This is a genomic window from Shewanella oncorhynchi (assembly GCF_030848765.1).
Lineage (GTDB): Bacteria > Pseudomonadota > Gammaproteobacteria > Enterobacterales > Shewanellaceae > Shewanella > Shewanella oncorhynchi.
Genome location: NZ_CP132914.1, coordinates 4325355 through 4440697, shown reverse-complemented (window position 1 = coordinate 4440697; position 115343 = coordinate 4325355). Strand labels below are relative to the sequence as shown.

At 45.4% G+C, this 115343-nt stretch carries 105 protein-coding genes and 1 pseudogene (1 of these 106 only partly in view); 59 read left to right on the top strand and 47 right to left on the bottom strand.

Annotated features, from left to right (window positions below):
• Positions 1 to 93 precede the first annotated feature (93 nt).
• Both purD and purH read right to left on the bottom strand, forming a co-directional pair.
• On the bottom strand, positions 94 to 1386 hold the full coding sequence (purD, locus tag RA178_RS19715; RefSeq protein WP_306683466.1) for a phosphoribosylamine--glycine ligase: 1293 nt from the start codon (positions 1384 to 1386) through the stop codon (positions 94 to 96).
• 70 nt (positions 1387 to 1456) lie between these two features.
• Positions 1457 to 3055 (bottom strand): bifunctional phosphoribosylaminoimidazolecarboxamide formyltransferase/IMP cyclohydrolase, encoded by a 1599-nt coding sequence (gene purH, locus RA178_RS19710; protein WP_173496224.1) that lies wholly within the window; start codon positions 3053 to 3055, stop codon positions 1457 to 1459.
• Between the two features lie 352 nt (positions 3056 to 3407).
• On the opposite strand from purH, the gene zntR reads away from it, so the two are divergent.
• Both zntR and RA178_RS19700 read left to right on the top strand, forming a co-directional pair.
• Entirely contained in the window at positions 3408 to 3908 is a 501-nt protein-coding gene (zntR, locus tag RA178_RS19705) for a Zn(2+)-responsive transcriptional regulator (protein WP_131524203.1), read from the top strand.
• Positions 3909 to 3910: 2 nt separating this feature from the next.
• Positions 3911 to 5416: an SO_0444 family Cu/Zn efflux transporter gene (locus RA178_RS19700; RefSeq protein ID WP_263143357.1), complete on the top strand. Its 1506-nt coding sequence runs from the start codon at positions 3911 to 3913 to the stop codon at positions 5414 to 5416.
• Between the two features lie 163 nt (positions 5417 to 5579).
• On the opposite strand, the gene RA178_RS19695 is transcribed toward RA178_RS19700, so the two are convergent.
• Positions 5580 to 6281 (bottom strand): pseudouridine synthase, encoded by a 702-nt coding sequence (locus RA178_RS19695; RefSeq protein WP_306683462.1) that lies wholly within the window; start codon positions 6279 to 6281, stop codon positions 5580 to 5582.
• Between the two features lie 271 nt (positions 6282 to 6552).
• A complete protein-coding gene (locus RA178_RS19690; RefSeq protein ID WP_306683460.1) occupies positions 6553 to 7719 on the bottom strand; it encodes an MFS transporter in 1167 nt (388 codons plus the stop codon).
• A gap of 611 nt (positions 7720 to 8330) precedes the next feature.
• Here RA178_RS19690 and RA178_RS19685 point away from each other — a divergent pair.
• A complete protein-coding gene (locus RA178_RS19685; protein ID WP_306683459.1) occupies positions 8331 to 9731 on the top strand; it encodes a DASS family sodium-coupled anion symporter in 1401 nt (466 codons plus the stop codon).
• Between the two features lie 161 nt (positions 9732 to 9892).
• On the opposite strand, the gene RA178_RS19680 is transcribed toward RA178_RS19685, so the two are convergent.
• Together RA178_RS19680 and trxC are read right to left on the bottom strand one after the other, a co-directional pair.
• Positions 9893 to 10327: a hypothetical protein gene (locus RA178_RS19680; protein ID WP_263171886.1), complete on the bottom strand. Its 435-nt coding sequence runs from the start codon at positions 10325 to 10327 to the stop codon at positions 9893 to 9895.
• Positions 10328 to 10385: 58 nt separating this feature from the next.
• Positions 10386 to 10808 carry a thioredoxin TrxC gene (gene trxC, locus RA178_RS19675; RefSeq protein ID WP_173247825.1) on the bottom strand — a complete coding sequence of 141 codons (423 nt, stop codon included), beginning with the start codon at positions 10806 to 10808 and terminating at the stop codon, positions 10386 to 10388.
• A 234-nt stretch (positions 10809 to 11042) separates the two neighbouring features.
• Between trxC and RA178_RS19670 the strand changes: the two genes are divergently transcribed.
• The gene (locus RA178_RS19670; protein WP_011845636.1) at positions 11043 to 11378 is read left to right on the top strand and encodes an FKBP-type peptidyl-prolyl cis-trans isomerase; all 336 of its coding nucleotides are present in this window, start codon (positions 11043 to 11045) and stop codon (positions 11376 to 11378) included.
• Positions 11379 to 11520: 142 nt separating this feature from the next.
• The gene (locus RA178_RS19665) at positions 11521 to 12498 is read left to right on the top strand and encodes a diguanylate cyclase domain-containing protein (RefSeq protein ID WP_306683456.1); all 978 of its coding nucleotides are present in this window, start codon (positions 11521 to 11523) and stop codon (positions 12496 to 12498) included.
• 125 nt (positions 12499 to 12623) lie between these two features.
• Here RA178_RS19665 and RA178_RS19660 read toward each other — a convergent pair whose 3' ends face one another.
• From RA178_RS19660 to RA178_RS19650, 3 genes are all read right to left on the bottom strand, one after another.
• Positions 12624 to 12968, bottom strand: a complete 345-nt coding sequence (locus RA178_RS19660) for a cytochrome c3 family protein (protein WP_105250378.1) — start codon at positions 12966 to 12968, stop codon at positions 12624 to 12626.
• 69 nt (positions 12969 to 13037) lie between these two features.
• Complete coding sequence (locus RA178_RS19655) at positions 13038 to 14717, bottom strand: FAD-dependent oxidoreductase (protein ID WP_105250377.1); 1680 nt, start codon at positions 14715 to 14717, stop codon at positions 13038 to 13040.
• Between the two features lie 650 nt (positions 14718 to 15367).
• Positions 15368 to 16606: an OprD family outer membrane porin gene (locus tag RA178_RS19650; RefSeq protein ID WP_306683455.1), complete on the bottom strand. Its 1239-nt coding sequence runs from the start codon at positions 16604 to 16606 to the stop codon at positions 15368 to 15370.
• Between the two features lie 279 nt (positions 16607 to 16885).
• On the opposite strand from RA178_RS19650, the gene RA178_RS19645 reads away from it, so the two are divergent.
• Positions 16886 to 17605, top strand: coding sequence for a FadR/GntR family transcriptional regulator (locus tag RA178_RS19645; protein WP_131524214.1), 720 nt, complete (start codon positions 16886 to 16888; stop codon positions 17603 to 17605).
• Here RA178_RS19645 and RA178_RS19640 read toward each other — a convergent pair.
• From RA178_RS19640 to RA178_RS19620, 5 genes are all read right to left on the bottom strand, one after another.
• Complete coding sequence (locus RA178_RS19640) at positions 17602 to 18006, bottom strand: DUF1850 domain-containing protein (protein ID WP_306683453.1); 405 nt, start codon at positions 18004 to 18006, stop codon at positions 17602 to 17604. The genes RA178_RS19645 and RA178_RS19640 overlap by 4 nt on opposite strands.
• Before the next feature lie 45 nt (positions 18007 to 18051).
• The gene (locus RA178_RS19635; RefSeq protein ID WP_131524216.1) at positions 18052 to 20085 is read right to left on the bottom strand and encodes a TRAP transporter permease; all 2034 of its coding nucleotides are present in this window, start codon (positions 20083 to 20085) and stop codon (positions 18052 to 18054) included.
• A gap of 108 nt (positions 20086 to 20193) precedes the next feature.
• Entirely contained in the window at positions 20194 to 21150 is a 957-nt protein-coding gene (locus RA178_RS19630) for a TAXI family TRAP transporter solute-binding subunit (protein ID WP_105250372.1), read from the bottom strand.
• A 279-nt stretch (positions 21151 to 21429) separates the two neighbouring features.
• Positions 21430 to 21552 (bottom strand): hypothetical protein, encoded by a 123-nt coding sequence (locus RA178_RS19625; protein ID WP_105250371.1) that lies wholly within the window; start codon positions 21550 to 21552, stop codon positions 21430 to 21432.
• Positions 21553 to 21917: 365 nt separating this feature from the next.
• Positions 21918 to 23414, bottom strand: a complete 1497-nt coding sequence (locus RA178_RS19620; protein ID WP_306683451.1) for a helicase HerA-like domain-containing protein — start codon at positions 23412 to 23414, stop codon at positions 21918 to 21920.
• A gap of 367 nt (positions 23415 to 23781) precedes the next feature.
• Between RA178_RS19620 and RA178_RS19615 the strand changes: the two genes are divergently transcribed.
• The 4 genes from RA178_RS19615 (at position 23782) to RA178_RS19600 (ending at position 25842) form a co-directional block, all read left to right on the top strand.
• Positions 23782 to 23913 carry a hypothetical protein gene (locus tag RA178_RS19615; protein ID WP_306683450.1) on the top strand — a complete coding sequence of 44 codons (132 nt, stop codon included), beginning with the start codon at positions 23782 to 23784 and terminating at the stop codon, positions 23911 to 23913.
• A gap of 11 nt (positions 23914 to 23924) precedes the next feature.
• On the top strand, positions 23925 to 24350 hold the full coding sequence (locus RA178_RS19610) for a hypothetical protein (RefSeq protein ID WP_306683448.1): 426 nt from the start codon (positions 23925 to 23927) through the stop codon (positions 24348 to 24350).
• Positions 24351 to 24465: 115 nt separating this feature from the next.
• Positions 24466 to 25344, top strand: a complete 879-nt coding sequence (gene ypfJ, locus RA178_RS19605) for a KPN_02809 family neutral zinc metallopeptidase (protein WP_306683447.1) — start codon at positions 24466 to 24468, stop codon at positions 25342 to 25344.
• 51 nt (positions 25345 to 25395) lie between these two features.
• Positions 25396 to 25842: an NUDIX hydrolase gene (locus tag RA178_RS19600; RefSeq protein WP_306683445.1), complete on the top strand. Its 447-nt coding sequence runs from the start codon at positions 25396 to 25398 to the stop codon at positions 25840 to 25842.
• Positions 25843 to 25867: 25 nt separating this feature from the next.
• Here the strand turns inward: RA178_RS19600 and RA178_RS19595 are convergent, their stop codons facing one another.
• A complete protein-coding gene (locus RA178_RS19595; RefSeq protein ID WP_306683444.1) occupies positions 25868 to 27067 on the bottom strand; it encodes a class I SAM-dependent methyltransferase in 1200 nt (399 codons plus the stop codon).
• A gap of 432 nt (positions 27068 to 27499) precedes the next feature.
• The gene (locus RA178_RS19590; RefSeq protein WP_306683442.1) at positions 27500 to 28963 is read right to left on the bottom strand and encodes a P-loop ATPase, Sll1717 family; all 1464 of its coding nucleotides are present in this window, start codon (positions 28961 to 28963) and stop codon (positions 27500 to 27502) included.
• Positions 28964 to 29473: 510 nt separating this feature from the next.
• Between RA178_RS19590 and uvrD the strand changes: the two genes are divergently transcribed.
• Positions 29474 to 31642: a DNA helicase II gene (gene uvrD, locus RA178_RS19585; RefSeq protein ID WP_306683441.1), complete on the top strand. Its 2169-nt coding sequence runs from the start codon at positions 29474 to 29476 to the stop codon at positions 31640 to 31642.
• A gap of 138 nt (positions 31643 to 31780) precedes the next feature.
• The gene (ubiA, locus tag RA178_RS19580; protein ID WP_306683439.1) at positions 31781 to 32641 is read left to right on the top strand and encodes a 4-hydroxybenzoate octaprenyltransferase; all 861 of its coding nucleotides are present in this window, start codon (positions 31781 to 31783) and stop codon (positions 32639 to 32641) included.
• Positions 32642 to 32647: 6 nt separating this feature from the next.
• On the opposite strand, the gene torT is transcribed toward ubiA, so the two are convergent.
• Positions 32648 to 33721: a TMAO reductase system periplasmic protein TorT gene (gene torT, locus RA178_RS19575; RefSeq protein ID WP_306683438.1), complete on the bottom strand. Its 1074-nt coding sequence runs from the start codon at positions 33719 to 33721 to the stop codon at positions 32648 to 32650.
• Positions 33722 to 34053: 332 nt separating this feature from the next.
• Between torT and RA178_RS19570 the strand changes: the two genes are divergently transcribed.
• The 4 genes from RA178_RS19570 to RA178_RS19555 all read left to right on the top strand — a co-directional run bounded on the left by RA178_RS19570 (position 34054) and on the right by RA178_RS19555 (position 38074).
• Positions 34054 to 34449: a VOC family protein gene (locus tag RA178_RS19570; protein ID WP_219234784.1), complete on the top strand. Its 396-nt coding sequence runs from the start codon at positions 34054 to 34056 to the stop codon at positions 34447 to 34449.
• Positions 34450 to 34483: 34 nt separating this feature from the next.
• A complete protein-coding gene (locus tag RA178_RS19565; RefSeq protein ID WP_306683436.1) occupies positions 34484 to 35533 on the top strand; it encodes an NAD(P)H-dependent flavin oxidoreductase in 1050 nt (349 codons plus the stop codon).
• A gap of 131 nt (positions 35534 to 35664) precedes the next feature.
• Positions 35665 to 36843 (top strand): hypothetical protein, encoded by a 1179-nt coding sequence (locus RA178_RS19560; RefSeq protein ID WP_306683435.1) that lies wholly within the window; start codon positions 35665 to 35667, stop codon positions 36841 to 36843.
• A 151-nt stretch (positions 36844 to 36994) separates the two neighbouring features.
• Positions 36995 to 38074: an AI-2E family transporter gene (locus RA178_RS19555; RefSeq protein ID WP_168827747.1), complete on the top strand. Its 1080-nt coding sequence runs from the start codon at positions 36995 to 36997 to the stop codon at positions 38072 to 38074.
• A gap of 11 nt (positions 38075 to 38085) precedes the next feature.
• Here RA178_RS19555 and RA178_RS19550 read toward each other — a convergent pair whose 3' ends face one another.
• The 5 genes from RA178_RS19550 to RA178_RS19530 form a co-directional block, all read right to left on the bottom strand.
• A complete protein-coding gene (locus RA178_RS19550; protein ID WP_131524228.1) occupies positions 38086 to 38373 on the bottom strand; it encodes a helix-hairpin-helix domain-containing protein in 288 nt (95 codons plus the stop codon).
• Positions 38374 to 38497: 124 nt separating this feature from the next.
• Positions 38498 to 39076 carry a nucleoside triphosphate pyrophosphohydrolase family protein gene (locus tag RA178_RS19545; RefSeq protein ID WP_105250355.1) on the bottom strand — a complete coding sequence of 193 codons (579 nt, stop codon included), beginning with the start codon at positions 39074 to 39076 and terminating at the stop codon, positions 38498 to 38500.
• 174 nt (positions 39077 to 39250) lie between these two features.
• Positions 39251 to 39835 carry a TlpA family protein disulfide reductase gene (locus RA178_RS19540; RefSeq protein ID WP_212599594.1) on the bottom strand — a complete coding sequence of 195 codons (585 nt, stop codon included), beginning with the start codon at positions 39833 to 39835 and terminating at the stop codon, positions 39251 to 39253.
• 16 nt (positions 39836 to 39851) lie between these two features.
• Entirely contained in the window at positions 39852 to 40271 is a 420-nt protein-coding gene (locus RA178_RS19535; protein WP_105250353.1) for a cytochrome c-type biogenesis protein, read from the bottom strand.
• Positions 40271 to 42370: a heme lyase CcmF/NrfE family subunit gene (locus RA178_RS19530; RefSeq protein WP_263143150.1), complete on the bottom strand. Its 2100-nt coding sequence runs from the start codon at positions 42368 to 42370 to the stop codon at positions 40271 to 40273. Before RA178_RS19530 ends, RA178_RS19535 begins: the two co-directional genes overlap by 1 nt.
• Positions 42371 to 42919: 549 nt before the next feature.
• Between RA178_RS19530 and sirA the strand changes: the two genes are divergently transcribed.
• From sirA to RA178_RS19480, 10 genes are all read left to right on the top strand, one after another.
• A complete protein-coding gene (sirA, locus tag RA178_RS19525) occupies positions 42920 to 44983 on the top strand; it encodes a dissimilatory sulfite reductase SirA (RefSeq protein WP_306683434.1) in 2064 nt (687 codons plus the stop codon).
• A 62-nt stretch (positions 44984 to 45045) separates the two neighbouring features.
• Positions 45046 to 45486: a rhodanese-like domain-containing protein gene (locus RA178_RS19520; protein ID WP_028761786.1), complete on the top strand. Its 441-nt coding sequence runs from the start codon at positions 45046 to 45048 to the stop codon at positions 45484 to 45486.
• An 85-nt stretch (positions 45487 to 45571) separates the two neighbouring features.
• Positions 45572 to 46354, top strand: a complete 783-nt coding sequence (locus RA178_RS19515) for an FKBP-type peptidyl-prolyl cis-trans isomerase (protein WP_105250349.1) — start codon at positions 45572 to 45574, stop codon at positions 46352 to 46354.
• A gap of 34 nt (positions 46355 to 46388) precedes the next feature.
• Positions 46389 to 47069: a tetratricopeptide repeat protein gene (locus RA178_RS19510; protein ID WP_251071121.1), complete on the top strand. Its 681-nt coding sequence runs from the start codon at positions 46389 to 46391 to the stop codon at positions 47067 to 47069.
• 88 nt (positions 47070 to 47157) lie between these two features.
• The gene (locus RA178_RS19505; RefSeq protein ID WP_219253156.1) at positions 47158 to 47649 is read left to right on the top strand and encodes a nitrous oxide reductase accessory protein NosL; all 492 of its coding nucleotides are present in this window, start codon (positions 47158 to 47160) and stop codon (positions 47647 to 47649) included.
• Between the two features lie 10 nt (positions 47650 to 47659).
• Positions 47660 to 48949 (top strand): nitrous oxide reductase family maturation protein NosD, encoded by a 1290-nt coding sequence (gene nosD, locus RA178_RS19500; protein ID WP_306683431.1) that lies wholly within the window; start codon positions 47660 to 47662, stop codon positions 48947 to 48949.
• Entirely contained in the window at positions 48946 to 49986 is a 1041-nt protein-coding gene (locus tag RA178_RS19495; protein ID WP_306683429.1) for an ABC transporter ATP-binding protein, read from the top strand. Before nosD ends, RA178_RS19495 begins: the two co-directional genes overlap by 4 nt.
• Complete coding sequence (locus RA178_RS19490; RefSeq protein ID WP_306683428.1) at positions 49983 to 50855, top strand: ABC transporter permease; 873 nt, start codon at positions 49983 to 49985, stop codon at positions 50853 to 50855. The genes RA178_RS19495 and RA178_RS19490 overlap by 4 nt, the downstream gene beginning before the upstream one ends.
• 221 nt (positions 50856 to 51076) lie before the next feature.
• Positions 51077 to 52360 (top strand): winged helix-turn-helix domain-containing protein, encoded by a 1284-nt coding sequence (locus RA178_RS19485; RefSeq protein WP_173496241.1) that lies wholly within the window; start codon positions 51077 to 51079, stop codon positions 52358 to 52360.
• Between the two features lie 235 nt (positions 52361 to 52595).
• Positions 52596 to 54710: a M13 family metallopeptidase gene (locus RA178_RS19480; RefSeq protein WP_306683425.1), complete on the top strand. Its 2115-nt coding sequence runs from the start codon at positions 52596 to 52598 to the stop codon at positions 54708 to 54710.
• Between the two features lie 51 nt (positions 54711 to 54761).
• Here RA178_RS19480 and RA178_RS19475 read toward each other — a convergent pair whose 3' ends face one another.
• Positions 54762 to 57155, bottom strand: coding sequence for a fatty acid cis/trans isomerase (locus RA178_RS19475; protein WP_306683424.1), 2394 nt, complete (start codon positions 57153 to 57155; stop codon positions 54762 to 54764).
• A 255-nt stretch (positions 57156 to 57410) separates the two neighbouring features.
• Here RA178_RS19475 and RA178_RS19470 point away from each other — a divergent pair, with 255 nt between their 5' ends.
• From RA178_RS19470 to RA178_RS19455, 4 genes are all read left to right on the top strand, one after another.
• On the top strand, positions 57411 to 58040 hold the full coding sequence (locus tag RA178_RS19470; RefSeq protein ID WP_306683422.1) for a flavin reductase family protein: 630 nt from the start codon (positions 57411 to 57413) through the stop codon (positions 58038 to 58040).
• Positions 58041 to 58651: 611 nt separating this feature from the next.
• Positions 58652 to 59485 carry a ParA family protein gene (locus RA178_RS19465; protein WP_306683420.1) on the top strand — a complete coding sequence of 278 codons (834 nt, stop codon included), beginning with the start codon at positions 58652 to 58654 and terminating at the stop codon, positions 59483 to 59485.
• Entirely contained in the window at positions 59478 to 60005 is a 528-nt protein-coding gene (locus RA178_RS19460) for a hypothetical protein (RefSeq protein ID WP_306683419.1), read from the top strand. Before RA178_RS19465 ends, RA178_RS19460 begins: the two co-directional genes overlap by 8 nt.
• A gap of 2 nt (positions 60006 to 60007) precedes the next feature.
• The gene (locus tag RA178_RS19455; RefSeq protein WP_306683417.1) at positions 60008 to 60733 is read left to right on the top strand and encodes a hypothetical protein; all 726 of its coding nucleotides are present in this window, start codon (positions 60008 to 60010) and stop codon (positions 60731 to 60733) included.
• 488 nt (positions 60734 to 61221) lie between these two features.
• On the opposite strand, the gene fre is transcribed toward RA178_RS19455, so the two are convergent.
• Both fre and ubiD read right to left on the bottom strand, forming a co-directional pair.
• The gene (fre, locus tag RA178_RS19450) at positions 61222 to 61932 is read right to left on the bottom strand and encodes an NAD(P)H-flavin reductase (RefSeq protein WP_106648267.1); all 711 of its coding nucleotides are present in this window, start codon (positions 61930 to 61932) and stop codon (positions 61222 to 61224) included.
• Positions 61933 to 62046: 114 nt separating this feature from the next.
• A complete protein-coding gene (gene ubiD, locus RA178_RS19445; RefSeq protein WP_113939206.1) occupies positions 62047 to 63528 on the bottom strand; it encodes a 4-hydroxy-3-polyprenylbenzoate decarboxylase in 1482 nt (493 codons plus the stop codon).
• Between the two features lie 159 nt (positions 63529 to 63687).
• Between ubiD and RA178_RS19440 the strand changes: the two genes are divergently transcribed.
• Together RA178_RS19440 and RA178_RS19435 are read left to right on the top strand one after the other, a co-directional pair.
• The gene (locus RA178_RS19440; protein ID WP_306683414.1) at positions 63688 to 64509 is read left to right on the top strand and encodes a hypothetical protein; all 822 of its coding nucleotides are present in this window, start codon (positions 63688 to 63690) and stop codon (positions 64507 to 64509) included.
• Positions 64510 to 64901: 392 nt separating this feature from the next.
• Complete coding sequence (locus RA178_RS19435) at positions 64902 to 66125, top strand: MFS transporter (protein ID WP_105250336.1); 1224 nt, start codon at positions 64902 to 64904, stop codon at positions 66123 to 66125.
• Positions 66126 to 66179: 54 nt separating this feature from the next.
• Here the strand turns inward: RA178_RS19435 and RA178_RS19430 are convergent, their stop codons facing one another.
• The 4 genes from RA178_RS19430 to arfB form a co-directional block, all read right to left on the bottom strand.
• Positions 66180 to 66857 (bottom strand): SDR family NAD(P)-dependent oxidoreductase, encoded by a 678-nt coding sequence (locus tag RA178_RS19430; RefSeq protein ID WP_173496245.1) that lies wholly within the window; start codon positions 66855 to 66857, stop codon positions 66180 to 66182.
• 81 nt (positions 66858 to 66938) lie between these two features.
• Positions 66939 to 67388, bottom strand: a complete 450-nt coding sequence (accB, locus tag RA178_RS19425) for an acetyl-CoA carboxylase biotin carboxyl carrier protein (RefSeq protein ID WP_173496246.1) — start codon at positions 67386 to 67388, stop codon at positions 66939 to 66941.
• Positions 67389 to 67424: 36 nt separating this feature from the next.
• Positions 67425 to 67865, bottom strand: a complete 441-nt coding sequence (gene aroQ / locus RA178_RS19420; RefSeq protein ID WP_028759381.1) for a type II 3-dehydroquinate dehydratase — start codon at positions 67863 to 67865, stop codon at positions 67425 to 67427.
• Positions 67866 to 68152: 287 nt separating this feature from the next.
• Positions 68153 to 68584, bottom strand: coding sequence for an alternative ribosome rescue aminoacyl-tRNA hydrolase ArfB (arfB, locus tag RA178_RS19415; RefSeq protein ID WP_011787977.1), 432 nt, complete (start codon positions 68582 to 68584; stop codon positions 68153 to 68155).
• Positions 68585 to 68720: 136 nt separating this feature from the next.
• Here arfB and RA178_RS19410 point away from each other — a divergent pair, with 136 nt between their 5' ends.
• The 7 genes from RA178_RS19410 to RA178_RS19380 all read left to right on the top strand — a co-directional run bounded on the left by RA178_RS19410 (position 68721) and on the right by RA178_RS19380 (position 76777).
• Positions 68721 to 69086: a SpoIIAA family protein gene (locus RA178_RS19410; RefSeq protein ID WP_105250333.1), complete on the top strand. Its 366-nt coding sequence runs from the start codon at positions 68721 to 68723 to the stop codon at positions 69084 to 69086.
• Positions 69087 to 69122: 36 nt separating this feature from the next.
• Positions 69123 to 69332, top strand: a complete 210-nt coding sequence (locus RA178_RS19405) for a DUF3012 domain-containing protein (RefSeq protein ID WP_113939200.1) — start codon at positions 69123 to 69125, stop codon at positions 69330 to 69332.
• A gap of 169 nt (positions 69333 to 69501) precedes the next feature.
• Positions 69502 to 69945 (top strand): hypothetical protein, encoded by a 444-nt coding sequence (locus RA178_RS19400; RefSeq protein ID WP_306685431.1) that lies wholly within the window; start codon positions 69502 to 69504, stop codon positions 69943 to 69945.
• 328 nt (positions 69946 to 70273) lie between these two features.
• Complete coding sequence (locus tag RA178_RS19395) at positions 70274 to 71752, top strand: TolC family protein (RefSeq protein ID WP_306683410.1); 1479 nt, start codon at positions 70274 to 70276, stop codon at positions 71750 to 71752.
• Between the two features lie 10 nt (positions 71753 to 71762).
• Positions 71763 to 73028, top strand: coding sequence for an efflux RND transporter periplasmic adaptor subunit (locus tag RA178_RS19390; protein WP_306683408.1), 1266 nt, complete (start codon positions 71763 to 71765; stop codon positions 73026 to 73028).
• Positions 73029 to 73057: 29 nt separating this feature from the next.
• The gene (locus tag RA178_RS19385) at positions 73058 to 76282 is read left to right on the top strand and encodes an efflux RND transporter permease subunit (protein ID WP_306683406.1); all 3225 of its coding nucleotides are present in this window, start codon (positions 73058 to 73060) and stop codon (positions 76280 to 76282) included.
• Between the two features lie 171 nt (positions 76283 to 76453).
• Positions 76454 to 76777: an antibiotic biosynthesis monooxygenase family protein gene (locus RA178_RS19380; protein ID WP_025008611.1), complete on the top strand. Its 324-nt coding sequence runs from the start codon at positions 76454 to 76456 to the stop codon at positions 76775 to 76777.
• A 76-nt stretch (positions 76778 to 76853) separates the two neighbouring features.
• Here RA178_RS19380 and mscL read toward each other — a convergent pair whose 3' ends face one another.
• The gene (gene mscL / locus RA178_RS19375) at positions 76854 to 77264 is read right to left on the bottom strand and encodes a large-conductance mechanosensitive channel protein MscL (protein ID WP_105250328.1); all 411 of its coding nucleotides are present in this window, start codon (positions 77262 to 77264) and stop codon (positions 76854 to 76856) included.
• A 203-nt stretch (positions 77265 to 77467) separates the two neighbouring features.
• On the bottom strand, positions 77468 to 78412 hold the full coding sequence (locus RA178_RS19370) for a LysR family transcriptional regulator (protein WP_168827308.1): 945 nt from the start codon (positions 78410 to 78412) through the stop codon (positions 77468 to 77470).
• Between the two features lie 94 nt (positions 78413 to 78506).
• Here RA178_RS19370 and RA178_RS19365 point away from each other — a divergent pair, with 94 nt between their 5' ends.
• The 4 genes from RA178_RS19365 to RA178_RS19350 all read left to right on the top strand — a co-directional run bounded on the left by RA178_RS19365 (position 78507) and on the right by RA178_RS19350 (position 82240).
• Positions 78507 to 79565 (top strand): HlyD family secretion protein, encoded by a 1059-nt coding sequence (locus tag RA178_RS19365; RefSeq protein WP_306683401.1) that lies wholly within the window; start codon positions 78507 to 78509, stop codon positions 79563 to 79565.
• Position 79566: 1 nt separating this feature from the next.
• Positions 79567 to 81195 (top strand): DHA2 family efflux MFS transporter permease subunit, encoded by a 1629-nt coding sequence (locus RA178_RS19360; RefSeq protein ID WP_306683399.1) that lies wholly within the window; start codon positions 79567 to 79569, stop codon positions 81193 to 81195.
• 163 nt (positions 81196 to 81358) lie between these two features.
• Entirely contained in the window at positions 81359 to 81814 is a 456-nt protein-coding gene (locus tag RA178_RS19355; protein WP_306685430.1) for a GNAT family N-acetyltransferase, read from the top strand.
• A 99-nt stretch (positions 81815 to 81913) separates the two neighbouring features.
• Positions 81914 to 82240: a putative quinol monooxygenase gene (locus RA178_RS19350; RefSeq protein WP_226058284.1), complete on the top strand. Its 327-nt coding sequence runs from the start codon at positions 81914 to 81916 to the stop codon at positions 82238 to 82240.
• Between the two features lie 401 nt (positions 82241 to 82641).
• On the opposite strand, the gene RA178_RS19345 is transcribed toward RA178_RS19350, so the two are convergent.
• Positions 82642 to 84279, bottom strand: a complete 1638-nt coding sequence (locus RA178_RS19345) for a lactate permease LctP family transporter (protein ID WP_306683397.1) — start codon at positions 84277 to 84279, stop codon at positions 82642 to 82644.
• Between the two features lie 568 nt (positions 84280 to 84847).
• Here RA178_RS19345 and RA178_RS19340 point away from each other — a divergent pair.
• The 3 genes from RA178_RS19340 (at position 84848) to RA178_RS19330 (ending at position 87878) form a co-directional block, all read left to right on the top strand.
• Positions 84848 to 85084 (top strand): thioredoxin family protein, encoded by a 237-nt coding sequence (locus RA178_RS19340; RefSeq protein ID WP_028761824.1) that lies wholly within the window; start codon positions 84848 to 84850, stop codon positions 85082 to 85084.
• 367 nt (positions 85085 to 85451) lie between these two features.
• Positions 85452 to 86321 carry a DUF2927 domain-containing protein gene (locus RA178_RS19335; RefSeq protein WP_286993615.1) on the top strand — a complete coding sequence of 290 codons (870 nt, stop codon included), beginning with the start codon at positions 85452 to 85454 and terminating at the stop codon, positions 86319 to 86321.
• Positions 86322 to 86438: 117 nt separating this feature from the next.
• Entirely contained in the window at positions 86439 to 87878 is a 1440-nt protein-coding gene (locus tag RA178_RS19330) for an MBL fold metallo-hydrolase RNA specificity domain-containing protein (protein WP_212599622.1), read from the top strand.
• 178 nt (positions 87879 to 88056) lie between these two features.
• Here the strand turns inward: RA178_RS19330 and RA178_RS19325 are convergent, their stop codons facing one another.
• Positions 88057 to 89379: an IS4-like element ISSba6 family transposase gene (locus RA178_RS19325; RefSeq protein ID WP_259216148.1), complete on the bottom strand. Its 1323-nt coding sequence runs from the start codon at positions 89377 to 89379 to the stop codon at positions 88057 to 88059.
• Positions 89380 to 89509: 130 nt separating this feature from the next.
• Complete coding sequence (locus tag RA178_RS19320; RefSeq protein ID WP_131523937.1) at positions 89510 to 90865, bottom strand: flavohemoglobin expression-modulating QEGLA motif protein; 1356 nt, start codon at positions 90863 to 90865, stop codon at positions 89510 to 89512.
• A 547-nt stretch (positions 90866 to 91412) separates the two neighbouring features.
• Here RA178_RS19320 and RA178_RS19315 point away from each other — a divergent pair.
• The gene (locus RA178_RS19315; RefSeq protein WP_306683395.1) at positions 91413 to 92369 is read left to right on the top strand and encodes an IS110 family RNA-guided transposase; all 957 of its coding nucleotides are present in this window, start codon (positions 91413 to 91415) and stop codon (positions 92367 to 92369) included.
• Between the two features lie 241 nt (positions 92370 to 92610).
• Here RA178_RS19315 and RA178_RS19310 read toward each other — a convergent pair whose 3' ends face one another.
• Positions 92611 to 92787: a PA3496 family putative envelope integrity protein gene (locus tag RA178_RS19310; RefSeq protein WP_006079984.1), complete on the bottom strand. Its 177-nt coding sequence runs from the start codon at positions 92785 to 92787 to the stop codon at positions 92611 to 92613.
• A gap of 324 nt (positions 92788 to 93111) precedes the next feature.
• Between RA178_RS19310 and RA178_RS19305 the strand changes: the two genes are divergently transcribed.
• The 4 genes from RA178_RS19305 to rimK all read left to right on the top strand — a co-directional run bounded on the left by RA178_RS19305 (position 93112) and on the right by rimK (position 98505).
• Complete coding sequence (locus RA178_RS19305; protein ID WP_173247621.1) at positions 93112 to 95265, top strand: CHASE domain-containing sensor histidine kinase; 2154 nt, start codon at positions 93112 to 93114, stop codon at positions 95263 to 95265.
• Complete coding sequence (locus RA178_RS19300) at positions 95262 to 95696, top strand: response regulator (RefSeq protein WP_105250317.1); 435 nt, start codon at positions 95262 to 95264, stop codon at positions 95694 to 95696. The genes RA178_RS19305 and RA178_RS19300 overlap by 4 nt, the downstream gene beginning before the upstream one ends.
• A gap of 9 nt (positions 95697 to 95705) precedes the next feature.
• Positions 95706 to 97421: a putative bifunctional diguanylate cyclase/phosphodiesterase gene (locus RA178_RS19295; RefSeq protein WP_105250316.1), complete on the top strand. Its 1716-nt coding sequence runs from the start codon at positions 95706 to 95708 to the stop codon at positions 97419 to 97421.
• A 178-nt stretch (positions 97422 to 97599) separates the two neighbouring features.
• A complete protein-coding gene (rimK, locus tag RA178_RS19290; protein WP_113939182.1) occupies positions 97600 to 98505 on the top strand; it encodes a 30S ribosomal protein S6--L-glutamate ligase in 906 nt (301 codons plus the stop codon).
• 58 nt (positions 98506 to 98563) lie between these two features.
• On the opposite strand, the gene RA178_RS19285 is transcribed toward rimK, so the two are convergent.
• The 4 genes from RA178_RS19285 to RA178_RS19270 all read right to left on the bottom strand — a co-directional run bounded on the left by RA178_RS19285 (position 98564) and on the right by RA178_RS19270 (position 101240).
• Complete coding sequence (locus RA178_RS19285; protein ID WP_105250314.1) at positions 98564 to 99256, bottom strand: TorF family putative porin; 693 nt, start codon at positions 99254 to 99256, stop codon at positions 98564 to 98566.
• 291 nt (positions 99257 to 99547) lie between these two features.
• Complete coding sequence (locus RA178_RS19280) at positions 99548 to 99820, bottom strand: HU family DNA-binding protein (RefSeq protein WP_006079990.1); 273 nt, start codon at positions 99818 to 99820, stop codon at positions 99548 to 99550.
• Between the two features lie 159 nt (positions 99821 to 99979).
• Positions 99980 to 100777 carry a response regulator gene (locus tag RA178_RS19275; protein WP_263145466.1) on the bottom strand — a complete coding sequence of 266 codons (798 nt, stop codon included), beginning with the start codon at positions 100775 to 100777 and terminating at the stop codon, positions 99980 to 99982.
• Positions 100778 to 100859: 82 nt separating this feature from the next.
• Positions 100860 to 101240: a hypothetical protein gene (locus RA178_RS19270; RefSeq protein ID WP_105250311.1), complete on the bottom strand. Its 381-nt coding sequence runs from the start codon at positions 101238 to 101240 to the stop codon at positions 100860 to 100862.
• A gap of 128 nt (positions 101241 to 101368) precedes the next feature.
• On the opposite strand from RA178_RS19270, the gene RA178_RS19265 reads away from it, so the two are divergent.
• Positions 101369 to 101878 carry a DUF4240 domain-containing protein gene (locus RA178_RS19265; protein ID WP_173247618.1) on the top strand — a complete coding sequence of 170 codons (510 nt, stop codon included), beginning with the start codon at positions 101369 to 101371 and terminating at the stop codon, positions 101876 to 101878.
• Between the two features lie 13 nt (positions 101879 to 101891).
• Here the strand turns inward: RA178_RS19265 and RA178_RS19260 are convergent, their stop codons facing one another.
• Together RA178_RS19260 and RA178_RS19255 are read right to left on the bottom strand one after the other, a co-directional pair.
• On the bottom strand, positions 101892 to 102206 hold the full coding sequence (locus RA178_RS19260) for a hypothetical protein (RefSeq protein ID WP_173247615.1): 315 nt from the start codon (positions 102204 to 102206) through the stop codon (positions 101892 to 101894).
• A 135-nt stretch (positions 102207 to 102341) separates the two neighbouring features.
• Positions 102342 to 102650 carry a hypothetical protein gene (locus RA178_RS19255; RefSeq protein ID WP_105250308.1) on the bottom strand — a complete coding sequence of 103 codons (309 nt, stop codon included), beginning with the start codon at positions 102648 to 102650 and terminating at the stop codon, positions 102342 to 102344.
• Positions 102651 to 102928: 278 nt separating this feature from the next.
• On the opposite strand from RA178_RS19255, the gene RA178_RS19250 reads away from it, so the two are divergent.
• Entirely contained in the window at positions 102929 to 103453 is a 525-nt protein-coding gene (locus RA178_RS19250) for a DUF3016 domain-containing protein (protein WP_219234761.1), read from the top strand.
• 43 nt (positions 103454 to 103496) lie between these two features.
• Here RA178_RS19250 and RA178_RS19245 read toward each other — a convergent pair whose 3' ends face one another.
• Positions 103497 to 105254 (bottom strand): GGDEF domain-containing protein, encoded by a 1758-nt coding sequence (locus RA178_RS19245; RefSeq protein WP_168827332.1) that lies wholly within the window; start codon positions 105252 to 105254, stop codon positions 103497 to 103499.
• A 165-nt stretch (positions 105255 to 105419) separates the two neighbouring features.
• On the bottom strand, positions 105420 to 105728 hold the full coding sequence (locus tag RA178_RS19240; protein ID WP_105250305.1) for a prephenate dehydrogenase: 309 nt from the start codon (positions 105726 to 105728) through the stop codon (positions 105420 to 105422).
• 48 nt (positions 105729 to 105776) lie between these two features.
• On the opposite strand from RA178_RS19240, the gene RA178_RS19235 reads away from it, so the two are divergent.
• Positions 105777 to 106679 carry a TraB/GumN family protein gene (locus RA178_RS19235; protein WP_306683378.1) on the top strand — a complete coding sequence of 301 codons (903 nt, stop codon included), beginning with the start codon at positions 105777 to 105779 and terminating at the stop codon, positions 106677 to 106679.
• 33 nt (positions 106680 to 106712) lie between these two features.
• Here RA178_RS19235 and RA178_RS19230 read toward each other — a convergent pair whose 3' ends face one another.
• A complete protein-coding gene (locus tag RA178_RS19230) occupies positions 106713 to 107486 on the bottom strand; it encodes a methyltransferase domain-containing protein (protein WP_306683376.1) in 774 nt (257 codons plus the stop codon).
• Between the two features lie 678 nt (positions 107487 to 108164).
• Between RA178_RS19230 and RA178_RS19225 the strand changes: the two genes are divergently transcribed.
• Positions 108165 to 108995 (top strand): MaoC/PaaZ C-terminal domain-containing protein, encoded by an 831-nt coding sequence (locus tag RA178_RS19225; RefSeq protein ID WP_306685429.1) that lies wholly within the window; start codon positions 108165 to 108167, stop codon positions 108993 to 108995.
• An 80-nt stretch (positions 108996 to 109075) separates the two neighbouring features.
• On the opposite strand, the pseudogene RA178_RS19220 reads toward RA178_RS19225, so the two are convergent.
• Positions 109076 to 109174 (bottom strand): annotated as a pseudogene (locus RA178_RS19220) (aldo/keto reductase); the annotation flags it as partial.
• Between the two features lie 167 nt (positions 109175 to 109341).
• Here RA178_RS19220 and RA178_RS19215 point away from each other — a divergent pair.
• Entirely contained in the window at positions 109342 to 111054 is a 1713-nt protein-coding gene (locus RA178_RS19215) for a formate--tetrahydrofolate ligase (protein ID WP_306683375.1), read from the top strand.
• A gap of 84 nt (positions 111055 to 111138) precedes the next feature.
• On the opposite strand, the gene RA178_RS19210 is transcribed toward RA178_RS19215, so the two are convergent.
• Positions 111139 to 112797: a mechanosensitive ion channel family protein gene (locus RA178_RS19210; RefSeq protein WP_173496257.1), complete on the bottom strand. Its 1659-nt coding sequence runs from the start codon at positions 112795 to 112797 to the stop codon at positions 111139 to 111141.
• A gap of 234 nt (positions 112798 to 113031) precedes the next feature.
• On the opposite strand from RA178_RS19210, the gene RA178_RS19205 reads away from it, so the two are divergent.
• On the top strand, positions 113032 to 113361 hold the full coding sequence (locus RA178_RS19205) for a hypothetical protein (protein WP_113939169.1): 330 nt from the start codon (positions 113032 to 113034) through the stop codon (positions 113359 to 113361).
• A 145-nt stretch (positions 113362 to 113506) separates the two neighbouring features.
• On the opposite strand, the gene RA178_RS19200 is transcribed toward RA178_RS19205, so the two are convergent.
• Positions 113507 to 113632 (bottom strand): hypothetical protein, encoded by a 126-nt coding sequence (locus RA178_RS19200; protein ID WP_105250299.1) that lies wholly within the window; start codon positions 113630 to 113632, stop codon positions 113507 to 113509.
• Positions 113633 to 113920: 288 nt separating this feature from the next.
• Between RA178_RS19200 and RA178_RS19195 the strand changes: the two genes are divergently transcribed.
• Together RA178_RS19195 and RA178_RS19190 are read left to right on the top strand one after the other, a co-directional pair.
• Entirely contained in the window at positions 113921 to 114211 is a 291-nt protein-coding gene (locus RA178_RS19195) for an ABC-type zinc uptake system zinc chaperone (protein ID WP_168827349.1), read from the top strand.
• An 81-nt stretch (positions 114212 to 114292) separates the two neighbouring features.
• Positions 114293 to 115343 carry the 5' portion of a hypothetical protein gene (locus RA178_RS19190; RefSeq protein WP_105250297.1) on the top strand. 134 nt of this gene lie beyond the right edge of the window, so 1051 of the gene's 1185 nt are visible here — the first part of the coding sequence; it begins with the start codon at positions 114293 to 114295; its stop codon lies beyond the right edge, outside the window.

Sequence of the window (115343 nt, the reverse complement as noted above, 5' to 3'; positions counted from 1 at the left end):
TGAAAATCATGACGTTATATTTGGCGCTTGTCAAAAAACAGGCACAAAAAAACCGGCTTCTTGCCGGTTTTTTAATAGAGATATTAATTAATCTTACTGTTCACGTGCGATTGCGCGATAACCAATATCGGTACGGAAATACACATCATCCCAGTGGATTTCATCAACCAATTTATAGGCGGCTTTTTGCGCTTCGGTGACTGTGTTACCGAGTGCCGTCGCACACAATACGCGACCGCCGTTGGTAACGACGTGGCCGTTTTTCATCTCAGTGCCCGCATGGAAAACTTTACCGTCGTTATCGCCAAGGCTGAGACCGTCAATCACATCAAACTTGCGATACTCATCTGGGTAACCGCCAGCAGCCAATACCACACCCACGGCTGCGCGCTCGTCGTATTCTGCGGTCACTTTATCTAACTCGCCACGGGTGGCGGCTAAACAGAGTTCCACTAAGTCAGACTTTAACCGCATCATGATTGGCTGAGTTTCTGGATCGCCGAAGCGGCAGTTGTACTCGAGCACTTTGGCGCTGCCATCGGGCGATATCATCAAACCCGCATATAAAAAGCCAGTGTAGACATTGCCTTCTGCCGCCATACCATCAACCGTTGGGCGAATGACGTTCGCCACAGTCCAATCGTGTACCGCTTGAGTTACCACAGGTGCTGGCGAGTAAGCGCCCATGCCGCCAGTATTTGGGCCGTAATCGCCGTTATCACGGGCTTTATGGTCTTGGCTGGTGGCCATTGGCAGAATGTTTTTACCATCGACCATCACGATAAAGCTAGCTTCTTCGCCCTTGAGAAACTCTTCAATCACTACGCGCGAACCCGCTTCGCCAAATTTGTTACCGGCGAGCATGTCATCAATTGCGGCATCGGCTTCAGCTTGGTCTTGCGCGATAATCACGCCTTTACCTGCGGCTAAACCGTCAGCTTTGATGACCACTGGATAACCTGTTGTGGCCGTTAATTCACGCACGAAAGCTTTGGCATCGCTGATTTCAGTGCAGTTTTTATAACCCGCCGTAGGAATATTGTGGCGGGCTAAAAAGTCTTTAGTGAAGGCTTTTGAACCTTCGAGTTGGGCTGCGGCTTTAGTTGGGCCAAAAATCGCTAAACCTGCGGCGTTGAAGGCATCGACGACACCGATAACGAGTGGTGCTTCTGGGCCGACTATGGTCAGTTCAATCTTATTAGTTTTCGCAAAATCGAGCAGAGCAGGGATGTCGGTGGCGCTGATCGCCAGATTTTCAACATTAGGTTCTAGGGCTGTGCCCGCATTACCGGGTGCTACGTAAACGGTATCAACTTGAGCCGATTGAGCGGCTTTCCAAGCTAGGGCATGTTCGCGGCCGCCGCCACCAATGATTAACACTTTCATGGTTAAAACTCCCACACATCGCAAAGGAAAAGGCCCTAATCGCTAGGGCCAAGTTTGATTTAAGTTGTTATCAATGACGGAAGTGGCGCATGCCTGTCATCACCATGGCCATGCCGTGCTCGTCTGCTGCTGCGATGATTTCAGCATCGCGCATTGAGCCGCCCGGTTGGATGATGCAGCTAATGCCCGCAGCCGCTGCGGCATCAATACCGTCACGGAAGGGGAAGAAAGCATCGGATGCCATTACAGAGTTCACTACTTCTAAGCCTTCATCGGCGGCCTTGATGCCAGCGATTTTAGCGCTGTAAACGCGGCTCATTTGGCCAGCGCCGACACCGATAGTCATGCCGTCTTTGGCATAAACGATAGCGTTAGATTTAACGAATTTCGCCACTTTCCAGCAGAACATTAAGTCTTTCAGTTCGCTTGCAGTTGGTTGACGTTTAGAGACCACTTTGATGTCTTCTAAACCGACCATGCCTTGGTCGCGATCTTGCACTAGTAAGCCGCCGTTAACACGTTTGTAGTCTAAGGTTTGGGTCTTAGTGTTCCACTGACCACATTCCAATAAACGCACGTTGGTCTTTTTCGCAACCACATCGCGCGCCGCTTGGCTGACGCTTGGGGCGATAATCACTTCAACGAATTGACGCTCAACGATAGCGCTTGCGGTGGCAGCATCTAATTCGCCGTTGAAGGCGATAATGCCACCGAAGGCTGAGGTTGGGTCAGTTTGATAAGCGCGGTTATAGGCATCGAGTAAGTCTTTACCTAAGGCCACACCACAAGGGTTAGCGTGTTTAACGATAACACAGGCGGGTTCCAAGAATTCTTTTACGCACTCAAGGGCGGCGTCGGTATCGGCAATATTGTTGTAAGACAAGGCTTTGCCTTGCAACTGAATCGCGGTAGCCACAGAAGCTTCATCAATTTTAGTGTCAACATAGAAAGCCGCTGCTTGATGGCTGTTTTCGCCATAGCGTAAGTCTTGTTTCTTCACTAATTGGGTGTTGAACGTGCGTGGGAACTTAGAATCAGCAAAGCATTCGTCCGTGCTGTGTGCAGGAACCATAGTACCGAAGTAGTTGGCGATCATGCCATCGTAACCCGCAGTGTGCTCAAAGGCCGCAATCGCTAAATCGAAACGCGTCGCATGGGTCGTGCAGCCATTGTTAGCCGTCATTTCTGCAAGTACGCGTGAGTAATCAGCGGCATTAACGACTATGGTGACGTCTTTGTGGTTTTTTGCCGCCGCGCGCACCATAGTTGGGCCGCCAATATCGATATTTTCGATAGCGTCTTCTAAGGTACAACCGGCTTTAGCCACAGTTTCAGCGAAGGGATAAAGGTTAACCGCAACCAGATCGATGGCATTGATATTGTTATCGGCCATCACGCTTTCATCAAGACCGCGGCGCGCTAAAATGCCGCCGTGCACTTTAGGGTGCAGCGTCTTAACGCGACCGTCCATGATCTCAGGGTGTCCTGTGTAATCAGATACTTCGATAACAGGCACGCCGTTATCCGCTAACAAGCGAGCGGTGCCGCCAGTTGATAACAGTTCCACACCTTGGGCGTGAAGTGCTTTGGCGAACTCGAGAATTCCGGTTTTATCTGAAACGCTTAACAGCGCGCGACGAATGGGTCTGGCATTATTTGCAGCAGTCATTTGGGTACAGGGTCCAGTTATTTTAGTTTCAAGGATCTTTCGGAAAACAGAACAGCCTTAACGCTGTACTGCTTTCCAAAAGTCCCTTGGTCCTATTTTTACTTTATTAGTTAACTTTTTATCCCTTCGTCACAGCGCGCGTATTCTAGCGTAAAACTCGATTTACGGGTGTTTTTTCTGCGTGATTTCACAATATTCATATCAGAACAAAGCGGCATTGCCGTGTTGGCTTTCAGTAAAGTTAAAATTACCTCTTGACCTTGGAGTAGGCTCCAAGGTTTATACTTGCATTATTGAGTTGTATGCTGGAAATGATCCCTGAGTTGTGGGCTATTTCGCAAAGGATGAAGACATGTATCGTATTGGTGAATTGGCGGATTTATGTGAGGTGAAAGCCGACACGTTAAGATTCTACGAGAAGCACGGCCTACTCGCGCCGTCGAGCCGTACTGAGTCTGGCTATCGAGTATATACCGAGGCCGATGCTGCGCGATTACGCTTTATTTTACGGGCGAAAGCTGTGGGTTTTACCCTCAATGAAATCAGTGAATTGCTGTCAATTGAACTCGATAAATCTAACCGAGTCTGTGCCGATGTAAAAGGCATGGTTGATTGTAAATTGGCTCAAGTACAGGCCAAAATTGCTGAGCTGAATCATTTTCAAGCGAGTTTACAAAGCTTGTCTGATGCTTGCTGTGGTGGGCCACGTAGCGCCGAACATTGTTCTATTTTAGAGGCGTTGGAGTCCAGCACTGAGCGGGTACGCGTTGAGCATCACTCTCATAATGTAAATCAGTACCAAGCGCACCAGAATCATCACGGCAAAGCCATTTATGAAGAGTCAGGGAATTAATTATGTTACTGAAGAATTTTATTGATCTGTTTTTAGACTCGGCGCCTTGGTTGTTACTGGGCCTGATTTTAGCTGGGCTATTAAAAGTATTCGTGCCAATGGCGTGGATGCAAAAGCAGCTCGGTGGTCACGGTTTTAAAACCGTAGTGAAAGCGGCGCTGCTTGGCGCACCTTTACCTTTATGTTCTTGTGGGGTTATTCCTGCGGCGGTAGGATTGCGCCGTTCTGGTGCCTCTAAAGCAGCAACGACTTCCTTTTTAGTGTCGACGCCAGAAACGGGCGTCGATTCAATCGCCGTTTCCTACGTGTTACTCGGCCCCTTTATGGCGATCGTCAGACCGATTGCAGCTATTACCAGTGCGATAGTGGCGGGCTTACTCGTTGGTCGCGATGATGACGATGGCAAGTCAGTGGTTAAGGTAGATACTCAATCAGATAAGCCATTAGAGGGTGAGGCGTCAGTGGCGTCTTGCTGTGCCTCAAAATCAGTGGCTCAGCCAGAGATGGTAAAAGCCGAAGCGGTTAAAAGCTGCTGCTCATCGACTACGCCTACGATAACGCCCGTAAAGTCTTCCTGCTGTGGTAATGAAGGTGTTGATGCACCTGCAGCCGAGCCAAAGCCGAAGATCAAAATGACGCCTATGGCGGCGCCGAGCTTAATGGCGGGTCCTTCAAGTGTTATGGCTGTTGGCGGTCAAACCATGGGATCTGTTCAAACTATGGGTTCTGTGGTTAAGGTTAACGCTGTTAAAGTAGAAAGCGTGGGGTCATGTTGTGGCAGTCAAACCACAGAGCCTGAAAAAATAGTGGTGGTGAAAAAAGGCGCTTGCTGTGGTGGCAGTGCTAAGGATGCTAAGCAGGTGAGTGCTAACACTGCAGGCGATAGCTGCTGTGCGTCTACTCAAGATATGGCGACTGAATTTAAGTCGCAATCGGTACTCAGTCGTATCGGAATTGGCCTTAAATATGCGGCAACGGATTTAGTGCGTGATACTACGCTGTGGCTGCTGGTGGGCTTATTTTTCGCAGCTCTGGTACAAACCTATGTGCCGGCTGACTTTTTGGCTAAATGGGGCGATGGCATTCTGGCTATGCTAGTGATGGTGCTCGTTTCTGTGCCTATGTATATTTGCGCGACCGCATCGACACCGATTGCCGCTGGATTATTACTGGCGGGAGTGTCACCGGGTGCTGTACTCGTGTTTATGATGGCAGGTCCGGCAACCAATATCGCGACTTTAGGCATAGTGGCTAAAGAGCTAGGTAAACGTGCGCTGTGGGGCTATCTTGGCGGTGTGATTGGCGTGGCCTTAGTGGCCGGTATGTTGGTCAATTATCTGGTTAATACCTTTGGTTTTGTAGTGATGCCACAAATTGGTGAAGAGCACCAAATGTTACCCCAATGGTTAGTGGCAACCTCTGGCATAGTGCTGGCGTTACTCATGGCAAAAGTGGTTTTTGAGAAGATCCCAAGAAGCTGGGTTCGCCGCAACGATTGCTGTTCTTAGTCTATTCATATTCCGCTAAGCAGTATCAAACAAATAAACATCCCAGTGTTGTTGCTAACACTGGGATTTTTTATGGGATTGATTTGCAAACCTATCAGTATTTGCTTGCTTTTTTATCGTCGATAAACGTAGGCGGCCTGTCTGCTTCAGCCTTGTGAATCAATTAGGATGTGAAGGAGCTTATCTCCGCCAAGGTTAAGTTGCGCCATTTCCCAACCTCGATATCTAAGGCCACAGCTCCAATTTGCGCCCTGTGTAGGGTAACCACTTTATTGCCCACGGCGGCAAACATCCTTTTGACTTGATGAAACTTGCCTTCGGTGAGCGTGAGTAGCACGGTTTTTTCATCCACTTGCTGCAGTGCTGCTGCCAGAGTGAGGGCGGTTTCGCCCTGTAGATTTAGCCCTGCGGCAAACTTTGCGGCTATGGCTGCAGTCGCTTCGCTGTCGAGTGGATCTCGCAGTTGAACACGATAGATTTTTTCGCACTGATATTGAGGCGAGATAATATTAAACGACCAGCGTCCATCGTCAGTCAGTAGCACTAAGCCTGTGGTATCAGCATCTAGGCGGCCAACGATGTGCAGGTCAAATGCGCGATCGATATCGAGCAGATGAAATAGCGAAGGGTAGGCTCCATCCACATTTGAGCACAAGGTATTAGCAGGTTTGTGCAACATGATATAGCGAGATGGGCGTGGCGCTAGCGGCTTTCCATTAAGGCTGACAGTATTATTTTCATGCACTTGCATCGCGCAGTCTGTCGCGATAGCGCCATTGACTGTCATTGAGCCGCTAAGAATGGTGACTCTTGCGGCTTTGCGATCAAGATCTGTGCTTTTACAGAGGAATTTATCGAGGCGCATAGTGAAATCTCAGGAAAAACAGTCAGCACAGGTGTTTAAGTAAGCTGCATTATCGCGACTTAGGGAGGATAAGCAACTGCCCTGTCTGAATGTTAAAACTAAGCGTACTGATTTAATTATATTTTCTAACTAATGACCTTTGATAATCATCTTGCAGCTCTTTTTGTGTTGATTTGACCGCAGATGTTTTCTATTTGAGCCACTCGATGAGCATGTCGTTTACTAAGTGGCTGCTTATTGAGTCGCAGTGCAATGTATTTTATGGGACTTGTTAAGGCGAGGAAAAACTTGGCTTAGTATTAATAAGTAATTGAGCAAAAATGTAAATACTGCTCAGAATACAGCATATGCCTAAATAAATGAGTAAGCCGAACTCCGTTTGGCCAAAACTGCTGGCAACTAATGGGCCTATCACTGACCCCACCGAATAGCTCAGCAGCATCACTTGAGTCGCTGAAACAATTTGGCTAGCAGGCAAGTCGTCACAAGCTAAGCTGATTGCAATCGGGTAAAGGGCAAAAGCGCTGGCGCCAAGCAAGAGAAATCCAATAATCAGCGTCATATTTGAATGCTGAGTGAGTAGCAATAATGCTGCGACACCCAGTAGGCAAAAGCTTACTATCAAGCCACTTTTATTAACTCGAGGAGATAAATAACTGACTAAAGGTTGTACTAGCATGCCACCCACTATGATGAGGGCCATAAATTGTCCTGTTTGCTGATCAAGCCCCATATCCAGTGCCACATAGATGGGAAGTAAACCATAGATAGGGCCAAGCAATAATCCAGAGACTAAACATCCCATAATGGCAGGCTGACCTAGGTTTTTTAGCGCAGACAATGACATTGATTGTTGTTCGCTTACCTGAGGTTGACCACGTTTTACCAGTAGTGCGGGTAAACTTGCCGCGGCTAATAATCCCATGATCACTAGGTAAGGTAGATTGCCCTTTGTACCTAAATAATCAATGGCTAATTGTCCTAAGGCAGTGCCTCCATAAAGCGCTGTCATATAAAGTCCAAGCCGCTTAGCGCGTTGCTTTTGGGTATCGGCCATTAATAGCCATGATTCAACAACAACAAAAATCCCTGCAACCGCAAATCCCGCTATAAGTCGAGAGGCTAACCAGACTCCACTTTTAGGGATTAATATCATAGCGACAACGCTGCAAAGAAGGATATTCAAAAAAAGGATAAAGGCTTTACTGTGGCCGATACGGGCAACAACAGGAGCAATACAAGGCGCCCCCAGTAATAAACCTAAATAAAAAATACTGGCCAGTAATGGAGCAAGTGAGGTGCTGAGTTCGAAAAAAGTGAGCGACAGTGGGATTAAGCTCATTAAGTAGCCTGATGCCAAAGCAAACAAACTTAACCCTGCTACTGGGACGAAAAGGCTGGGCTTTTGAGCCGACTGAGTTAAGGCAATTTTTTCCACGGGCGGTTCCGAAAACAGACAAATAATATACAGCGGGCGGGGTTGCGGTCGCGACTTTAGGCTGGATCGCTGACAGGGTAAAGTGAGTTAGATTGACTGTGGTGGTGAATAATATTTGTGTTTACTATTCATGTAGATATTGGGTTTTCTATGTTGCCTTGTTGCAATACGTTTGTGTTGGTCGCTTGCTGTTCACTACGTCGCAGTTTTAGTGCACATTCAACGATACCTAGATTCGATTTAGCGCTACACACATTCAATTTTGTGCCAAATTAGGGGAATAATACCTAATCCTACCAATGATCAGAAGGTATGATTAATTAGTTGATTATCACCTTGGTAGAAAGTGTGGTGTGATCTATATCTCAGTTTTAAACATTAATTAAATTACAACGTGGGCAAGGTTTTGTTCGATCTTTGTCCGTTTGAAATTTAAAAACAAAGGTGTCGATCAGAATTTGGTGATTATTGTCGCTAATCGGCTATTTGTGCGTGCTAGCTCAGCAATAAATGTTGTTGCCAAGTGATAAAATTACAAAATAAACCGCTTTGCCAAGTGTGATCTATGCCCTAAATTTGCGTCAAAATAAAATGGTATTAAGGTTGTAACCATGTCTTTAACAGATTCAAGTACTGCTCCACCCAATAAAACTCCTGTCAGTGACGGGCTCGATAAGAAAAAAATGCTGATCCTAGTGGCTGATATCGTGCTGTTATTTGCACTTTATTACGGTTTACCTTTCGAACAAGGGGTGAATACTGGGCTGGCCATTTTGTTCTTTGCAGCGATTCTTTGGCTGACCGAAGCGATTCACATCAGTATCACTGCGATTCTCGTTCCTATACTCGCCGTATTCTTTGGGGTGTTTGAAACCAAGGAGGCAATGAGTAACTTTGCCAATCCCATCATTTACTTATTCTTTGGTGGTTTCGTATTGGCTGCGGCCTTGCATCATCAAAAGATTGATACCCTCATAGCGCAAAAGCTGCTGCTAGCCTCTAAGGGCAAACTCAGTATCGCCTGTTTGATGCTGTTTGGAGTAACTGCGCTGTTATCGATGTGGATCAGCAATACCGCGACCACGGCGATGATGTTGCCATTGGCACTCGGGATTTTGCAGCAGCTCGACCGCGAAAAATACCACAGCACCTATGTATTCCTTCTGCTCGGGATTGCCTATTCGGCCAACATAGGTGGTATCGGTACTTTAGTGGGTAGCCCACCGAATGCGATTGCTGCGGCCCAAGTGGGCTTGAGTTTTAGTGATTGGCTGAAGTTTGGTATTCCAACCGTTATCCTCATGCTACCTATGATGTTGATTGCCTTGTATTGGTATTTTAAGCCTGATCTTTCTGCCAAATTCGATGTGAATGTTGAAGCTCAGAAGCTGACATTTCAGGGGAAATTTACTCTGCTTATCTTCCTGACTACCGTATGTTGCTGGATTTTCAGTGTGCCGTTAGCCAAGGCATTAGGTGGCATCACTCAGTTTGATACCATAGTTGCCTTAGGTGCCGTCGTTTTACTCTCGGGCTTAGGTTTGGTCGGCTGGAAGAAAATTGAATCGACCACAGATTGGGGCGTACTCATATTGTTTGGTGGCGGTTTAACACTGAGCGCAGTACTAAAAACGACTGGCACCAGCGTATTTTTAGCTCACTGGATGACAGATATTTTCGGTAGCACCCACATGTCGTTGTTCGTCTTTGCTGTGATTGCTTTTGTGGTGATGTTGACTGAATTTGCCAGTAACACCGCCAGCGCTGCACTGTTAGTGCCTGTATTTGCTGCGATTGCTGAGGCATTAGGCATATCGCCTGTGATGTTATCTGTGCTGATTGGTATTGCAGCTTCTTGCGCCTTTATGCTGCCGGTGGCGACACCGCCCAATGCTATCGTTTATGGTTCTGGCCATATCAAGCAATCGGAAATGGTGCGAGTGGGTATGATCATCAACTTTATCAGTATGATAGTCTTGGGTATTATCGCCCATACCTTCTGGGATATTTAACACTGATATAGTTCATGGCAACTTTGTGTTTCAACGTTGCCGCTAGAATAGTATTCGCCTTATGAAGAGCATAGGGCGGATACTGATTTTGTTTTTAGCTGAGTCGTACCGAGTTTTTGGGCTTAGTGTTTCGAAGTTTACTCTATGCTTATGTTTTGCACTTAATTTGAGCTTAAGTTGCGACTAAAAGTATTTGCGCTATAAATTGCTTGATGTTGATAACGTAGATAAAAGATTTCTTTTACATTGATGATATCAATCTGTTCAATGTCATTTTTATATAATACGGGAGTGGTATCGCCTTCAGTGACAGTAACGGCTTGTAAAATAATAGGCTTATCTGTTATGGCAAAAAACACTTCTGCTTGCTGTAAATTCTCTGAAAGATAAACATAAGCCGTCTGCGGCTCGGCAGAATTATGATCACTGCGAGTAAAGGCTATCCCTTGCTCAAATGGGCGAATGCATTGCTGAGTTTCATCGTTCCAAGTCCCTCCCTTGTCGAGACAAGTATCAATTGTGAGATGTTGTTGTAAACCCCATCCTGTCACCACTAGCAAGAGTACTGCGCCCAGTAAGAACATTGCTTTTTTCAATTTTCGTTACCTTTACAAAATTAGCTCGGCTGAGCGGTTGTATCTTAGCTCAATCCTCTTATTTATAGGCATTTAACCATTGGTTAAACGCTGAGGAGGGTAAAGCTCCGGCTTGCTGGGCGAGTATGTGGCCTTGTTTAAAAATCATTAAGGTTGGAATAGATCGAATATTAAATTGAGCCGCGAGGGCTTGCTGTTCTTCAGTATTGATTTTACCGAAGCGAAATTGAGGCTCCCATGTCTTAGCTGCTGCAGAAAATATGGGCGCAAAACTTTTACAGGGCCCACACCAGCTGGCCCAAAAGTCAACGACTAGGGGGAGCTCTGATTTATTGGCATGGTTGGCAAAGTTTGTGCTATTGAGTTCAATTGGCGCAGCCGTAAAGACACTGAGCTTACATTTACCGCAAGTGGGTTGTTGGTTTAAACGCTCATCGGGAACGCGGTTTAACGTATCGCAATGGGGGCAGGCAATAATCATGGCAAAGCTCCAAAATAAAACGTTTATACGACTTATATATTGGGCTAACCGACAGTAATTTAAAGGGCGAGTGATGATGTTATCGCCCATGATGACCTTATTATTAAGGATTAAGCAGTGAACCGAGCTGCAGAAATGTTTAGATTGCGCCGACAAGCCCGCTCGTCGGTGATAAAATCCTGCGCAAAGTTGAATATCACGCCCTAAGTGCGAACAAGAAAAGAGAATGAAGATATGACTGAATTAGAAGTAATCGATCTGCAAGTGGGCGAAGGAAAAGAAGCGGTAAAAGGTGCACTGATCACTACCCAATATCGTGGATTTTTGCAGGATGGTACCCAATTCGATTCATCCTATGATCGTGGTCAGGCGTTTCAATGTGTAATTGGTACTGGCCGTGTGATTAAAGGCTGGGATCAAGGTATTATGGGGATGAAAGTCGGTGGCAAACGTAAGTTGTTAGTCCCAGCTCACTTAGCCTATGGCGAGCGTCAAGTGGGTGCTCATATCAAACCAAATTCTGATCTCACCTTTGAGATCGAATTGCTCGAAGTGCTGACTCGCGACTAAGCGTGACAGGACTGCGAGAGTCTGTGTAAGCTCGATTGAGCCAATATGATTCTGGCTCATCTTGCACTCCTCGCTATGTTGCTTCGGCATAGGGTGATTTACACTAGACTCAATTTTCCCACTTAAAGGAAAGATATTTGTCGTGGCTTCGGATACTGCAGCAGAGTTAATTGCGCAACTTCAGGCTGAGATCGCTCAGCTAAAAAGTGAAAACGCTCATTTAGCAGCGTTGAATTATCGTGCCGAAGAAAAACTCTTTGCAGCCCTCGATGGTAATGGTTTATGTCTATGGGAACAGCATATTCCAAGCGGAAATTTAACCATATTTAACATGCGCTGGGGCGAAATGCTCGGGTTTAGTCCTGAAGAGTTTGCTGCCCATGTTGATATCTGGAAAAGTAAATTACACCCCGAAGATAAAGAATGGGTGATAAAAGCCTTTGAAGATCATGTGAATGGTCAAGCCGATTACTATCAAGCAGTTCACAGAATGCTACACAAAGATGGCAGCATAACCTGGGTGTCCGATCGTGGGCGTATTGTCGAGCGCTTAGCTGATGGAACACCACTGCGAATGATGGGCAGCCATATCGATATTACTCAAGAAAAGCGCTACGAAATAGATTTAGCCCGTTTAGCCCACAGTGATCCACTCACCAACTTAATGAATCGCCAAGCTATTGCCAAAGTATTCGATGAATCTTCGCTACCAGGTATTCGCGGTGCGTTATTTTTTATCGACCTTGATGGTTTTAAAGCGTTAAATGACCGTCACGGCCATAAGTTTGGTGACAGCCTGTTGATGCACGTTGCGCATACTTTGGTATCTCACGCAGGTGAATTCGCGCAGATCGCACGGTTAGGTGGCGACGAGTTTGTGATATTACTGCCGTCATTTGATCGTGAATCTTTAGGGGCGCTCGCACAATCATTGCTCGATGTTTATCAAGATAAATTCCTGCTAGAAGGTTGTGAAGTAGAGGTAGGCCTGAGTATCGGTATTGATATATTTGGCTATGGTGATAGTTTTGCCGATAGTTGTGATCGCGCGGATGCCGCCATGTATCGCGTGAAACACCAAGGAAAGCATGGATATTGTTTTTATCAGTCGTCGGAATAATGTTCCAAGCCTGCTGATCTTAGTAATACTTAATTTAGATTTGATTACAGTGCCTTATTCGAACAAAAAACCACCTTTAATGGTGGTTTTTTGTTTTTTAGCTTTTTAAGCGTAGTGTCATCAGCTTATGGAGTTACAAAATTAAATGGTTGATGGCAACTGACACAATAGTTTTCAGATTTTTTGTGTACATGGTGGCACTTACTGCAATCAGTTTCGGTGTCGAAGTGGCGATTTTTATGGGGATTGGTTGGTTTTACATCCGCCGTTTTTTCCGCTAATTTCTTAGTGTTGTGGCATTGTACACACTTGAGCATAGGGACTGCTTGTCGTTCTTCTGCACCATGGCAGCTTGCACATTTAAGGCCTTTCGCCATATGAGTTTGATCGAGTAAAGTACTCTCTTTAGCGAACGCGCTGCCAGCGAAAATACCCAAAATAATAGCCAATATAATTGTTAAGTTTTTCATTGTTTGATCCCATTATTCATTTCACAGGATGCCAAAATGTGAGGCATCCATTATTGATGACTATGTGTTCTATAGCTTTGCTACATATTTGCCAGCTAAATAGCCGAAGGTGTAGCAGCGACCTAAAGACAAGCCAAATACCGTTAATGGGTAGTCAACGCCACCGTAGAAACCTGCTCCTAGGTTACCAACAATGAATAAACCTGGAATTTCCTTACCATCGGCATCAAGTACTTGGTGGTTGTCGTTAACGAGAATTCCTGAACATAAAGTAGAAATACGCATACGACGGTGAATACCGTAAAACGGTGGTTTGAGCACTGGTACCATTTTGCTTCTAGGTTTACCGAAGTCCTCATCTTTACCTTTTTTGCACAGCTCGTTATAACGGTTAACGCTGGCAACAAAGGTTTTTGGATCGCACTCTAACTTCACAGCCAATTCTTCTAATGTGTTAGCTGAATGGGTGTTGATCAAAGAGGGAAATACTCCTGTTTTCTCACCAGGAACTTCAGGCATATAAACTTTAAGCTCTTCAGGAGAATAGAGGTGGCCAGGCCAATCCTTCGCTTGCGTCATATAGTCAGAATCAAATACTTGTGAGTAATGCCCCGCATTCTGCTCATCTTTCAAGTAGTTATTCATTAGAGACATCTCAACCTTCTCATTCACAAAGCGCTCACCTTTACGGTTTACCGCTAAGAATGGCATGTCACACATGGAAGCCGGGCCGGCATCGAAGTCGTGCAACATTTTGGTATGTCCAACAGGTTCAATAACGCCGCCAGCCCAATAGGCCATAGCAAAACCGTCACCGGTACGATCCATTTGTTTACGTTCAAAGTTTTTCAGTTCGGGGATGAAGAAGTCACACATGGCTTTGTTATTTTGATAGTCGCCAGAGGACAGAATGACACCTTTCTTCGCCATGTATTTGTGGTACTTACCATCACGAGTTTGAGCAATGACGCCGATGACTTTTCCTGACTCATCCTGGATTAATTGTTGTGCAGGAGTATTAAAGAAAAACTTAACGCCTGCTTTTTCCGCTGTTTTAGCTAATGCGCGGATAGCATCACCCGTGGTGTAGGGTTTAGGGCCGCAGAAAGAAGTGATAAAATTTAAACGGTCATCAGTATCAGCAATTCCGCGAATACCGTGCTGCACTTTAGTTCCTTGGTCAACAATCTGGCCGCCACCTTGTTTAACTCTATCGATAACCCAAGTGACAGCTTCACCTGAATTGTAAGCCCATTGCTTAAGAAGACCGGGATGTGAACGGTGCGCGTTATCCGCCATTAAACGGCTAACTAAAGCTTCAATTGCTGATTTATCACTGTTTTTCAGGTCAATCCCTGAACCAGTGTTTCCTTGAGAGACTGGAATGGCTTGCTTTTGTAAACACGCAACGGTTGCACCACTTTCTCTGGCGGATAGAGCCGCAGGCACACCAGAGGCTCCAGCACCGACGACGACGACATCAAAGGTTTGGGTTGTTGCAATATCTTTATCAGCAATAGGTTTTGGCTTAGGTAGAAAATTGAGCGTTGCGCCGCCAATTTCGCCATATTCAGTGCCAACTTGAAGTGGTGCAGCACTCGCTGAAGCAATACCAAGACTTGCAAAGGCTAAGCCACCACTTCCCACTGCAGCTCGAGTTAGGAAACTTCTTCGAGATATACCATTCTGAAGCACGCTAGCAGTGTATTGATCGATTTCTTTCGGTTTCTGTGAATGCTCTTTACTCATTTTGATACTCCTTGGGTCCTCATTGCTAAGGTCGATATGACATCGTTAGCAACGACAATGGATCTGGCCATAACCGCATGTGATTTGTTTGCTTTAAAAACTAGAAGTGCAGTTGCGTGAAAGTGATTAAATTCTCATTCATTAACAACATACGTTTAAATGTATGACATATGACAATAAACCAAAAGAGGTATTAATTACATCTTTGCAGTGCTTCACAAAATGCTGGAGTTTTGAGCTGTTAATATGATTATTCTTTTTGAAACAAGCTAATGTAGGACTTTCTTTATTAAATAATGCAGTGAATTTTTTGAGGAAGATAATTTTCTTAAATACAGTGATCAAAATAAAATATGTGTTGTTAAGCTATTTCACTACATATATTTAGTGTTCTAGGTTTACGGGAGTTAATTGTGGTAATGAGGCGTTAGAGTCATCGTTATTTACGCATCCGCTAAATAAGACACATGAAATAGCCATGGCTGGAATAATTAAGAAATTATTTTTCCATTTTTGATCTCAATAATTAAGTCAACGCATTCACCGCAACATTTAAATGGATTGAGCATTTTGCAGTGTAAAAACCGGGTGTATCCAACAAGGCGTGATACACCCGCATTAAGTTTGGTGCAGGGGAGTTGTATTTGTGACTATTTACCTAAAACAAATTTATAAGTGACATATAAACGGAGATCGTCAAGATCTTCAGCTTGATCAAAATCGACCATGGCATAACGCGCCTTAAGACCTAGGCCCGATAACATGCCTGAAAATTTATAGGCGATTGAAAAGTTTGTTTCATTAAAATCTGACGCAGTCCCCTCTGGCACATCGTACTGCCCATAGAAGGCATAGGCTTCTAATCCACTCGCCCCTAATTTTTCAAAGTCATAGGCCAGCTTTAACGCGTTGACCTCTTCATTCGCCCGTGCAGATTGATATACCTGTTGAATGACCACTTTTTCATCGCCCCATGGGGTCAGCACTGTGTCATCCCCGGTTTTGGCGTACATATAAGTGAGATCTGCCCCCGCCAATTTGGCGCCTAGATGGAAGCCATATTGATAGGTATCGAGTGGGCCGCCGGTTTCTTCACCTATTGCCTGTTGAGTTAAATAGGAAGGTGTTAAGTACAAATTCGTTGGACCAACATCAGCGGCTAATTTCACTTTGGCATAGGTTTGATTGAAAACATCTTCCATGCTGTAGTGCCAAAGATGGGCTTCAGTTTGGACTGTCTTAAAGGGCAATTGATATTTAGCACCTAGGGCATAAACTGGGTTATCGGCAACATCTGCCACAATACCCGCTCTTGCTAATTCGCTTTGTACCGCCTCTTTTACGGATACGAAGCTATTGTCAGACCACCCCATGGAATCTGTAATATAGAGTGCTGATAACGTTAGATTATCAACACTCTTATTTTCTGCTGAAAAGCCGCGAAAAGTTCGTGGGATCGCACGAATGTCATGGGGATTCATCATTGGTGTGCGCAGTTCTTGTGCACCTAATTTGAATTGAGTATCCCACCAATTACCTTGGACAAAATACTCCTGTAAACGGTTGACGTTGTCATGGTCGCCAGCGGCATCGCGAGCAACTAGGCCGTAGACATCATCTGAATCATTGGTCCAAATGGGATTTGCAGATGCGAAGCTGGTCCCAAAACTGAGGCCATTCACTTTTGCGGTATTGTAATAAAACAGTCCGCCAAATGACGTATCGTGTTTAGTGTTCGTCGTATTATCAAAGTCACGGGTAAAATCGAATAAGCGTAATTCCCCTTTTAACGTACCTTGGCTAAACATTTGATCAATGCTGGTATCTGCTGTAGCTGGAATCGCTAGCGTAGATAGCACAAGCAAAGATAAATAAGATTTTTTCATCATCATCTTCCCTATTATTAGTAAGCCCTGATCAGAATTGTCTGAGCTAGTTAAAGAAATTATGTTTAACATTCTTAGGTTAAATGTATGACGTATGACTAATGTCGACAACGAAGTTAAGATGAATATGAGAAACTAGTTACGAAATTCGCACAGATGTTACTTGGATCAACAAAGATGAATGTTTTTTAATCACTAATGTAGGAAAGATGAGAGTACTTTTTCTGCGTTAATGCGGTTTTATGCTAGTATGGCGACACTAAGCATATTTGGGATAATCAAGTGCATATCTTCAAGCCAATTAAGCAGATAAGAGCATCGAGTGAAGTCGGGCAGCAACTGAAAAATGCTATTTTAGACGGCGAATATAAGGCTGGCGATAAATTACCCTCTGAGCGCGAATTAATAGAATTATTTCAAGTTAGTCGCACTGTGGTGAGAGAGGCGATCAAAAGCCTCGAAGCGGGTGGATTAGTGGAGATTCGCCAAGGTGCAACAGGTGGCGCATTTGTTAAGCACTTAACCTTTGAACGTTTAAGTGATGCTTGCCAAGATTTATTTCTAATGGGGAAACTTTCCCTTCCTGAACTGTGTCAAGCACGCATGCTGATTGAGCCGCAAGTGGCTAGAATGGCTGCTAAAAATTGCACTCCAGAGCAAGCTAAAGCTTTGCAAGAGGCGAATAGTCATGAAAGTGACTCATTGGCTTATCCCGAAACTGTCATATTGCGATCTCAAGTACATTATTTGCTCGCTGAAATGTCTGGAAATCGCTTTTTAGAAGCGATCGTAAAATCCTTGTTGGTTTTATTAAGTAATCAAACGACTAAGTTTCAGCCACCGACTGATGAAATTCATCCTTTAGGCTTGCATGATGTCATTGTCGAAGCAGTTATCGCAAAAGATGGGGCGAAAGCTGAGGCCGAAATGTTTGCACACCTTGAGGATTTTAATCAGCGCCTAATAGAAATTGAGCGTAAATATATGGATAAACGCGCTTAAGGCAAAGAGTTGCAACCCCAAAGTTCAACCGCGGCTGTTTGTTTGTTGGGTACGTCAATCCAATGACTCATGGCTTGGCATTGCACTTTTCCTGAGATTTGAGTGAAGCAAAGTTCAAAATCCCCTGCTTCGGGCGTGCGACCTAAGCGCAACACAGGCAAAATGGGCAGCTTGGGCTGATAATGCCAGCTGCCATTTTTAAGATAGGCATCATCTGGGATTTCCATTCCTGCACCCGTACCTTTCACTCTTGCTTCGACCAACACTAATCCTTGTGGCGTGACGTTATAGTCTTCCTCCCAGCGAATTTTTTCTATGCTGTGGTTCCATGCCAAGGTGAAGTTGTCTGTGGGCACTTGGGCCCACAGTGTGCCCGCTAGGCCTAAACACAGGCCTAGCATCTGTTTACCTTCAAAGACTGATTAACGACCAATAATCTCAAAAGCTTATCCTTGTTCTGCGAGACGTTTGAGTTTGCGTGCTCGCCAGCTGTGTTGCACGATAAATAGCAGCGCGAGCCCAAAGCCAATTTCATCACTCAACGGCGTAGCAAGAATTAAGCTCGCACCCGCAAGGAAGCCGATAACGCGTTCCCACCAGTAGAGTTTTTGTAATAGATATCCGGTAAAGATGACGCCCCAAATACCAATACCCACAGTCGCTTTTAGCAAGACAAACCCTGTAGCTAACCAGCTATCACCTTGAAGCATCAAAGCGGGATCGTAAACCGCCATAAAGGGGATCACAAAACCTGCAATGGCGATACGGATTGCCCAAAGGCTGATCTTAAGACCAGATTCCTTCGCGATTGGCGCTGCGGCAAAACAGGCTAAGGCAACGGGAGGCGTGAGATCGGCCATGATGCCGAAATAAAATACAAACATATGCGACACAATCAGTGGCACACCGAGATCGAGTAATGCGGGAGCGGCAATCGAGCTAGTAATTATGTAGTTAGGGATCGTGGGGATCCCCATTCCGAGCACTAGGCAAGTGACCATAGTTAACACGAGTGATAAGAACAAGTTATCTTGGCCAACGGCAAGAATATAGCTCGCGAAGGTCGAGGCAATTCCTGTCAGTGACACTATGCCGATAATCACACCGACTAAAGCACAGGCGATACCCACAGGCACGGCATGACGGGCGCCTTCTACCAGTGCATGCAAGCAGATGGTGAGAGTATCTCTGCCGCCTTTAATAAACCAACAAATGGCGACTAATAAGGCGATAACCCCAAATACGACCCCGATCCCGAGTTGGAAGAAGCCAGCGCAAAGGATGCCAAGGGCAATCCAAAAGGCAATGCGCATTGCCATTGAGGAAAGCCGCAGTACTATGGCTGAGCCTAAAATTACTATCGATGTGAGGGCGAGTCCTACCATGCCTGAGAACAGCGGCGTTCTACCCGAAAACAGCAAGTAGACTAAAATAAACAAGGGGATAAGGAGATACCAACGCTCTTTAATTGCCGCCCATGGATTAGGGCACTGATCTTTAGGCAGACCACAGAGATTGGCGCGTTTGGCTTCTAAATGAACCATCCAAAATACGGAGCAGAAATAAAGTAGCGCAGGGATCAATGCCGCTTTGGCTATCTCGATAAAGGGGACGTTAATGGTTTCGGCCATGATAAAGGCCACCGCGCCCATGATCGGCGGCATGATTTGGCTGCCCATACTCGATGTTGCCTCTACCCCGCCGGCGAAGGCTGGGCGATAACCGAATCGTTTCATGAGTGGAATGGTAAATTGGCCCGTTGTGACCACGTTGGCAACACCTGATCCTGTAATCGTCCCCATCAATGCCGATGATACTACCGCAACTTTTGCTGGACCGCCGAGCTTGTGGCCAAATAATCCCATGGCAAAGTCGGTAAATAAACGGATCATTCCGGCTTGTTCTAAAAAGGAGCCGAAGAGAATAAACAGGAATATATATGTCGCCGACACATAGGTTGGTGTGCCGTATAACCCTTCGGTACCGAAGGCTAATTGATTGATGATCTGATCGAATCCATAGCCGCGGTGCATTAAGTCACCGGGTAAATATTGGCCAAATAAGCCATACATCAAAAAGATGCTACAGATGATAGGTAGTGCCCAGCCCATGACTCGGCGCGCTGCTTCAAACACTAATACGATCAAAGTGATACCTATCACTATATCCGCATCGGTCAGATCGCCTGAACGTTGAATTAAGTCGGCTTCGAAATACCACTGATAAGCCGCTGTGGCCATGCCAGCTAGACCGAGTAGCCAAGCGAGTGGCTGCCAAGGCTGAGATTTTCCTCTAGCGGGATAACTTAAAAAAACCACTAACAGTAAAAAGCCCACATGGGTGGCACGCAGTACTTGAGTCGAGACGGGATGAAAAGCGGCAGTGATGATTTGAAAAATAGAAAAAATTAAGGCTGTATAAAATAGAGCCTTGGGCCAATCGCCAGTATTTGCGCTGAGACCTTGTTGGGGATCACTCATATTATGCCTCACAGCATTAGACTACAGAGATGATATAAACGAGATGCCGTTATTTAACGGCATCTCAATTGCTTAGTTTGGAATAGGATGCACAGATATCAGTAAAACTTAGAGTGCACCAACTTCTTTGTAATAACGTTCTGCACCTGGGTGCAGTGGTATTGGCAGATTTTTCGTCGCTTTATCTACGCTGATGGTCTTCGCGGCGGAGTGCGCGTTACCGAGTCGGTCTAAGTGCTCGAACATGAGTTTTGTCATCTGATAGGCTAAATCATCCGATACACCGCTTTGAGTCACCAGTAAATTTTGAATGGCGACGGTAGAAACGTCGGTGGTTTGGCCTTCATAGGTCGATGCTGGGATCACGCCATGTTGATAGGCGGGATTGTTAATCTTAGCTATCACATCTTCTGGAATTTCAACAAAGTTGATTGCCATAGTCGCAGCTAAGTCACGGATAGCAGCCATGCCGAGACCGGAAGATTGTAAAGTGGCGTCTAATTGACGATTTTTGATTAGCTCAACGGATTCGGCATAGGGTAAAAACTCGACTTTCCCCATGTCTTCGTAACTTAGTCCCGCAGCCTTGAAAATCGATCTGGCATTGAGTTCTGTCCCTGATTTAGGGGCACCCACTGAGATGCGTTTTCCCTTTAAATCAGCCAAGGTTTTAATGCCAGACTCTTTATTGGCGACGATTTGAATGTAGTTAGGATAAGCCGAGGCAAGTACTCGGATTTTATCCAGCGGCGTTTTAAAGCCTGCATCAATATCACCTTGATATGCTGCTGCGACTGAATCACCTAAAGCGAACGCTAATTCGCCACGACCCGCTTGCAATAAATTGAGGTTTTCTACTGAGGCTTTAGTTGCTTGAACTGAGGTTTTAGAACCTTCGATTCCTGTGCCGTAGAGTTGCGACAGCGCAACGCCAATAGGGTAATACACACCACTGGTGCCGCCTGTGAGAATGTTGATAAAGGCGGGGGCAGCAGCCATAGCGGCAGCACTGAGTGTGAGAGTCACTGCTGCGCCGACGGCGACAAAACGTTTTTTGATTTTCATTGTGAAATATCCTTATTTTTTATAGTGTTATGTAGGGTCTTTCGAGCGGTAAATACCGTAATCAGCTCAATATAACTACATAAAACCTGAAAAAGGTCAATTAGGCTATAGTCGATAGCTGCTACTTTTGTATCATAAAACTGAGATCTGAGACTGTTTTGAGCAAGGTTGTATTGTGAGATAAAACTTGGTTGGTTCAATGCAGCGGGCAATAAAAAGGGCTAACCTAAGTTAACCCTATTTGTGTTATTAGAGGACAAACCTCCTAATAACAAGACACTATTTAGTGTTATCTAAGAAACCTTTAGTTGCATTTTTCGCATGTTTTGCTGCTCTTTTCTCTTTAGGAGACATCAGCGGTTGTTTCTTCGATTCTTTACGGTTTTTTTGCTCTTTACTCATATAAAACTCCATGTACTCTTTGGTTATTCATCAGGCTAATCATGTAAGCCGTACTTAATTGAACCTATTCCATGACGTCCTGATTGAAGCGAAATTTTTATCTCGAATTACAACATTTTAAATTACAAATATCTAAAATCATTGATAATTATCTGTGAATTTATTTGCCTCAATGAGCGATTACAGCAAAATAATCTTATCACCGAATTCCGTACCATGATCCATCTATCACTTAGAATAATTAATGCTAATGCTAGCGTTAACCTGTATAAGAAATATGCGAACAAGGACACAGTACCTCTATTTTCGTCATTGTTTGTGGTTTTAGTGGGCCCTAATTGGAGGCTTAACTAAGTACCATATGCCTAACGTCGGCTCGATTTACCTAACATGCCACCTAATATACCGCGCAAAATTTGTTTACCTAATTGGCTTCCAACCGTGCGTGCCGCTTGTTTTGACAAGGTTTCAGCTAACCCTTGGCGGCGCTTATTGCCAAAAATGAGTTCACTGAACCAACCTTGTTCCTCAGCTTTTTGATCCGTTTGCACATCACTTGCTGTGGATGTGGTGTCGTTGGTGGCGTTACCAACTCGTCTTTGGTTAAGGCGTTCGTAGGCCGATTCGCGGTTGATTAACTGATCGTATTTACCTCCAATCGGGCTTTGGGCACGGACTTGTTGTAACTCCTCACTTGTGGCGGGTCCCATCCGGCAACGTGGCGGTGCGATGAGCGCGCGATCGACCATAGTTGGCACGCCTTTGTCGGCTAACATAGACACTAAGGCTTCACCTACAGCGAGCTGGGATATGACGTCGCTAACAACCAGTTTGGGGTTAGGCACAAAGGTTTCTGCGGCGGTTTTAACGGCCTTTTGATCCCTTGGCGTGTAAGCTCGCAGGGCATGTTGAATACGATTGCCTAATTGTCCGAGAATTTCGTTTGGGACATCATCAGGAAATTGCGAGCAAAAATAAACGCCTACGCCTTTTGAGCGAATTAGGCGCATGATCTGTTCGACGCGTTTTAATAGACTCGGTGGGCAACCCTCAAAGAGTAAATGCGCCTCATCGATAAAAAACACTAGCTTAGGTTTTTCGGGATCGCCGACTTCGGGCAGATTCTCAAATAATTCTGAGAGTAGCCAGAGTAAAAAACTTGAATATAAACGGGGAGTTAAAATCAGTTTGTTTGCTGCTAATAAATTGATAATGCCGCGCCCTTGCAAATTAGTGCGCATTAAATCTTCAAGCTGTAACGCGGGTTCACCAAAAAAGTCTTTGCCACCATCGCGCTCTAATCCTAGTACCGAACGTTGAATTGCTGCGAGGGATTGGGCGCTGATTAAACCATATTTGGCGGAGATTTCTTTGCGTTCCTCGGCAACTAAGGCCAGCATGGCCCGCAGATCATCTAAGTCGAGCAGTAATAATCCTTGGTCGTCCGCTAGTTGAAAGACTATGTCTAAAATACCGCTTTGGGTGTCATTCAATTCTAAAATTCGGCCGAGTAAGGTTGGGCCCATTTCGCTGATGGTGGTACGCAGCGGGTGGCCTTGAACGCCCGCTAAATCCCATAACACCACAGGGTTAGCTTCGTTGTGATAATCCTCAATGCCAATTTGAGTTGCCCTTTGTAATAGCTTTTCACTTGGAGTGCCGGCCATAGCTAGACCCGAGATATCGCCTTTAACGTCTGTGATAAAAACCGGCACGCCTTGGCGTGAAAAACCTTCGGCAATACTCATCAGCGACACGGTTTTGCCTGTCCCTGTGGCACCGGCAATTAACCCATGGCGATTGGCATACTTAAGATTTAAGTGAACCTGTTGTTCACCTTTTCCTATTAATAGCGTATTCAAAGGCATTCCTTATGTTAACGGTAGGGCTTATATTGGAATCGTTGCAGCATCCTTATTTTAGCCACTGTGTATTTAATCCATTTTAGTGTCGTCGTTCATGCGTATAAAAATTCATCATTGAGTGTTGGCCTTAGCGTAATTTATGTCAACATGGGGCCTGAATAAGCTTGATATCACTTAGCAAAAATGTGTGATTGGCAATATGGGCGTTACCTATGAATGAGGTGTGTTATTTTTGTCATTCACTGAGGCGTGCTTGATGGTGAAATTCCCTTTGATTATGCTGCTCTTGTTCTTTACTGTGCTGACATCTGCCTGCACCGAATGAGTCTGTGGTGCAAGAACCTGTGTTGAATCTTATGAGCCTATGCGAGATAAACAGCGCTGTGTTGCTGAGGCGGATAAAAGCCGTTATCAGTATGCAAAAGTAAAAGCAGTAGAAGAAAAGCAACGGCTGAAAATGGCCATAGAACAAGCCACTCAAAAATCGTTAATGTAGAAAGGATATCTATGAAAGGTGCGGGCGGAACACAGGGCGGGACGGGACAATTTTTTATGGGTCTTGCCATGATGTGTTGTGGATTTTATTTATTGTTCAATGCAATACAAGTGAGCTCTAGTTTTGGACTGGGCTATGGCTTATATCGAGTAAATGCCTTTGGGCAAGGCATGTCGATCACCACCGGCATGGTGATGCTACCGTTTATTATCGGCATTGTGATGGTGTTTTTTGACGCTAAGAGTAAGTTAGCTTGGCTGTTGAGTCTAGGTTCGCTAACGGCCTTGGTTGTGGGCGTGATCAGCTCGATTCAATTCCACTTTAAATCTATGTCGGCCTTTGAACTGATTGTGATCCTCGTTTTGGCCTTTGGTGGGTTAGGGTTGTTTTTACGCTCACTGAAAGACGCGCCCACAAGCGATACACAAGCGAAATAATCACTAGACACTTAATCACTAGGCTCTAGAGTGCAAATACGAAATCAGAGTTGTGCATCTAAGCGACTTTAATAACGGTTTAATGAAAGTTTTAACTACAGAGTGAAGGAATGAGATGCGCTGGCGTGACACTGACAGAAGCTCCAATATCGAAGACAGACGCGGCCAGCAAATGGCATCTGCGGGTGTGCCGAGTGCCTTGTTACTCAGGTTCTTGCCCTTTTTACTGAGAACTAAACTTGGTCGTGTGGTGTTGCTCATCGGCGGCATTTATATTGCTTTTCAGTATTTTACCGGTGGTCTGTCACTCGACCCGAATACTCAAGCTCATCTTAGCCAATCTCAATCTAGCTCAACAACAGCGGTACAGGATGAAAATGCCCAGTTTGTGGCGGCCATTTTAGGCACCACAGAAACCGTTTGGGGCCAGTTGCTCAAAGGGCAATATCGAGAGCCTAAGTTAGTGCTTTATCGCAATATGACCTCCACTGGCTGCGGTATGGGACAGGCGCAGTCTGGGCCTTTCTATTGCCCCGCCGATAGCAAGGTGTATATCGATCTTAGCTTTCTTGATGAGCTTAAAACCTTAGGCGCGGCCGGTGATTTTGCCTTTGCCTATGTGATTGCCCACGAGGTGGGTCACCATGCGCAAAACCTGCTGGGCACTAGCACTAAGGTGCGCCAAGCCCAGCAATCTGGCAGTAAAGTGCAAGCGAATCAATTGAGTGTCGCACTTGAATTGCAGGCTGATTGCTACGCAGGGATTTGGGGGCATTATGTCAATCAACAACTTAACTTACTTGAAGCGGGCGATTTAGCGGAAGGCATTGCCGCCGCCAGTGCTGTGGGTGACGATCGTCTGCAACAGATGGCGGGTCGCGCCGTACAGCCCGATGCTTTTACCCACGGCAGTTCGGCGCAGCGGGTGAAATGGTTTAAGACAGGGTTTGATTCGGGTAATCTCGCCAGTTGTAATACTTTTGCGGCGAAGTGATTTAGTCTGATATCTCAAATTCGTACCGAACAGAAATGCAAGGATAACTGAGTGGCCTTTAACGATACCTTTAGATTGAGCAGCCACGCGGTTATCACGAATGCGCAGGGACAAGTACTGTTGCTTAAGGCCAATTATGGTAATTTTGCTTGGGGTTTGCCCGGTGGCGCACTCGAGCCAGGTGAAACGATTCACGAGGCCTTGGTGCGCGAATGCCAAGAGGAATTAGGCCTAAGTGTGCAGGTTAACTATTTGAGCGGCGTGTATTATCACAGCGCCTATCAATCCCAAGCCTTTATTTTTCGTTGCGAACTGCTATTGCTTGATGGGCCTGAGGTGGCAAAAGATGGGGCAGACGACGAGCCACTGCCGCTCCACTTAAGCCACGAACACTCAGAGTTTGCCTTCCACGATATCGACACCCTTAGCGCGGTTCAGCAGCAAAGAATTAAAGATTGCCTCAATTTCAACGGGGTTGTGGTGAGTGCCAAGTTCTAATGCTTTGCCAGTAAACCGCCGGCCGTTAATCGGCTTGGGTTTGCGTGAGTAAGGTTTCTAAGCAGTGTTCCTTGATACCGTAATAGGCTTTAATGCCAGCTATTTGCGCGAGGATTGCGGCGCTGTCTTTCGGGTTATACTGTGGCTTTTTAACGGCCAAAATCATCTTATTTTTATTGGTATGTTCTAGGCTGATAAATTCAAACACCTTAGTCGCATAACCGTTGGCTTCCAAAAATAGCGCACGTAATGAATCCGTTACCATTTCGGCCTGTTGGCCCATGTGCACCCCATATTGCAGCATAGGTTTAAACAATTCTGGGCTGTGCATCTGCGGTCGAATTTGTTTATGGCAGCAAGGTGAGCACATGATGATGTCGGCATTGGCGCGAATACCATAATGAATCGCATAGTCAGTGGCGATATCGCAGGCGTGCAGGGCGATCATCACATCGGTTTGCTTAGGCGCATGGGTTCTCACATCGCCGCAGACAAATGATAATCCTTGATGGTCCAGCGTTGCCGCCGTTTCATTGCACAAATCGGCCAAGGCTTGGCGTAATTCCACCCCAGTCACCTGCGCATCATTGTGAAGGCTGTGGCGCAGGTAATCATGGATTGCAAAGGTGAGATAGCCTTTGCCTGAGCCAAAATCGACCACATTGATCGGTTGGTCATTCTTGTGGGGTGACGCTTCGAGTGCTTGGCTGAAAACCTCAATAAATTTATTGATTTGTTTCCATTTACGCGACATCGCAGGGATAAGATTATGTTGGCTGTCCGTCACCCCGAGCTTGGTCAGGAAGGGACGTTCGATATCCACAAAACGCTTTTTCTCACGGTCATGTTCTAACGGCGCCGCGACGGCTTGTTTAACATTATGTGTACTGATTTGGACTTTGCCTTTTTTGCTGATCTCAAGCTGAACTTCTGCCTGCGCCGTGGCTAAGTGGGCACTCTTAAAATCGTTACCGAGTAACAGTTTTATGCTAGCTAAGCCTTCGTCATAACTCAGGTTTTTAGTGATGTGATTCGTCTGGTGTTGATACACAAACGACAGCACAGGCTCATTTTGCAAACTAATCGGCCGAATCGTGATGCGCTGCAGGCTTTTATCTGCCCCTCGGTACTTACTCAACAATAGTTTGATCAGACTATTCTTCGCCAAGCTGTCAGCCAAAAGCTGGTAAAAATCATCAAAAGAATTAAGCGCTGAATGGGACATTATTGTTTCCGAAAAAGTAACCAAGAAAAACAGGGTGAGTATTCTAACCGCGATCCGCCGCTACCTAAAGTTATTCTCATCGAGAAGGGGTTTGGGGCAGAGCTCCGCTGCTGATCTATCTGTTGAAATTCGTAATCTCATGTAGGTTTTTGGTAAGCGGGATTTTGTCCCAACTCTTGTTTGAATTATTTAATCAAAGTCAACGTCGTGGGGCTTCACCCCACCCCGACCAAGGAGGACTGCTCGTCCTATCCTCCTTGGATGCTCCATGACGTCCCCAACGGAGTTGAAAGCCCCTTGGGCAATTAGCGCACTTATGCTATCGCGTCAGACGCTCGTCCCTGATTCGACTGACGCTATCTCGGCATCTGATAGGCAGGATGCCTGAATGTCCTTAAACTGTGTCCTACATTAAGTTTTTGACCGCTGTATTTAAAACGCTTTACCTTGCACAATAGAAAGGTATGGACGATATAAAAATGGAATTTTAAATAATTTTTCAACTTTAGCTGTTCTAGATTCAAAAAAACCGATCTCGGCTAATCTGGTTGCAACTGCCTCAGTTGATTTTTGATCTGTTTCCCAAATGGCTGACAATGTTTCTAAATTATGTTCTGCTTTTGAGTTTTCTAGTTTTAATATGAATTGTCGTAAATCATTATATTCAGCAAACAAAGTTTGCTCTGTTCTGACTTTGGATACTTCTGATGCTGCAGCCTTAATTGACTGTCTACTTAAAATGTTGGGTTCTTCAGCTTGTGTATTGCCAATTTCAATGGATTTTATTTCATTTTTTACTGATTCATTGTAGAAATGAATTAACTCTCTTGGAGCAATATTATTTGAGCCATCTTTTGCTCTTGATTTAATCCAGTTGAATGTATCAGATTGCTTCCCTCCGATTTCTATTTGCTTGGGAAACATTTTATAATATAGGGTTTCCTGTTGAGTGTATTGGCTTAATATTTCACTCTTATTTATTTTGTATCTATCAATTACATCAGGGTTGTTTAATGCCCTAGATATTATCAAATTCATTAAATTTTGGTCTGACCACGATATGGTAGTTGTTCTTGTGATATGACTTGCTTCTCTAAAACCATCGCTAGTGATTCGTTTCCATACATCATCACGTAAAAATATCTTAAAGCGTAAATTCACGTGTTCTTCAATATCTCTATATGTTTTAAATAAGGCTCGAAGAGCATTTTTTTCCAATTCCAAAGATTGTTCAAATGCAACATCTAACCGGTCGAATAAAACCCATATTTTGATGTTTTTTTGTTGTAAATAATTGGCTAATATCTCAATTAAATCATCAACTGATTTGTAACCAGCTCTCTCTTGTTCATCAGTTGGACTTCTAAACGTTATTTTTCCAGTGAAACTTCCTTCTGCTGTTGGGCCTGCTTCTATTGATTCTACATCAGCCAGTCGTTTTGCAAAGCGCATTGCCTTGTTAATCATTTTCTTTAGTGTAGATTGTTCTTCTAACAATCCAGCTTCAACTAAGATTTCATAAGCTTTTTGAGCTTCTCCATCAGTATGGCCTGATTTTTTCAAGTAATTTGCTATTAGCTGACAAATATACAGTTTCCACAAATATATAAATTCAATTTCTTTTGTAGGTGGTTCTGTATTTATATCGGAAAAGACAGTAGCACCAGTCGGTTTTTCAGCTGAAATTAATATTATATTCTGAGCTTTAAAGTAATCTTGATTTTGTAGGGCTAAAGTGTACAAGGCGCTTTTTCCTGCCCCCTTTGAGCCAAAAACTACATCTACATCGCCATTTTTTAGTGAATTCCATTGCTCAGTTTCAACGAAGTATTCATAAAGTTTGGCGGCCTCATTTTCTGCTACACGATCGCCAAAATTAATTTTCTTTAGATCCATTACTATTACCTTTAAATATCAATAAATAACAAAAGCAAATCAGCCACCCATTTTAAATCAACAACATAATGTACTTTCCGTTTGCCTACAACTTGTAAAGTTAACATTATTTAAAAAAGAGCCATCAAAAGTCGCAGGGGCAGCATCAGAGGCTATAAATTGAGCTAATTCCTTTAAAAATTGGATATTTCAGACGAGGTATATCGTCCCATAGTGCTTGGAATTAATGAGCCACCCATTGTTAAATTTACAGAGTGCATGCTTGTAAGAATGGGTTCAGATTACTGTAGGGGTTGGCAAGATTAAGCACTGGCATGGAAGTGACCGTCCGTGACATGGACGTCACGGTCGAGCACACAGGGATGTGCTTGCTGCGTGTCACTGGAATGACAGTGCTTAAGAATGGACTGTTCCATACCACTCTCCTTATGATGCCTCTTGTCTTGTGGATCAAACGCGCAGGCGGGTTTTCTTCTGTTATAATGCCCCCTCGATTTTTTGGAGGCGAGAATGGACGTATCTTCTTTACTAGACGGCCTGAATGATAAGCAGCGCGAGGCTGTCGCGGCACCGCAATCTAGCATGTTAGTGTTGGCGGGCGCGGGCAGTGGTAAAACTCGGGTGTTGACCCACCGCATTGCGTGGCTGATGCAGGTTGAACAGCAGAGTCCTTACTCGATTCTTGCGGTGACGTTTACCAATAAAGCTGCGGCTGAGATGCGCGAGCGAGTTGAAAAAGTCGCTGGCACCAATATGGGCCGCATGTGGATTGGCACTTTCCACGGCTTGGCGCATCGCTTGTTGCGCACTCACTTCCAAGATGCGGGTTTACCGCAAAGTTTCCAAATCCTCGATTCTGACGATCAAGTGCGCTTGATCAAACGTATTCTTAAAAGCTTGAATTTGGATGAGAAACAATATCCTCCACGCCAAGCTCAGGGTTATATCAATGGTAAAAAAGACCAAGGATTACGCCCTAAACATATCGATGCGGGCGGTTTTCCGCTTGAGCAGAATCTGCTAAAAATCTATCAGGTTTACCAAGAGTCTTGTGACCGCGCTGGTTTAGTCGATTTTGCCGAAATCCTATTACGTGCCCATGAGTTATGGCTCAATAAGCCGCACTTGTTGGCCCATTATCAAGACAGATTCAAACATATTTTGGTGGACGAGTTCCAAGATACCAACGCGATCCAATATGCGTGGATCCGCGTGCTTGCCGGTCAAACTGCCAATGTGATGATAGTGGGTGATGACGACCAATCGATTTACGGTTGGCGCGGTGCTCAGGTTGAAAACCTACACCGATTCTTAAAAGATTTCCCGAGTGCGACCACGATTCGCCTCGAGCAAAACTATCGCTCGAAGGGCAATATCCTTAAAGCGTCCAACGCCTTAATCGCCAATAACCCAGAACGTATGGGCAAAGAGTTGTGGACGGATGAAGCCGATGGCGATCCGATTTCGCTCTATTGCGCCTTTAATGAAATGGACGAGGCGCGCTTTATTGTCGGTCGAATTAATGATTGGCACGAAAAGGGCGGCAACCTCAGTGATTGTGCGATTTTATATCGTTCTAACGCTCAGTCGCGGGTATTGGAAGAAGCCTTATTACACAAAGGGTTAGCCTATCGCATCTACGGCGGTTTACGCTTCTTCGAACGCCAAGAAATTAAAGATGCCATGGGTTACCTACGGCTGATTAATAACAAAGACGACGATGCGGCGTTTGAGCGTGTAGTGAATACGCCGCCCCGTGGCATTGGCGATCGCACTTTAGATATTTTGCGCTCCACGGCGCGCCAGCATGAGTTAACCCTGTGGCAGGCGAGTGTGCGTTTGCTCGACGAGAAAGTGCTTGCGGGTCGCGCAGCAAATTCTGTGCGTGGTTTCATGGACTTAATCATGACGATGCGTGAAGACACCCAAGATATGGTGCTGTATCGCATGGCCGATACAGTGATCCAAGCTTCGGGCCTTAAGGCCATGTATGAAGCCGAAAAGGGCGAAAAAGCCCACGCTAGAATCGAAAACTTAGAAGAACTCGTCACGGCGGCGCGTACTTTCGAAATGCCAGAAGAGCTGGAGGACATGGGCGAACTTAACGGTTTCCTATCCCACGCGGCGCTCGAAGCAGGCGAAGGCCAAGCCGATGCCTTTACCGATGCGGTGCAGCTAATGACGCTGCATTCTGCTAAAGGGTTAGAGTTCACTATGGTGTTCATGGCGGGTGTCGAAGAAGGGATCTTCCCGAGTAAAATGGCGCTCGAAGAGGGCGATAGACTCGATGAAGAACGCCGTCTCTGCTATGTGGGCATGACCCGCGCCATGGAAAAACTCTACATTACCTATGCGGAATCACGCCGTATTTATGGCCGCGAAGATTACGCGCGGCCATCGCGTTTTATCAAAGAGATCCCGCCGCAATATGTGGATGAAATCCGTCTTAAGGCGCAGGTTTCAACGCCGATGGCGAATAATCGTTTCAGCGCCCAAAAATCGGCTGCCACAAACGATACGGGTTTTAACGTCGGCCAACGAGTCAATCATCCTAAATTTGGTGAAGGTAAAGTGACCAACTTTGAGGGCAGCGGTGCCCAAGGGCGAGTTCAAGTGAGCTTTACTGACTTTGGCAGCAAGTGGTTAGTGGTGGCTTACGCTCGGTTAGAGGCGCTTTAATACCAGCCCTGAACGCGATGAATGTCAGCTTTTTATGACACGCTTTTAGGGCGTAAATTCGCATCGGGAGAAGCATGGGTATATGATGCTAATCCTGAAACCGAGTGGAAACTTGAGGGTATTGGGAGTACCTAGTTAATGAATTTAAAGCAGAAGTGGGATGTGTATTCCCGTCTTACTCGAATCGACCGTCCCATAGGTACGCTATTGTTGATGTGGCCATGCTTGATGGCGCTGATGTTAGCGGCGGGTGGTATGCCCGATCTTAAGGTATTGATCATCTTTATTATTGGCGTGGTGATCATGCGTGCCTGTGGCTGCATTATTAACGACTATGCCGATCGCGATCTCGACTCTTTTGTGGAACGTACTAAATCTCGGCCGCTGGCCAGTGGTGAAATCAGCACTAAAGAAGCCTTAATACTGTTCGTCGTTTTAGGTTTGTCTGCTTTTGGTTTAGTCTTATTACTCAATGGATTAGTGGTTAAATTATCCGTTGTTGGTATTATCCTCACTATCATTTATCCCTTCACTAAACGCATCACCAATATGCCGCAGATGTTTCTAGGCGTGGTGTGGAGTTGGTCTATCCCTATGGCTTACGCCGCACAGACGGGTGAAGTACCCATCGAGGCTTGGTGGTTATTTGCGGCCAATTGGTTTTGGACTGTCGCCTACGATACCATGTATGCCATGGTCGATAGGGATGATGATTTAAAGGTGGGCATTAAATCCACTGCGATTTTGTTCGGTAAATATGACCGCCAAATCATAGGGCTATTTCAGCTTGCTGCGCTGGCTTGTTTTATCGCCGCCGGTTGGAGCGCCGATCGTGGTTTACTCTATGGCCTAGGTTTACTGACTTTTGTCGGCTTTAGTACTTACCAGCAAATGCTGATCTTTGAACGCAAACGAGCCCCTTGTTTTAAAGCCTTCCTCAATAACAATTGGGCGGGACTCGCATTATTTGTTGGGCTTGGCGCCGATTATTTAGTTTAGTGAGCATCATTTTTGTTGTGGTAGATCCTGATGGATCATCCACTGATTCTGTGGCGCTAGTATTTGTTCTAAATCAATCTGGTGGATGTTGTCTTGGGAGATGACCTTGATAACTGGGCTCACTCTGTGGGGATAAGGCGCACCTTCGAGTGCGCGCACCGCGAGATCGATGGCAATCCGAGCCTGCAATACTGGTGAGTCGCTGACCGTCGCGAGTAACTGTTTTTTCTGCACTAATTCTATGGTCTGTGCATTCGAGTAGAATGCGATGACTTTTCCCGTTTTATTCCTACGCCCGTCTAAATAGCGCGCCGCGAAAGTGGCGGCAACTGCATTGGCGATTACATAATCTACACTTTGTTTAGTAAGCACTTTTCGCACTAAATCAGCTTGAATAAATAACTCCGTAGTGCCAAACCCTCCTTCAATTGTGTCGAACTCTTGTTTAGCTGCCGCCCGCCTAAATCCTTGTTCCGCCGCCATAACCCAAGAGGCATCCTTAGGCCCTGGAAACCAAGCAACTTTAAGTTTCACTGGCGCTTTATCGACAGAGTCTCGTTGCTGCGATGCAATATACTCAATCGCCGCCGCAGACATATCTTCAAAGCTGACTAAGGAGCGACTCGTGAGTTTGTCGGTCGCGATACCATTCACTAAATCAATAACAGGAATGCCCGAAGCAGAGAGTTGTTCGATATCCGCAATCAGTCCATCGGCCGTATTCGCAGCAATAATATAGGCTTGAGCTTTGAGGGCTTGGCAATCATAGAGTTGTTGTTTTTGTTGCTCAATATTGTCATATCCTCCAGCATCATAAATGCCGAGAGTTACACCTTGACGTTCGGCTTCCTGCGATAACCCAAAGGCGACGCCCCACCAATATTGGTCTTTACCATGGGGAAGTAAGGCGCAGATCCGCCATGCTTTTTTGGCTTGAGTGAGTGGTGTGTATGCCGTTTTTTTGCCATCAGCAATCACATCGGCGGGATACCAAGTTGCCTGCACTGCAAAGGCGAAACTATAGAGGATTAAGGTGAGGCAAATCCTGAGGGAGTAAGCGAAGAATGCAGTAAAGTGCATAGGATCATCATGTTAAGTTAACAATAGATTAAGCATAGATGAATGATCCATAGTTGCTAAGTCGATGCTAAATAAAGCTGATTTATTCTTAATAACCAGTGTCATGAAGTGTTATGGCACTTTTATGATGGGCTGCAGAGTGGTTGAAATTGTAGGGTCGTCTTACATTAGCAGGCTTTACGCTTTGACTTGTTCACTGAATGCTTAAGTTTACATTTCACGCTAAAGGCTTAATTGCCACAGCTGGTTTTTGCCATAGTGCTTAGTCTATAGTCATTGGCTTATAGTGGTTTTTTATGATCAATTTCATGCTTAGGTAACAAGGAATCGTTATGTTTATTCCGTCAGGATTTGCACGGGTTAGCCCGTATATGATGATCGCTGATGCCGATAGTTTAGTGGTTTTTTTACAGCAAGCCTTTGATGCTAAAGCGCTACATATTTCCCGTCGGGCTGATGGCAAAATAGCTAATGCACAGATGCAAATCGGCGACTGTTTATTTATGTTGAGTGAGGCGAGTGAAGCTTTTCCGCCTATGCCCGCATCTTATTATTTATATGTGGAAAATGCCGATAAAATGGTGGCTCAGGCACTCGCCGCTGCGGGTGAATTAGTGATGGAAGTGGCGAATATGCCCTATGGCGATCGCCAAGGTGGAGTGCGGGATCCCGTGGGCAATCTGTGGTGGATCTCCCAGCGTTTAGCCGCGGGGCCATATCAGGATTGAGCATCAAGTGATAACAAGTCAAAGGAGGTGATGTATGCCGTGTCAGTTAACCCGATTATTTGGAATCGAATTACCGATTATTCAAGCGCCAATGGCGGGTGTTCAGGGCAGTGCCTTAGCGATAGCTGTGTCGCAAGCGGGGGCGTTGGGATCTTTGCCCTGCGCCATGTTATCCCTCGAAGCCTTAGATACCGCCTTGACACATATTCGCACCCAGACGACTAAGCCCATCAATGTAAACTTCTTTTGTCATCATGAACCTGAACCGCAAGCAGCGAAACAAGCCGCATGGCTTAATCAACTAGCGCCTTATTTTTCTGAGTTGGGTGTCAATTCTGATAGCCAAACCGTGGGGGCACAACGCGCGCCATATACCAGCACCCAGGCTGCAGTGTTAGCTAAATTTAAACCTGAGGTGGTGAGTTTTCATTTTGGCTTACCGAATGAAGATTTGTTGCTGGAGATAAAGTCTTGGGGTTCAAAAATCATTTCGACAGCGACAACTGTAGAAGAAGCCCTATGGCTAGAAGCGCGTGGTGCGGATGCCATTATTGCGCAGGGTTTAGAGGCCGGAGGTCACAGGGGGCATTTTTTATCCGATGATTTAACCGAGCAATTAGGCACTTTTAGTCTATTGCCGCAAATCATTGCCGCCGTTGATATTCCTGTTATTGCAGCGGGTGGCATAGTCGATGCCAAGACAGTGCGCGCCGCTATGGCGATGGGCGCTTCGGCGGTGCAAGTGGGGACGGCATACTTACTCTGTCCCGAATGCACCACCAGTGATATTCACCGTGCCGCCCTGCAAAGTGAGGCAGCACAGCATACGGCTCTGACTAACTTATTCACTGGTCGACCCGCCCGTGGAATTATGAATCGTTTTATGGCAGAGCTTGGCCCCATCAATAATGCCGCACCGGATTTTCCGCTCGCCTCAAGTGCCGTCGCAGTATTGCGAAGCGCCGCTGAACAACAAGGATTTGGTGATTTTAGCCCACTTTGGTGCGGCCAAAATGCAACAGGTTGTCAGGCGATTCCCGCCGCAGAGCTGACGAGGCAATTGGCGTTAGGTTTGATGGTCTAATGCTCATTTTGAGCGTTTTTAAGCCAGCGTTGTATTCATGGTTTTATCCATTATGTTATTGATAAGCCAAGCTACTTTTTGGGTTTTCACTATCGCATAGGCTTGGCTAGATCAACTGACAAGGATGTTAAATGCTAAAACTTCGACTAAGACGCCCAGCTAAATATCGAATTTATTTTCTCATTTTGATGATTATTGTGTATTGGCTTGGGTTTAATTTACTGCCAGAACAGTTAACGCAAACAAGTGAGCAGTTGTCCTTGGCACTCGTCAGTGCGCTATATTTTGTGTTGTTACCTCTGCTCTATTGGTATTGGATTATCAAAATTGGTGCGCAAAAACGCTGGAGAATATTGGTTATTCTAAGTTTGAGCAGCCTCATGGCTCGCCTCAGTTATCCTCCTAAAATAGCAGAGTATTTCGAGTTTATCGCTTGGCTGCGTTTCCCTATTATTGCGATATTGTTGCTCATCGAATTGTACTTGATGGTGAGTATTATTAAGGGATTGTGGCAGGCGAGGAAGGCTTCAGGCGATCCAAGATTAGCGATCATTGCTCAGTATGTTGAAACAGTGGAGCAAGAGAAGGGTGATGAAGCGAATGAACTTAGAACACTTAACATTAAGGGTGCATCAAACACTGATTTTTCAAAGAATCAAATGCTTGACGATAAAAAGCTGACCTTAGGTTTAATACTCGCCACTGAACCCGCGAGCTGGTATTACGCTATTCCTTATTTTTCCCGTCGCCACCCTTTATCCATCACTCAGCTTAAGTTGCTCAGTGCCCAGCCTTGGCATGCATTAGTCATCATAATGTGTTTAATCGCTGCTGCCACAGTGAGTTACACACTAGTCGATAATATGAGTCATATTGCTGCCGTATTCGTTTCTGGTTTGATCTTGTATTCAGTGGTATTAATTACTGCCAATTACCGTATCAGTCGTTATTACTCCCTGTATCAAAGGGAAGGTAAGCTCATTATCAATAATGGTATCTGGGGTTTTATGTCGATCGATTTAACCCAGATAAGTGAACTGAAATTGGGAACATTTTTGACTCATGTACAGCCACAGCAAATGGGGGGGAAATCGGTAGGTGATTCAACTGCAATCAATGCAACAGAAATATTGACGATAGGCCGCGGTGATACCGCGAATGTGCAGCTGATTTTTAAGCGGCCCCAAACTTATTATGGCGGCATGGGACAATTGACTGAGCCGTTAACTGTGATCAATTTAGTAGTGGATGAACCCCAAGTGTTAGCTGATGCATTGGGCATACTCCAAAATTACAAAAAAGTTTCTTAGAATAGATTTATAACCATGAAATCACATGCTAATTAGATGATTTATCGACCAATCTGAGTTAGTCTGCTTAGCGTTTATAAGAGTGTATTTGCGCGCTCAATGTCGTATAGCCTATTGTTTAATCATCTAAGTTTTTGGGAGCCGTACCACTATGACGCCGATTTTCAGTAATGCCGCTATTGGTCGTAGTTTGTTGGTTTTGCTCTTGTGTGCTGGCGTATTCTTTTTTATCGATTTTTTAGTGCCCGCCTTAGCTGCATTGATTGTGTGTTTTTCAAGTTGGCCTCTCTATCAAAAACTATTGGCAAAATGCGGTGGTCGCTCGGCGTTGGCGGCAACCATTGCCCTATGTTGTATTGTGCTCGGGCTGATTATTCCGCTGGTGTTTGTATTTTCCTATGCGTTACAAGAGATTAGAACTTGGGTCGATTGGTTGGTGTTTACTAACCAACACGGTTCGCCCGTGCCCTTGTGGATCAAAGATTTACCTTGGATGGGTGAATGGTTAACCCTGCAATGGCAGCAGTTTATTGGTGAACCCCATGAATTAGGCCAAATTATCAGTGCCATTAGTGGCCAGAATTTGAGTGGCATTTCCCGTTGGGTGCTGCAATTGGGTTGGAATACTTTAGGGTTGTTATTGACCTTACTTTTTATGTTGATCACTTTGTTTTTCCTCTATAAAGATGGTCCGCAAGTGGCTAAACAGTTGGATATCGTGGGTGAGCGAGTGCTGCCTGCTCGTTGGCATAGTTTCTCCCGTGTGGTGCCTGCAACAGTCAGTTCTACCGTGATAGGTATGACGCTTATCGCAATTGGTGAGGGCATAGTGCTGGGGATTGCCTATTGGATTGCGGGAGTACCTTCGGCCGTGGCTTTTGGGGTGTTAACCGCCTTTATGGCCTTGGTTCCTGGCGGCGCGCCAACCATGTTTACCTTGATTTCACTCTATCTTGTCGGCACAGGCGATATGACGGCGGGTGTCGGTTTGTTTCTTTGGGGCAGCATAGAGTTGTTTATTGTTGATAAAACCCTGCGGCCCAATCTTGTCGGTGGGCCGATTAAATTGCCTTTCTTACCGACTTTTTTCGGTTTGATCGGCGGCGTAAAAACCATGGGTTTTGTCGGTTTGTTTGTTGGTCCAGTATTGATGGCCCTACTGGTGGCCATTTGGCGTGAGTGGTTAAGGGAAGAGCCCGAAACGATAATGGGTAAACAGGAGGATAAATAGTCGCTAAAGCTTCATTTCTCTAAGGTATTTTTGCGCTCATCGGTGTAAAACCACCAAGGTTTAGGATCTTCACCTGCCATAAAACGGGTGATGGAGATAAACACATCGAGCATACAGGGGTCGTGTCTTTTGCCCGTTTTGTCGCACAGCGTTTGATACAGCTCGTAGGGGTTTCTATCTAACAACTGCTCAGGCTTATCTATGCCAAGCAAACGTAAATCCGCCGCACAGGCTTTGCCAATATTGGGTAAATCAGTCAATTGCTTAACCTCAGCACGCACGACTTTTGCTGGATTCATACGGATTGCCTCGTTAAAACACACGCTGAAAAGTCATTACTGCTGGATAATCGCTTAGGCGAGATAATTGCCTTGGCGAAATAAGAGCCTGCAAATAACAGGCTCTTAAAAAAAGCTATAAAATCTAGGCTTTAACCAGTGTAGTCAGATCCGCTGGGCGGTAGTAAACCGATTTTAGTACCTTACCTTGGCGAACCACTTTACCTGCCATTTCCACATCTTTAGCGCATTTGGCTATGATGAAATCACCTTGCTGACTACCGACAATTTCAACACCTTGTTTGGCATAGAAGGCAATGGTCTCGGCCAGTTCTTGCTCGTTACGGCACACTTTACTCATATTGCTCGAGTGGACTTCATCCCAGCAGCTAATAAAGTCGATTTCACGGTTTTGAGCCACGCAAAGCAACAAGTCAATCAGGTAACTGATTTCGAGTCTGTCTGTCATTGCTTGCGCGCCTAAGTGCACTAAACGGCCCATTAATACGTATACAGAATCGACGATGGCATCGGCCTGTTCGATACGGCTATCGGCTTCGGCAAGTTCAGTTAACTCCTCAATAATCAGTGAAGTATGTAAGGTATCGGCCTTGTCATCTAAAGAATCAACATCATTAACTGGCAAGTCGAAGGTGCTACGAAACTCACTGATATCACGATATAAGTGGTCATAAATAGGTTGAGTTAAGCGGGTGAGTTTCATCTGATTTGCCTTGAAATAAAGAGTTTGGCGGCAATTTTAAAGAAATGCGTCGCAGAATACAAAGATGGGGTAGAGATAAAAATACCCGCAGCCAAATAGGCGGCAGCGGGTTTCGGTAAATTTTGGCGGATGACCGAATGGAGAAATATATTGTGAGTCTGTGTTACTTGGTGATTATTGGCCGTATTTTGCAATCAGTTGATCAAGATAAGGGCCAACGTCTTTATCAGCCCAATCGAGATATCCCCGCACAAAACCGACAAGATTACCTTTAGCATCAAAAATATAACTGGCGGGTACGACATTCGCGGGAATGATTTGTTCTATGTTTTGCTCCGGGTCAAGCCAAGTGGCATAGCCGCTAAAGCCATGTTGGTTAAGAAAAGGGCGTACATCTTTAGATTCTTCATCGATAGAGATTGGAATGATGGCGATATTCTTCCCTTGATACTGCTGCTTAAGCTTTTGGAGTTCTGGAATTTCCCTTAAACAGGGTGCACACCAGGTTGCCCAAAGATTGACTAAAACCAATTTTCCTTGGTGCTGTTTTAGGGTTTGGGTTTGTCCTGATTCATCAATAAAGGGAACTTCTGGTACGCCGCGTGCGTGCTGCATTTCTATAAAACCAGTCATCACTAGGGGCTTAGGGAGGGGCTCTCCCGTACTGTAGAGTTTATTGTCTAGTGAGTGGGCTGAGCTGCTATTAGAAAACAGACCCAAACACGCCAGTAGAACAAAGGGAAAATAGTGTGATTTCATCTGGTTATCCTTTACTTCAAATAGTCGTTTGTGTTTTTCTACGGGTTACCAATGCGAGACACAACCCAACACCAAGCACTAATAACAGCAGTGGCCCAAACCAAAGTGCGAAGGTGGAGGCTTTAAATTCAGGTTGATAACGGATTTTTTGACCATAGCGTTGCACCATAAAATCGATAATCTCATCTTGGCTTTGCCCCTGTTCCAGCATCGAGAATATTTGTGCTTTGAGCTCGTGGGCGATTGGCGCCTGTGATTCAAATAGGCTCTGATTCGTCGCCATAGGGCAACGCAGCACTTTACTGATATCTATTGCCTGTTGCTGGTAGGAAAGGCTTGATATGGGCTGAGCTTGCGCGACGGATAAGCATGGGATCCCTATCCCACATAAGGTGATAGGGAGCAGTAAGACTAAAAAGCGCAATATTGGATTCATTAGGCAAGTGTCTCCTGTGGTTTGTGATGGGATAGGTTACCTAAGGTTGTTAAATCAGCTTGGTAGCTAAAATGGCGAGTAGGCCAAGCGGCAATCGCTCCACCTAGCATCATTAATAGCGCACCAAGCCAGATCCAACTCGCAAGGGGTTTATAGCTGATGCGGATAAGGTATTCGCTGTCACTTAATTGCAGCCCCATAGACACATAAATATCCCGCCAGAATCCATGATCGATACCCGCGTGGGACATTTCCATCCCATTGCTTTTAAAGGTTTGCCGTTGTGGTGTGATATAGCCTAAAACCCGTTCATCATTCGCTGCATCGCGGATACTGATATTGGCCTGAATGGCGGTAAAGCTGCTCGTTTCAACATTCTCAGTGCTTTCATACACTAAGACATAACTCGCTAAAGGCTTACCTTGACCAGGCCCCATTCGCAGTAGGGCTTCCTGTTCAAAAAAGGAGACGGATGTTGCACCAATAATAGTGATAGCCACCCCAAAGTGGGCGAATAGCATGGCTATAAACCCTTGTTTTGATGATTTAACGGGAGGATTTAAGCCGTGCTCATTGCGGTTTTGAGTTAATTGACGGGCATATATTCGTCTACCTAATCCCGAGGCTGCCAATATCGTGAGCAATAAACACACCAGCAACCAAAGTGCTGCGGCAGTGCCAAGGAGTAAAAATAAGCTATTGCCCGAGGCGGCCTGTAAGCTTACCCAGCCAGCGACGGCTAATATCACTAGGCTAGGAATGAGCAAGGAAGCGATACGAGTCTTTGAGGCATTTTGCCATTGCGCTATTTGCCATTGCACTAAGGGCGCAATGCCCATTAACAGGACAAGCAAGAAAGTGAGGGGGACAAATATAGCGTTGAAATAAGGGGCCCCCACTGAAAGTGTACCTAAATCGAGTAGCTCATAGATCAAAGGGTAAAATGTACCGAGTAATACGGAAAACCCTGCTACGACTAAGATAACGATCCCGAGCAGTAACAGCGTTTCCTTACTGAAAAGCGCGAAAGTCACATCCTGTTTTAAATGGTGGGCTTTGAGTGCAAAAATGAGTAACGCAGCCCCAACAAAAATCACTAATAAGCAGAGGATTGACATGCCACGGGTCGGATCGGCGGCAAAGGCATGTACCGATTGCACTATGCCGGAGCGCACCAAAAAGCTGCCGAGTAAACTGAGTGAAAATGCCAATAAGCACAGCAGTAAAGTCGTGAGTTTAAAGCCATGAGTATGTTGAGTGAGAATGAGGGAATGCACTAATGCTGTTGCCACAAGCCAAGGAATAAAGGAGGCGTTTTCTACCGGATCCCAAAACCACCAGCCACCCCAACCCAGTTCGTTATAGGCCCACCAAGACCCAAAGGCATTGCCGCCCGTTAGAAACACCCAGGCTAATAATACCCAAGGTCGTAAATAGTTAATTTGACGGGTATTAAAGCCACCACCGAGCAGTGATGCTAACGCTGCGGCAAAGCAAACAGTGAGGCCAACATAACCAAGAAAGAGCATGGGTGGATGCAGTATGAGTCCTATGTCTTGCAAAATAGGGTTAAGATCTCGCCCTTCAATCGGAATGTTAGGTAATAAACGGGCAAAGGGATTAGAGGTAAAGAGTAAAAATAGGTTAAAACCTAGGATCACTAACGCCAAAATGGCCAACAGCCTCGCAAAATACAGGGCGTCTTGGTATTTATCGCTGGCCTTATCCTGAGTGCAATCCGCCATCTTTATGCGATAACTAATGATCGCGCCCCAAAGGGCAATCGCAAATATCCAAAACAGCATTGACCCTTCGTGGCTGCCCCAAACGGCGGCCACTTTGTAACCCAATGCTAATTGGCTATTCGAGTGGTTTGCGACATAAGCAACAGAAAAATCATCAGTGACAAAGCCATAAATTAAGCAAAGAAGTGAAACAAATACCGAGGTAAATATAGCTCTAAAGAGTATCGGGCTTAATCCTACCAGATAGGCATTATTCTGCTTAATACCGATTAAAGGTAGTGCTGCAGAAAATAATGCCAATACGCTACTGATGATCAGTAATATATGTCCAATTTCTGGAAGCATAGTTGTCATTTATTATGCCTTAGAATAATGTGGTCGCGGTAATATAGTGTTTACAGTTGGCTATTTTACCCGTGTGATTTTTACATGCTGATTTTTATTAAGTTCGCTCAGAAACTTGAGTTATTTTCTTGTGATTTTAAATTTACATATAATCTTTTCGTAGTAAAAGTCAGTTTAATCACAAGATTTAATCACTGTTGATTTTAAGATTAGTCGAGTTTCGCATTTAATAATGTGATCTTATCCGTTATTAAATCATTCCTTTTTACGCTTGATGTTTTTTGAAAAATCAAACGCATTTTTAGTTTTTTTTATAACTGAAATGTGCTTTTTAACTTCTAAAAAATAAATGACATTAATTTTTTAAGTTATTGTATTTAATTCGTTTTAATTGATTTTATTCATCTTGATTTATCAGCGGGAATTTAGTGTGCTCTAGCTCTGATTTTTAATGGTTTTTTGCCTCCACCATGCTGTAACTGGTCAATTGTTTATGTCGTTCAGTGAGCAGTTAGGTTCAGTAGAAAATAAAAAACTAATGATAATTAGGAGTGAATGATGAAACGATGGAAATCCAAAATAGCACTCAGCGTGCTGTTTTGTTTAGGTACTATCGTCAGTGTGGCCGGAATAGCATCCGATGCTAAACCGGGCGAGGTAAAGCCTGGCTATGGTAATAAACAAATGAGTGCGGAAGCTCAGGGAATTATGGCTAATCCCGATCTAACACTAGAATCCCGTGGTGTAAGAACACTGCAGGATTATATTGTTCAGGAAAAAGAGTTGTTTGATTTTCTTTTTGAAAATCATCCGGTATTTAAATATGCCGAGCAAGGTCGTTTAAAAGGAACCTATAAGGTCAGTGACCGTGGTGAAGAATACTTACACGGTGGTGATAGCCAAAAATATAGCCAACATCAAGAGGGCAATCGCCCTATGGCATTGCAATATCGCCTCGGTGCCAAGTCGATTTTGGATTTCCCAAATAAGTTTGTTGGTCCTGAAAAATGTGGTGAGTGCCACGGCCCACAATATGAAAAGTGGAAACGTTCACGCCATTCAAAAACCTTACGTTTTCCGGGGAGTCATCCCGAAGTCGATAACGATTTAAATAAAACCATGTATGGCACTAAGGATACTTCTATCCTGCCAGACGGCATTACCCCTGATGCAATTTATGCGACGGTGGGAACACCAAGAACCAAATACGGCTTTATCGACAGCTACTTAGTACGCGGTACTTTCCATGTGAAAGACGGTTTACTCAAAGATGGTACTGGCACTATGGTCGCCGGCGGTAACCAATTCTCCCGTGGTTGGGCTGAATGGTTAACCCCTGAAATGGCGAAGAAAATTCAGAAAGTTATTCCTGAATTTCCAACTAAAATGGAAGATTTTGGCGCGAGTGGTTCACACCAGTGGGGTATGAGCTCCTATGGTGCTAAATACGAGAAGGAATTCTTATTCCAACCTGCGAGTTCCTATTGTGAAATGTGCCACACCTTTAAGTTTGATTTTAAAACTAAAGATGAGTTTTTTGCAGCCCTTGGTAATCCTAAAGAGCTCCAAAAACATACAGTGTCACTCGGTATTACCTGTGAAGAGTGCCATGGCGCAGGTGGTCATTTAGACGGCGGTATCGGTGGTGGTATGCCTTCTAACTGTGAGCGTTGTCACCAGCGTTTTAACTTCGTAGAAGAACTTGCGCAAACCCCACAGGGTAAAGAAAAACTGGAATATGCCTTTAACGTGAAGATGAAATCTTCGTGCCCATCTTGTGGTACAGAAGGTTCGCAAATGTTTGCCTCATCTCACTACGATAAGGGTATGCGTTGTTCTACCTGTCATGATCCACACGAAGTGACTGATGGTGATTGGAAATCCGGTATTACTAAACCAAAACTCATCAAAGAATGTACCGATTGCCATACGGCACAGGCTGAAATTGCGAGTAATACCAAGACCCACAGTAAACAAACTTGTCAAAGCTGTCATATGCCAAACATGGGTAGTTGTGAAAACTTCACCGCGATCCAGTTCCCTGATATGGCCGGTTTCGACAACGTTCGTAAATCGCACATGTGGAAAATCGATGTCGATCCATTGCGTAAGACGCTTAACCCACCTGAAGGTAAGTCTCGCGACTCATCCACTAAGGGCTGGACTGTGGCGAAGGACGAAAATGGCCATAACTACCTCGATCTGATGTGGACCTGTGCTCGTACTTCCGCTTCTGATCACGATGTAGTGGATAACAAAGGTTGCCATAGCCAATTTCAATCTAAGTTGGGTGAGGGTCTGCACTTTAAAGATCAACAGCAAATCTACGGCAAAGTTCAGAAGTGGCAAAAACCAGTGAAAGAAACCTATGCCAAAGTAGAAAAAGCCCTTATTAGCATCGATAAGTCGCCCAATATGACGAAGTTATCGGTAGAAGATAAGACACAAGTGCTGTTGTTGACCGATAAAGCTCAAGATGTCCTCAAGCTGATTAAAGCCGATGGTTCATGGGGTGTTCATGGTGCGCGTTACTCACAAAAACGCTTAGATGCCGCTTTGACCTATGTGACCCAAGCCCAAGCCATTATTGATGGTAATGCGCTGAGTGCGAAGAAAATATAGTTTAACTTGAGTCCTAGTTATCCCCGACACCTTTGGGTGTCGGGGAATATGAGAGCCTAATTATGCATAACATGCTTCGTCAAAGTGTAAGCCGAATATTGATGGTGTTGGCCTTAGGCGTGACTGCGATGCCAGTCATCGCCGGTGGTGGCTCAGAAATGTCTGAAGTGCCCTATAACGAAATCCAATTAAATCCCATTTCGATGATGGAAGCGGAAACCTTAGTCGGCAAGCAAGGCGTTTATTTTTTTGACGTAAATACACTGGAGATATGGGCAGAAGGTTTTATCCCCGGAGCAGTTTTTTTCAATGTTCAGAATTGGAGAGAGTTACTTCCAAAGAATAAAGATGCAGTCATGGTGTTTTACTGCGCTAACCGCCTTTGCACCAGCAGCAATATGGCGGCGAGAGAAACCATGAAGCTAGGTTACACAGGTGTGCGTCATATGGCCGATGGTATTTATGGCTGGCGTATGTCGGGTCGAGTAACAGAAAAACCTTAGTAACACACAGGACCGATGTTTTATCGGTTTGGTTTGCAGGGCCAAAAGGCGAAACCCACAGGGTTAACATTGTAGAGAACATAAAATGAAAACACGTATGCCAACTTCTTTTATCCCCAAAAGCATCACAGTGGCGACCTGCGCCGCATTATTTGTTTCGGTAGCCAGTTTTGCCGGCACAAGTCTGAAAACCGATGCAGATAAAACCTCTTACAGCATTGGTGCTTCTATTGGTAATTACATTTCTGGTCAAGTCTACAACCAAGTTGAATTGGGTTCAGAGGTGAATGTCGACTTAGTCGTGCAAGGTTTTGTGGATGCGCTTAAAGATAAACAGCAATTAACCGACGAAGAAGTGCTGACCTACCTGAACCAAAGAGCAGAACAACTCAATGCCGCAAGAACTGTCGTTGCTGAAAAACAAATGGCAGAAACTAAAAAGGCAAGTGCGGCATATCTTGCTGAAAATCAAAAAAAGTCTGGCGTTAAAGTCACCGCCTCTGGTCTTCAATACGAAGTCTTAACCCAAGGTAAAGGTCATAAACCCAATCCAGAAGATGTGGTCACAGTGGAATATGTTGGCACTCTTATCGATGGGACTGAGTTTGAAAATACGGTTGGACGTAAAGAGCCCACTCGGTTTGCATTAATGTCGGTGATCCCCGCTTGGGAAGAGGGATTAAAGTTGATGCCTGTGGGGTCTAAATACCGTTTTGTGGTACCTGCAAGCCTTGCCTATGGCACTGAAGCCGTAGGTATTATCCCTCCTGAGTCAGCACTTATCTTTGAAATTGAACTGAAAAATATTGAGAAACCCAGCGAAATGAAAGAGATGAAAAATAAAAAGATGATGCCTGCACACGGTTAATCAGGCTCCTAAAACGAGTTGTTTGGAGAGTGAAATGGAGACTGGAATGGTGAGCTTAGGACTAGGCATTGGCATCAGTTTACTGTTGTTTGTTGCTTACATTTACTGGCAACACATGCGTCTAAACCTAGTAATGGGAATCGCACAGTTGCCAAACATGTCGAGCAAAGTGCCCTTTGCGATGGGAATCGTCCTAGTGCTGCTTACCCTTGCTATCTACAGTCAAACAGGCCGTTTTAGAGATTGGGATCAAGGTCGGATTGATGAAAATATTGATTATTTAGTGGCGGCCGAGATCACCAAAGCCAGTCGTTGGGCTCAGAGTGAGCCGCAAAACACCTTGGCACTTATGTCATTAGCTCAGGCTTACAATGCGGGAGGTTTGTACTCAGATGCGGTGCTGACCTTAGATAAATTACTCGAAATAGGGGGAGAAGATGCCGAAGTGTTAGGGGCAAAAGCTAACGCGCTTTATTACCGCGAGCTTCGGCAAATGACACCTGAAACCCAAGAGGTGATTGCCAAAGCATTAGCACTCTCTCCCTTTGAGCCTCAAACCCATATGTTACTCGCGGCAGATGCTTACTTGCATGCTCGTAACCAAGAGGCCATTGACCATTGGCAGCTCCTGCTCAAACACAATGGGGACAGTATCAACCGTGAAGCAATCGATAATGCGATTGCAAAAGCACAAAGCAAAATGAATGAAAGATGAAACCCGTTCTATCAACCCTCGCCGTAAAGATCTGTCCCTGCAAGGAATCTGGCGAGGCGTTGATATTTTTAATAAAAGGATAAATAGGATGAAGAAATACTATGCATTGTTGCTGTTAGTGCCCTTGCTATTTGGCTGTAATAAAAGCGAGGCCACAGACCATGTTCATAAAGCCGAGATGATCCACGAGCATGACCGTTGTCATTTATGCGGCATGGTGATCACTAAATATCCTGGACCTAAAGGGCAAGTGCACCTCAAGGCTGAGAAAACGGTACCTAAGTTTTGTTCTAGCCGCGATATGTTTAACTTTGCATTACAGCCTGAAAATAAAAGACAAATTGATTACATGATGGTGCATGACGCGGGTACGACCGATTGGGATCAACCTGACGATGGCGCCTTTATTGATGCTCAAAATGCCTTCTATGTTTACGGTACGACTAAGAAAGCTGTGATGGGACCTGCCGTTGCCCCTTTTAGTACCAAAGCTGCCGCCGAAGCCTTTGCTAAGGAATACGGTGGCCGAGTGCTGAGATTTGATGACATCACCTTAGAACTGCTCGCGGGTGATAAATAAGGTTGTGATGATGAAGCTGCGTCTCGTCCTTATCTGGCTGCTGTGCTTTGCCTCGTTCGGTACTTGGGCTGCACTCATTCGGGTAACAGATACAGATTCACTCACCTTTGCCCTTAACAAAGCCCAAGCAGGTGACACCTTAGTGCTAGCCACTGGGGTGTATGAAGGCTCCTTTAAGGTGACGCAATCCATTTCGCTAAAGGGGGAAATAGGCGCGACATTAGATGCACTGCGCCAAGGCAGTGCATTGGTCATTGAGGCGCCTCAGGTAAGTATTGAAGGGCTAAATATCCGCCACTGGGGACGGGATCTGTATTACCGTGATGCCGCCATTTTACTCAAAAAAGGTGCGGATAATGTGCTGATTAAGGGAAACCGCTTGGTGGGTGATGGTTTTGGTATTTATGGCGAACAGCTAAACTCGCCTACCATCACGGACAATAGTATTAGTGGCAACGGTGCCATTTATGTACTTGATCGGGGTGATGGCATTTATCTTAAGCATGTTAATTCGCCACAAATTGACCGAAATCAGCTGATTTTTGTCCGTGATGGTGTGTATTTAGAGTCCGTTACCCACAGCCGCATTTATGAAAATCAATTCACTAAGCTGCAATATGGCATTCACTATATGTATACCCAAGCCGACGAAGCGTGGCAAAACCAAGCGATTGCTGTCGATGGCGGTTATGCCCTAATGAATTCAACCCATATTTACCTGCACCACAACAGTGTGACTCAGGCGCGGGACTTTGGCATTTTGCTCAATATTACTGAGGCATCCCATGTGCAAGCCAATGTCGCGAGTCAAATCCATAACCCTAAGGGCACTGTGGAGCTTGGCAATGAGGGGAAAGGTATTTTTATTTACGCTGCTCAACATAACCGTATTCAAGATAACGAGTTTAGCTACAGTGATACTGGGATCAGTATGGCCATGGGCGGAGAGGAAAATCGCCTTTGGCATAATCGTATTATGGCCAATCAAACCCAAGTCAAATATGTCGGTGAAAGCCAACTTGAATGGAGTTATCAGGGGCAGGGGAATTACTGGTCGGAATATCAAGGCTGGGATCTGAATGGCGATGGATTCGGGGATATTACCCATAGGCCGAATGACAGTTTAGATAAACTGTTTTGGCTTTATCCTGAAGCCAAACTGTTGATGGAAAGCCCCGTTGTGTTGTTACTGCGCTGGGTGGAACGCCAATTTAAGCCACAAGTGACGAGCGGTATAAGTGATAGTTTTCCCCTAATGCAAAGGGGCGCGCACGTACTGATTGATGGAGGTTCGCGATGAATCATCAAACTTTGACCTGCTCAGTAAATAAGCCTATAGCGAGTGCAGATGTAGTTGTTAAAGCGACAAATATCAGTAAATGCTATGGCAAGTTTAAGGCACTGGATGATGTGAGTTTTGAGGTGTTAGCGGGTCAAGTGATCGCACTCCTTGGGCATAATGGTGCGGGTAAATCTACGTTACTCAAGCTTATTTTGGGATTACTTACCCCTACAAGTGGTCTGCTCCAAGTTCAAGGTCATAGTGTCGGAACTATGAATGCCAGACAGAGTTTGTCCTTAGGCTATTTACCTGAAAATGTGAGTTTTTATGACAATATGACCGCCAATGAGCTACTGCGATATTTTGCTAAGCTTAAGGGCGTTGCCTTGCCTAAAGTGTATGAATTACTTGCTGAATTTGGTTTAGAGGCCGCTAAAGATAAGCGTTTGAGTACTTTTTCTAAGGGGATGCGGCAACGTCTTGGGCTCGCACAGGCGATATTGGCTGAGCCTAAGGTACTGTTACTCGATGAACCGACAGTTGGCTTAGATCCCTTGGCATCGGCTTTCCTGTATCAAAAAATCGCTCAGCTCAGGGCGCAGGGCTGCGCCATTATTATCAGTACCCATGAGTTGGGATTAGTACAAGATCAGATGGATCGCGCTTTGATCTTAGGTCGAGGGCGAATGTTGGCTTCGGGAAGCTTAACCTCCCTGAGGGCGGCGACTCAGTTGTCAAATCATATCTTGTTGCATTTTCTATCTAATACTCAAAGGCAAGCATTGCTAGCGGATCCCATTTTAGCGGCATGTGTTAAGGCAAACGCGGGGCAGGGACTCACGCTCGCTGTGTCACAGGAGCAAAAGTCAGCCGTGTTAAATCACTTATTACAAAAAGTGCCCGTGGGGGATTTTTCTATTGAACCTCCTAGTTTGCAGAGTGTGTTTCATCATTACATGGAAAGTCTTTGCCCTCTTCAGTCGCCAACAATGCCCACAAAGACTATTAAAATAACAGATATAAATCAGGCGATTAATTTGGAATCAGTCCTATGAACCGTTCCGAGGTTTTGCATCGCCGTTTAAGTGCCCTGAGCATAGTGAGCACCATAGCCGCCAAAGAGTTTAAGGATAATTTACGTAATCGTTGGTTATGGATGATGGCGGGAATCTTGTTGCTGCTGTCTCTGTGTGTGAGTTTTATGGGCAGCGCTGTGTCCGGCAACTTAGTGGTATTTGAGCCTGCCCAGATCCTTTCTGGGTTAGTCACTTTATCGGTATTTATGCTCCCTTTAGGTGCGATTTTATTGAGTTATGACAGCTTTGTTGGTGAAAAAGAATCCGGCACTCTGTTGTTACTGCTGACCTATCCATTAGCACGTTGGCATCTCGTGTGCGGCAAGTTTTTAGGCCATGCCTGCGTGATGACCATTGCCTGCATTTTGGGCTTTGGTTTAACAGGATTAATACTGATATCACTGGGCGATACTCAGACACAGTTATCCATAGCTATCGGGTTTATCCATTTGATTATGAGCAGTATTTTACTGTCATTAGTGTTCGTGCTCTTGGGTTATTGGGTTAGCTTGTGTGTGCGAGAAAAAGCCAAGGCGCTGGGGATATTGCTCATTTTATGGTTTGTGCTTGTGCTGGTTTATGATCTGATTTTACTCAGTGCTGTGGTTGGAATGAGTGAGATGTTTAATCGTACTGTATTCAATCTACTGATTTTGTTGAACCCTACTGATCTGTTCCGTGCTTTAAATTTACTCGCGACCCCCTCGGATACACTCGCGGCTAAAAGTAGTCTCACTTTGCTTGCTCAAACTGGGCTGGGCTTACCCTTAATGTATGGTTTGCTGGGTGGCTGGATTGGTGCATTACTTTTGTGTTGTTCTTGGATCTTTAAATACCAAGAAATCTAGTTTAGCGACCTCTGTATTAGTCTAACTTTGTACTTATTAAACAATGACTAAACTGAGTATAGAGTCACACTCTTATATGTTGTTAAAAGGTAAAATAAACCATCTTGACTTGGTGATTGCATATCATCGTTTTCTTGGAAAGAAACAATGTCACATGATGATTGCATGTTGTTAGTGTAATCAAACTTTATCAGTATTGGCTGATCTTTCAGGCGTTTAACATGCATAAAATCACATCTTATTTAATGTTAGATGAACAGGCTAAGGAATTAGTCGATCATGTGAATGGGACAACCATCAGCCTGACTTTTTCCGAAACGGCCTTATTAGTGCTGCTGTTATCATCCACGAATGCCATTTTTACTAAGGAAGAATTGCTGCAGGTCGGCTGGCCTGAAAGGGTGGTTGCTCCTACCTCTTTAACACAATGCATCAGTACCTTACGTAAAAAGCTCGAACCCTATACCGAAGTGCAGCTTAAAACCGTGGCACGCCGCGGTTATCAATTGCATATCTCTGAACAATCCCATGTAAAGATGCTGGCGATCAATGATGCGAATGCAATTCGTGATGCCTTAGTGGGGGTGTCGGTTTGGACTAAAGTTGCTGGTATTGCCCTCTTGTGCGCTATCTTGGCAATCGTTTGGTATGTGAGCGACCATCATGCGGTGGTTAAACAGGTGGCTAAATGGCATGCCGATAAATATATCAGCCTCAATATTGGTGGCACGCTGGGGACGGCGCGAACCTTCTATATTGGTGATGAGGATCGTTTACATCCTTCATGGTGGCAAAAACATTTAGCGCCAGAGGGAAATCACATCAATAACCTTAATTACTTCAGTGCGTTTACCTCAACAGATGGCAAAAATTATTCGATGGCGATTTGCCCTGAGCTGGACGCCGATGCCTGCAGTGGTCACGGCATCATCAATATCACGGCGATAGATGCAAAACCCGCAGGATTAAATATGGCGGAGTTTATTCCGCTGAGCCAAATAATGGAGCAGCGCATTCGCTATAACCGTATTGTCCTCCCTGCGGATGATAAAGGAATGGGTGAGTTACTTGAGCATAATTACCATGCGGATATTTATTTTCCCGTCGCGGGCGAACTCTTAGTTCGTAACGATCTCAGTATGTCTCTGGTCTATGAAGGGCAAAATAAGGGTAAGTTTTATTCGACCTCCTGTATTACAGATCAAGATTGTTTAACGACACCGATTAAATACACTATCCGCGGTGAGTTTGAGCAGTACCAGACCACAATTGATGACCTTAAAGTCGATGTTTTTCACGTTAAAGTGTTACAAAAAGAACTGACAAAACCGGATGAAGTCAGCCATTCTGCTATGCAGTTCTACCGTGAAATTCGTAAGCATGATATCCGTGATGAAGATTTATTTTATTATCGTGTTTATCAAAATGAGCACACGGCAGTATGGATCATTCCTCAGATGGGACAAGTACTTGCGTGGACTCAGTACACTCAGATCAAATTATAGAGTAGTCATTAGCCAAACTTGATTAAGCCGACATAGTGTCGGCTTTTTTGTGCCTGCAGTTGAGCGCGGTCGTGATGATGCTAAGCTGCGTGTTTAAGCGTCTGGCTCAAATTGTTTGCATTAACTTTCTATCATAAAAATTGGCTTTGTTTTACTTCTTCATTCAGTGCCAGTTACACTGCCAAACTTAGCAATCACACTATAAATACAATAATAAAAAAGAGAGGAGTCATTCATGTCGGACCGTCTTATTCCCGTGCTGTTACTGTCAACTTCAGTACTGGCTGGGCTCACTGCTTGCAGTGATAACACCACAGAAAACACCGTAAAAACCAGTGAAAACGCACCAAAAAGTCAAGACATTGCGGCTCAAATGCCGATTGGCATTAATGTCGCGGCTATGACGCCAACGGTAAAACCAGGGGATGATTTTTATACCTACGCCAATGGCGAATGGATGAAAACAACGATGATCCCAGCAGATCGCTCCAGCACTGGCGCTTTCCTCGTTGCCTTTGAAGCAACCGAAAAGCATAAAACCAGTTTGATTGCCGATCTGGTGAAAGCGCAACATGCGGTGGGGAGCGACGAAGCGCGTATCGCCGATTTCTACAAGGCTTACACAGATACCGCCGCTATTGATGCCGCAGGAATGAAGCCTGCCGAGGCGGATATCGCCCGTTATGAGGCCATTGCGAGCAAGCAAGATTTATCCGCAGCATTAGGTGAAAACCTGCGCGCTGATGTTGACCCTCTCAACGCGACTGACTTTTATACCGAAAACCTATTTGGGATCTTCGTCACCCAAGGTTTAGCAACGCCGGGCGAAGTCTTACCTTACTTTTTACAGGGTGGTTTAGGCTTACCTGAGCGCGAATATTACCTGTCTGCCGATCCTAAAATGGTCGACATTCGCACCGCTTACCGCGCTTACATTGAAACCTTGCTTAAAGATGCGGGTGTGAGCGATGCTGCTGTCCGTGCCGATCGTATTTTTGCCCTTGAAAACAAGATTGCTGCAGCCCACGCCAGCCGTGAAGCAAGCGAAGATTTTACTCAGTCTTCGGGTGTATGGAGCCGTGCTGACTTTGATGCCAAAGCACCGGGCATCGATTGGACTGCCTTTCTAGCGGCGGCGCAACTGGGCAATCAGCCTAAATTTGCGGCCTACCATGCAACGGCGATTACTGGGCTTTCTGCGCTTGTGGCCTCTGAGCCTTTAGATGCATGGAAAGATTGGCTCGTGTTCCACCATATCAACAGCCATGCTGATGTGTTGCCATCGGCTATCGACAACGCTTCGTTTGCCTTTAATGGCACTAAGCTTTCTGGCACGCCAGAGCAGCGTAGCCGCGATAAACGTGCCTTAGCGGCACTCGACCAATATTTAGGTGATGCCGTAGGCCATGCCTATGCCGAGCAATATTTCCCCGCTTCGGCCAAAGCAGAAGTCAGCACTATGGTGGATAACATAGTGACCGCCTTCGGTCAGCGAGTGGAAAAACTCGATTGGATGGACCCTTCAACCAAGAAAGAAGCCCTAGCAAAAGTGGCCACTATGGCGGTGGGCGTGGGTTATCCCGATAAATGGCGCAATTACGACAGCTATGCAGTGACTGCGACCAATGCCTACGCCAATGCCATCAATGGCGAAAAAGTAGAGTACAGCCACCAGTTAGCCAAGATTGGCAAACCAATGGATAAAGGCGAGTGGTGGATGACGCCGCAAGTGGTGAATGCGGTGAACTTGCCGGTGCAAAATGCGCTTAACTTCCCAGCGGGTATTTTGCAACCGCCATTCTTTGATGCTAAGGCCGATGCGGCCTACAACTATGGCGCGATTGGCGCTGTGATTGGTCATGAAATCAGCCATAGTTTTGATAACAATGGCGCGGCCTTTGACTCGACTGGTGCTATGCGTAGCTGGTGGACGCCCGCTGACTTTGCTCAATTTGATAAGCAAGGCGATGCGTTAGCGCAGCAGTTTGATGTTTATGCGCCTTTCCCTGATTTACACGTGAATGGCAAGTTGACTTTAGGTGAAAACATTGCCGACGTAGCAGGTTTAGCCGCCGCTTATGATGCTTACCACGCCTCGCTTAAAGGCAAAGATGCCCCAGTGATTGGAGGCTTTACGGGTGATCAACGCTTCTTTATCGGCTTTGCGCAAACCTGGGCCACTAAGATGCGTGACGAAGCCCTGCGTGCTCGGGTGGCAACCGATGGACATGCCCCCGGCATGTACCGCGCGCTGACCGTGCGTAACTTAGATGCTTGGTATACTGCATTCGATGTTAAGCCTGGCGATAAGCTGTATTTGGCTCCAGAAGATCGCGTTAAGATCTGGTAAGTTTACTGGGTTGATTTGAAAGGAAGGGGAACACTAGCGTTCCCCTTTTTATTAACGATTTTGCAGTCGGTTGTAATCCAGCCACCCACTTTCTATCGGGTGATTGTCGAAAAAGATCTGATTGAGTTTGTCACTAAAGGCCCAAAACTTCGGATCGGTACGGCGTACACCCACCATATCTAACAGTGCCTCATAGTCTTTTTCAGTTTGCATTTTCTCTACTGTCGCCACGACGTTAGGCAAGTCTTGTTCTTTCACTCGCCAAAATGCCTCAGGATAACTACCCAATAAGCCATGCACTAAAGTGACGTCATCTTTAGCGGGTTCGCGGTTACTCGCCTCATTAAATAGACTCGAAATATTCCGATGGGCGCTATTGCGAACTAAGGTAAATATCTCTGCTTTACCCGCTTTTTCAGGTTCGACCATGATCATAGTTAGTTCAGGTAACAGGGTCGCTTGTGTGCCTTTTAATCGATCTAATGTGTGTAAAAGTGCTTTGCTATGTATTTGCAAGCTGCTGTTTTCTATGTGATATCGATTGGGTTGAACCTTAGCAACCTTCTGTCCGAGTTTTTGATACAGCTCGCCCTTTAGATCGTCACTAAAGTAGAGTACGCCCGTAGGCTGATGAAAGGTGTTGATATCCCCTGCGATAAAGGCCGTGAGTTGAGTTCCAGCCCCTTGATACCAATCACTCAACTGCTTGCGCCTTTCCTCCTGTGGCAACAGGGTCAGGAAATTCGATTCCCCCTCCATACGTAAAAAATCCATGTATAAGCGAGTTAATAGCTGGTGGCCGTAGTTACCATAAACATCGAAACCCGCGACCAATAAATAGTGGATACGCTCCAGCAAGGCATAATCGATAATCCAAGCCGTTTTGGGCGGTTCGCCGACTAAGCCTTTGACCACTGTGGCATTGTCGAAGTGGCGAAATACTGTCAGGCTGGCATTATCATTGGTGTCGTCGCCATCCCAGAGTCCGTCTATGGTAAGGTGCTGGCCGTTTTTGAATTTCTCGTTCAAGAATTGATTACGCGCCCGCATATATTTGCCTTGCTTGGCGGCATATTTCACCCAAGTTACTGCGAGTGCAGTGCTTTCTTCCTCTGCAGGCATACGTAGATTTTCAAGTTGGGAATGGTAAAAGGCGCTAAAGTCAGTGTCGTCCATATAATCTGGAGTCACAAAGTACACCCAGAATCTATCGTTAATGACATTGAGCGCCACCTGACCACGGCACACTGGGCCTTTGATAAAGCCCATAATGGTATCTTGGGCGCGGGTCAGCATAAATCGATAGCGCGCACTGGCAGGAATTTGAATAAAGGCTTCAAAGGGATTGGCCGCAACGCTCGGCTTGTAGCTCGGCAGTTGAGTGACTGAGTAATCCGCATCGATAAACCATTGTTGCCAGTTATTTAGCAAGCCGGTATTTAAAGCGTAGGGGATATGGGTTTTATCGACTATGGTTGCCCGATAAGGCCGAAAGCGGTAATAGACTCGCTCCACCTTAGGATCGTCGAAGGGACGACGGGAGGCGATAATATCCAGTGCTTGCCCCGGCGGCGTCCGAGAACGTACTAACTCGAAGAATAAAGGCTGGGTGTTCGGCTGATTCAAAGACTCAAAATATAAATGGAAGGCAAACAAATGCTCGTAGATGTAACGTGCACTTAATTGGCTTTTTAAACTGTCGCCGTTTAAAAACTTCTCCCAGAGGGTTATTTCTGCAATAAATTCAGGTGTAAGCGCTTGTGCAAACGGCAGTGGCGCACCTTGCTCGAGCCAGTGCATCAACACTTGATGTTCATTCGCATTCAGTGCTGGCAAGCCATAAGGCATACCTGCAAGGGGCTGGCTTTGCTCGTATTTGTCCATTTCCTCTAGGCTGGCGCATTGCTGAACTCTGTCTAGGCTGAAATCAAAACGCTTATCTAAAATCTTGTCTTCGGGCAGGGGATGCATTTGCTTAAGCGTGAGCATTCTGGCTAATACTGAGGCTTGGGTATTAGCTTCTGGGGTTTGATCGCGCTCGTTTAGCATGGGGTAAAACCCGCGTTGACGCCAAGCTTCTGGGGTAAAGGCATCGACAAGTAAGCGATTAGGTGTGGCAGCGACTAAGCGTGTGCCTTGGTAGACCTTTTCCTTACTCGCCCCGCGCTCTATACCTTCGCTCGAGGTCATTTTTAACTGACAGGGGGCATCGTAACAGGCATGACATACCACGCAGCGGCTATTGAGAATAGGCTCGACTTCTTTGTGCACAAACTCGGCCTGTTGAATAAATTGGTCGTTCAGCTGTGCATTTTCGACGCGTTTTTGCGGTGAGCTAGTACCAAACAGGCTATTGAAATCGATTTGCGCTACGCTGGCACAACCTGTCGCTAACAGCACTGCGACCAACAACAACCTCTTCCATCCCCCTTTTATCGCGTCCATTCACCGCTCCTTCATTTGCCGCATGCTATTTAGCAGAGTTAGGCTTTTTAGCCCACTGATAAGTATCACTTTAGCAGAAGAGTGTGTTGGATTTGAAATTTGCAGCCAGATGTTGTTCAAGGAGCTGACTTAAGTTGCCCTACAGACTTTTGGTCGCTGCTCGAAACTTGGGTAAGATAGCGGCTATAAAAGCGTACCTGTGATGGCTGTATTAATTGCTCCAGTATTGTTGTGGCAATAACAAAAGGATGAAGTATGACTGCTGATAACCGCTATTTTTACGAACCGAGCAAAGGCCATGGCCTTGCACACGATCCTTTAAATGCGATTGTGGGGCCTCGACCAATTGGCTGGATTTCATCACGGAATGCCGAGGGGCAACGCAATCTCGCCCCTTACAGCTTTTTCAATTGTTTCAACTACAAACCGCCCATCATCGGCTTTGCCAGCACAGGCTGGAAAGACAGTGTTGCTAATATCGTCGAAACAGGGGAGTTTGTGTGGAACCTCACCACCCGTGGCTTAGCTGAGCAGATGAATCAAACCTCCGCCATGCTGCCACGCGGTCAAGATGAGTTTAGCTTTGCCGGACTCACGGCTAAAGCAGGCACCATTGTTAAGGCAGACTTAGTGGCTGAAAGCCCAGTAAACTTCGAATGCAAATTGTCCCAATGTATTCAACTCACCGCCGCCAATGGCGACAAGATTGATACTTGGTTGGTGTTAGGTGAAGTGGTGGCCGTGCATATTGCTAAGCATTTACTCAATGCCGAGGGGATTTATCAAACTGGCCTTGCCGAGCCCGTATTACGTGCCGGCGGCCCATCGGCCTATTATGGGATCTGTGAAGATCTGCGTTTCGATCTACATAGACCACAAGTGTAAGGGGCTGCTCAGTCGCCGCAGGGCTGTGGGTGTTCAAACTTCGTTTGAGTTTTTGGCATTAGTTTAACTTTTAACTTTTTAAATCAAAATCTAAGTCAAAGTCGTGGGGCTTCACCCCACACCCGACCAAGGAGGACTGCTCGTCCTATCCTCCTTGGATGCTCCATGACGCCCCTCGCGAAGTTACATGCATTAGTTACTAGCTTCGTGCTTATTCGAAAATAGCTAACGCTTCCGATGGGGCGTCCCTTCCCCCCGAAAGCTACGCAGACGTCCTGTCTGCGTCACGCGATTTTTTTCAACGCCCTTCAGCAACTTCGCAGGGGAAGTGTATCCCCGTGATTTTAGTGTTGCTTGTCTTTCTATTAAAAGCGAAAAAAGTGTGGGCGCTAGTATTTTGGGGTATAAAATAACTACCCTGTTAAAGTAAATTCCTATAGCATTTAAAAACCACAAAAATTGATGTGGTGTCTATTAAGTAAGCCCAATACGTAATTTATTTTATGCAATTGGTGCAACGCATAACCACTTGGTATTATATGAGTTTACTATCGGTTAATGCCTTACACTAATCAAAATTTTTTCATTAACTATATAACTAAGGAAGCAATTTGATTGCCGTAAGCTTAATCAATATGAAAGGTGGTGTAGCTAAAACCACGTTGGCAGTTAATTTTGCTGACTGTCTTGCTCGAAGGCATGGGGCAAAGGTTTTACTGATCGATGTAGATCCCCAATTCAATGCAACACAATGCCTGATGAGTCCTCAACAATATGTTGATCACTTAAAAAGTATGGGTGACACAATTGTAAATGTCTTTGACCGTAATGGTAGGGCAACAGGGAGTACTGTTGGTGCTAATACATTAGTAAAAGCAAAAGCACTAGAGGATATAGAGGTTGTTAAGTTAAAACATTTCGATTTGCTACCCGGCAATTTAGAGCTTTATAGGCTTGAAATGGCTCCTGGTGAAGGTAGAGAAAACAGATTAAAAAGTTACCTTAAAAACTTAAGTGAAAAGTATGATTATGTTGTAATAGATACGCCTCCAACCCCATCAGTTTGGATGACTAGTGCTTTACTTGCATCTAATTATTATCTGATCCCTGTAAAAGCTGACCCAATATCATTAACAGGAATAGATTTATTAAAAAGCATAATTGAAGAAAAACAAGAGAATTTTGCTTTAAATTTATCTTGTGCTGGACTAGTTCTCACTTTGACAGAGGAAACAACTAATGTTTATAAAAATGCAAAAAGGAATTTGGAAAAGGATAAATATTGGAAAAAATATTTATATAAACTTGGAATGCCAAAAAGAACGGCAATAGCTAACAAACAGTTAGAACAAATCCATATTCTAGATGACATAGATGTTGAGTCTAAAAGGCGATTAACAGCAATCGTTACAGAGTTCCTTAATAGGACAGAAAATAATGAGTGAATCTGAAAATACTAAAAGTAAGAATAAAGGAATATTGGATTCGACAAAGTTGAGGCATGCAATCGACTTTGTTGAGGAACTTTCTTGGCTGTTAGAATCAAAAAATAAGCTAAAATTAAGTGAAATACCTGAAATTCTGAGAAATAATTTAGATGCCGTTAATAATGTAAAAAAAACTACAAGTAAATATGAATCACCAAATCCTAATATTCACTATTTAATAGGTGTTTTACCTAGACTATTTAAAGATATGAATTTGTTTCAGAAAAATGAGGATATTGTAACTTTTGCTATTGAAGTATTGAATATTAAAGTAAGTCGATCTGATAAAAGATCTCGATATGAGTTGATAGGGTTGATTGTTTGCGAGTGTAACGAGCTTGATGATAATGCTTTAGAAGCGTTAGTTATTGCACTTTCAAAAATTACTGGCAACTCAGAAAAAATAAGTCAGATGGCAGAAGAAAAGGCGAGTGTAGGGTTTTCTTGGAATGAAACAATAAGAAAATTGGCTGATTAATTATGACTCGTGAATGTAATGATGATTTTACTAAGCTTAAGGGTTATATTTTAGATTATAGAATTAGCTATAATTTAGATAATAACTCTTATATGGCTTCAGCAAAAAGAATGCATAAAGTATACTTCTCACTTGTTAATTGGCATGCTGAATATCAACACCAAATAGATTTTTTCTCTAAAAAATATACGAATAATAAAGATATATTATTAAGAGTGTCAGAGGCGATTTCTGATATAGGGTCATCGAATTTTAATTGGCTTAATGGTTCCTATAAAGCATCTCGTGTTATGTTGAGATCCTCCATCGAAAACTTTGTTCGTGCAATTAGTTCTATTGATGATGAAGTTCAATTAACTGAAAAAAATGTATACAAATTATTTGATAGAGCACATGGTAGTAATATTTTTAATTCATCAGTGCATGTTAATAAATTATATAAAGAACTGCATCATAGATATAAGGAGTTGTGCGAGGATACACATACTGCAAGTTACAAAAATATGGATAAAGTCACTTCGCTAGTAGATTATCCTAAATATGTAGAGGAGAAATCAATAACGACAGAAAATATATTTATCATCATTGCAAAGAATATATTGGTAATTCTCTGTCTTATCTTTAACGACCTCTATCATAAAATGCATCATAGAAATAGAGAGAATATTATAAACTCAGTTCAATCAAATTATAAGCCACTAATTTTGTTTTCAAATTTGTGTAATTAGAGTTAGACCTTCAAAAAATGTGAAATATTTATAATTTTTTTGATTTTGAATAACTAGCAAACAATACTGAGGCTAAAAGAGGGACACCAATCCCCTCGGAGTTGCCGCAGGGCGAATAGACAAATTGCGTGAGTCTCGGCATGGATGCCGAGCTAGCTTTCGCAGGTGCAGGGACGCATCCTTCGGAAGCGATAGCAAATTTGCAGATGAGCACAAGGGGCTTTCAACTCCGTTGGGGGCGTCTTGGAGAATCCAAGGAGGATAGGACGAGCAGCCCTCCTTGGTCGGGTGTGGGGTGAAGCCCCACGACTTTGACTTTGATTTAAAATAACAAACGAAGTTTGGATATGTAGATTTTCTTGGCCGTCAGGCCGTATTCAAAGTGAAATACGGCGTGACGTATAAAACAAAACCCCAGTAAAAACTGGGGTTTATTATTTGCAGCTCAACTGGCAAAGGTTAGCCTGCCAAGCATACAAATTATCGCATTATTTGATAAACGCGAACGCATCACCGTAGAGATGCGCTTCTTCTACACCAATCTCACGGAAGATTTCCCGTGCTGCACCCACCATGTCGAAACGGCCGGCGATGTAGATGTCGTAGCCATTTAAGCTGACAAAATCTTGTTTGATTTGCGCTAACAGATTAGCGGTTTTGCCTTGCCAATTAGCGGGAGCTTCTTCGATAACTGGTACGAAGTGTAACCAAGGGTGAGCGTCGTGCCACTCGCGGGCGATGGTTTCAAAATACATGGCATCTTGGGTGCGACAACCCCAATACAGCATAGTTTCAACCTGTTGGCCGAGGGCTATTTGGTGCTCGATGATACTTTTAATGTAAGAGAAACCTGTGCCGCCGGCGATTAACAGGCGAGGGCGAATGCTTTCGTGACGCAGGTGGGCTTCGCCGCCTGGGGCTTCGATGTCGATAGTGCTGCCATCAAGGGCGCAGGCTTTCAGGCGCTCGACCACTTGCATTGGGTAGCTTTCACTCACAGCGGCGCCAATGTGTAATTCGATCAGCTCGGCGTTTGGCGCTGATGCGATAGAGAAGGGGCGTTTATCTTTTTCACCCATGACAACACATAAGTATTGCCCCGCTTGGAAATCGAAGGCGGTTTCAGGCCTTAACAATACTTGATATACGGCATCGTTAAATGGGTTAACTTTCTCTATCTTACAACGTATGGTTTTCATCAAACTTCCTTTGCACCTTTCTTCAACAGTATGTGTCTAGGTGTCGCTTTAGAGGCCTGTTATTGGCCTATTCTCTTGGCTAAAGCCGATACTTGAGTAATGGCTTAAGCTGAATTATAGGGTTGGGCTGTCGTCTATGCCTAACTCATCCCAGATTGAGTCGATCTTTTGTTTTACTTTTGGATCCATCACGATTGGCGTGCCCCATTCGCGGTTAGTTTCACCTTCCCACTTATTAGTGGCATCGAGTCCCATTTTTGAGCCTAAGCCCGCAACGGGTGAAGCAAAATCGAGGTAGTCGATCGGGGTGTTTTCGATCATCACAGTATCGCGTTTAGGGTCCATTCGGGTGGTGATCGCCCAGATCACATCCTGCCAGTCACGGCAGTTCACATCTTCATCCACTATGACAATAAACTTTGTGTACATAAATTGACGCAGGAAAGACCAAGCGCCCATCATCACTCGTTTGGCATGTCCCGGATATTGTTTGCGAATGGAGATCACTGCCATGCGGTACGAACAGCCCTCAGGTGGCAGATAAAAATCAACGATCTCAGGATATTGCTTACGCAAAATCGGCACAAACACTTCGTTTAATGCAACCCCCAGCATGGCGGGCTCATCCGGTGGACGGCCAGTGTAAGTGCTGTGGTAGATGGCATCTTTACGCTGAGTGATGTGGGTAACGGTAAATACTGGAAACTTATCGGTTTCGTTGTAGTAACCCGTGTGATCGCCGTAGGGGCCTTCTTCCGCCAGTTCCTCAGGATCGATATAACCTTCGAGGATGATTTCACTGGTGGCGGGCACTTCTAAATCGCAGCTTAATGCCTTACAGACTTCGGTACGTTCACCGCGCAGTAAACCGGCAAAAGCGTATTCGCTCATGGAATCGGGGACTGGGGTGACGGCGCCTAAAATGGTCACAGGATCGGCGCCGAGTGCGACCACAACCGGATAACGCTCACCGGGGAATTGTTGTTTAAAATCAGCAAAATCTAACGCGCCACCACGGTGGGATAACCAGCGCATAATCAGCTTGTTTTTACCCAGTAATTGTTGGCGATAAATGCCTAAATTCTGACGACTCTTGCGCGGGCCTTTGGTGATGGTTAAGCCCCAGGTCACCAGTGGCGCGACATCGCCCGGCCAGCAATGCTGAATAGGCAATTTAGTTAAATCGACCTCATCGCCGGTTTTGATGATTTGTTGGCAAGGCGGATTACGCACTGTCTTTGGCGGCATATTCAAGGCTTGCTTGAACATAGGGATCTTAGCGATCGCGTCTTTAAAACCCCGAGGTGGTTCGGGTTCTTTTAAAAAGGCTAACAGTTCACCCACTTCGCGCAGGGCTAATGGGTCGTCTTTGCCGAGTGCCATGGCCACACGTTTTGGTGTACCGAACAGGTTTACCAACACGGGCATGTGATGATTTTTGGGATTTTCAAATAATAGCGCAGGGCCTTGAGCGCGTAATACGCGGTCGGCGATCTCTGTCATTTCTAAATGAGGATCAACTGGGTAGCTAATGCGTTTGAGTTCGCCATTGGCTTCTAAGTGATCAATAAAGCTGCGTAAATCCTTAAAACTCATGTGGAAATAGCCTCTGCGGTGAAAATCCGTGTGGCGCGCACTATAGCATTTTTCTGTTTTAGGGTTAACCAATTCAGTGATCTTCAAGCTTAGGAAGCGTAAAATGGTTACCAGTAAGTCGCGATAGATCTCGCTTACGCCCTTTATTTCGAGGTTTATATGAATATTCCTGTATGGTTTGCTCAAGAAAAGTGTGTTCAAAGTCAATCACATGGCGCGCATAAGCGGTCGCTAAAGTGCTTGGTTTTATCGCTTGCCGTGGGGATCTCACTTTTGGGGGCGCTCAGTGTGCCGACTGTGGCGGTGGCCGGAAATAGAGGCTATTCGGATCAAGACGAACGCCACGGTCATCGTGATAGCTACAGTCGTGGCGATAGTCATTACAACAATCGTTATGACAATCGTCATGACAATTATTACGACAACCGCTACGTGCGCAAAGATAATCGCCATTATCGTCCCTATTATCGACCTTATTACCCTTGGGGTTTAGGACTGGGTTTAGGGCTCGCTACGGGGTGGGGATCGGGTTGGAATGTCGGTTATGGTGTGAACACCCATTGGAACAATGATTGGGGTTGGAATACGTCGCGTGATGCCTACGCTCGAAATTACTGGAACTCGCCCTATTCGGGCATAGGTTTGTCGATTCCTATGCGCTACGACGATGAACCTGTGGCGATTTCTGCACCTGTACGGGTAACAACCAGTATGCAGTATTCTGCGAGTGAAGGCCGTATGGTGTCGAGTATGCCTGCAAATCTGGCCGGACAATCGACTGGGCAACTGGTGTCGCAAACTAGTAACGGCACAGGCAAAACAGTTGCAACTCCGCGTCCTCGCGCACCGCACAGTGTGTCTAGCTTGCCGAGCAATGCTAGGGTTGTGCAGCAGGATGGTCGTACACTTTACGAGTGGCAAGGCACGCTTTACGCCTACGACTGGAACAGTCAAACCTATCAAGAACAGTTAGTCAGATAGATTTACATTACGTAAATGACTGAGAAATTGGAGCCCCTTAGTGGGCTCCAATTTATTTATCATCTTTTATTATCTTTTTATTAGTGAGTTATACCAATCACATTAAATATCTAATCAGTTCAGAGCCTCACAGGCATCTCAATCCAAGGAGCATTGACGCAGAAATGGTATTCCCTTTTAAGTCAATGCAACACGGGAGTGTGATGCCTGTGTGGCTCCCGAAGGGCGGGTTTCAACGCGCTTTAAACTGCGTTTAAGGCTTTCGACAGAGCACCACTATGCCTTCAAGCCTTCGCCTTGTCTAAAGCGCGTTGAACTCCCGCTGAATGAACAGATATTTGATTCGATTGGTATTAGCTAGTTGTCGTTTTATAGCATAGCGGAGAAGAGGTTTGAATACTGTTAGAAATCAGGCTGCCCAAAACCAGCACAAGGGCGCCAGTACATTATGGGTGTTACTTGCCTTAGCACTCGGGACATTCGCTTTAGGCACCACAGAATTTGCTTCCATGACCTTAGTGCCTTATATCGCGAGCGATTTAGGGGTAGAGGTTGCACATGTGAGTTATGCCATTAGTGCCTATGCGCTGGGGGTTGTGGTCGGTTCGCCAATTATCATGGTACTGGCCGTTAGGGTCAGACGGCGAACACTCTTGATTGCTTTAGCCGGGTTAATGGCGGTGGCCAATGGCTTAAGTGCGTTAGCGCCATCATTGAATTGGTTAATCTTTTTTCGTTTTCTCAGCGGCTTGCCCCACGGTGCCTATTTTGGTGTGGCTATGTTGCTCGCGGCCTCTCTAGTGCCGCCAGAAATGAAGGCCCGCGCCGTATCGCGGGTGATTATTGGCCTTACGCTGGCGACGATTATCGGTGTGCCGTTTGCGACTTGGATGGGGCAAACTGTGGGCTGGCGCTCGGGCATTGGCATAGTGGCGATTTTGGCGACCATTACCGCGATAATGGTGTATTTTTTAGCACCTAATCAAGCCGTGCCCGCTGATGCGAGTCCCAAAAAAGAGCTACAAACCCTTAAAAATCGTGAAGTCTGGCTGACGCTCGGTATCGCGGCCATTGGCTTTGGCGGTATCTTCTGCGTGTATACCTATCTGGCTGAAACCTTAATCCAAGTGACACAAGTCGAGCCGTTTAAGATCCCAATCATGATGGCAGTATTTGGTATTGGCGCAACATTGGGCACCTTAGTTTGCGGCTGGGCGGCGGATAAGTCGGCCTTAGCGGCGGCGTTTTGGTCGTTAGTGTTAAGCACTGTGGTGTTGGCTATTTACCCGAGTTTGACCGGACATTACTGGGCGCTGATGCCCGTGGTATTTTTTGTCGGTTGTGGGTTAGGGCTTGCCACTATTGTGCAAGCCAGATTGATGGATGTGGCACCCGATGGGCAAGCCATGACAGGCGCTTTAGTGCAATGCGCCTTTAATCTTGCCAATGCAATTGGGCCTTGGGTGGGCAGTTTAGTGATACTGTCTGGACAAGGCATTGCCGCGACAGGTTATGCGGCATCTTTGTTGTCATTGGGTGGACTGCTGATGTGGTGGCTGACCCACAGAGAAAGCCGTCGCGTCGTTACCCTAAACACAGCGAACTGCGCCGACTAGTGAGTGCTAAGGAAGAGACGCAGTGGTCATATTCTGCGTCTCGAATCCGCACATTTAGCCCCTTTGTATGGTGATATCGGCGATATAACCATGCTCTGTGGCAACCAAGGCTTGTTTGAGCATGCTAGCCGCTTCATCGGCGGACATAAAGCTTGAGGTATCTAAAGCCTTACCGCTACTGGGCCAAAAGCCTGTGTCCATGCCGCCGGGATACACGGCAATCAACTTCATTGGGCTTTGTTTAAGCTCTAATCGCACCGACTCGATAAATCCCCGCACCGCCCATTTTGCCGCGCAGTAAGTGGATTCTCCCGCCTTGGCGGCCAGTGCTGCGGTGGACATGACCACAACCACAGTGACAGCTTGATCCTTATAGCGTTTCACTAATTCCCGCACTAACAAAATCGTCGAGGTGACATTGTTATTGAGCAGGCTTTGGATATCGCTCGCCCCTTGGGTTTCAATCGCTCCAAAGTAGCCGCTGCCCGCGCAGTGGATCACGGTTTTAGGGGCTTGCGTTAGGCCATCGAACAGGGCTTCGAGACTCGATTCACTGGCGAGATCGGCGGTGATCGCGGCGATCGTTTTGTTGGAGAAGGGCGTTAATGCATTGGCGACGGTTTGCAGACGCTCGGCATGGCGACCTGTGAGTGTCAGTGCTTCATTCTCTTTGGCGTAGAGCGATGCGAGCGCCGCGCCTAAACCACTGCTGGCGCCGGTAATTAATATCATAGTGACCTCGGTTAATGCTGTCTTGGCTTGAAAACCGCATCTTAAATTTAAGTGCGCTTCAATTCATGGGAAGGCGAGCGGTTAGATTAAGGTAAATAGCGGCTGATCGAATGCCACTTCATCGCCGTCTTTGGCCCAAATAGCGCTGACCACGCCATCGCGCTCGGCTTGGATGGGATTCATCATTCTCATCGCTTCGATAATGCAGATCACTTCACCTTGGCTCACTCGTTGACCGACTTTAACCAGCGGCACATCATCGAGTTCTGCCGCCGCGTAAAAAGTGCCGACCATAGGCGAGACTTGCACAAAACCTTCTGTACTTGGCGAAATGCTTGTTTGCTTTGCCTGTTCATTCAAAGGCGCCACAGGTGCTCTGGGGATCGCTTGCTGCGATTGCACATTGGCTGGCATAGGGCTGTAGCGGGTGATGCGAATTGATTCTTCACCTTCAGTGATCGCCAGTTCTGCTATGTCAGATTCTTGTACTAACTCAATGAGTTTTTTAATTTTACGAAGATCCATTGCCATTTATCTGCCCTTGCAAAGCACGCTATTGAATAGAATTTACTGTGGCTGGTTGAGCCGCTTAATGGCCGCCGCCAGTGCAAACTCATAACCCTGTGAACCAAAACCGCAAATCACGCCTATCGCCTTATCGGAAAAATAGGAATGGTGGCGAAAGGCTTCACGGGCGTGCACATTGGATAAATGCACTTCAAAAAAAGGAATTGCCACGCCAAGCAAGGCATCACGCAGGGCGACGCTGGTGTGAGTAAAGGCGGCGGGATTGATAATAATCATCTGGGCATCAGTCGCATGAATAGCATTGATTAGCTCAAATTCGGCGTTGGACTGAATATGTTCGAGCTCAACTCCCGCCAACTTTGCCTGCTGGTTTAACTCCGCCACTATGTCGGCTAAGGTTTGATGACCGTAAACGCTGGGCTCGCGGCGGCCTAAGAGGTTGAGATTGGGGCCATTGACGAGCAAAATTTTGTGACTCATTGCGCTTTCCTTTACGACATGCCTTGGGATTAATGCTGGGATTAAAGTTGGAAAAAATTATTTCAGTTTTCTACATAGGCCACTAACTTAACCTGTTCAAATCGATTTTGCATTATCCGTTAGTCGATTGTGTGCGAGCTGATCATGTGCGAGCCGATTATACCTTTGGCATCTTGTGCCATTGTTGGCTGGGTTCAATTGCGGTTATTTCTCTGGTACCGAGTTAGCAATTGCCTAAGTTGGCTGTCAGTTGAGTTAATTGTCACCTAAGTTAACTATCACCTAAGTTAATAGTCACTCTTCTGTTGGCGCATGGCCTTAGTGGCACCTTTTTGTTTCTTGGTCTCTAATCGCCGCGTTTGGCTGCCTTTAGTGGCGCGGGTGGGGATGCGTTTTTTCTGCACTTCACCGACACTGGCAACTAAGGCGATAAATTGCTCCAAGGCTGTTTGGCGATTGGCATCCTGGCTGCGACTCGCTTGGCATTTGATAATGATTTTGCCGCTTTTAGTGATGCGGTGATCCGCCTTGTTGAGCAAGCGTTCTTGGTAAAACTCGGGTAATGATGAGCTTTTAATATCGAAAATCAGTTGCGCAGCGGTGGACACTTTATTTAAGTGCTGGCCGCCTGCACCACTCGAACGGATAAATTGCCACTCGATTTCATTTTCCTGAAGTTCCACACGGTTTGAGATTTTTATCATGGCAAACTTAGGCATTTTTCAGCATGGATTGAGAAGCCATCAATAATGACTTATGGCTTTCCAATAGATTTGTTATCATCGGGCGCATTCTTTGCCACTGCATTGGCTAAAGCCATTGCCTGCAAAAGTGTTCTCGATTCGGAGTGCCTCTATGTTATGCCAAATCCCCGATATTGCTAAGGGTGTTATCAGTCTTTTTGCCAGTGGCCGACTATCCTCCACCGATTATCGGACCCGTTTACAGCCTGCGATTAAGAGTTATCGTAAGGATTGGGGCCAAGTTTGCCTGTATATTGAGGCGGATGTGTTACTCGAAGGCTGGGAGTTTGAGTCGCTGACCGGTAGTGGTGAAGTCCAGTTACCGAATTTTGAAGCCTTAGTGTTTGTGGGCGGCCCTGATTGGGTAGGAAATGCGGTACGCTTACTCGGGCCTTTTATGCAGGGCGAAGTGGCTTGGTTTCCACTCGAACAGAAAGCCAAAGCGATTGCTTGGATCACTAAGCGTTCAAATATTTAATGGTCTAATTTAGGCCATATTTACAAGGAATTAAGTATGTCATTATTGAAATCGCGCTCTTTTTCTTCACTGACAGTTTCTAAGGTCAGTGCGATTGCGTTAGTGTTGGCATTTACCGCTGGACTGAGTGCCTGCGCGCCAGAAGTGGGCAGTGATGCTTGGTGTAAACAGATGAAAAATAAGCCGTCTGGCGATTGGACTGCTAACGAAGCCGCTGATTACGCTAAGCACTGTGTATTTAAATAAGCACAGGGTGTTTAAGTCAGCGTTAGCCTTTAGAGATCACAGCTTGAAATACTTTGCTTGCGAGCTGTGAACTTATGTTTATCATACGGGTCAGATGTTCCGTTATCCGTTATCCGTTATTTGCTATAGGTGATATTTGAATTCTACCGCTAAGCCATTTTTTACTCGAATGGTGACCCTACTGATAGCCGTTATCGTGCTGCAATTTGCTGGCGCGAATTTGGGGGCGCATCAGTTACATGCGGGCAATGGCGCGGAAGAAGCTGATAATCATCCCCATCTGCAATTTAGTGCCCAAGTAACCACTTTGGCCCAATGTGTCGATTGCGTTTGTCCAAGCGAGCAAGCCTTAGGCTTTGCGGACTCCACGGGTGTCACCAGTAATCACGCGGGTGAGAACCAAAGCAACGGATTTCATTCCCACTTAGTGAAAACCACTGAAATACAAGATTTTGACCTATGCCTCGACTGCCAATGCCATGGCGGTCATGTGGCGCTGTTATCTCAGGCAGTGAGTCAGCCAGTACAGGCGTTAGAAAGCGTCTATCTGTCTACCGATGTATCCTATTTTCCGCCTGAAAATTTACCTAAATACCGCCCTCCTATCGCTTAATTCTCCAATATTCGGCTTATTTCTCGGCTTAGGACGATTGATTCATCTGATTGGATCTTATTCTATTTTGCCGCGTGATAAGCCCGTTATGTTCATCCCCCAAAAGATACGCTTGAACTGATGCTCGCAGCGTTAACTGTTGGAGCCGTCATTGGCTTTTTAGCCGTTACTGTATTGCTTGGCGGGATGATTCGATCGGCGCTTATTTGCCATGTCCAGAACGATATGATTGCTTTGCATTGAGCTATTTAAATGAAGCTCACATCTAGCCGTTTCGCTTTGGGCGCAAAAGCCAGCCGATCCACATTCGATATTGTTAGGATTTGCGATGAAAAAAACGATTCTCGCCCGTACTTTAGTTTGTCTGTTTAGATCGGGCTTGTTTAGCTGCGGATTAGTATTGGCCGCCGGATTGGTAGCCTTTGCCCTCGCGGCAGAAAATGACTCTCTTGAAGTCAACGTCCTTGAAACCAAAGCCTCTGAAGCCAATGCTCCTGAAATCAATGCCTCTGAAGTTGAGGCATTTAAGGCGCAATCACTGGGCTTACCCGCCAAAGAAACCGACACGGCACATGTCAACTTTGGCCAATGGTTGCCTGAGTTACTCATACAGTTCAATCAGTTACCTGAGGTTCAGGCGCAACTTGTAAGGCAGCAACAGGCCAAACTGGCCATTCAGGCGGCAGATCGCGCTGTGTATAACCCAGAGCTTGGGCTTAATTATCAAAATGCTGATACAGATGCCTACAGCTTAGGGCTGAGCCAAACCCTCGATTGGGGCGACAAGCGCGGCGTGGCGACGCAGCGTGCCGAGCTTGAAGCGCAAATCCTGTTAGCGGACATAGGGTTAGAGCGTAGCCAAATGTTGGCCGAACGCTTACTGGCGTTGGCAGAACAGGCGCAAAGCCGTAAGGCGCTGACCTTTGCCGAGCAGCAATTAAGGTTCACTAAGGCGCAGCTCAATATTGCTGAGCAGCGATTGGCGGCGGGGGATTTGTCTAACGTCGAGCTGCAATTGATACAACTCGAAGTCGCCTCTAATACTGCCGACTACGCCTTAGCCGAGCAGGTGGCCTTAGTGGCCGATGGCAAAGTAATTGAATTACTTGGGGATAATAATTTCGCTTTTAGTGAGTTTATCAAGGAGATCCATTTCTTTGTGACTCAGGCTAAGCAAGCGCCAGCGGCCGAGTTGGGCACCTCTAAATCAGCCTTGCCAGCACTGGCGAGTGCTTATCAGCAAGTGCTGCTCGCCAGAGTTAATGTCATGCAAGTCAAAGCGGAAGCTTCAGCTGACCCGACTATTAGCCTAGGCGCTGAAAAGGAGGGCACGGACAATAAGCTCGGTGTCGGCGTGTCGATTCCTCTACAAGTTCGCAATAACTACAGTGAGTTACAAGCAGTGGCCGATAAGGGCATCGCGATCGCGGAGCAAGGCTATCTTGCCCGTGAGCGAGTACTTACCGCCAAGCAGAAACACGTCCTCTACGCGTTACCGCGTTTACTTGAGCGTTACCAAGACTGGCGTGAGTTAGTGCAAGTGTCAGGTGCTAAAGCGGCTAAATCCTTAAGCCAACAATGGCAGGCGGGGGATGTGAGTACTAGCGAGTACTTACAGAGCCGTCGTCAGTTAGCCGCCAGTTATTTGGTGGGCTTAAACCTAGAAACGGCTATCTATCAAAGTTGGTTAACTTGGATGGGCGAAAGCGGCCAGCTTATGCCTTTTATCGAAAAGCTCATTATCGAAAAGCTAAATGCAGTCCCTTCGATAACATCTAATGCCGCCGCACGCACAGTAAACCCATGAGGTCACAATAATGAATTTAAATACTCACCACGAAAATATCCTTCAACTGAATGCTGTAACGACGCCTGAAAAGCGTCGGTTTAACCTATCAAAAATCGCGCTCGCATTATTCGTGCTGAGCACGCTGGCCTTTCTCGCTCAGCCTGTATTGGCTGGCGGTGATCACGCACCCGTCGCTAAGGCAAGCGGCGATTCGGTAACGCAAACGGCGCCGACGGATGAACACGGCGAACAGGCGTTGAAATTGACCGAAGCGCAGCAAGCCTTGGCGGGGATTAGCTTGTTACCTTTGTCGAGTGATAGCTTGAACCTAGCCAATTTGAATCTTGATATTAGGGCGACGGCGACCTTAGTGGTGGATCGCGATCGAACCGCGACCCTTGCGCCGCAGCTCGATGTGCGTGTGTTGGCGCGCCATGTGGTGCCGGGACAAGAAGTGAAAAAAGGTGAGCCTTTACTTACCTTGGGTGGCGCAGCCGTTGCGCAGGCACAGGCGGACTACATTAATGCCGCTGCCGAATGGAGTCGAGTCAAACGCATGAGTGAAGGTGCGGTTAGCGTCAGTCGGCGGATGCAGGCGCAGGTGGATGCCGAACTTAAACGGGCGATTTTAGAGGCAATTAAGATGACGCCCGCGCAAATTCGTGCACTGGAATCGACGCCAGAAGCCATAGGCAGTTATCAACTCTTAGCGCCAATTGACGGCCGAGTGCAGCAGGATATCGCCATGCTAGGTCAAGTGTTTAGCGCGGGCACGCCCTTAATGCAACTGACCGATGAATCCTATTTATGGGTGGAGGCGCAGTTAACCCCAACTCAAACTACGCATATCCAGGTTGGCAGTTCAGCCTTAGTGCAAGTAGGGGATAAGACGTTGGCAGGTAAGATAATCGGTCGCTCCCATGAACTCGACAGCGTAACGCGCACCGAGCAAGTGCTGGTGAGTATGCACAATCCTGATCATGTGTTGCATGCGGGGCAATTTGCTGAACTCTATTTTGCTGGCTCTACTACCGATCCAAACGGCAGTGGCATAGTGCTGCCCGATGCGGCGTTGACCCGTGGCGGCGATGGCGATTGGCAGATTTTTATTCAAGATGAGGATGGCTTCGAGTCCATTGAGGTAGAAGTGGTGCAGCGTCAACGCGGCTTGAGTCTAGTGCGTGGACCTGAGCTTGAAAAAGCCCAACAGGCACAGCTCAAGGTTGTGGTGGCTGGCGCGTTCTTCTTGGCATCCGAGCAGGCGAAAGCGGGCTTTGATATTCACGCCCACTAATATGAGCGCCCTCATTTTGGAGATTTTCTATGTTGCAAAAGTTAATCGAAGCCGCGATTAAAAATCGGCTGTTAGTGGTATTGGCTCTGCTCGCCGTGATTGTGGGCTGCGTGGCCATGCTGCCAAAGTTGAATCTCGATGCCTTTCCTGATGTGACGAACGTGCAAGTGACCATCAATACAGCGGCCGAAGGCTTAGCCGCTGAAGAGGTGGAAAAACTCATCAGTTATCCGGTGGAATCGGCCATGTACGCCTTGCCAGCTGTGACTGAGGTGCGCTCGTTATCGCGCACTGGCTTGTCGATTGTGACTGTGGTATTTGCCGAGGGGACGGATATTTACTTCGCTCGTCAGCAAGTGTTTGAACAGTTGCAGGCGGCGCGGGAGATGATCCCAAGCGGCGTCGGAGTGCCTGAAATCGGCCCCAATACCTCGGGATTAGGGCAGATTTATCAGTACATTCTGCGCGCCGAACCTAACTCTGGCATTAATGCCGCCGAGCTGCGTAGCTTAAATGATTATCTGGTGAAGTTGATATTGATGCCCGTGGGCGGCGTGACTGAAGTCTTGTCTTTTGGTGGCGATGTGCGCCAATACCAAGTGCAGGTCGACCCGAATAAACTGCGTGCCTATGGCTTGTCTATGGCGCAGGTGACAGAAGCGCTAGAGAGCAATAACCGTAACGCTGGCGGTTGGTTTATGGACCAAGGCCAAGAGCAACTTGTGGTGCGCGGCTATGGCATGTTGCCCGCAGGAGACGCTGGATTAACGGCGATCGCGCAGATCCCTCTGACCGAAGCCAGGGGTACGCCAGTGCGTATTGGCGATATCGCTCAGGTGGATTTCGGCAGTGAGATCCGTGTCGGGGCTGTGACTATGACGCGCCGCGATGAATCGGGCCAAGTGCAAAATCTCGGTGAAGTGGTGGCTGGTGTCGTGCTCAAACGTATGGGGGCAAACACTAAGGCGACGATTGACGATATTGGTGCGCGGGTGAGCCTTATCGAGCAGGCATTGCCCGATGGCGTGTCCTTTGAGGTGTTTTACGACCAAGCGGATCTGGTCGATAAGGCTGTGACCACAGTGCGCGATGCGCTGCTAATGGCCTTTGTGTTTATCGTGGTGATTTTGGCGTTGTTCCTCGTCAATATCCGCGCGACCTTGCTGGTGCTGTTGTCGATTCCAGTGTCTATCGGGCTCGCACTTATGGTGATGTCCTATTATGGTTTGTCGGCAAACCTGATGTCGCTCGGCGGCTTAGCTGTGGCGATTGGTATGTTAGTCGATGGCTCTGTGGTGATGGTAGAGAATATTTTCAAACACTTAACTCAACCTGATCGCCGCCATTTATCCGAGGCGAGGGCGCGTGCCGATGGTGAGGATGATCCCTATCACAGTGAGGAGGATGGTGCTAAAGCCTGTGGTGATGTCAGCGAATCGAATATGGTTATTCGGATAATGCTCGCGGCGAAAGAGGTATGTAGTCCAATCTTCTTCGCCACCGCCATTATTATCGTCGTATTTGCGCCATTATTTGCCCTTGAAGGGGTTGAAGGCAAGCTGTTCCAGCCGATGGCGGTCAGTATTATTTTGGCAATGATGTCGGCCTTGCTGGTGGCGCTGATTGCCGTGCCAGCCCTTGCAGTGTATCTTTTTAAGCGCGGTGTGGTGCTCAAACAAAGTGTGGTTTTAGCACCGCTGGATGCCGCTTATCGCAAGCTACTCACGGCAACGCTTGCTAGGCCAAAGGTGGTGATGCTCAGCGCCTTGGTGATGTTCGGCTTGAGTCTATTATTGCTACCAAGGCTGGGTACCGAATTTGTGCCTGAACTGGAGGAAGGCACGATTAACTTGAGGGTGACGCTGGCACCAACGGCGAGTTTAGGGACTTCGTTCCAAGTCGCACCTAAGCTTGAGGCTATTTTGCTAGCATTTCCCGAGGTGGAATATGCCCTGAGCCGCATTGGTGCGCCTGAACTGGGCGGCGATCCTGAGCCTGTGAGTAATATTGAAGTCTATATTGGCTTGAAACCGATAGCAGAGTGGCAGTCGGCAAGCTCGCGCTTGGAACTGCAACGCTTGATGGAGGAAAAACTCAGCGTGTTCCCCGGACTCTTGTTGACCTTTTCGCAGCCGATTGCGACTCGGGTAGATGAATTACTTTCGGGGGTAAAAGCCCAGCTAGCGATTAAAATCTTCGGCCCTGATTTAGCGGTATTGTCACAGAAAGGCCAAGCACTTACTGATCTCGTTGCGAAAATCCCCGGTGCCGTGGATGTGTCGCTTGAGCAAGTGAGCGGCGAGGCGCAATTAGTCGTGCGGCCCAAACGCGAGCTATTGGCGCGTTACGGCATCAGTGTCGATCAAGTGATGAGCCTCGTCAGCCAAGGCATTGGCGGCGCGAGTGCAGGGCAAGTGATCGATGGCAATGCCAGATACGACATCAATGTGCGACTCGCGGCCGAGTTTCGCCAAAGCCCTGATGCGATTAAAGACTTATTACTCAGTGGTACAAATGGCGCCACAGTGCGCTTAGGGGAAGTCGCCAGCGTCGAAGTGGAAATGGCGCCGCCGAATATTCGCCGTGACGATGTGCAGCGCCGTGTTGTGGTGCAGGCCAACGTGGCAGGACGCGATATGGGCTCGGTTGTAAAAGATATTTATGCTCTAGTGCCAAAGGCGGATTTGCCTGCGGGATATACAGTGATCATTGGCGGCCAATATGAGAATCAGCAGCGGGCGCAGCAAAAGTTGATGCTAGTGGTGCCGATTTCTATCGCCTTGATAGCCTTGTTGTTGTACTTCTCCTTTGGTTCATTCAAGCAAGTGTTGCTCATCATGGCGAACGTGCCCTTAGCTTTGATTGGCGGCATAGTGGCCCTGTATGTCAGTGGCACTTATTTATCTGTGCCTAGCTCTATTGGCTTTATCACTCTATTTGGGGTGGCTGTGCTCAACGGTGTAGTGCTGGTGGATTCGATTAATCAGCGCAGACAAAGCGGCGAAGCACTCTATGATTGTGTTTATGAGGGCACAGTTGGGCGTTTGCGGCCGGTATTGATGACGGCACTGACCTCGGCCTTAGGTTTGATCCCGATTTTATTGTCATCGGGTGTCGGCAGTGAGATCCAAAAGCCGCTGGCAGTGGTGATTATTGGTGGCTTGTTTAGCTCGACGGCGCTGACCTTACTCGTCTTGCCGACCTTGTATCGCTGGCTATATCGCGGCGATAAGCGCATTGATGAGCTCGGTTAACCACAAGTAAACCGTCATCGTGGGCAATAACTTGTTATGTTTCGGGTTATTGCCTTTCGTTGTAGGCAGGGTTATCACATAGACTAAAACTCTAAAAATCAGTGAGCTAAAGAGTGATAGATGGGCTAGTCTTAGAGTCGACATTAAGGACATTCATTTCTGGAGAACATTATGATTGCGGTAATTTTTGAAGTCATCCCGACAAAGGAAGGGAAGGAAGAGTATCTGCACGTGGCCGCTGAAATGCGCCAATATTTAGAAGGCCGCAAGGGATTGATTTCGATCGAACGTTTTCAGAGCTTAACCGACGATGGCAAAGTACTAAGCCTGTCGTTTTGGGAGGACCAAGCCTCTATTACCCAATGGCGCAATCAGATGGCCCACAGCATTGCCGAGCAAACGGGTATAGTGCCCTGTTTGTTTAACTCTTATCGCATTCGGGTGGCAGAAGTAGTGCAAGATTACAGTGAAACTGTGCATGTTGAAGCTGAGTAATCACTTATCTCGCTGATGTAAAAACAAAACCCATCTCTAGAGATGGGTTTTTTATGCGTGACACTTAAGTTTGAGATTATTTTTCTTGTTGAGCTTTCAATAGATCGCGGATTTCAGACAGCAACTCTTCTTCTTTGGTCGGTGCTGGTGGCGCTTTTGGCGCATCTTCTTCCTTGCGTTTTAGGGTGTTAATGGCTTTTAAACCCATAAAAATGGCGAAGGCGATAATCGTAAAGTCGATAATAGTCTGAATGAATTTGCCATAGGCAATGACCACAGAAGGCGCATCGCCTTGAGCTGCCTGTAGCACTATGCTCAAATCACTAAAATTCACGCCACCTAGGATGATACCTATCGGTGGCATGATGACATCAGCCACGAAGGACGAGACGATTTTGCCGAATGCGGCACCTATGATGATACCAACGGCCATGTCGATCACATTGCCACGGGACGCAAAAGCCTTGAACTCTTTAATTAAGCTCATTAGGTTTCCTCCAAAATTGAGATTAAATGTTAAATTTTATTGTGCAAACTGTATCAGGAAAACCTAAGGTCTTTTGCAGCCTGTTACCTTGCCAAGCTTATAGGGGCTTATGGATTAAGGCAATTCTGACATAGAGGATTTATCCTCAAGGCAATGATTTACACTTTACAAAGTAACAATTGTTACTTTTTTGGGCATTCGATTTATTCATCTAGATCGGCATGGCCGATAAAATCAGGGACTTCTAAGACTTGCGATCCCCAACGTTTAAATAGGGAGCTATAGATGAATTCGATAAAGACGCGGTATTTTCGCGGTAGATATGCCCGCTGTGGATAGCTAAGCACTACCTTAGTTTGCACCATTGGATAGTCATCTAGTAGCGGGATTAAATCGCCTTTTTCTAATGCGACTTGGGCTATGATGGATGGCACCGCAGTGATCCCAAGCCCCGCTATGGCGGCCTCGCGAGCGAGGGTGACATTGTTTACCGTCAGTTGAGTCTTGGGCTCGGCGACAATCCAAGTTTTGCCATCGAATAATTTCCACGCACCTTCAATATGCGCCGACTGCAAGCGAATCGCTTTATGTTTGGCTAAGTCCTGTGGCACCTTGGGCGTTCCATGGGCAGCTAAATAAGCTGGGCTTGCCATGAGCGATTTATGGGCGTTGACTAAGGCATAGCTTTGCAAGCGAGTGTCGCCAGAATCGGCAATTTGAAATAACAGATCTATGCCTTCTTCTATCACATCAACCTTTCGATTGGTGAGTTCAGCCTCTATGGTGATTTCGGGATAAAGCGTTAAAAACTGCGCGAAAATCGGCCCTAAAAACAATTGGCCTAATTCAATTGGGCAGACAATTTTTAGATTGCCTTTAATCAATTGCTGTTGGGCGCTGAGCTGATTTTCGGCGCTCTGCAGATCGCTGAGGATCTTATTGATCCTGTTGTAATAACTTGATCCTGCTTCGGTGAGTTTTAGGGCTCTGGTGGTGCGAAACAGCAGTTGTGTGCCGGTATCGGCTTCGAGCTCGGCTATCTTACGACTGACGGTTGCCTTAGTGAGCCCAAGGGCTTTGGCGGCACCCGTAAAGCTACCTTGCTCGACCACTTGAGCGAAAATTTGCACGCGATTGAGATCCATCATTGTTACACCTGTGAAACAGTGGGTTGATTTTTTACTGACTAATAAACTTAGTGAGACAGTAGTACACTAGATATCACTAATCAAGGAGTCATTCATGTCCAAAAGTAAACTCATTATCGCCGTTCCACTGTTACTCGCTGCAGTTGCGGGAGGCGGTTATTACTGGTGGACACAGGTACGTTTTATCGAAACCACGGATAACGCTTATGTTGAGGCCGATATTTCCCATATCAGCGTGAAAGTGCCTGGCTACGTTGTGTTAAGCGATGTAACTGATAACCAGCATGTGCAAAAGGGTGAGTTATTAGCTCAGCTAGAAGATAACCAGTTTAGTGCCAAAGTGAGTCAAGCCGAAGCCTCACAGGCGAGTGCGAAGGCGGACTTGCAAACCTTAGCCGCTAAGGTTGAGTTGCAACGGGCTTTAATCACTCAAGCCAGCGCAGGCGTGGTGGCGGCAAAGGCCGATAAAATACGGGCACAACAACAATTGAGCCGTTCAAAAAAGCTTAAAGTCAGTAATTACAGCTCCCAAGATGATGTCGACCAACTACAGGCCGGATTTGATTCTGCCGCCGCCCGTCTCGATGAAGCTCAAGCCGTGTTAGTGGCAAAGCAACGGGAGTTAGCGGTTTTTAATGCCCAATTAGATCAGGCGGGCTCAGTAGTAGAGCAGGCCGATGCGACTTTAGAACTGGCGAAAATTCAATTAAATGATACCCGTGTGACCGCACCTTTTTCTGGGGTGATTGGTAAACGTGGCGCTATGGTGGGGCAGTACGTGCAACCCGGCCAAGCACTCTACAGTTTGGTTCCGGATGGGGCTGTGTGGATCACGGCGAACTTTAAAGAGACCCAGATCCAACATATGCAACCAGGACAGTCGGTGCAGGTCAGTCTCGATGCGTTTCCCGACAAAACCTTTATAGGTGTTATCGATAGTCTGTCACCGGCGTCCGGAGCCAAATTCAGTCTACTGCCTGCGGAAAACGCCACAGGTAACTTCACTAAAATCGTGCAGCGTATTCCCGTGCGTATTCGCTTAGATTTGTCTGAGGAAGAAGCACACATGCTACCGGGCTTAAGTGCGGTCGTGAAAGTGGATACGGCGTCGGGTCCTACAATATCGGCAATCGCTGCAAATACAGGTCGTTAGTATGAGTGCAACTGGCTCTATCACTGCGTCTGCCGATATGGAGGCGCAGGGCATCAGTGTACCTAGAAAGCCTACTGATTATGAGCGTGGCAGTCGCCGTTCATGGATTGCGGTATTTGGTGGTTTGATCGGTGCCTTCATGGCGATCCTCGATATTCAAATCACCAATGCATCGATGAAGGAGATTCAAGGCAGTCTTGGGGCAACGCTCGAAGAAGGCAGTTGGATTTCAACCGCGTATCTGGTTGCTGAGATGATCGCGATCCCGCTCTCTGGCTGGCTCAGCACGGGATTGTCGGTCAGGCGTTATCTGTTATGGACCACGGCTGCTTTTATCTTTGCTTCTGTGCTTTGCTCAATCGCGTGGAACTTAGAGGCCATGATCGCCTTTCGGGCGCTACAGGGTTTCTTTGGTGGCGCACTAATTCCGCTGGCCTTTAGGCTTATTCTTGAGTTTTTACCCGATAACAAACGTGCCGTCGGCATGGCGTTATTTGGCGTGACGGCGACTTTTGCGCCTTCAATCGGCCCGACCTTAGGCGGTTGGCTGACCGAGCAATTTAGCTGGCATTATCTGTTTTATATCAATGTGCCACCGGGTTTGTTGGTGATGGCCATGTTGGCCTACGGTTTAGAGAAGCAGTCGGTCGTTTGGGATAAGCTGAAGAATGTCGATCTGGCGGGCATAGTCACTATGGCGCTAGGGATGGGTTGCCTTGAAGTGGTGCTCGAAGAAGGTAACCGCAAGGACTGGTTTGGTTCAGAACTCATTCGTAATCTGGCCATTATTGCCGTCGTGAATCTGGTGTTGTTTGTTTGGATCCAGCTAAGGCGTAAAGAGCCGTTAGTGAATTTGCGCCTGCTCGGTAAGCGTGATTTTGTGCTCTCTACCGTGGCGTATTTTTTACTGGGCATGGCACTATTCGGCGCTATTTATTTGATCCCGCTTTATCTATCACAAGTCCATGATTACACACCGTTAGAAATTGGTGGTGTGATTATGTGGATGGGATTTCCGCAGCTATTGGTCTTGCCCTTAGTGCCGAAATTGATGGAGCGCTTCGATAGTCGTTATCTCGCTGCTTTTGGCTTTTTAATGTTCGCCATTAGCTATTACATGAATAGCCAGATGACCGCAGATTATGCCGGACCGCAGATGATCGCCTCGCAAGTAGTGCGGGCATTAGGTCAGCCTTTTATTCTGGTGCCAATTGGAATGCTTGCGACCATGCATTTAAAACCCCATGAAAATGCTTCGGCGTCGACGGTATTAAACGTGATGCGTAACTTAGGCGGCGCTTTTGGTATCGCGCTGGTCGCGACCCTATCAGACACACTGGCGCGCGGGCATTTGGCCCATATTAAGGAATCTTTACCCGCAGTGAGCACGCAAGCACAGGATTATTTAACCCAAAGCGCAAGTATGTTGCAGGCGGGAGGTTCAGATCCCTATACCGCCGCCGCGCAGGCGAAAGCCTTACTGGGCAAAACCATGAGTCAGCAAGCTTATATTCAGGCCTATAACGATGTGTTTTACATCATGGGCGCTCTGCTACTCATCGCCGTATTCGCTGTGCTGCTGATCCGTAAACCGACAGGGCCTGTGGCCCACGATGCCATGGTCGAGTAATAACGTTTTTCGTTATCCTGTTGTCGCCATAGATTTCCCCAGATCTATTGGTTTGCGCAACAGCTTTGCGCCTTAGTCCTCGCGGATTAAGGCGCTTTTTTATGGTCTTTATGCTGTGGTAGACTCAAAGTTCTTTTTCGATGATTTGCAGAGGGATAATCGTTTGCAGTGGCAAAATCTTACATTTAATCAATTAAATGCCAATACCCTATACGACATATTGAAGCTAAGAGTCGATGTGTTTGTGGTAGAGCAGGCCTGCGCTTATCCTGAGCTTGACGATAAGGATAGGCATCCAGAAACCCAGCATTTGATCGGCTTATCGTCAGACGGGGAGCTGCTTGCCTACGCGCGTATTTTGCCGCCGGGGTTGAGTTATCCTGAGGCGAGTATCGGCCGTGTGGTGGTATCGCCAGCGGGTCGAGGCAAAGGGCTAGCCATGCCTTTAATGCAGCACGCCATTGAATCAGCACTGACGACTTGGCCCGATGCGGGGATCCAAATTGGCGCCCAAGATTACCTCAAAGCTTTCTATCAAAAACTCGGCTTTGTCGCCTGCTCTGAGATGTACTTAGAAGATGGTATTCCCCATTTGGATATGCGCTATCAATCAGCATAAGCGGCTATCAATATGAGTTATCTACATCAATTATCAACATAAGCGATCAACAAAAGCTTGGCATATAAACATTCAACATTAAGCCAATAAGGAACTGAGATGTCGACTTCAACGGACTATAGAATCAATCAACAGCAAATTGCCTGCGTGGCGAGTTTTCTGGCTAAAGAGGGCAAAACCGAAGCACTAATAGCTGCGCTCGCGAGCCTTATTCCTGATACGCGCCGCGAAGCGGGTTGTATTCGTTACGAACTCAATGTGAGCCGTGATGAACCACGCCGCGTGACGTTTGTAGAAAAGTTTGTCGATATTGCCGCCTTTGATGAGCACTGCGCTAAAGATGCGATTCAACACTATTTCCACCAAGTGATGCCCGAATTGGTTGAGTCGTTTCATGTGGAAACCTATCACCAAATCATTGTTTAACCGTGAGACCAATTATTAGGAGCTTGCAGTGTTGATTAACACTATCGAGCCAGTATTTAGATCTCTATCCGAATAGAAGTCATTGATACTGCAAGTGACTAATGGCCGCAGCTGGAACCATTGCACTTTAACTCTTTAGTGCTAAAAGGCATATTAGGTAAGGATAAGGCAAAGTTGCTGGCTTAAGTTGCATTTGTCATCAATGTACCGAGTAGTTATCTACGACAAGAATGACAACCTAGACTTTGATTGTATGACTTCACTGGGATTAATAAAGCTGCCTTGCTACTTTGCTTAATTGAACCCATTCGAATTTCATCGCAGAGTGAGTTTTATATCCATTCCAATCTAAAAAGCCGAGTGGTTTATCACTCGGCTTTTAATATATCTTGGATATCGCTTTATTTAGTGAAAAACACTAATGTCCAAGGGAATACGTATGCTTGGAGTACTGTGATCACGCCAATGAAAGTACAGAAAAATAGACTGTGCTTTAGCGTAAAGCGGAAAAGATCTGATTCTTTACCCGCCAATCCCGTTGCAGCGCAAGCAACGGCAATAGATTGTGGCGAAATCATTTTGCCCGTTACACCTCCCGTAGTGTTTGCGGCGACTAATAACTCCGGTGTTACACCTATTTGGTTTGCTGTATTGGCTTGCAGCGCGCCAAATAGGGCATTTGATGAGGTGTCTGAACCTGTTAAAAACACACCTAACCAACCTAAGAATGGCGAGAAGAAGGGGAATGCTACGCCAGTGCCTGCGAGCACGAGTGCTAAGGTTGAAGATAGACCTGAATAGTTTGCGACAAAGGCAAATGCTAATACTAATCCAATTGACAATATCGGGAATTTTAATTCAATTAAAGTGTCTTTAAAGGATGTCAGTGCATTACTTATTGACATTTTAAGGACCACAATTGAGATCATTGCTGCGATTAAAATTGCTGATCCAACAGCGCCTAATAAATTAAGTTTATATATTGCTGCATAAGGGGTTTCCTTAGCGACAATAGGCGCACTTTTGATAACGAGATTATGTAAGTAAGGTACTTCAATACTGATAGTGGCAAAACTTAATGCCAGTTGTACATCTTTAAGACTCCACAGGGTTACAATCGCTGTGAGAATAATAAAGGGAGACCATGCTTTAAATATCTGGCTATTAGAAAAAGTAGATTTAGGGGTAGTAACTCTTTGTTTCATTCCTGAGAAAGTGAATATTTCTTTTGGTTGCCAGACTTTTAAAAATAACGTTAAACAAATTAGACTGACTAACGCCGAAGTAATATCGGGTAATTCGGGGCCGATAAAGTTTGAGGTCAAAAATTGGGTGATCGCAAATGAAACGCCTGCTACTAATGTTGCGGGCCAAGTTTGACGTATTCCCCTGATGCCATCCATCATTGCGATGAGCCAGAAGGGGACAATAATCGATAATATTGGCAACTGACGGCCAGCGAGTTGTCCAATATGGAATGGGTCTAGTGATGAAACCTGGCCCGCTACGATAATTGGGATACCCATAGCTCCAAAGGCGACGGGTGCCGTATTTGCGATTAAGCAAAGTCCTGCTGCATACAATGGATTGAATCCAAGCCCGACAAGTAACGCAGCTGTAATAGCAACAGGTGCCCCAAAACCAGCAGCACCTTCGAGGAAGGCTCCAAATGAAAAGCCAACCAATAGCATTTGTAATCGTTGATCTTCCGTGACTGAGATGACTGACGAGCGAATAACCTCAAATTGACCTGTTTTAACGGTGATTTTATATAAAAATACTGCGGTAATAATAATCCAAGCAATTGGCCATAACCCATAACTAAAACCATATATAGCAGAAGCAAGCGCGATACTAATAGGCATTTTGTAGGCGAGTATCGCGACTGCTAAGGCAATTAATAAGGTTAATGCCCCAGCGATATAGCCTTTAAGTTTTAACACAGTTAAGGCTAGGAAGAAAAACACAATAGGCAGTAAAGCAACCATTGCGGTTAGCCACAAGCTACCGAGTGGCGTGTATGTTTGGGTCCAGGTCATAGGGAGGTTTCCGTAATTGTTATAATATGTTGATAAATCGTGTCGCATCCGCAACATAGCAGATACTAGTGTTTAGTGATGTAGGATCAATCTTAAATGTTGCAATAAGTGATATGGGTCACGAGATGTGTGGATAAATGATGACGGGGAAATATCTAAATAATAATCAAGTAAAATATTGCCTGTTTTAGCTATATTCACCAAGCATCTAATTTAGGTTGTATTAATATTTATTGTGTTATCAAGATTATTTTTTGTGAGTCGTGAAATTAACTAGAGTATTGTGATTTTATGAAAAACTAGGCTGTACTGGTTTAGTTTTTTGGTAGTGTTTATAACAGAGCGTTTATAAATTTTTGTTTATCTTTAGAGATAGAAATTAATAGCACTCAATACAATACAACTGATAATGCAGTTATCTTATTGTGGCATGAATTGAGCTATAGATGTTGCCATACTCTTGTCTATGAGTTTGCTTGGCTGGAAATTTACCTTGCTATATGTGGCTGTGAGTATGACAGTAGGTTGAAATTTTTAATTTTGCAGCACAGTTCGTTGAGGAAGTAACATGAAACAAGTCAAAGTATTAGGCAGTGGTTGCGCTAAATGTAGCAAAACCGCTGAGATGATTGCGGACATATCAGAAGAAATGGGTGTGGATGTGATTGTAAAAAAGGACACAGATCCTCAAAGCCTATTGAAATTTAAAGTGATGAAAACCCCTGCGGTAGTGATCGATGGTGAGCTCATACATAGCGGCTCAGTACCGACGCGCGATGAAGTTGAGGGGTGGTTAAGGGACTAAGCTGTTGTAAATACAGGCTCATATTAGTGAGCTCGCTGAATAGTTGCACGGATTATGCTCGTTAGAAAGCGCTTAAGCTAAAAATGCACACCATTGTCATCCTGAATCCTTGGCAATGGTGGTGTAATATCATCAGTATACGATTAATGATGTTAAATATAATATTTTTAAAAACAATGCATTGATGCTTTGTGTAGTAATTTTATTATGGGGTTTTATTGGCAACTGTTTAGTCGGCATTGCATTCTCTGGGCGAGTTTATTAAGTCTATGTCGTAGGAGATTGTTTGCAGATTTCGACTTCTTTTATCAGTATCACTGCTATGATTTTGATTCAGTAACCTCGTCAAGTTGCGGGATGAGTGCCAATGCAAAAGTGGCTTAGGGTATTAACACGTTTCTACAGTTGGTTATTTTTTACTGCACGTCTGTTTCGTTTAGGGCTTTTTCTAACGCTAAGTTTATTAGCTTTACCTTTATTTGCTGCTCAAACATCTCCCGGATTAACCCAAGTATTAACGCCCGCTACGGATTGGAAAAACTCCGCTTATATCACCCAAGCATTTAGTGAAGTCGCCCTACAAAATGAGTATGACCTTGCTAAACATAGCGTGCGTAAGTGGCGCATACCGGTACGAGTGTTTATTGAGCATCAAGTGGGTGATAAGGCGCTGCACACTCAATTAGTGTTGATGCACTTAACACACTTAGGCCAGATCACCGGCCTCGATATTCAACGGGTGGATACGCTCTCTGAGGCGAATCTGCACTTAGTGTTTACCCGTCAATCCCTATGGGCAGGTGAGGTGATGCGCTTAATGGGACCGAGCTCGGCGAAAAATGTCCATGGTTCTGTGTGTATGGCAAAGTTTGCTCTCAATTCACGGCAAGAGATTGAACGTGCTTGGATTATTATTCCTGTAGATCAAGCCAAAATGCACGGTAAGTTAGTGGCTTGTGTAGTGGAAGAGATTACTCAAGTGCTTGGTTTACCCAATGATTCAGAGAAAGTATTTCCCTCCATCTTTAACGACAAAACCCCGCAGGACTTACTCACTGGGCTCGATTTCATTTTGCTTAAATTACTCTATAGCCCAAGTATTAGCGCTGGAATGACGGCGGTAGAAGTCAAACAGCCTATGCAGATCTTGCTCGAACAATGGCTGCGCGATGGCACTATTGCTAACGCTGGCAAAACGGTACGTCAAGGTCAGTTGTACCCATTGTTAGGTTATTGATGACTAAGCATTACAGCTAAAGTTGGCATTGCTCGCACGTGACTAATTAATCCTTTTTGTTTTAGGAATAAGGGCATAGTCTATCTTTATATTAGATAAACACCTTGGAGGGACACCATGCGAATGACATTGCAGTTTTTAGGGGCGACAGAGGAAGTGACGGGTTCGTGTCATTTACTCTCGGTTGATCATGAACACTTATTGCTCGACTGTGGTTTGATCCAAGGCGGTAAATCTGATGAGTTGCGTAATCATGATCCCTTCGCATTTGATCCTGAGTCTATTTCTGCTGTCGTGCTTAGCCATGCCCATATCGATCATTCTGGGCGTTTACCACTTTTAGTCAAAGCGGGTTTTGATGGGCCTATCTACACCCATAAAGCCACGGCAGAGCTGTGCGCCATCATGCTCAAAGATGCGGCTATGCTGCAGACCCGCGATACCGAAAGAGTCAATAAAAAGCGTGCTAAACATGATCTTGACCCCCTAGAACCGCTATTCACCGTTGAAGATGCTGAACTCGCGATAACCCAATTTGTACCATTGGAATATGGTCAAGTGACTCGCGTTATTCCCCATGTGGATATTTGCCTCTCAGATGCAGGGCATATTTTAGGTTCCGCCTTAGTTGAGTTGTGGTTAGGTGAGGGCAAATCCCAGAAGAAAATCGTCTTCAGTGGCGATCTTGGCCGTGCAGGTATGCCGATTTTACGTAATCCTACCTTAGTGGATACGGCAGATTTAGTCTTAATGGAAAGCACCTATGGCAATCGTTTTCACCGCAGTTGGACGGATACCTTAGCCGAATTGAAAGCCATTTTTGCTAAGACAGTCAACGAGAGCCAAGGAAATATATTGCTGCCCGCTTTTTCGGTTGGACGAGCACAGGAGTTATTATATCTATTTCATTTATATGCTAAAGAATGGGATCTCGGCCGTTGGAAAATCTGCCTAGACAGCCCGATGGCAATTGAGGCGACCCGCGTCTACGTTAATAATTATCCGCTGATGGATGAGGACTTTAAACGCTTTACCCGCCAACATCCTGGGCAGCATCCGCTGTTGTCGAATGTCGAATTTATCCAAACGACCGAAGAGTCGATAGCGCTGAACGATGTGCATAAGGGATTGATCATTATCGCAGGGAGCGGCATGTGTAACGGTGGACGTATTCGTAGCCACTTAGAGCATAATTTATGGCGCCCAGAATGTGATGTGATTATTTGTGGTTATCAAGCGCTTGGAACACCGGGGCGTGCCCTCGTCGATGGCGCTGAGGAATTGTCTATTCATGGTAACAGCATTAAAGTCGCGGCTAAGTTACACACAGTGGGTGGACTTTCAGCCCATGCGGATCAAGCAGAGTTATTACGTTGGTATCACCATTTTGAAGGCCAGCCGCCGTTAATTTTAGTCCATGGAGAACCCGAGGCGCAGCATGGATTAGTCGATGTGATTAACCAAGATCCTCAGACTAAACCAAAGGCTATAGCAATCGCGACCCAAGGTGATCGATTGGATTTAAATGCACTGCCGCAGTTAGTGTGGAAGCCTTAAAAGATTTGAAAGTACAAGTTAAAAAGTTGGGTGGAAATGCCATTATCTTCTACACGTGTGGCAAAGCGAGTTATCCTGCCTGTGAGTTGTATTATGAATGTAATGGTGAAGGTTTTTCTATCGAAGATTAGCGTTTAGTATTATAAAAAAGCTCACATAGTTGTGTAATGCCGTTCACTTAAGAGTGAACGGCATTTTTCTTTGGTCTAACCGGGAACTTGTTTTTGCTCATTTTAAGAACTCGTGGATATGCCCTTTCCCGTTTACCATCCAGCTTAAATTGCCGTGCATTTCGTTCTATATCCAATACGTCTCTCGGGACATTCCCCGGTGTTTGTGATGACAGTTGTGTCAACTTGAAGATGATATAACTCGCCGCATCTCGAAAACTCAGTTGATTGGGGTGGACCGATGGCAAGCTTTTAGCCATCAGCAACATCTTATATCTAATGAGATTATAGGCCAGTAGCACGCCCCATAACTCTTGAGTCACCAGCTCCGGTAGTTGACTACGGAGCGTAAAACGGCTCTCCAGTAGATGTTGCTTCATCTCTCTGTAGCCCAGTTCTATTTCCCATCGATGGGCATATAAGTCGACGATGTCTTCGCTGGGGTAACGCATCGGGTCTGTCAACGAGGTCAAAATGGCGACTGGCTTACCTTTCACTGTCTTAGTCAATAAACGCGCTTCAAGAGTTTCAGGCAGCTGCGGCCATTTCTTTCTGGCCTGAGGTGTAGTGGTGAGTTTCACCCACTGATCATGCTTTCCTAGCGTTCGCACCACCTCATATTGAGTGCCTTTCTTCAATGGCAACAACCAGTGGCTATCAGGTTGCGCTTGCTGCCAAGCGTGTAACAGGCCGAGCGAGTAAAATCCTCGGTCAAATAGGGTTAGGCTGTAATTGGGAATGCTAGGAATGAGCTGGGATGCTAAGTTCATTTCATTTTCGGCAACCGAATCAAAGGCGCTGTTGACCAACAAATGGCTGCTTAATTCCATCAAGCAAACCATGCGAATTTGCGGATAAGCAGCTTCGCCTGAAGCGTTTGCGGTACGCGCAAAGGCGGCTTGATTTTGGACACTATCGGGTGTCCGCCACACTACACCGTCAACACCATACAAGTTAAGGCCGCACCAATGAGGATGTTCAGCTCTCGCGTGCCAGGTATTGGCGCTGCGACTAAATACTTCTCTAATAACCTCACTGCCCAATCGTTTACGCGCCTGAGTCACGGCGCTGCGTGCAACATAATCAATCTCTTGCGGCAAAACAATGTCGAGTTTGTTGATGAGTGACCGAACAGATTCCCCTCGGAACAAAGCCATTCCGATAACGGCCCAAATCATCGCGTCCATCGGCAATTTACGCCGTCTTAACGTCGCAACGCCCTGAGAGTCTAGGCAAGATTGAATTAACTCAGGTTCTAACACATCTGCTAAGCAGGTGAATTCGGTTAGGCGGGTAATATGAGTACGGGCGAGTGCTTCTGAGAGTTGCATAAAAAAATCCGATGACATGAGGTCATCGGATTTTGATCTTTTCAGCGAGATCGTCAAGCGATCTGTCTTAACTGATCGGCATTACACATAGTTGTGAGCTTTTTTATTTTAAATCAATCAGGTTACTGTATTAGTCAGAGTTGTTGTCAAATTCAGTATCATCGAGTAACTCAAAGGCGGGAACGACATTCGGTACGTCTTTAAATAAGCGAGTGAAATGGCGCTGTACACCTTTCAAATCGATTCCTGCTAAACCTGATGCAAAACCAAACCAAGCATAAAGGCCACTAAAGTTATCAAACATGGGCGGTAGATATTTAGGCGTAGTCAGAATGCCCTCTTGGCAAGCTTGGTATAACACGGGGATATCTTCGATCGCCAATTTACCGAGGAATAGCATAGGGATGAGTTCAGGAAGGCCTGAGGTGATGGCGCTGCGGATAAAGTTAATGTTTTCCACATAGCCACGCACATAGGAAATATCCTTAGTGAAGAAACTGCCGCCTTCCACCATACCCCCACGGAAAACCCTTTGGGTGACACGGTAACTGTCTGTCGCACTTAGATTCAATCCTCTGAAATAATTGAATACCTCTATAAAGTCAGCACCATTTTCAGCCATATCGACCGCGGCAACACGGTCACTAATTCGCCGAGCCCGTCCTGGATTTGAGCTTAGCGTCAGCATTTCCAGTAAAACGGCTAGACCTTCTTGGGTTGCTGCTACGCGCGGAGAACCGACACTGAGCCAAGTGGCGTGGGGTTGAGCTCGGCCGTTTAGCGTCGTGCCAACATGCACCCAACCTTCGTGAACTTCATATACATTAAGATCCGATTCGCTGAACATTGCTTTGCTATTGAGCTTAACGGTATCGCCACCGACTGCAGCGTCAGAGACGATACCGTCACTAAGGCGTACACGCATATCATCGCTATGGAAGTACTTTTCTAAACGTTGGCTGAGCACGTTAACCGCTTCTGGCGCGCTAATAATTTTAGGGTGGTGTTTATTCATGTGCCTCGCCGCGGGCAGCGAGAAAATGTAGCTGAGTTTATCGCCTAACTGGCGCAAGGTATGGCGATCGCCATGCAGTTTATGGCTAGCACTGCCGTACAATTCTTGGCTGAGCTTACCAAAGGTTGGCGTACCTCTGTTCCCCAACATATCGATGACAAGGCGATACTGATCGACGTTTGCCACTAATATTTTGCCGAGTTTGTCTCGTTTACCCAAACGTCTATGGATGTCCTGCTTTAGGGAGGCTAGCTCAGCTTGGGTTTTAACAGGATCAAAAGGTAAAGCAATGTTTTGATAGAACTCTTGCTTAATAGCCGGAAGTACCGTGCCCTTATTGGAGAGAAAACGTTCCTCCATTTCCCGCGGCCATTTAATGGCATCTAAGATTTTTATTGGCGTTTGAATGCGAATTAATTCATCGGAAAAACGGCGTAGATCTTGTTGATATTGGGCTAACGACTCAGACATTCCCGTATATCCTGCAGGTAATTTCAGCGAGAGAGATGTGGCTAATCATAGCCTTAAACCTCATTTATTCATATTGATTCGCAGGCTAGCTGAGAAAATATACCGATTAAATAAATTAGCTGTTATCGATTTTGTGAATCATTTTGGTGCACTTGTTACAATTCTAGCGCTATGTCTATGGGACATAAATAAGTAACCATCTGTTTAATAATATTTTATTGATATGACATTAAAGCTGCTTTGTTCTTGATATAGAAATAGATTGATTGGAGCAAAACATGGCAGCGATGAGTTACTTGAGTGTGTTAAGGCTGAATGCTTGTATGGATAATAAACTCACCTGATTACAAATAATTTCCAGTTTCGGGTAATGTGAGACCCAGGCTTTAGCTGCAACTAAAGCTTTCCTTGTCGTAGTTCGATTGAACGCTGGCTCCTCTATTGAGAGACCGATAACAAGAAAGAACGCGACAAAGGACTCCAAGCAAAATACTCGAATAGTCTACAGGGTCTCGAACCCGCATTTGCAAGCAAGAGTTAGCTTATTATGAAAACAACTTCTAATCAAAACATTAACGTAGGTGTTGATACTGGCAAGTTTCAACTCGACATTTATATCCGCCCTCTCAATATCTATTTCACTGTATCGAACGATGAAAAAGGGATTAAAGAGGCCGTCAAAACTATTAAAAAATACACTCCTGAGCGCATCGTTATCGAAGCGACAGGTCGTCTTGAAATGCCCTTCATTATGGCCTGCGCTGAGGCAAACTTACCTTTTGTCATCGCAAACCCTGTTCACATAAAACGCTTTGCTGGTGCCATTGGTCAACGGGCAAAAACTGACAAGCTTGATGCGCAACTTATAGCGCATTACAGCGAAGCGATTAAGCCGATCTTATCAACTTTAAAACCTGATGTAATGCGTGCTATGAGTGATTTAGTCGCAAGACGAAATCAACTATTGGTGATGCAGACGATGGAAAAAAACCGCCTTCAAATATTGCCAAAAGAACTTGAAATGACCATTAAACCTATTTTAACGGCGTTCAAAAATCAGATTGAAAAGATTGAAATAAAAATCGTTAAACTCATTGAGTCAAACCCTGATTATCAAGCGAAAAATATACTGCTTCAGAGTATGAAAGGTATCGGTAAAATCGCCGCAGCTTCCATCATCAGTAACTTACCAGAATTGGGTTATATCAGTAACAAGGAAGCAAGCGCATTGGTCGGTGTGGCACCGATGAATAAAGAAAGCGGGCGCTTTAAAGGCATGCGAAAAATACAAGGAGGAAGGCATCAAGTGAGAACGGTTTTATATATGGCAATGATGTCAGCCATACAATCTAACCCGGTTTTTAAGAGCACCTATCAGCGATTAGTTGCCACAGGGAAACCTAAAAAAGTGGCTATCATTGCCTGTATTAGGAAGATGGTGGTGACGTTAAATTCGATGTTGAGAGACGGTGCCCTATGGGAAGCGCCAAAAGCGATAAATTAGTTATTGACGCCATAGTCTCTTGTTAATCAAAACTCAAGCTGACAAAAGTGGTAAAAATGACAGTGATGACGCGATATTAAATCTGGAGGTTAGTGAGCTAGAGCAGAGTCACACCCAGCACTGTTGGCTGGGTGAGATATTCGATTTTAGTGGGCCAAAACTCAGTGAGTTCGAAACAAATGATCACCGACTGAGATCATCATCCCATCATTTTGACCACTAGATAGCGAGATAGAATTGGCTAGAAAAAATCGTCATCTCCTAATGCACGTTTTAACTCCGCCCGCTCGAGGTAGTCTTCTAAACGCTTTTTGACTTCGCGTCTATGCTGCATTGCCTCGGCGGCTTTGCTGTTTCTTGGTGTGGTCATTGCCTCAAGTTCAGTATCGTTGGGCACGACTTCAGTAATATGAGCCATAACGAATTCCTCTTGTTGTTCCTAACGACTTTCTAACTAAAAAGAGTATGGTAGAAAAGCAAATAATTTTGTGAGTTAGGGTAAAAAATTCTTCCCGTGAGTCGGATGATTCAGCTTACTGCTGTTTGGCGTAGGCCTGAGACAGCAATTGAATATTTGATTAATTTAGTTTTTGCTTATTTTGTGATTAAGAGCACGGTATAGTCATAGATATATTCGGGTTAATTCCGAGTTAAATAGTAGGATAAACTTGAATTTAGTCATAATTACAACAACACTTGTACCAGTGTTTGTTGTTAATCGTTTGCTAGGGAATTGGCTTACATGGACAAGGATCAGTTTTCTAAATCACTCCCCCCATCTAATAATATCTACTTTAGCGTGCTGAGCTCTAGCTGGCTGATGATAGTGGCTGCCTTACTTTTCATGGGGATCTCTTGGTATGTGCTTGAGCAATATCTTAGGGATAGAGGTGAAGAGCGTTTCGAAAATAGCGTTCAAGAATTAACAGAAGCCGTGAATCGCAGAATGCTTGCCTATGAGCAAGTCTTACGTGGTGGCGTTGGCTTATTATTATCCTCGAGTAATGTGACACGTCAGGAATGGCAAACTTATGTCATCAATGCTCATTTATCTGAGTATTACCCAGGTTTTCAAGGTTTTGGCTATGCTCAGTTACTTCAACCTGAAGCATTAAGTGCGCACATCCAACAAGTTCAAGCTGAAGGTTTTAAAGACTATAAAGTTTACCCAGAAGGAACGCGTGATCAGTATTGCGTGATTGTGTACTTAGAACCCTTTGATTGGCGTAATCAAAGAGCCTTGGGTTATGACATGTGCTCCGAGTCTAATCGATATAAAGCCATCACTCGCGCTATTACCACTGGACTGCCGACAGTTTCTGGCAAAGTCGTATTAGTTCAAGATACATCTGATGATGCGAAAGCGGGTTTTTTAATGTATTTACCGCTTTATCAAGGCACCACAACAACAGAGGCTGAGCGTAAACAGCACGTGTTTGGACTTGTGTATGCAGCGTTTAGGATGGATGACCTCATGCAAGGGATTATGGGGGAGCGATTCTCAGGCTTGAAACTTGCCATTTATGAAAGTCCGCAGGCAAGCGCTGACAGTTTAATGTTTACCAGCAGCAAAGTGGCCCCGAATGAGCAGGATGTGTTTTATCACTCGCAGACTGACTTAGTTGGAGGGCAGTTGTGGCGTTTAGACATTTCATCACAATCGCGTTTTATCTCGAGAGCGGAACAGACCCAAGGTATGTGGCTCCAATTTATCGGTTGTGGTTTTATTTTGGCATTGTTTTACTCAGTGTTAATTATGGCGCGTAATCGATATAAGGAGTCTTTACTGACTTCAGAGTTAATTGCTAACGAAAAACGCTTTAGATTAGTAATTGAAGCCTCTCCAAGTGCGCTATTTATGGTGGATAAATCTGGATTTATTACTTTAGTGAATACCCATGCTGAACGTTTGTTCGGCTATACCAGAGACGAGTTACTCGGTCGTTCCATCAATATGTTATTGCCCGAAACCCTAAGGGATGCTCATCAGCAGCACATGAGTAACTATTTAGTGCAGCCTATTGCGAAAAATATGTCGATGCGGGATGACCTGTTTGGCTGTTGTAAAGATGGCAGTCGACTCGCAATTGAAGTGGGGTTGACGCCTATTCATTTTAGTAATGGCATTTCTATTCTCGCGACAATTAACAATGTCTCTGAACGTAAACGTATTGAAGTTCAGCGTGCAGAACATATGCTTGAGCTTGAGCGTATCAATCAAGAATTAGACAGGTTTGCCTATATTGCTTCCCATGATTTGAAATCCCCCTTACGTGGTATCGAGCAGCTAACCTCTTGGTTGTCTGAGGATTTAGTCGATAACACCAATGAAAATGTACAGAAATACCTAGGGCTTATCCAAAGTCGTATTCATCGAATGGTGTTATTACTCGATGGACTATTGATGTTTTCTCGGATTGGTCGTGTTGATACCGAAACTACTGAAGTGAAAAGTCGGCAACTGGTTGAAGACATGTTTGCGCTCGTCGCGCCGCCACAGGGATTTGAATTAGTCCTAAAAGGTGAATTTCCAAATTTTTATACCGTAAGACCATTGTTGGAATTAGTTATACGAAATTTAATCAGTAACGCCATAAAACACCATGACTTAGGTACAGGTGTGATTACGGTTTCATGTGAGGCGGTTGATCAGCAGTATCGATTCAGTGTGATAGATGATGGTCCGGGGATATCAAGCTCATATCATGAAAAAGTCTTCGAGATGTTTCAAACACTTAAACCAAGGGATGAAGTTGAAGGCAGTGGTTTAGGCTTATCACTTGTGAGGAAAACGGTTGAAAGTTTAGGTGGAGAGATTCAGCTCAAATCGCAGGGCCGAGGTTGTTGTTTTTGCTTTAGTTGGCCTAAGAAAATAGTGAAAAAGGAGCTTCTATGAGCGCAGCAAATCACTATCAACAGGTCACCATTTTATTGGTTGATGATGATGACGTGGATTACATGGCCGTGCAGCGGGCGATGAGACAATTGAGGTTACTCAATCCCTTAGTGCGTGCTCGGGATGGGATCGAAGCATTAACTATTCTAACGAGTTTAGACACGATCAAAGGCCCGTATCTTATTTTGCTCGATCTTAATATGCCAAGAATGAATGGGTTTGAGTTCCTTGAGCGAATACGTTCAGATCCTTCTCTTTCTTCGTCTGTCGTTTTTATGCTCACCACGTCGAGTACCGATGAAGATAGGATGAAAGCCTATAGCCATCATGTGGCTGGTTACATGGTTAAAACTGATATGAAAGACGGTTTTAACAATATTTTTAATATGCTTGAAGGTTACTGGCGAATAGTGGAGCTCCCATCCGCATAAGGTGAGTATATGGATTTACTACTGATCGATGATGATGAAGTTGATAGAACTGCGATCATCCGAGCACTCAGACAGTCAAAGTTGACTTTTAATGTGGTCGAAGCAAATTGTGCATTTGATGGTTTAAATCTCGCATTAGAACGTCATTTTGACGGTATTCTATTGGATTATTTATTACCCGATGCTAATGGCTTAGAAGTGTTGATCAAGCTCAATGCCATGACGCAAGATCAGACCGTAGTCGTTATGCTGAGTCGCTATGAAGATGAGAAACTGGCTCAGCGCTGTATTGAACTAGGCGCGCAGGACTTCTTGCTTAAAGATGAGGTCAACTCGCGGATACTAACCCGTGCAATTCGTTATGCGAAACAAAGATCTTCAATGGCGTTGGCGTTACGTAATAGCCACCAAAAACTAAAAGAGCTAGCTGAACACGATTCGTTGACTAAGCTGGTTAATCGCTATGGTTTTGAACTTTGTCTTAATCGAGCGATAGCAAGGGCCAAACGTTGTCACGACTATTTAGCCGTTATCTTACTCGATTTAGATGATTTTAAAGCGATCAATGACACTCTAGGCCATCAGACGGGGGATATTCTTTTAGTTAAAGTAGCCGCTCGATTAAGTGAAGTACTAAGAGATGGCGACATTATTGCCCGTTTAGGTGGGGACGAATTTGTCGTGCTAGTCACTGATAATGATTATAAATATTTCCCTATGATTGTGGCTAATCGATTGTTAAAAGTGTTTGAGGACGTGTTTTGTCTTGGTGATAACGATGTGCTTATTGGTGCCAGTATCGGCGTGGCTTTTTATAATGAAGCGGCTTCGAACAGTTCTGAGCTGATGAAATGTGCCGATATCGCTATGTATCGCGCTAAAAAAATGGGCCGAAACCAGATTCAGTTTTACTCAGAAGCTTTAGATAAAGAGGTGCGTTACCGTAATCATATCGAGTCGAGTTTGCGTACTGCCTTAAAAAGAAATGAATTTAAGGTTCATTATCAAGCGCAAGTGAATGCGAAAACCCATCAGCTGGTGGGGATGGAAGCCCTTATCCGATGGCAGCATCCTGTAGACGGCATTATCACCCCAGATCAATTTTTACCCATAGCCGAAGAAATTGGATTAATGGAGGACATTGATGATTGGGTGCTTGAACAAGCCTGTATTCAGGCACAGGTTTGGTTAACCCAATTACAGCCAACAGGGAGAGAATTTACCATTGCCGTTAACCTGTCTGCATCGCAAATTGGAAATGAGAACTTGTTTGATAAAATAGCGAATACGCTGACTAAGACAGGACTTCCTGCTGTAGCATTAGAGCTTGAAATTACTGAGAATTGCCTTATTGAAGATCCCCATGAACATGCCAAAATGCTCGATAGAATCGCAGAGTTAGGGGTGCGTTTTGCCCTCGATGATTTTGGGACGGGTTTTTCGTCCTTAGAACATATCAAATTGTTTCCCATTAGCGTGCTGAAAATCGATAAAAGCTTTGTCGCTTCCTATGATAAGGATGATAAAGACACTCGTTTGCTCGCTGCATTACTTAACTTCGCCCATGGGTTTAATGTCATATCAGTGGCTGAGGGCGTTGAAACGATTGAGCAGGCTGAGTTTTGCACTTCTCGCCATTGTACTGTATTACAAGGTTATTTGTTTTCTCGTCCCTTAGATGCAACGGAGTTTGAGGCTAAGTATATTCTGCCGCTGTTAATTTAAACGAGTTCCGAATGTGATAGGTCTTGAAGTATTTCATTAGCATAATGATTTCGTCTGGTGAGGAATATTTTCTTGCTTTACACTGAGCAATAGACAAATATCAGCCCCTTTTTCTGTCGCTGTGCTTTTGGTGCCGCAGAACGGTTTATTCACTCATGCTTAAGTTGGTCACTCAGCAATGAAAATAGGTATTTTATCCCAATTCCCCCAGTTGTATTCGACACAACGTTTAGTCGCGGCTTGCCAAAGTCGTGGACATGAAGCTGTCGTGATCAATACGCTGAATTGCTACATGAATATTAATTCTATTAAACCTAGCATTCATTATGAAGGTACTGAATTAGTTGGGTTTGATGCCATCATTCCGCGTATTCATGCTAGCGTGACTTTTTATGGTTGTGCCGTTGTACGTCAGTTTGAAATGATGGGCGTATATGCCGCGAATGATTCAATCTCCATTGCGCGTTCGCGGGACAAATTGCGGGCACTGCAACTACTTTCCCGCAAAGGGATTGGCATGCCAGTGACGGGTTTTGCCAATAAGCCAAATGATATCCCAGATCTCATCAATATGGTGGGCGGCGCTCCGTTAGTCATTAAATTACTCGAAGGCACTCAAGGGATTGGTGTCGTACTCGCTGAAACTAAAACGGCTGCTGAGAGCGTGATTGAAGCATTCTTGGGGCTCAAAGCGAATATCTTAGTGCAGGAATACATTAAAGAATCCAATGGTAGTGATATTCGTTGTTTTGTTGTCGGTGACAAGGTTGTTGCTTCGATGAAGCGTCAAGGTCCCGAGGGAGATTTCCGCTCAAATCTGCATTTAGGGGGTTGTGGTGAGGTGGTAAAAATCACCTCTGTTGAGCGTAAAATGGCTATTGCCGCTGTGAAGGCGATGGGATTGGTTGTCGCGGGAGTAGATATTTTACGTTCTAACCGTGGTCCACTGATCCTTGAGGTTAATTCGGCGCCAGGCATTGAAGGGATTGAGCAAACAACAGGGATTTCAGTGACTGAGCCTATTGTTGAATATATTGAGAAAATGGTTGCGGCCCGTAAAACAAACCGGTCAATTATTGCCTAGTAGGTGATTGTGATAAAACGACGCCACTTTTTAAGGTGGCGTTTTTTATGTTTAGAGCTTATAGATCAAAACTGTAGGAATATCCGAGTACTAGTTTGGCATCATCATCGGTGAGATCGGTATCTGAGACCATAAATGACACTGTGCCTATGCTGGTATCTGCGCTGAGAGTCACGTTATAGTCGGCATAATTATCTTCGCCAAACCAAGATTGGACGACATCACCGTTTGAGTAACCATAGTGCACTGATAAACTCAGCTTTTCAGTGAGAGGAACGGATACCGTCGCGGCAAGATAACTGAGATCTTTATTATCTAAAGGATCGGCTGCCAGATCGTCACCGGCATTGATGACTTGGGAGTAAGCCAGTTCGAGCCATTTCCACGTGACAGCAGCATGGAGCTCACCAAAATCAATACTGCCTGGCGCGTCTGGATAGGCGTAGTAGAGATAGCCAAAGTCGTAGCTGATGTCTTCGGTAATACTGCCGCCATAACCCGCATATAGATCAAGCTCGTAGCTAGTATCATCACCAAAATCCACATTCGATGCCCAAGTTCCCGCATAAAATCCAGAATCGTGGCTGTAGTCAAGGCCACCTTGGATTGCGACCGCATCTTTAGTTTGGGTCGCTCCGCGCCATAGATAATTAGAGGTACCGCCAATGTTGCCTGATACGGCTGCAAAGGCGTTGCCTGCCAGTAACATTCCCGTCGATAAGGCCAAAACGCTGTACAGTGATTTCTTCATGCTCATCCCCTCGATTGACTTATTTATCGATTCACCATTGGCACACTCAAAGTCAGCTGTGTTCATTAGTGCATCTTGGTTTTTTTCTAAGGAAGGATTTGCTAATCACATGCCACTATTACAATGCCATGTAAAACAAGGTATTAGAACTTGCAATGTTAATGAAATGTTTTTATTTGCCAGTTTATGGGGCAGAGGCGCACTTTTGTTGTGCAAAAAATCTTCAGCGTTTCACAGGGGTTAGGCAAAAAAAACGCCTCACAATGGAGGCGTTGTATTGAATTTTATAACTTAGTTTACGCTGTCACGTAGGGTTTTACCCGCTTTAAACTTAGGCACTGTCGCTTCAGCAATTTGAATTTCTTTACCCGTTTGTGGGTTACGGCCAGTGCGAGCGGCACGAGTCGCTGTTTCAAAAGAACCGAAACCTACGATGGAGATTTTGTCACCATTTTTCATTGATTCGGTAATAGCTGCTTCAAAAGACTTCAATGCGCGTGCTGCTTCTACTTTCGTTAGATCGGCATTTTCTGCAATTTTGGCGATTAGTTCAGTTTTGTTCATTTTTATTGTCTCTTCTTTCCGTAGATTTATTTGAAATAAGCGTGCCTAACATGCCATAAGGTTTAGCACTTGGAAAGCCTTTTGCGTCTAGCGTGCAGCAGGATGTTCAGTAAAGCGCAGAATATTTACTCAGTTCGTGACTTAAGTTTTATTCTGGTTTTATTCTTCTAACAGTTGATAGAGTAATTTTTTAACAAGTTTGGGTTCAAAGGGTTTGTCACATAAGGCATTTACACCCGCTTGGGACACATTGCTGAGGTGGGTATCGTTGGCTTCGGAAGACACCATCAAGATGGGAATGTGCGATTGTTGGCTTTCATTGCGGATAAATTGTGTCAAAGCTAGCCCATCTACACTCGGCATATTGTAATCAGTGATCACTAAGTCGAACATATTGTGTTTCATTAACGCTATGGCTTGCGCGCCATCCTCGGCCTCGGTAATCAGCTTCATCCCTAAGTTACCAATCGTACGTTTAATGACGTTTCTTGCCATACGGCTATCATCGACCACTAATACACGCACATCTTGTACATCGAAATTACTGAGGTCGAGTTCATCGTGGCTGAGTAAATCAATCGTGGCATTCAATGCTGTACCTAAATGGTCGGCACTGAAGGGTTTAGGTAGAATCGCTACTACACCCGATTGGCGGAATATTTCAAGTTGCTCACGGCGGCACTCACTCGAGACCAGCATAAATTGGATATCTTTGCAGTCAGCGTTGGCCCTTAAGTAGCCCAAGAGATCGGTGGCAGTGCCATCATCGAAATGCATGGCGCTCGCAATAAGGTCAGGTTTATGGCGAGCAATAATATCTTTAGCCGCTTCTATGTTTTCTGCGGTTTGAATGCTGAGAATGCCTTCTTGTTGTAAGCGCTGAATAATAATTCGACGCTGTGTATCTGAAGGCTCTACCAAAAGAATGGAAAGTTCGCTGGGCGATAAATGGCTCATAGTTTACTTCAAGTTAAGAGTTGTAAGTATTTTACTGGGTCGCTAAGCTACGCTATTGATAACAGCTTCGCAACAAAGTCCATTACTGAGTTTGGCGGGTCAAATAGTGTCTCGTGACCTTAGAAAATGCGATCCAATACTGCACGAGTAAAATAACAATAATGCTCACTGTGAGTGGCAACATAGGAATGTTGTGGCCAGAAACAACTACTTTTACATCCTCAGGGGTAATGCGATAGGCAATAATTGCTGTAATCCCCAGTGCCGAGAATCCTAAGGTTTGCATGCCAATATAAATCTTCAACACTAAGCTAGACCACGGCGCCCGTATGAGTATGCCAACGAGCACGGGGAGGACACCTAGGGTGAATACATCAAGGGATTGAGTCATCACAGTACGCCAAAGTGCAGCAATGCTGAAGAGGCAATATAACGTGATCAGTAGTATAAGACGTTTAGGCATAGATTGAAGTGCACACCAGTAGCAAAGAAGATGAGCAAGTGTAGGAAATGCCCTAATCCGAGTCCAGTATAACCGTAATATCGTGTAGAATATGCCTTTTTACTAGAGGCTCTAAATAGGTGACGTTTATGACAGAAGTTGAGTTTTGGGGTTTAGTCACGCGAACGGAAGCGGCGCAATCACAGGAGTCTTTGACTCAAGCACTGAAGCAGAAACTTGCCGAATTGAGTAATGAAGAGTTAAAAGCTTTCGATAAAATCTTTGGTCAGCAGATGCGCCGTAGTTATTTGTGGTCTGTTTGGGGGGCGGCTTACATTATTACGGGCTGTGATTCTGAATATGCTTTTGCCGAGTTTAGGTGTTTTTTGATTTCACTTGGTAAAGAAATTTTCGAAGGTGTGGTTAATCAGCCTGACACCCTAGCACGTTTAGTCGCTTGGCCAGAGCGAGATGCCTATGCTTACCCTTTTGTAGATGAATACGACCTTATCGCAGGGCAATTATACGAAGATAGAACCGGTGAGGAACTGCCCTTTATGCCATCGGGCAAGGCGACGCCCGTGGGGAAAAAATTTAGCACTAAGCCCAAGGATTTAAAGCGGCAATACCCTGAGCTGAGTGCCCGTTTTCCATTTTAGTCTTGGCAATACCTTATGAGCGTAAGCAAGCGTTGGTAGTGACATCGAAGGTCATGCCGTATTTAGGGCAGATGTCGCTCATAAACTCATGTTCTTGCGCGGTTAATTGTTGACTAAAATCTTGCTTAAGCTGCTCTGTCATTTGATGTTCAGCCGCATTTTGCATCTGAGCCAATTTGCTCAAATGAGTGTTAACTGCCTGTTGCTGGCTGATGGTCAATGGCGCAGCTTGGCTTGAAATACTTACGCTAGTTCCGATTGTCAGCAGTGCCAATAAAGCGAGTTTTCGTGAATATGGGTTGAATAGATAAGCCGTTTTTAGGTTCATAGGTAAGCTCCAAGTTAAAAATTACGTTTAACACGTTAGTTCTAAATCGTGCATCCTTAGACGGTAAAGAAAACGAGTTGTACTGTGAGGAGCTGAGTTTATTGTATAAATATTGAACCTATGCTGAATGGTTAGTTAGTGCTCATTCTTCATTTCTTCGCATTGAAATCCTTGCTTACGAGTATCGAACTGGCACATAGATCCACATTCCCAAGGCACATTGTCGTAGAAGGCAGATTGTTCGCGTGCAAAATCGCGGCAAGTATTATAGCTGTCAAAGTTATCGGTTTTTTTATATTTTCCTGAATCATAGCCATGGTTGTAGATAAAGGCTGACCAAGTTTTAGGGCCAGTATTTTTGTCACTCGGGGAGATAAACCAAATCGCACTTACGACGCAGGTAAACAGGATAAGAATGAACACAGGTACAACAGGGAATTTCATTTTTTATTAAGTGGGCAATGTAAACAATAGCGGAAGGATAACGCTTTTTTTGTCGTTATGCGCGTAAAATGTTCACAAATTGATAACTATGCACTTACTTGGTGCAATTTTGATACAAAAAGATACGTATCGGTTGTGATAGTTAAATAATATTTACTTAATTATACAAAAGCTTACGACACATTTGCTGTACTTATATCAGTTTTGCGTTAAGCTCTAGTTCAGGTTAGATTTTGTACTGTGGTTCTCAGAAAGTTATCTAGGCCTTGGAGGCAAACATGAAAATTCAGTCCCTTTTACTCGCAGGTGTATTAAGTTGCAGTGCGGCTTGGGCGGCCGATGAAGCGCCTGTGGATCCCGTCACCGAAGATGGTGTGGTTAAAATTGTTTGGCAAAGTCCTAAAGATTATCGCGATATAAAATCATCAGGGGAGCTCCAATCCCGTTATGAGAAGCGCTTATTTGAGACCTTAACTGAAAACATCAATAAAGAAGCCGCGAAGATTTTAAAGCAAAATCAAAAGCTTGAAATGACCATTACCGATGTTGATCTTGCGGGTGATATGCGTCCAACATTTGGTGCGACCGCCAATGATTTACGCATTATCAAAGACATTTATCCGCCACGTATGACTTTTTCTTATCAAGTCATGGAAAACGATAAAGTGATTATCGCGGGCGATGAAAAACTGTCGGATATGGGGTTTATGGGTGGGATCCAATCTTTAAATGATAAACCTTTTATGTATGAAACCAAAATGTTAACCGAGTGGTTAAAGAAGACGATTGCACCACAACTTTAATGACTCATATCGGTCGCTAATGCTGAGGATTTAAGCTGTTTAGCTATGCCGTTAGGGCCTGAGTGTCGATAATTAGATGATTTTCTAACAGGTAAAATCCGTTATTTGCGGATTTTGCCTGTTTTTTTGCCCTAGCGCTTAAGGTCGATAGACTATGTTCATGGGCGTTAAAGGTGAGTGCTGGTGGTAAAATGCCTACACACAGACTGATCAATTGATGGTAACAGGCTTCACCTTTTCTATCGTCGGCGAGCATTTCTTGGGCCAGCCAGTGATCTGCGCTATAAAACAAATGCTTATGGGTTTCAAAATCCGCTAGAATTCGCTGGCAACGGCTGATCATATGCTCACAGGTGCTGATAATTACAAAGTCATCGCCGCCGACATGACCAACAAAGCAATTGTCGCTTTTATACTTCAGTAACAGATTCGCCACTTCACAAATCACTTCATCGCCACGGCAAAATCCATAAATATCGTTATAGGGCTTAAAGTTACACAGATCAAAATAGGCTAGATAAAAATGTTTCTTTTGGATCTTAAGGCGTTTTAATTCCTCTTGAATGGGTACATTGCCCGGCAAGTCTGTAAGAGGATTTGCATGGCGCGCCATCTTAATTCTGTGCTCTGTGATCCTTTGTAGCAGATCCTTGGTATGGCCTATACCGAGTAGTTTACCACGGCGAAGGATAATGAACTGTTGCGCTACCGTATTAGCACTCTCTGAGGTCAGTAATTGACTTACGGTAGATAAAGGTTCGTTGGCCTCAATCTGGATGACTTGCGGGTCCATCACTTCACTCACTGCATGATTTTCATGTAAGGCGCGACCATAGGGTGTGCTGAAGAGTTCAAGTAAGGTCGCGCGGCTGATAATACCGAGTGGCAACTGGTTATCGACCACTACAACCGCCTGTAATGCAGGTTGCGAGATAAAGGTGTCACTTAAGAATTTGAGTTTAAGTGTGGGCACTACGGTTATGGCGCTCGTGCACAGGCTCTCGGCCGATTCGCTGTATCTAGGTTGAATTTGAGTATTGCTTGGCACTAAGGTCGCTTTCATCGCGCGGCAGGGGAGCACTTCTGGACGACCGAGTAAGTAGCCTTGGCAATAGACGATACCCAGTTGTTTGAGTACGGCTAATTCCTCTTGCGTTTCAATTCCTTCGGCTATCACTTTGCAGGTTAAACTTTGGCATAACTCCACAATCGAGCGGACAAATTCCTGTTTGACGGGAGTCGAATCAATCTGATGGATAAAGTGACGGTCGATTTTGACATAGTCGGGTGACAATTCTGACCAGAGTCTCAGACCCGAATAACCTGCACCTAAGTCATCGATCGCCGTTAAAAAACCTTGGCTACGATAGTGATTCAAGCAGGATTTGAGTAAATCGATATCATCGGCGGGATATTGCTCTGACAGTTCAATCACAACCTGTGATGGCGCTATGCCGAGTTGTTGCAACAGTTGTAAGGTCATGCCCTTAGGGTGGGCTGGATCTAATAATGCCTTGGGCGAGATATTGATAAACAGCTTGCCTTGAAACTGACGCAACTTAAATTGCTCAAGTGAAATACGGCGACAAAGGGTTTCTAGCTCGCTTAATTTACCTTGATGTTCGGCGGTCTGAAATAGCGGGACTGGGGAGTATAACGGGCTGTGTTCAGGGCCACGGCTTAACGCCTCAAAACCATGAATTTTATGTTCTAATATATTGAAAATTGGCTGAAATAAGGGACTGATTGCAGCTTTAGAGATTATTTTATCGAGCTCTTTAGCCAGATCTAAACTTGTCATTACGTCAGCCCCTTCGTCTATGTGAGCGGAGTCTATGACTTAGAAATGACAAAATGATGACAGTTTTGGTGAGGCTTAGTGTTATCTATCTGTGTTGGTGAGCTTGATTAGATATGCCATGGAAAGAGCTGAAATCTAAGATGAGTTTCAGCCCCTAATCTCGGTTTAGCTTTGCTTCTTAAAGGCCTGCAATGTTTGCAGTAATGCGCCTAACTGACGCACATAGGTTTCGAGTTCTTTAGGATCGAGCGTTTGATGTTCTTCCATGCGAGTTAAGTCATCGACCAACTCTTGCACATAGGGCAGAAAGCGATTACTCGAAGCGATAAAACCTTGTTCTGCCGTGAATATGCTGGTGAAGTTTCCATGGCCAGCTTTCTTTAGCTCATCTAACTTAGCGTCGGCGTCTATGGCTTGGCGATAGGCGATTTGAAGATTTTCTTTCAGTTGCTCTATAACCTTGGTATGTGGCATAACAGCGTCTCATTGCAAAATTTGCAGGAATTATAAGGGGCAAAGGATATGGCAACAAGCCAATGGCGACTAATTGCATCAATCTGTTTTCTGGCGTTAGCGGGTTTGAGCACAAAAGTGGCGGGTGCAGAAACCGATAAACCACCATTTTATCAAGTGCAATGGCAAGGCAAGAGTGCGTATTTACTGGGTTCGATTCATATTGGACGTGCCGATTTTTATCCTTTACCCACCCAAATTGAAACCGCGTTGGGTAAAGCTAAGGGCTTAGTTGTAGAAGTCGATATCAATAAAGTCGATAGCACAGCCTTACTGCAACAATACGGCCGCGCCGATAAAACTAAGGGTTTAGATTGGCAGAGCCGAGATAAGCAAACGGTCGAGAGCATGACGCCCTATTGCGCGGCCACGGCAAATGTTTGCCAGTCGATTCAATCTTTCGCCCCTTGGCTGCAGGCTACTCAAGTTAACTTATTGCGTTATAACGACTTAGGTTACAGCACGGATTATGGCGTTGATATGCAGTTGATGGCTCGATATGCGACTTTGCCTGTGTATCCGTTGGAAACCGCCGAGTCACAATTTCAATTGTTAGCGTCTTTTAATAGTCAAGAGCAGTGGTCTATGGTGCGTGAGGCGATTAGCGCATCAGATGCGGAGCTTTTATCGTTAATAACGACTTGGCGTTCAGGTAATGAAACTGAGCTTGATGCCATAATGCAGGAGCAAATGGGCGGCGAGGGTGACACTAAAATGCTAGAGAAAATCCTCTGGCAGCGAAACCATGCGATGGCCGATGGCATTATAAAATTAATGGGCTCGACTGATGTGGCTTCACCTTTGTTTGTGGTGGTTGGTGCTGGCCATGTGGTGGGGGATAAAAGCGTGGTGCAATTGCTAGAGCAAGCAGGCGCCAAAGTTAGCGCCTGCTGGAAACAGACTTGTCAGTAATCGTTTAGGCAGCGCGTTTGTAACGAAGCGCGTTCACACTGCAAAGCTTTGCCCTAAAAAGTGCACATATCGGCCGAGGGAAATATAGGGTTCGCGTTGCGAGTACTCCAGCTCCATTTGTAGCAGCTTGTGATAGTCGAAATCCGCAGGCTGACTCTTTTTCAAATAGTCGTGGATTACACGCACGCCAGACTGGCTGATGAGTGACATTTGCCATTCGCTAAACCAATCTTTAACTTCTTGAATATAAAGTGGATGAGTAGGAGTTAGTCGCACTTTCTTCTTCACTTTTAAATCAGCGGCGACGTAATCGAAATTGCCCGACACTAAAGCATGAAAGCGCATGGCTTCTTTGTTGTAAAACATCAAAGAGAATAATCCGCCGGGTTTTAGCATAGTAAGTAAACCCGCTACGGTGGGCTTAGCATCCGTTAACCATTCGACGACCGCATGACACAGTATAATATCGAAATAGCCATGGTTATCGACCGATAATGCTTGGATAGGCGCATGGATAAGTTGGATAGCTAATGGTTCAGGGGAGGCCTCAATTTGTTCTTTGGCTTGAGCCAGCATCTCAGCAGAGATATCGCAGAGTACAACTTCGTGGCCGAGGCGCGCTAATCTTTGGCTAAAGTAACCAAAACCACCGCCCGCATCTAATACTCTGAGTTTTTTATCCCCCAGTTTTGCCAGCGCGGGTACGAGGTCGCGCCATAGCACTGCGGCACGAATTTCGCCCTTAGGCGTACCATAGATGTTTTTCGCAAATTTTTGCGCGAGCTTATCAAAATTCTTATCTTGCACGTGATAACTAGGTTAAAGAGAGTGGAACGATAGTGTGGCACAGTCGTAAATTTTTCGCACTCTGGAGATGTTATTGCCGAGTTGAGATGGATAAATTTGCATCGTTAATTCTTAATGCATTGATTTTATTAGTAGTAATTATTCCTACTAAACTTAGGGATACACAGAACTCTGTGCTCTGGGTTATAATCACGCCGTTTTCGCCAAACCTGACTCTATATACCCAAGCGACCTGAAGATACGAGTTTCAGAGCGCCTAGGGTGCTTCAATTCAAGGCGCATCAATGACAGAATGTCGGCCACCTTTTGAATTGATGCAACACGGAAGTGAAGCACCCTAGGCGCTCCGTCCCGGCGGGTTTTAACGCACTTTATGCTGTGTTGGTTATTTTGAACTTAGTCCACTAGGTCCGCAAATAACCGCCTTGCCTAAAGTGCGTTAAATTCCCGCTGGATCCTGCATTTTCAGGTTGTTTGGGTATAGTTGTCCATTCGGAGAGTCAGCATCAGCCCTTATTAAGACGCAGCACTGCCTGTTTTACACTCGTTATCAGCTTGATTGATCAGACGTTACTCGTCTGTGCGGGGTAATTTATGGCAATGTATTTTTGTGCCAAGGGATAGTTAATTAAAAGGTACTCAGACTTGAATAATGCATATTGTGTTGAATTGAACGCGATGCCGTCGCTGTTTTCTCTTTATCGCAAGATCTTCTTTGGCCGTAAGCCTGGTTGGGATCAACAGCCGTTGCCCCAAATCAAGGTGACCGCGCCGCATGTGACTGTGTCTGAAGCTAAAGTAAGCCAATATGCGCAGGTGTGTGGTTTTCAATTTGACGGTAAAGTTCTACCGCCAACCTATCTCTACGTGATGGCATTTCGCCTGCATGCGGTGATCTTTACCCACGATGGGATCACTTTCCCACTGCTTGGGATGATCCACCTTAAGAACCGCATTCAAGTGTATCGGCCTGTGACGGTGGACGAGACTTTCTCCCTCGAGTGCGCTTTGACCACGAGCCGCGAGACGGATTCTGGCTTAGAGTTTGAATTTGTGTCTAAGGCGTTTGTGGATGAAGAACTCGTCTGGGAATCGCTATCCACCTATTTATATCGTATCGATGTTGCTGGGCGTCGCGTTCGCCCACCTAAAGCCATTGATATGGCATGGGAAACACCACAAAGCTGGAGTTTGAGTGAAGATTTAGGTCGTCGTTATGCTAAGGCATCTGGCGACTATAACTTGATCCATCTGCATCCAGTGCTTTCAAAGCGTTTTGGCTTTGATCGCGTTCTCGCGCATGGCATGTGGTCTAAGGCCCGTTGTTTAGCAGAGTTGATGCCAAGTATTGGCGATCGTCCATTCACTGTGGATGTGACCTTTAAACTGCCACTTTTGATGCCTGCCGATGTTGGATTTGGCTATGAGCAGAATGCTAATAATATGGTATTTGAATTACGTGACAGCAAAGGCCGTCGACCTCATTTAAGTGGCGATGTGCAGTTTTAAGCCGCACTCAATAATACATACAACAACGGCGCCTTCTGGCGCCGTTGTTGTTTATGGTTGTTGCTTTTGAGAAACAAAAATCAAGGTACGCTGTGACCCATAGATGCCTGCCAGATACTGAACCATTGTTGGCGATCGAGCTGGATCTCATTGGCGGCGACGGCACTCTTTATCCGCTCGGACGCAGGGCAGATTATTTGATGCAGATTAAGGAATCGCTCATTAACCCTTTCGATGGCTATATATCTTAAAGCCAATCACCTAATATCCGCCCTATTCAATGAGTGTTGTGCTTAGCAACCCCTCATACTAAACCAAAGCGTATTTGAAAGGGAGAAATCGACGCATGCTGACAGATATGGATATTTCGAATCGCGCTAGCCTAAAAGACATTAATGAACTGGGCGCCGACTTAGGTCTATTACCCGAAGAGATGATGCAATTTGGTCACACTAAAGCCAAGGTCGAGCTCAGTGTGTTGCAGCGTTTAGCTGGGCAACGCAAAGGCAAATTGATTATCGTCACCGCAGTCACGCCTACGCCTCACGGTGAAGGTAAAACAGTGACGAGCATTGGCTTAACGCAATCGTTAAATGCCATAGGCAAAAAGGCCTGTGCCTGTATTCGCCAGCCCAGCATGGGGCCTGTATTTGGGGTGAAAGGTGGCGCTGCGGGTGGCGGTTATGCGCAAGTGGTGCCCATGCAGGAGATGAATTTGCATCTCACGGGTGATATTCATGCCGTGAGCAGTGCCCACAATTTAGGGGCTGCAGCGATTGCGGCGCGGCTATTTCATGAAGCGCGCTTAGGTAAGGCGGAATTTGAGGCGCAATCTGGGCAAGCGTTTTTAGATATCGATCCCAATGAGATTCGTTGGCACCGAGTGGTCGATCACAACGATCGCTGTCTTAGGCAAATCCAGGTGGGCTTAGGCGATAATAATGGCCCAGAGTACGCCTCCAGTTTTGATATCACCGCCGCCTCAGAGTTAATGGCGATTTTAGCCTTAAGTCATAATTTGGCGGATATGCGGGCGCGGATCGGTCGTTTAGTGCTGGCCTTAAATATCCAAGGGCAAGTGATTACCGCCGAAGACTTCGGTGTCGCTGGTGCGATGACGGCCATCATGGCGGATGCGATAAAGCCGACGTTAATGCAGACCTTAAATGGTTCACCTTGCCTTATCCATGCGGGACCCTTTGCCAATATTGCCCACGGTAATTCATCCATTATTGCCGATGATATCGCCCTCAGACTGGCGGATTTTGTGGTGACTGAAGCTGGTTTTGGATCAGATATGGGCTTTGAAAAGTTCTGTAATATCAAGGTGCGTCAATCGGGTCAGGTGCCTGCTGCCGCTGTGCTGGTCACCACCTTAAAAGCGCTGAAGGCCAATAGTGGTTTGGTGTCTGAGTCAGATATCAATACCCCAGATCAGGCTCGACTCGAAGCGGGCTTTGCAAATTTAAACTGGCATATCAACAATGTGGCTCGCTATGGTATTCCGGTGGTGGTTGCCATTAACCGTTTCGCCACTGATACTGATGCCGAGTTGCAATGGCTAACTGCGGCTGTTAACGCGAGCAGCGCCTTTGGCTGTGAGGTCAGCGATGCTTTTAGCCAAGGGGAGGCGGGCGCTATCGCCTTAGCGCAGACTGTGTTTCGCGCCGCTGAAACCGAGAGTCAGTTCAAGCTGTTATATTCAGATGAAGCCTCATTGGAGGCTAAGTTATCCACCTTAGCCGAGGTGGGGTATGGCGCAGCGGGCGTTAGCCTTTCTATCGAGGCCAAACAACAGGCGCAGCAGCTGACCGTATTAGGTTATGGACATTTGCCCCTGTGTATGGCCAAAACGCCGTTATCAATTAGTCACGATCCTAGCTTAAAGGGCGTTCCTCAGGACTTTGAGATCCCAGTGCGGGATTTAGTTTTGCATGCTGGTGCGGGGTTTATCACCGCCTTGGTGGGGAATGTGATGACTATGCCAGGACTTGGGCTGAAACCGGGTTACTTAAAAATTGATATTGATGCGCAAGGTGAGATAGTCGGCTTAGGCTAACACTTGATGCAGAGATTGATAGGCCAGAGATAAAAATAAGGGCGAGCTCATTGCAACGCCCTTCTTCTCTCGTTTAACGCAGGTTTAAAGCGGTGATTTCGTAGTTTGATAGATATGCACATCACGCTGTGGGAAGGGAATACTGATCCCTTCGGCGTCAAAGCGCATTTTCACTTCGCGGGTAATGTCCCAATACACTTCCCAGTAATCTTCCGGTTTTGCCCAAGGGCGAACGATAAAGTCGACCGAAGATTCGCTCAATAGATGTAGTTTAATCGTCGGTTCTGGCAATGGTTGTACCTTAGGATGCGCTTCGACGATAGACTTGAGAATCGCTTCAGCCTGTTCGATGCTGTCGCTATAACTGATCCCAAAGGTCATATCGACTCGACGTTGATGCTCAGCTGTGATGTTGTTAATTGTGTCACCCCAAATCTTATTATTAGGAATAATAAGACGTTGGTTATCCATGGTTTTAATCGTGGTGGAGACAAGGCTCATGTGACTGACGCGTCCGGTGACGCCAGCGGCGTTGATCAAATCGCCCACATCATAGGGACGGTAAATTAAGATCATCATGCCTGAGGCGAAATTCGACAGGGTATCTTGCAGGGCAAAACCAATAATAACACCCGCGATACCAAAGCCTGCGAGCAGGGGACCAAGTTCGATCCCAAGCTGTGAAAGGGCGATTAACAGCCCGATAGTAAAGACGGCTTTACCTGATAGCGAGGTGAAGAAGTCTTGTAATAACTTACTTAAATTCAACTTAGAATTGCTAACGGTATTTTTCACTATCTGTTTGGCTAACTTGCCAGCGAGACCCGCAATAAACAAGATCAAACAGAAAACAAATAACTTAAACACGACGGTTGGGCCGTGATTAATCGCTTGTTCTTGTGCCGTATTTAGCCACTGCTCAACGAGACTTGATGCCACATCAAAGTTCAACACATCTTGAGTGATATCACCTGAAACACTAAAGAGTGTCTTTTTCAGCGCGGCGGTATCATGGCCTAAGGCGTCGAGTAGGCTGATGTCGATATTTAAGCTCTGACTATTTTGTGCTAAGCGTTCCTTTAGCATCATTACGTGGCTGGTTTGCGCCGAAGTGACATCTTTACCTGCATTGGTTGCGGTATCGATTGCTGCTTGTAGTTGCTGCTGGGTATAAGTCACTAAACTTTCTAGCGTATCGGCACGTGCTACTAAAATTTGCATCAGTGATTTTTGTGCTTCGCTAATATCTTGGCCAACTTGTTCGAGCCAAGTGAGCGTCTCGAGTTGTTGCTTGTAATAGGTGTCTTTTTCTAATTCGCGCTTTGATATTTCCAGCAGAGTCGCATCATCTGTGCTCGAACCTAATTGCTGTTCTAATTTACTAATGTTGTCATCGATATAAGCATCAATTTGTTGGATGTAGTTAAGTTGTCCTTGGATTAATGGTTGCAGAAAAGCTTTGTCGATTGGCGTTGCTTCGAGCAGATCTTTAATCTTATTACGTAACTGTAAGGTTTTGTTTTGAATTCGATATTCAACAATTGTCTTCAATTCGCCTTTGGCATTTTTTAGTTTACGTATATCCGTATCGATAGCCTGTTGCAGCATTGCCAGTTCTGTCTTGAGCGTTACAGGAGTGCTGGATGGGCTTTCGGTTGCAGTGACTGGTTCAGTTTGCGCTTGGGATGAAAGGCTGAGTAGTGGTATTAGCAGGGCAAACACGAGAGCGAGGTAGCGGTGCATAGGAGTGATCTTAAGTAGAAATATGTCTGAGTATGATAGATGTTGCCGGATTTACTGTAAAATATCTGCGAGTGAAATAGCCCTTGGAATTAAACTTTTTTGGGAAGGGTTGATTTGAGCTTAACCTTGAGTGCGGTGCTTTATCTGCTTTTTCCGACATTTTGGCTATTTACAGGCCGAACTCTAGTCGGTATCTGGTAAACTTGCGCATCGTTATTTAGGAATCGTGTTTTCATGTTGTGTTCCCATTGTAATCAGTACATCAAGGTCAGTGACATTAGCCAGCAAAGAGGCAAAGGTTTCGACGCTCAAGTGCGTTGTCCCCATTGTGCGGCTTGGTTAGGCCGCAGTCCAACATTGGCTAAACTCAAGTTATTAGGATTTTATTTGAGTGTGTTTACGGCGGGATACAGTTACTTTGATGCCTCTGTGCGGTATTTTGCGATCCCTGTAATGATTTTTTCGTTGATGTTGTTGTTTGTGAGCCATTTTATGGATCAAGTCATCACCATTGAAGCGCCCGAGCAAGTCGATGATAGCGATCAAAGACAGAAGTATCGTTAGGCTAATAAGTGGATTCGTTATGGATAGGAAAATCGGCGGTAAATTTTCCAGAGACGAACATCATTTGAGCGCCTTTAGCAGGCGCTCAAAATGCAACTAAGAGGGTTTAAGGGGTGAACTTCAGCCGCGCTTAATGAGTCTTTGTTTACTGCACGACTTGTTCTTGACTCGTTAAGGAGTGCTCAACGTAATAAATACCACCAAATATCACCGCGCTGAAGATGACTATCCCTAAGATAAGCCCTAAGTTTTCACGAAAAAATGCTAGCATAATAGTTGCCTTTAGGTGGATAAAACGGAGCCATAACGAGCTTGATTTCGTCATTGTGCTCGCAGACATAAAAACTAAATACACTATAGTTACACTCACTTAAGCTAATCTTAAATGCGTTTTTTTACCTGAGTTCTCACAAGATCCTACCGCTATTGAAACAAGAAGTTATTGGTAAGACTGGGTACCTCAAATATCTTGTAACCTTTTGCAAAGCGATTACCTTATTGCAACTTGCTATGGCACTGACATAGACTTATGCAACTTTTTAACTATGGGGACGACTGAGTGAGACTTAAAAGTCACATTAGACGCACAATTTCGATATGGCTTGCTGCCGTACTGATATTGCTGTCTCTTGCTGCCTCAGCCCATAGTGTGACCCATCTTGATGATGGCGCTAAGACTCACTGTACCCTGTGCTTCCATCAACACCAACTCAACAAGATTTTATTGACCCATCCGCTGACGCTGAATTTAGCTATACAGCATTTCGATGTGGTCGAATTTATTTTACCTTCCTCTATTTTTGAACACGTCAGTGTTTATCGCAGTCGTGCGCCTCCCTTCGCTCTCTAAATCAACTTAAAATTTTAACTTATTGTATTTCTTGATGACTTTATATCAGTCGTCGAGTGCTAGTTGTATTTTGGAGATATCATGACTGTTTTAAATACCCGAATTTCTTTGGTGGCTTTGGCGTGTGCGCTCGTTTCGCCTAGCTTATTTGCAGAAGACTCGAGCTTGACCAACCCTAATATCAGTGGTGTGCTAAATGGATATTATCAGACGGGAGAACGCCCATTAGCCGAGAGTCCAGATGGCTTTGGTTTAGGTGAAACTGAACTGGCGATGAGTGCCAATATCGATGATATGTTTTACGGTAAAATCACCGCAGTAGTTGAAATGCATGACGGTGAGACGGAACTGAATCTGGAAGAAGCCTTTATTCAAACCATGGCGATGCCAGCGGGGTTTTCTATCCGTGGTGGCCGTTTCTTATCGGACATTGGTTACCTCAATAACCAACATTTACATACTGATTCCTTTACCGACCGTCCTGTGGTTTACCGTGCATTCTTAGGGGGACATTATTTTGATGACGGTATACGTTTTAACTACGTAGCGCCGACGGACTTGTATTGGACCATGGGCGTTGAAGCCTTTAAAGGCGATAGTTTACGTGCTGCCGATGAGCATGGTGAGCGTGAGTTTAAGAAGGTCGGTGTTTATACCTTGTACTCAAAAATTGGTGGCGACATAGGCGATAACAGCTCATGGCAAGCGGGGTTGAGTTACTTGCGCAACGAAAATGGCCAAGTGACTGCCCATGAAGAAGGGGAACATGAAGATGAGCATGCCCATGGTGATGAGCACGAAGGTCATAGCCATGCCGCATCTTACACAGGTAAAAATACCTATGGTGCTGATTTTGTTTATAAGTGGGCGCCTAACGGTAACTACAAATATCAAAATCTCACTGTGAGCGGTGAGTACTATCGCGTGAGCGATTTTACTCCTATCGATTTACATCCTGAGGATGCACCGAGCCAAGATTATCACCAAGGTTGGTATTTGAGCAGTGTGTACCAATTCACGCCTAGCTGGTCAGCGGGTGTGCGTTACGGTGAAGCGGATACCCAAGAGCTCCATGGCGATCATTTTCATGGGCAAAAGTTGAAGGAATCGGAGGTGAGTTTGGCTTGGCATT

Bases quoted from the DNA above. Each gene is read 5' to 3' on its own strand.
- purD (WP_306683466.1), bottom strand. From the start codon at position 1,386: ATGAAAGTGTTAATCATTGGTGGCGGCGGCCGCGAACATGCCCTAGCT.
- purH (WP_173496224.1), bottom strand. From the start codon at position 3,055: ATGACTGCTGCAAATAATGCCAGACCCATTCGTCGCGCGCTGTTAAGC.
- zntR (WP_131524203.1), top strand. From the start codon at position 3,408: ATGTATCGTATTGGTGAATTGGCGGATTTATGTGAGGTGAAAGCCGAC.
- RA178_RS19700 (WP_263143357.1), top strand. From the start codon at position 3,911: ATGTTACTGAAGAATTTTATTGATCTGTTTTTAGACTCGGCGCCTTGG.
- RA178_RS19695 (WP_306683462.1), bottom strand. From the start codon at position 6,281: ATGCGCCTCGATAAATTCCTCTGTAAAAGCACAGATCTTGATCGCAAA.
- RA178_RS19685 (WP_306683459.1), top strand. From the start codon at position 8,331: ATGTCTTTAACAGATTCAAGTACTGCTCCACCCAATAAAACTCCTGTC.
- trxC (WP_173247825.1), bottom strand. From the start codon at position 10,808: ATGATTATTGCCTGCCCCCATTGCGATACGTTAAACCGCGTTCCCGAT.
- RA178_RS19670 (WP_011845636.1), top strand. From the start codon at position 11,043: ATGACTGAATTAGAAGTAATCGATCTGCAAGTGGGCGAAGGAAAAGAA.
- RA178_RS19660 (WP_105250378.1), bottom strand. From the start codon at position 12,968: ATGAAAAACTTAACAATTATATTGGCTATTATTTTGGGTATTTTCGCT.
- RA178_RS19655 (WP_105250377.1), bottom strand. From the start codon at position 14,717: ATGAGTAAAGAGCATTCACAGAAACCGAAAGAAATCGATCAATACACT.
- RA178_RS19650 (WP_306683455.1), bottom strand. From the start codon at position 16,606: ATGATGAAAAAATCTTATTTATCTTTGCTTGTGCTATCTACGCTAGCG.
- RA178_RS19640 (WP_306683453.1), bottom strand. From the start codon at position 18,006: ATGCTAGGCCTGTGTTTAGGCCTAGCGGGCACACTGTGGGCCCAAGTG.
- RA178_RS19635 (WP_131524216.1), bottom strand. From the start codon at position 20,085: ATGAGTGATCCCCAACAAGGTCTCAGCGCAAATACTGGCGATTGGCCC.
- RA178_RS19630 (WP_105250372.1), bottom strand. From the start codon at position 21,150: ATGAAAATCAAAAAACGTTTTGTCGCCGTCGGCGCAGCAGTGACTCTC.
- RA178_RS19625 (WP_105250371.1), bottom strand. From the start codon at position 21,552: ATGAGTAAAGAGCAAAAAAACCGTAAAGAATCGAAGAAACAACCGCTG.
- RA178_RS19615 (WP_306683450.1), top strand. From the start codon at position 23,782: ATGCGAGATAAACAGCGCTGTGTTGCTGAGGCGGATAAAAGCCGTTAT.
- RA178_RS19610 (WP_306683448.1), top strand. From the start codon at position 23,925: ATGAAAGGTGCGGGCGGAACACAGGGCGGGACGGGACAATTTTTTATG.
- ypfJ (WP_306683447.1), top strand. From the start codon at position 24,466: ATGCGCTGGCGTGACACTGACAGAAGCTCCAATATCGAAGACAGACGC.
- RA178_RS19595 (WP_306683444.1), bottom strand. From the start codon at position 27,067: ATGTCCCATTCAGCGCTTAATTCTTTTGATGATTTTTACCAGCTTTTG.
- RA178_RS19590 (WP_306683442.1), bottom strand. From the start codon at position 28,963: ATGGATCTAAAGAAAATTAATTTTGGCGATCGTGTAGCAGAAAATGAG.
- uvrD (WP_306683441.1), top strand. From the start codon at position 29,474: ATGGACGTATCTTCTTTACTAGACGGCCTGAATGATAAGCAGCGCGAG.
- ubiA (WP_306683439.1), top strand. From the start codon at position 31,781: ATGAATTTAAAGCAGAAGTGGGATGTGTATTCCCGTCTTACTCGAATC.
- torT (WP_306683438.1), bottom strand. From the start codon at position 33,721: ATGCACTTTACTGCATTCTTCGCTTACTCCCTCAGGATTTGCCTCACC.
- RA178_RS19570 (WP_219234784.1), top strand. From the start codon at position 34,054: ATGTTTATTCCGTCAGGATTTGCACGGGTTAGCCCGTATATGATGATC.
- RA178_RS19565 (WP_306683436.1), top strand. From the start codon at position 34,484: ATGCCGTGTCAGTTAACCCGATTATTTGGAATCGAATTACCGATTATT.
- RA178_RS19560 (WP_306683435.1), top strand. From the start codon at position 35,665: ATGCTAAAACTTCGACTAAGACGCCCAGCTAAATATCGAATTTATTTT.
- RA178_RS19555 (WP_168827747.1), top strand. From the start codon at position 36,995: ATGACGCCGATTTTCAGTAATGCCGCTATTGGTCGTAGTTTGTTGGTT.
- RA178_RS19550 (WP_131524228.1), bottom strand. From the start codon at position 38,373: ATGAATCCAGCAAAAGTCGTGCGTGCTGAGGTTAAGCAATTGACTGAT.
- RA178_RS19545 (WP_105250355.1), bottom strand. From the start codon at position 39,076: ATGAAACTCACCCGCTTAACTCAACCTATTTATGACCACTTATATCGT.
- RA178_RS19540 (WP_212599594.1), bottom strand. From the start codon at position 39,835: ATGAAATCACACTATTTTCCCTTTGTTCTACTGGCGTGTTTGGGTCTG.
- RA178_RS19535 (WP_105250353.1), bottom strand. From the start codon at position 40,271: ATGAATCCAATATTGCGCTTTTTAGTCTTACTGCTCCCTATCACCTTA.
- RA178_RS19530 (WP_263143150.1), bottom strand. From the start codon at position 42,370: ATGACAACTATGCTTCCAGAAATTGGACATATATTACTGATCATCAGT.
- sirA (WP_306683434.1), top strand. From the start codon at position 42,920: ATGAAACGATGGAAATCCAAAATAGCACTCAGCGTGCTGTTTTGTTTA.
- RA178_RS19520 (WP_028761786.1), top strand. From the start codon at position 45,046: ATGCATAACATGCTTCGTCAAAGTGTAAGCCGAATATTGATGGTGTTG.
- RA178_RS19515 (WP_105250349.1), top strand. From the start codon at position 45,572: ATGAAAACACGTATGCCAACTTCTTTTATCCCCAAAAGCATCACAGTG.
- RA178_RS19510 (WP_251071121.1), top strand. From the start codon at position 46,389: ATGGAGACTGGAATGGTGAGCTTAGGACTAGGCATTGGCATCAGTTTA.
- RA178_RS19505 (WP_219253156.1), top strand. From the start codon at position 47,158: ATGAAGAAATACTATGCATTGTTGCTGTTAGTGCCCTTGCTATTTGGC.
- nosD (WP_306683431.1), top strand. From the start codon at position 47,660: ATGAAGCTGCGTCTCGTCCTTATCTGGCTGCTGTGCTTTGCCTCGTTC.
- RA178_RS19495 (WP_306683429.1), top strand. From the start codon at position 48,946: ATGAATCATCAAACTTTGACCTGCTCAGTAAATAAGCCTATAGCGAGT.
- RA178_RS19490 (WP_306683428.1), top strand. From the start codon at position 49,983: ATGAACCGTTCCGAGGTTTTGCATCGCCGTTTAAGTGCCCTGAGCATA.
- RA178_RS19485 (WP_173496241.1), top strand. From the start codon at position 51,077: ATGCATAAAATCACATCTTATTTAATGTTAGATGAACAGGCTAAGGAA.
- RA178_RS19480 (WP_306683425.1), top strand. From the start codon at position 52,596: ATGTCGGACCGTCTTATTCCCGTGCTGTTACTGTCAACTTCAGTACTG.
- RA178_RS19475 (WP_306683424.1), bottom strand. From the start codon at position 57,155: ATGGACGCGATAAAAGGGGGATGGAAGAGGTTGTTGTTGGTCGCAGTG.
- RA178_RS19470 (WP_306683422.1), top strand. From the start codon at position 57,411: ATGACTGCTGATAACCGCTATTTTTACGAACCGAGCAAAGGCCATGGC.
- RA178_RS19460 (WP_306683419.1), top strand. From the start codon at position 59,478: ATGAGTGAATCTGAAAATACTAAAAGTAAGAATAAAGGAATATTGGAT.
- RA178_RS19455 (WP_306683417.1), top strand. From the start codon at position 60,008: ATGACTCGTGAATGTAATGATGATTTTACTAAGCTTAAGGGTTATATT.
- fre (WP_106648267.1), bottom strand. From the start codon at position 61,932: ATGAAAACCATACGTTGTAAGATAGAGAAAGTTAACCCATTTAACGAT.
- ubiD (WP_113939206.1), bottom strand. From the start codon at position 63,528: ATGAGTTTTAAGGATTTACGCAGCTTTATTGATCACTTAGAAGCCAAT.
- RA178_RS19440 (WP_306683414.1), top strand. From the start codon at position 63,688: ATGAATATTCCTGTATGGTTTGCTCAAGAAAAGTGTGTTCAAAGTCAA.
- RA178_RS19430 (WP_173496245.1), bottom strand. From the start codon at position 66,857: ATGATATTAATTACCGGCGCCAGCAGTGGTTTAGGCGCGGCGCTCGCA.
- accB (WP_173496246.1), bottom strand. From the start codon at position 67,388: ATGGCAATGGATCTTCGTAAAATTAAAAAACTCATTGAGTTAGTACAA.
- aroQ (WP_028759381.1), bottom strand. From the start codon at position 67,865: ATGAGTCACAAAATTTTGCTCGTCAATGGCCCCAATCTCAACCTCTTA.
- arfB (WP_011787977.1), bottom strand. From the start codon at position 68,584: ATGCCTAAGTTTGCCATGATAAAAATCTCAAACCGTGTGGAACTTCAG.
- RA178_RS19410 (WP_105250333.1), top strand. From the start codon at position 68,721: ATGTTATGCCAAATCCCCGATATTGCTAAGGGTGTTATCAGTCTTTTT.
- RA178_RS19405 (WP_113939200.1), top strand. From the start codon at position 69,123: ATGTCATTATTGAAATCGCGCTCTTTTTCTTCACTGACAGTTTCTAAG.
- RA178_RS19400 (WP_306685431.1), top strand. From the start codon at position 69,502: ATGGTGACCCTACTGATAGCCGTTATCGTGCTGCAATTTGCTGGCGCG.
- RA178_RS19395 (WP_306683410.1), top strand. From the start codon at position 70,274: ATGAAAAAAACGATTCTCGCCCGTACTTTAGTTTGTCTGTTTAGATCG.
- RA178_RS19390 (WP_306683408.1), top strand. From the start codon at position 71,763: ATGAATTTAAATACTCACCACGAAAATATCCTTCAACTGAATGCTGTA.
- RA178_RS19385 (WP_306683406.1), top strand. From the start codon at position 73,058: ATGTTGCAAAAGTTAATCGAAGCCGCGATTAAAAATCGGCTGTTAGTG.
- RA178_RS19380 (WP_025008611.1), top strand. From the start codon at position 76,454: ATGATTGCGGTAATTTTTGAAGTCATCCCGACAAAGGAAGGGAAGGAA.
- mscL (WP_105250328.1), bottom strand. From the start codon at position 77,264: ATGAGCTTAATTAAAGAGTTCAAGGCTTTTGCGTCCCGTGGCAATGTG.
- RA178_RS19370 (WP_168827308.1), bottom strand. From the start codon at position 78,412: ATGATGGATCTCAATCGCGTGCAAATTTTCGCTCAAGTGGTCGAGCAA.
- RA178_RS19365 (WP_306683401.1), top strand. From the start codon at position 78,507: ATGTCCAAAAGTAAACTCATTATCGCCGTTCCACTGTTACTCGCTGCA.
- RA178_RS19360 (WP_306683399.1), top strand. From the start codon at position 79,567: ATGAGTGCAACTGGCTCTATCACTGCGTCTGCCGATATGGAGGCGCAG.
- RA178_RS19350 (WP_226058284.1), top strand. From the start codon at position 81,914: ATGTCGACTTCAACGGACTATAGAATCAATCAACAGCAAATTGCCTGC.
- RA178_RS19345 (WP_306683397.1), bottom strand. From the start codon at position 84,279: ATGACCTGGACCCAAACATACACGCCACTCGGTAGCTTGTGGCTAACC.
- RA178_RS19340 (WP_028761824.1), top strand. From the start codon at position 84,848: ATGAAACAAGTCAAAGTATTAGGCAGTGGTTGCGCTAAATGTAGCAAA.
- RA178_RS19335 (WP_286993615.1), top strand. From the start codon at position 85,452: ATGCAAAAGTGGCTTAGGGTATTAACACGTTTCTACAGTTGGTTATTT.
- RA178_RS19330 (WP_212599622.1), top strand. From the start codon at position 86,439: ATGCGAATGACATTGCAGTTTTTAGGGGCGACAGAGGAAGTGACGGGT.
- RA178_RS19325 (WP_259216148.1), bottom strand. From the start codon at position 89,379: ATGCAACTCTCAGAAGCACTCGCCCGTACTCATATTACCCGCCTAACC.
- RA178_RS19320 (WP_131523937.1), bottom strand. From the start codon at position 90,865: ATGTCTGAGTCGTTAGCCCAATATCAACAAGATCTACGCCGTTTTTCC.
- RA178_RS19315 (WP_306683395.1), top strand. From the start codon at position 91,413: ATGAAAACAACTTCTAATCAAAACATTAACGTAGGTGTTGATACTGGC.
- RA178_RS19310 (WP_006079984.1), bottom strand. From the start codon at position 92,787: ATGGCTCATATTACTGAAGTCGTGCCCAACGATACTGAACTTGAGGCA.
- RA178_RS19305 (WP_173247621.1), top strand. From the start codon at position 93,112: ATGGACAAGGATCAGTTTTCTAAATCACTCCCCCCATCTAATAATATC.
- RA178_RS19300 (WP_105250317.1), top strand. From the start codon at position 95,262: ATGAGCGCAGCAAATCACTATCAACAGGTCACCATTTTATTGGTTGAT.
- RA178_RS19295 (WP_105250316.1), top strand. From the start codon at position 95,706: ATGGATTTACTACTGATCGATGATGATGAAGTTGATAGAACTGCGATC.
- rimK (WP_113939182.1), top strand. From the start codon at position 97,600: ATGAAAATAGGTATTTTATCCCAATTCCCCCAGTTGTATTCGACACAA.
- RA178_RS19285 (WP_105250314.1), bottom strand. From the start codon at position 99,256: ATGAAGAAATCACTGTACAGCGTTTTGGCCTTATCGACGGGAATGTTA.
- RA178_RS19280 (WP_006079990.1), bottom strand. From the start codon at position 99,820: ATGAACAAAACTGAACTAATCGCCAAAATTGCAGAAAATGCCGATCTA.
- RA178_RS19275 (WP_263145466.1), bottom strand. From the start codon at position 100,777: ATGAGCCATTTATCGCCCAGCGAACTTTCCATTCTTTTGGTAGAGCCT.
- RA178_RS19270 (WP_105250311.1), bottom strand. From the start codon at position 101,240: ATGCCTAAACGTCTTATACTACTGATCACGTTATATTGCCTCTTCAGC.
- RA178_RS19265 (WP_173247618.1), top strand. From the start codon at position 101,369: ATGACAGAAGTTGAGTTTTGGGGTTTAGTCACGCGAACGGAAGCGGCG.
- RA178_RS19260 (WP_173247615.1), bottom strand. From the start codon at position 102,206: ATGAACCTAAAAACGGCTTATCTATTCAACCCATATTCACGAAAACTC.
- RA178_RS19255 (WP_105250308.1), bottom strand. From the start codon at position 102,650: ATGAAATTCCCTGTTGTACCTGTGTTCATTCTTATCCTGTTTACCTGC.
- RA178_RS19250 (WP_219234761.1), top strand. From the start codon at position 102,929: ATGAAAATTCAGTCCCTTTTACTCGCAGGTGTATTAAGTTGCAGTGCG.
- RA178_RS19245 (WP_168827332.1), bottom strand. From the start codon at position 105,254: ATGACAAGTTTAGATCTGGCTAAAGAGCTCGATAAAATAATCTCTAAA.
- RA178_RS19240 (WP_105250305.1), bottom strand. From the start codon at position 105,728: ATGCCACATACCAAGGTTATAGAGCAACTGAAAGAAAATCTTCAAATC.
- RA178_RS19235 (WP_306683378.1), top strand. From the start codon at position 105,777: ATGGCAACAAGCCAATGGCGACTAATTGCATCAATCTGTTTTCTGGCG.
- RA178_RS19225 (WP_306685429.1), top strand. From the start codon at position 108,165: ATGCCGTCGCTGTTTTCTCTTTATCGCAAGATCTTCTTTGGCCGTAAG.
- RA178_RS19215 (WP_306683375.1), top strand. From the start codon at position 109,342: ATGCTGACAGATATGGATATTTCGAATCGCGCTAGCCTAAAAGACATT.
- RA178_RS19210 (WP_173496257.1), bottom strand. From the start codon at position 112,797: ATGCACCGCTACCTCGCTCTCGTGTTTGCCCTGCTAATACCACTACTC.
- RA178_RS19205 (WP_113939169.1), top strand. From the start codon at position 113,032: ATGTTGTGTTCCCATTGTAATCAGTACATCAAGGTCAGTGACATTAGC.
- RA178_RS19200 (WP_105250299.1), bottom strand. From the start codon at position 113,632: ATGCTAGCATTTTTTCGTGAAAACTTAGGGCTTATCTTAGGGATAGTC.